The organism is Leucothrix arctica, assembly GCF_003172895.1.
Lineage (GTDB): Bacteria > Pseudomonadota > Gammaproteobacteria > Thiotrichales > Thiotrichaceae > Leucothrix > Leucothrix arctica.
Genome location: NZ_QGKL01000042.1, coordinates 402,798 through 518,140, shown reverse-complemented (window position 1 = coordinate 518,140; position 115,343 = coordinate 402,798). Strand labels below are relative to the sequence as shown.

Sequence of the window (115,343 nt, the reverse complement as noted above, 5' to 3'; positions counted from 1 at the left end):
GTTCGACTGCCTGCTTTGCAACATCAACTTCGGTACGTTGACTGCCCCGCGCTAGTTGCTCTACTGCGTTACGGTAACGGTCAATGGTGTCATCATCCATGCGGCTATAAACACCATCAGGATCATTGCGCAGTGTTGACTCAACAACACTTGTCTTATGCACAAACTTCATCCATGAGATTTCAGATAGCAGACGCAATACACTGATACAGCGTGCCACACACTCAGTGTCATCAAGCGACTCAATGGGGACGCCTGCTTGTCCCTGCTTAGATGAAAAAGGTGAATTAACGTCGACGGACAAACGTTCTAGCGCGCTAAACATTTCTTGCAAACATAACAACCGCAGCATACTGGGCAGCGCCCACAGCTCGGCCATGTCAAGTACGGTTACTTTCTGGTAGGCATTGATAAACTCAATAGCTACACCCTCGGTTAGCTTTAATTCGCTGCTGTGTAACAGTGAAACCGCCAGCACATAGACACGGGGTAAGCCGCTATAGTCTGTCTTTTGCAATGCGGGTAACTGAGCATAGAAAGCATCAGGCAAATCTTTTTCGACCTGTTGTGCTGCACGCTTCACAATGTATGCATTGTCGAGCAACCACTCTGCTGCTTTTAGTGCTTTTGGTGCTGGGTACTGTAATTCTTCACGGGTATCTTTCAACCAACTTGGCAGTTGGGATAATTGTTTACGAGCCGCTATCGGTTTAGGATCTTTGGTAATCAAACCATGATCTTTGGCGATATCCTGAGCCGCGCATTCTAGTGAGGTGATACAGCCAGTATCATTAACAACCGTCATGCTGAAGCACGTAAAGGGATACGTGTTTCATCTTGATGTGCTTCTTGGACGTCGCGGTTTTGTCTGGCGCACTCACGTACTATTAACAATGGGATAGCAAGGTGGGAAAACAGATGCGCAGTGACACTTCCACAGGGTTCATTGACTCGGCCACTAATACCATGCGCTGATAGAACAACTAGGTCTGTCTTTTCTTCCCGTGCAATTTGCAGTAATACATCGCGGGCATCCCCCGTCTTTATTAAACGCGCTCGAGCTGATACTTTATGGGTATCTATTTTAGCAAGACAGGCGTCTAGATACGCCTTTGCCGTTACCTCATTGCGCCTGAAAAGCCGTTGTACGAGTTCAGTGTCATTGCTGCAACGTGGACCAGTGTTGACCAACTGGGGAGTCGTAATTATGTGTGCGAGTACCAACTCTGCTTTATGAATTTCAGCTAAGCGTAAAGCAATAGGAAAGGCAGTTTCTGCTTGAACTGAGCCATCAAGTGGTAACAAAATACGAGAATAAGGGACTGTAGTGTTTGCATCTATTCGGTGAGCAGTCGCGGGAATCAATAGCAGAGACCCTGACACCTCTTGTAGGATCTTTACCGCTGTACTGCCAAGTGATGAGGTCGTCACTACTTTATCGCTATGACTGGAAAAAACAGTCAGATCAGTTGGGTGCTCTACACCCCATGAACAGATTTGTTCTATCACCTGTCCTTCTTGCAACTCATAGTCAATGTCTTTCAGCTCAGACCGAGATTCTTCTGCAACTTTACGCAGATAGTCCTGTGCCTCGTTATGACGTATTTTCCAGTCAAAGAGGTCGGCTGGCTTTTCCATGTTATGGTTTTTATTAGTCTCAAACACGTTGAGTAAGGTTATATGTGCATTCCAGCCTTTGGCTAGCGCAATTATATAAGGTAGTGTGTTCTTAGCGTGTTGTGAACGATCTAGGCAAACAAGCAAATTACGAAACTCCGCCCCTACTGAACTATTTAATACAGAATCACTGCATTCGGTGCTCGCAGATAGCAAGCTATTTACCTGCACCTCCGCGTCATCGCTGGGGAATAGTTGTTTTATAATGCGCTGAAACATTATTGCACCTCCAAAGTGGCCATCAATTTCTAGCTATGTCTCATAATTCCCTATATGAACTAGCGTTACTATTGGATGTTGTACCTAATAAAGTGCGTGAAATACTTAGTCCTCAATTATCGTAAGTGCCTTTCAGCAAGCCTGACTTTAGTTATCTTGTTTTCTTTGATTTAGATATCAACAATGACAACGATTACCTAAAGTAGCGTTGATTGTGAGCAGCTATATCGCGTAATAGAGAAACTAATACGATATCCTTGATGCCATGAAACACTCTTCTCAATATAATCAAGAAAGACCATGACACGGCGGTGCTGAAAACTGAGGTATTCAGGGCTAGTAAGAATATTGTGTTGAACACAAGAAGTGATGTTTAAACTGGATGTGATTAGCTTGGCGCTTTACTGAGGAGGTAGTGTGCAATTAAAGTGGTTTAGAAAGCGGGAACATAAAGACATTCCCACTTTCCTACCAGCAAACAACAAATCCGATTATTTTTATTATTTTTCGTTGTGATCCTTACCCCTAAGGATGAATTGCATTATCCACAGTGCCGATGAACGGTATCTGAACCCCGACGAATATGTTTGTTTTTATGCTCAGCTGTTACTTAAGCTGTTATTTGCTTTCAAAGGTCGAATGATCGTCGGTGTACTCCGAGTTTTCGATTTCGGCGTTACTAAAACTGATACCCTCAACAGCGCTATAACTTGCCTGTGTCGTCGCAATGTCATTCCCTTTGTTTTCTGCAACATTACTGATGAATTGAGACTTACTCACTTGGACAATTGATTGGTCGGTATTTGAGATAGCTCCGCCATTTACGCCAGCCGTATTATTAGCAAACAGCGTTGATTTTATATTTGCTTGACTATTCCCTTCTTGAGAGGCGCGAGTGAGTAAGTGAATAGCACCACCGGATGTCCCTGCACTATTATCAACAAACTGTAATTCATCACCGTTGATAACTGAGCCATAGTCTAGGAAAGCAGCCCCTCCTGTGTACTCGGCATGGTTGCCAGAAAACTCAACGTCATTCATTGTGGTAGTCACCGCGATCTTGCTCATCAGTGCCCCACCGTAAAGCGCACTATTGTTCTTAAATTGGGTATTTGTGACGGTGTTGTTTGCTTTACCGATGGCGTACCAAGCACCACCTAACTCTGCGTAATTATTGTGAAATGTGCTATTAGCGATAGTGATGTTGTAACCACCTTTAGAGTGTCCACCAAAACTATTATCCCAGGTTCTTAATGCGGTAGTTAAAGCGCCACCACGGTTATCAAGTAATGTGCCATCAGCATAACCACCCGTGATTGTGAGGCCGTCTATTACCGTATTGTCGAGTGCTGAAACAACGTGATAACTGTTATCTGTCGCAAGTGTTTTATTACCAATATTACCGTCTAAAATAGTTGGGTATAAACCCACACTGCGTTGCTCTAGTTTGCTTTCAATGCCTTTAAACCCGCCATAGATTTCAACATCATCACGCAAAATAAAGGTCGACTTTCTCCCTAGTGTTTCGTTAGGGAAATAACTTCCTTCAGCAATCCATACTTGAGCGCCTGTCTGGTAAGCCAGATCAATACCGTTTTGTAGTGTGTTGAACGCAGTCTTCCAGCCTTTACCATTAACACCAGACTTAGCATCCCCATCGACATAAACGACTGTCTGCCCCGAGGCTACTTTGTCTAGTTTTGAAACGACTAAGCCGTCATTAGTAACGGGTAGCCACCAGTTTGCTACTTTAAAGTTGTTACGAAGGTCTTTACCAGAGAGTGACTCATTCCAGCCCCAAGCACTGGCACTGAGTTGTTTATTCTTGACTTCATACTTGCCCGATAAATTGGGAGCAATTTGAATAACATTATCACCGACCCAACCCGTGCCTTTATCCAGCGTGCTGTTATTTAAAAATATCCAGTCGCCATGAAACGTTTCAAAGCTATCTTCGGCCAGATCAGATTTGTTATTCCAGATCACTGAATGACTAACATAAGGAACAGCGGCTGGACCTGACCCGAGGTAGATTGCAGGGCCTAAGTCTGTCGAGTGGTTATTAACAATCGTTGCATTTAAAACAACCGCTGTTTTACTACCATCGAGTGCTATTGCTGAGCCGGTGTAGGCTTTATTTTCAGCGAACAACACATTATAAAATTGTGGGTCAGCGTCGTAGTCACTATAAATTGCGCCACCTTTTGTGGCACTAATGTTACCGAAAAATTTGCCATCTATAAAAACGGGTGAGCTAACTAGGTCAACGTAAACACCACCGCCACGGCTGTCGGCAACGTTATTAATAAAGTCGACATTAGTGAAGGTCGGTGAGTCAAAAACGGTACCGGCTGCTGGCGGTATTTCAGTGTCAGGGTAAGTCATAATGTAAGCACCTGCCCCCTTGTCACCTTTGTTATCTTTGATGATGCAGTTGCTGACATCCATACTGGCTTTGTAGAAAGCGATGCCAATACCGGTATTGTTATTTAAACCACTCACGATAGCGGTTGGTGATGATTGCTTATGTAGTGCCTCACCTGCTGTAGAGCCTTGACCACCACTGATGGTAAACCCATCCAGATAAGCATGAGTAGCAGCGATAACGACGTGATAGCTGTTATCGCTATTAAGCGCTTTGTCACCAATATTGCCACTTAAGACTGTGAGGTTTTGATTCCAGTTGCGAGTATCACGTAGCGTTTCTTTTCCGGTAAAACCACCGTATACCGCTACATTTTCTTTCATTTGAAATGAAATGCTGCGATCTGTGCCATCAGTAGGATAGTAAGTCCCCTTAGCGACCCAAACTTCTCCACCGCTAATAGCGGCTTTATCAATCGCACTTTGTACGGTAGAAAATGCTGTTTCCCAGTTGTTACCGTCTTCAACATCGGTGATATTAGTTAAATCGACATAGAAGATTTTCTTAGTGGTGACATCACTGGTGCTAGTGTTGCTTTTGTGAGTGCCGGCTTTAGCTGAATTAATAGAACTTACGTCATCAGAGCACCCGCTCAGTGCGAGTATCATCGCTAATGACAGCATTAATTTGTTCACTTTATTTCTCCAATAAAAGACACTTTTTGTCTAATCAGCAAAGTCAGGACTAATTATTCTGCTGCCTCAAATGAGGCTTTGAGCTTTTGTAAAACAGCTGGAAGTGTATTTGGTAAGTCTTCTGCGATAAGGCCAAGGCCAAACTCGGTTGCAGCCTCGCCATGTAACCAGACTGCTGCGGCCGCAGCTTCAAAAGGCGGCATACCTTGGGCCAACAGCGCGGCTGTAAATCCTGTCAGTACATCACCGCTGCCACCCGTTGCAAGCTGTGGTGGGGCATTTGAGTTAATAATGGCACGGCCATCTGGCGCTGCAATCACGGTATCTGCACCCTTTAGTACAATCACTGCATTACTTTGTCTGGCGGCACTTCTAGCGCAATCCAGTTTGTCGCCATCAAAATCAAACAGACGGTTAAATTCACCGGTATGAGGTGTTAAAACACACTGTCCTCTAATGGCGTTAAATAGTTGTTTAGGGTCATCGGCAAAGACACTCAAGGCGTCAGCATCAAGCACCACTGCCCGCTTTGTAGCTAAGGCTGAGAGTACATATTGTTTCGTATTGTCATTAACACCGGCGCCAGGGCCAATAGCAATGACGTTGCGACGAACATCTAGCAGTAATTCGTTAAAGTCTTCAACGTTATCGATACTACGCACAATGGCACTAAGTAGTGAGGTAGCATAAATACTCCATACTTTGGCAGGCGCTGCCACGGTGATTATTCCAGCACCTGCTCTACCTGCCGCCATCGCAGTCATTCGACTAGCGCCAGTCATACTTTCACCGCCTAGCACTAACACTTCACCGCGTTGGTATTTGTAATTTTCTGCTCTTGGCCAGGGGTACTTAGCCATCCATAATTGCGGATTGTTTTCCCATGTTTTGTGATCATGTTTCGTCGGTAACTCATGAAGTAATGAGTCAGGTATTCCGATATCTGCCAAAACAACGTCACCACAAATGCGTCTTGCAGGGTAAAGCAGATGCGCTGGTTTTTTACGAAAAAAAGTAACGGTAAGGTCTGCGACTGCGGCACGCCCCAAAACTTTGCCAGTAGACCCATCAATACCACTAGGCACATCGATAGCACATACCGGTATGAGGCTTTTCTTGAGCGCTTTTATAATGTTCAGCGCATCGCTACTGATTGGGCGTGATAGACCAGCACCAAAGATTGCGTCAATCACAATCTCAGCGTTATAGAGGCATTTTTGGGAAAATGGCTCAATCGTGTCATTCCATATTTTTGCAGCTTTAGCGGCATCGCCTTTGAGGCCTTTTGATGAGCCAAGTAATGCAAGGGTCACCGGCCAGCCAGCAGTGCGTAAAACACTGGCTGCGATAAAGCCATCACCGCCATTATTACCGGGCCCACACAGCACGGTTATAGGGCGAATAGACCAACGGGCAATGATGGCTTCCGCGACTGCTGCACCCGCAGCTTGCATAAGCTCAAATCCATCAATGCCTTTGGTAATGGCTAACTGATCAACAGTCTGTGTTTCAGCGTTAGTCAGCAGTCTAAAGATTGAACAAGGTGTATCCAGTGATTTAGCTTTAACGGACATATTTACAGGGCTCCAACAACTGCAGTAAGGGTTTCTTTAGCATCACCAAATAACATGCGTGTATTGTCTTTGAAGAACAGTGGGTTCTGTACACCCGCGTAACCTGTTGCCATGGATCTTTTAAGCACGATAGATGTTTTGCCTTTCCAGCACTCTAAAACAGGCATGCCAGCAATGGGGCTGTCAGGGTTATCTAATGCCGATGGGTTAACGATATCATTTGCACCGATAACCAGAGAAACATCAACCTGTGGAAAGTCTTCATTCACTTCATCTAGCTCAAACACAATGTCATAGGGGATTTTTGCTTCAGCTAATAATATATTCATTTGTCCCGGCATACGACCTGCAACGGGATGAATACCGAAACGAACGTTAACGCCTTTCGCGGTTAACGCACTGGTGAGCTCAGCGACAACTAGCTGCGCTTTTGCAACGGCCATTCCGTAACCAGGAATGATCATGACTTCTTTGGCATCTAGCAGTAGTTCAGCGGTTTCGTTAGCGTTAATGGTAATGACTTCGCCCTGCTCGCTATCATCCACAGCAACAGCCTTACTTTTGCTGCCACCAAAACCACCTGCGATGACAGACAGGAACTTCCTATTCATCGCTTGGCACATGATGTAGCTTAAAATAGCACCGCTTGAGCCCACTAACGCACCCGTGACAATCAACAAATCATTGTTCAACATGAAGCCAGTGACTGCCGCAGCCCAGCCCGAGTAGCTGTTTAACATAGAGATTACTACTGGCATATCGGCACCGCCAATCGCCATCACCATGTGAACACCAAAGACCAATGCAATCAGCGCCATAATCGATAGCGGCAACATGCCACCACCCGCAGCAGACTGAGCAACAAATAGGTAGCCTAGAAAAATAACAGCAACCAATAAGCCGAGGTTAAACAGGTGACGACCCGGCAAAGTCAGCGGCTTGCTACCTATGCGTCCAGAGAGCTTGCCAAACGCAACTACTGAGCCTGAGAACGTCACAGCCCCTATCAGCACCCCAAGGTAGGTTTCGATGTCGTGAATGGTTAACGCAACACCGGTGTGAGTCGCTGCGCTATCGGCAAAATTGGCATAACCCACCATCACTGCTGCTAGACCAATGAGGCTGTGTAAGCTAGCAATAAGCTCAGGCATCGCCGTCATTTGTACTCGCTTAGCAACGACTAAGCCGATACTGCCGCCGACGACTAATGCCAACATTAATTCAACGTAGTTTTTACTGACAACGCCAAGCACAGTTGCGAGTAACGCGATAACCATGCCCGAGATTCCAAACCAGTTACCGCGTCGAGCTGTTTCCTGATTGGATAGACCACTTAGCGCTATTATAAAAAGAATCATGGCCGCGATGTAGGCCATGCTTATGAGACCAGTGCTAATCATGACAACCTCACTTACGGAACATGTTGAGCATGCGATGAGTGACCGCAAAGCCACCAACCATGTTAATGCCCGTGATTAATAGGGTGAAAACAGCTATCCATTTTATGGTGTTGTCTTCCGAGCTAATTTGTATCAGAGCACCAATTACAATGATGCTAGAAATAGCGTTGGTGACGCTCATTAGGGGTGTATGCAACGACGGAGATACATTCCAAATGACGGTGTAACCGATGAAACAAGCGAGCACGAACACCGTAAAGTGCGCCATGAAATCCGCTGGCGCGACAGAGCCGACGGCAAGTAAAGCGACGGCAGCAATGGCGGCTCCAATGATTGCTCCTGTAGGTGACTTCTTTTTCTCAGCAACAATTGGCGCTGGAGCGACTACAGGTTTTTTCGGTTTCACAGATAGCGTGGGTGCTGGTGGCGGCCATGTTATTTTTCCTTCTTTACAGATCACTGCCCCTCGTACTACTTGATCTTCCATATTGACCACGACTTCACCGTCTTTTTGCGGCGTCATGTCATGTAGTAAGTGGCGAAGGTTGGTGCCATAGAGTTGGCTGGACTGAGCAGCCATACGACTAGGCAAGTCGGTATAAGCAATAATCGATACGCCGTGTTTTACTGTCACTTCGCCGGGTACAGCCAGTTCACAATTACCACCCTGTTCAGCCGCAAGATCGACGATCACACTCCCTTGCTTCATTGATTTAACCATCTCGGCCGTAATCAACTTAGGTGCGGGTTTACCGGGAATTAGTGCAGTAGTAACAATAATGTCGACGTCTTTAGCTTGTTTAGCGAATAAGGCCATTTCAGCTTGAATGAACTCGTCACTCATTACCTTGGCATAACCACCTTCACCAGAGCCGCCTTCATTCTTAAAGTCGAGCATCAAAAACTCGGCATCGAGACTTTCAATTTGTTCTTTTACTTCTGGGCGGGTATCAAATGAGCGAACAATCGCCCCCATACTTTTTGCTGTCCCTATTGCCGATAAGCCTGCTACGCCAGCGCCAATAACCAATACTTTTGCTGGTGACACTTTGCCTGCTGCGGTGATCTGTCCAGCGAAGAACCGACCAAAATGTTCTGCGGCTTCAATAATTGCGCGGTAGCCTGAGATATTAGCCATGGAGCTTCGAGCATCCATTTTTTGGGCGCGTGAAATACGAGGAACACTATCCATTGCGATAGCAGTGACCTCAAGCTCAGAGAGTTTATTGAGTAGTTCTGGTGCTTGTGCTGGCCAGAGGAAGCAAATGAGTATCTGTCCAGAATGGAGTAATGAAACTTCATCAGCTTCAGGTGCTTGCACTTTAAGGATGATGTCTGACTTTGCCCAAAGGTCTTTTGCTGACTCGATGATTTCACAGCCTGCAGCGATATAAGCCGCATCGGTATAACTGGCTTCAGCCCCTGCTCCAGCTTCTACTGACACAGTGAAGCCTAGTTTTAATAGTTGGGTGGCTACATCGGGTGTCGTTGCGACACGTCGTTCGCCCTTATGAGTTTCCTTCGGTACACCGATTTTCATAGTGATGTCCTTTATCTATTACGTCACACGGGATCACCTCCCGCATGACGCATTATGGGTAGTTAACTATTTGCTAAAATCGATAACAACACGTGCCGCAACTTCACCTTTCTCTAAACGGTTAAAGATGTCATTGATAGCCGTCAATGGTTGTAGCTCGATGTCAGCTTTAACCTTGCCTTCCGCAGCAAAGGCTAGTGCTTCGGCCATGTCTTTACGGTTACCAACAAACGAGCCACGTACCGTGATGCAATTGGCGACCACGTCAAACAACGGAGTAGGAAACTCACCCGGTGGCAAACCAACAAGTACACAGGTACCGTGCTTACGCGTCATAGAAACGCCCTGTTCAAATGCCGGTAGTGATGGTGCTGTAATTAACACACCATGTGCGCCACCATCAGTCAGTTGCTTAACCACTTCTGCTGTTTTGTCACCTTCAGTTTTTGCATTAACGACGACATCAGCGCCATTTGTTTTAGCATGTTCAAGCTTGCTATCATCAATATCCACCGCGCAGACTTTTAAGCCCATCGCTTTAGCATATTGAATTGCTAAATGACCTAGACCACCACAACCAGAAATCGCAATCCATTGACCCGGTTTTGCCGCTGTTTCTTTAATACCTTTGTAAGTAGTGATACCTGCACAAATGATTGGAGCTGCATCAATGGCTGATAAACCATCTGGAATGTGAGCCACATAATCTGGGTCAGCAATGATGTACTCGGCAAAACCACCATTTTTGGTATAACCACCAAACTCAGCTTCACCACATACTGGCTCTTGTGCACTTAAGCAAAACTCACAGTGACCACACGCTGAGTAAAGCCATGGCACACCGACACGGTCGCCGACTTTCACCGATGTAACACCTGCGCCGATCTCAGTAACAAGACCAATACCTTCATGTCCTGGTGTAAATGGTGGTGTTGGTTTTAATGGCCAGTCTCCATGTGCTGCGTGAAGGTCTGTGTGGCATACACCACAGGCTTCTGTTTTAACCAAAATTTGGCCAGCGCCCGGAGAAGGAATATCTAATTCAACGATTGCTAATGGTTTACCGAATGCTTCAACCACTGCTGCTTGCATTTTGTTTGTCATAATAATGTCCTCTTAAATTAGAATGGTGCGTCAATATCAACAACATCGATTAGCTTGTGATTCACAAACTCTTTGATACCAAGACCGAGTAACTCACGGCCATAACCTGAGTGACGAATGCCACCAAACGGTAAGTCAGCTTTCACCATGGTTGGGTGATTAACGAATACCATTCCTGTAGAGATTTTCTTCGCTACTTCGGCACCATGACGAGGGTCAGAAGTAAATACTGAGCCGCCCAAACCAAACGGTGAGTCATTGGCGATACGGATGGCATCTTCTTCATCTTTTGCCCGGAATATCATCGAGACGGGCCCGAAAAACTCCCAGTTACGTGCAGGACTCTTTTCACTAATATTGGTTAGAATAGTAGGCTGTACAAAAGCCCCTTGGCTTGGCACTTGAGGGCCTACTTCTGTCGCCGTAGCGCCCATTTCAGCCGCTTCACGAATCTTTAACTTAAGATCATCGGCTGCACTTTGAGATGACAAAGGTGCTAGCGTGGTTTCTGAATCAAACGGGTCGCCTGCTTTCAGGTTGGCTACGCCCTCGGTATAGAGCTCAAGAAATTTATCGTATATCTCATCAGCAATGATCATTCGCTTAGAGGAAACGCACACCTGACCGCCGTTCCAGTGACGTCCGAAGACTGCCCAATTAACGGTTTTTTCTAAGTCGGCATCGGCGAGTACAACAAACGCATCTGCACCGCCGAGTTCTAGTGTTGATTTCTTAAGTGCCTTGCCTGCTGTCGATGCAATGACCGAACCCGCACCTTCTGAGCCTGTTAAAGCAACACCACGTACTAACGGATGATTGATAATTAACTCAGTTTGAGAATGTTTGGCGTATAGGTTTTGGAAGACACCTTTTGGCAACCCAGCATCAAGCATCAGTTTTTCGCAAGCCGCTGAGCTTTGCGGAACAATCCCCGCATGCTTTAGAAGCATCGCGTTCCCCGCTGATAATTGCGGTGCAATGATACGAGCGACTTGATAGTACGGAAAGTTCCAAGGCTCAACCGCTAGCAGAACACCGAGAGGGTCATGAACGATAACCGCTTCACCTTCAGCGGAGTCAGCAACCTCAAGTTTGTCTGGTGCTAGCAACTTCTCAGCATTGTTAGCGTAGTACTCAAAAATAGCAGCAGATAACTCGACTTCGGCTTCTGCCTCAGGTGTTAGCTTGCCCATTTCAAGTGTTAATAATTTGGCGTAACCAGCAACGTCTTTGCGTAGTAAATCAGCTGCGTTTTGCATGATTTTGGCGCGTTCAGCAAATGAGGTCTTTCTCCAAGAAAGGAATGCCGTATTAGCATCTTCAATTGCCTGAATTACTTCAGAGTCAGTGGCGTCAGTAAACGTCTGTAAAACTTCACCGGTGTACGGATTTGTTGTTGCGTAACTCATTTCAATATCCTGTTAAATAGATGTCTTTCAACATTATTAAGAACGACTTTGGTGGGTATTTATGCGATATGTTTAGCGTCACAAAATATCTCCAACACGGACTAGATAATCACTCATAGCGTCGCGGCTTACTATTCGGTGTTGTGCGTAATAGGATTGTGGAAAGTACTTAGTTTTGGCTGTTTAGCTGCGCTTATTAATAACTTTTAATGACGACCAGGCTGTCTGAAATGCAAAATGCCAGTGCTAAGACAAATGTCCTAGTTCACTGGCATTCGAACGATAAAAGCTTAAGAGAAAGCTAAGTTGTTATAGGGGCTAAAGCTTCATTAGTTGCTAATGGCTTTAAGTGCTTCAATTAAATGCTTCGGATGGTGTGTAGGTTCGTACATAGGGTGTACTTCCTTATCTGTATCAAACAGTCCATAAACGGCCATTTGAGCGGTTCTCACCGAGTATTCAACCGTAAACACGCAATCTTTAGGTGCTTCAGCAAACTGCCCTAAAAAGGCGAAGTTTGTAGAGCCAGCGGGAACGACATCAGGTCTGTCACCCGCTAGTCTCGGCATAAAGAGGCTATCAATAAACGGCATAGAAACAGGAATACAGTTGACCTTCCCTGCGGCTGTTACTGGCTTCATTAAGTCTTGAATATTCAAGTGGTAATACAGCTCTTCCAGCATTTCTGCACCAGTACATTCCGCCATCGTTTTGTAGACATGGTTACCTTTGCGATCGGGGTATAAGCCATATCCCCAAAAGACTTTGACGTCAGCATCTTGGTTAGGAAAATGTGGTTGTCGAGCGATTACAATCGACATCAACCAGTTAGAGTCAGTAAGTGTTACTAAGCCACCTGTACCGTCAACATTACCGGAGAAGTTTTCCATGTAATCGTGGAAGGTGCTGTCTTTCATGGTTGCAGTAAATGAGTACCATTTTTGTAAATCAACATTGTCACAGAACGGTGCTGGGTTACCAAAGGACGGGTCTTTTGCTGCGATCTTTTTCCAGAGCTTCCAAGAGCCTGATTCTTCAATCCCTTTTAATTTTGCGTGAGTATTGAAGGTGCCGTTATCCGTGCTTTCAGTGATTGAGCCATTAGTGAAAAATACATAGTCATTCTCCCCAAGTACGATCTCAGAGCCATCTTTCATAAGTAGAACAGTGGCGGTTACTTTGTCAGCGGATAAGTTGAAATCGATATCGATGACTTCCCTACCCATATCAAAATGAACACCTTTGCTTTCAAGGTATCGTTTCATCGGTCTAACCACCGAGTCGTATTGGTTATACTTGGTACGCATTACGCCGCCCAATTTGTATAGCCCTTGGACAAGGTGTATGAAGCGTTTCATGTAGCGTCTCATTTCAGCAAGACTGCTCCACTTCTGGAAAGCAAACATAGAGGTCCAGATATACCAAAAGTTGGTTTCAAAGAAATCTTGGTCAAACCAGTCTTCTATGCGCTTATCGCCTAAGGACTTTTCAGACATATAGGTGAGTTTGATGAAGTCCTTTTGTTGAGCTAAGGATAAGCCATAGGATGATACATCGAGCTTCTTGCCGTCTTTTAATAGTCTAGCTTGACCGTTAGAGACAAAACGCTCATTAAACTCATAGGACTCGTCACGAACCGACACGTTAGGGTCTTCTAACGAAGGAATGTGAGAAAGTAGTTCCCAATAGCACTCGTAATGCATCTCGTGCATTCTGCCACCCCGAACCACAAAGCCTTTCTCGTTATCACCAGCACCGTCGGTAGCGCCACCAGCGATCATATCTTTTTCTAAAATATGAATGTTCTCACCAGGAACGCCTGCATCTTTTTCTAAATAGAAAGCACTGGCCAGACCAGCTATTCCACTACCGATTAGGTATACATGTGCATCTTTTGGGTTTTTGGAGTGTGTATTTTTCATGTCAGATATTCCAATAACGATTGTTTATTTTAGGCTTTAGAAGCGCCTCATCATGGAATTTATTGTTACGCAAAAACGTTGGGGATTTAATTCGGGAATGTGCTTAGGTACCTGTGGAAAGTACTTAGTTATCGGGCAAAATTAATCCCCAAGAAAAGTAGCGCTTTCCTTGAGGATTAGTTGGTTTATTTCAACGTTCTGAGGGCTGCTTCAAGATTAACTTTTAAGCTTTTATCATGACGTGTAATAGGCGGTATTTCTTTATCAATACCCAGTAACTCATAAACCGCCATTTGTGCCGCACGAACAGAATACTCAACCGTAAAAACACAGTCGTTTTCTATCTCTACAAACTGACTGACAAAGGCCAAGTTTCTAGACGTTTTAGGCACAGGCAACGGGCGATCAGTGTTGCTACGTGGCATAAACATACTGGTGATATACGGCATTCTGCAAGGGATACAGTTCGCTGTTGTAAACACTTTATCCTTATCAAAACGAAGGTGGCCACAAACCTCCTGAAGAATCTCCTTACCATTACAGTCAGTCATGGACTTATTAACGAAGTCTCCAATGCGATCTGGTCGTAAAGAATATCCCCAAAATACTTGTATCCCCTCTGGTTGATCTGGGTAGCGTAGCTGGTGTTTTAATACAATTGACAATAACCAATTTGAATCCTTAAAAGTGACTAAAGCCCCTGTACCGTGTTTGTTTCCAGTCAGCTCTTCCATTTGTTTGAAAAACTCGGGGTCTTCTAAAGTGACTACAAACGACTCCCAGTTAGACTCTGGAATACTGGAATTAAACACAGCAGGATTACCAAATTCCGGACGTCCTTCTGCCAGTTTTTCCCATAGAACCCAGCCTTTGCTATCTTCTTTAGTCAAGTGCTGAGGTGGATTAGTCATTGAGCCAAGACTAGATGCATCGCCCATTGACGCATTTTGGAAGAAGACAAGGTCATTCTTACCTACTAGAACCGTGTCAGTCTTGCCTTCAGCCGTGTATTCAAGTTTGTTTACAGTCCACTTGCCGTCATCATCCTGTATAAGGTTTAGGTCTGTCACGGTGTGCTCGTTTAAAAACGTCACTCCCTTTTCAGATAACCACGCTTCAAGAGGTCGGACAATCGAATCGTATTCGTTATAAACCGTGCGTGAAATTCCACTCATCGTTGAAATTTCAGTAAACTGGAATAAGAAACGGTGCATATAACGCTTGAACTCTACCGCGCTGTGCCAAGGCTCAAAGGCAAATGAGGTGATCCACATATACCAGAAATTTGTTTCTAATAGCTCTGGTGACAGCCAATCAGTGATTCTGTCATTACCTAGCTTTTCTTCACTCGTTTCCAGTAGCCTAAGCAACTCAAGCCGGTTATGCATTGAGAGACCTAATGAAGATAGGTCTGGAACTGCACGGTTTTTGTTGATAATCCGTGCGTGAGCATCCGTTTTGACTATTTTATTAAACTCGACCGTTTCATCAAATACTGACTTGGTAGGGTCAGTCAGAGATGGAATTGTTTTTAATAGTGACCACATGCACTCATAAATGTCGGCGCACAACATACGCCCTCCACGCATAGAGTACCCGTCTTCGGGAGTGCCCGCTGCATCAAGAACGCCACCTACCACAGGTAGCGCTTCATAAATCGTTATGTTTTCGCCTGGAACACCACCATCGCGGATCATAAATGCTGCAGCCGCCATGGAGCCAATACCGCCACCCACTAAATAGGCTTGAATATCTTTGTTGTTTGTATTCATGGTTTATCCCTCACATACATTATCAATGATTTAAATTGAACATTAATCATGTCGCTGCCTATTTAAATGCTTTGATAACCGCATCTATATTCACTTTAAGTGATTTATCATGGCGTGAGATTTCAGGGATTTCTCGATCTATTCCTAACAATTGGTAAACAGCCATTTGCGCTGCACGCACTGAGTACTCAACGGTGAACACAACATCATCAGTCACTTCAACAAACTGACTCACTAGCGCTAGGTTTGTTGAGTTAGTTGGAACGGGTAAAGGACGGTCAGACAGTTTTCGTGGCATAAACATGCTGGTGATGTAAGGCAGGCGGCATGGAATGCAGTTAGCTGCTGAAAAAGTCTCATCCATATCAAAATTTAGATGCCCACAAAGCTCTTGAAGTATCTCTTCGCCTGAGCACTCTGATATTGGTTTCGCAACAAAGTCACCGATACGGTTTGGATGTAATGCGTAACCCCATAAGATTTGGACATCAGAAGGCTGATTGATGAAGTGTGGTTGGTGATATAAAACAACAGACATTAACCAATTCGAGTCTTTGAATGTCACTAAACCACCAGTACCGGCTTTGTTACCAGTGAAGGCTTCCATTTGGTCAAAGAACGATGTGTCTTTTAGCGTAGCTGTAAATGAGTGCCAGTAAGACTCAGGGATGCTTGAGTTAAATACTGCAGGGTTACCAAACTCTGGGCGACCTTTTGCTAATTTTTCCCAAAGCTTCCAGCCACCGCTTTCAACTTTCGTTAAATGTTTAGGAGGACTAGTCATTGTTCCAAGGCTTGTTGCATCGGTCATTGAACCATTTTGGAAGAAAACGAGGTCATCAGCATCAACCGCGACAGTTTCTTCTACACCCGCACGGTTTAATGTAATACCAGTAACCGTGTGCTGTGTGGTGTTTGGAGCGAGTATCAAGTCGGTGACGGTACACTCTTGCTGAAATTGCACACCTTGGCCTTCTAACCATTTAATAAGTGGGAGAGCCATTGCATCAAATTGATTATAAACAGTTCTTTTTACACCCGCGAGAGTTTCAATACGTGTGAACTCTTTCATAAATCGGTGTAGGTAGCGTTTAAACTCTACCGCGCTGTGCCAAGGTTGGAAGGCAAAAGTGGTTTGCCACATAAACCAAAAATTAGTAGTGAAAAACTCAGGTGATAACCAATCGGTGATAACGCTTGTCCCTAGCTTTTCTTCACTAGCTTCAGTCAGTTTGACGAGCTCCAAGCGATCTTGCATGGTGAAACCCATGGTTGATACATCAATAATATGGCGGCTCTTATCGACTAGTCGTGCTTTAGAGTCAGCTTTGACGCGCTTATTAAACTTGATAATTTCTTCATAAACAGTTGTATCAGGGTCAGACAGTGTTGGAATAGTCTTGAACAAATCCCAGGTACACTCGTAATTGTCTGTCGTAAGCATACGGCCACCACGCATTGTGTAGCCACTCTCTGCATTTCCTGCGGCATCTAAGCTTCCACCAAGGACAGGTAACGATTCATAAATGGTGATGTTTTTACCGGCCATGTCACCGTCACGAATCATAAATGCTGCAGCTGACAAAGAGCCAATACCTGCACCCACTAAATATGCTTTCTTATCAATAGTCATTGTTTCTACCTTCGTTTAAATTGTAACTTTATTTTTGATACAAGGTTTCAAAGAACCTGAACATGTGAACCATGATCTATTGAAAAGCGTGACAATTTAATTCGGAGATGTGCGTAGGCGCTCTGTGGAAACTACTTAGTTATTGTCGTTTTATGAGCCGAAAAGAGTATTTTCAATGGTTTAGTGGTGTTTTTTTCTAAAAAGTCTGTGACTATCGAGAAATGTAAGCATGTTTTTCGTATTAATAATGTGCTTCAAGGATAGCTTTGGGGCTGTCATTAGCACTGTTCATGCTCGTTTGGTTTTGTACTACTGATGCTAGCTACATGATTGTGTTAAGTACGTACTACCCTACGCATATCTACTAATTAAAAACCTTATAACCAAGCCATATAATCTTCCTAACGCCTTATTTACATCTGTAGTAGAAGTCGTATTTGAAAATTTATATACATAAGGATTTATTATGAAAAAGATTATAACGATCATGTGTCTTGTTGCTGTGTCAGGCCTAACAGCATGTACTCAATATCAAAGTTTGAAGCATGAGAAGCAAAAAGAACAAATGATAGAGAACTCAATCAATGCGACAGATCCAAGTGAGCGAGCTTTAATTATTACAACTAAGATGGTTGAAGTGCTGTCTTTGAATGAAGTACAAAAAGTGAAGGTCATGATGATCAATGAAGACTTTTCGACTCGATACAATATCTTGGCAGAGTCTACAAACCCTAAACTAAATAAACGTGAAGAGTTTATAAAACTAACGAATGAAAAAGATATTGAATTGAAAAAGGTCTTAAACAACGCCCAAATAACGAAGTGGCATGCTGTTAGTGCAGAGTTTTGGGAAGAGTACCGTATTGTTTAGTCAGGTATATTAGTCAATACACACCAGTTTTCTGGTGTGTATTTTTTTAGGTGCCTCAAAGAAGTTTGCTGTCGATCAATCCAGTTTAACTTTTCAAAAAGGCTGAATGGAGTCAGCCGCTACACCTTCAGTGCTTAAGTTTTCTCTATTTCTAAAAGAGAGGTATGAATAGCTTTGAATATAAGTCTGTCGGCTTCTACAGGGTCATTTTCAGGCACATCCCAAGCCATAATTTCTCTATATCTTTCAACTAATTCGCTTAAATCTTTAGTGATCTTGTCCTGGTATCGGGCAATTTCTATATTCTGTACTTTGCTCATTTTAATTACCTATTGCGATTACCCGCTGTACATAGCTTAAGGGTAATAATTTAAAGGCTAGAATCAGGGATAGGAACGATTAATAACTCGCAGCGACTATGATTCTGAACGTAATGTGGTGTTGATAATGATAGCTTATCGATGCCCTTCTTCTTTTTAGCGCCAAAGACTACTAAGTCAGCTTTTTTCGTTGCCAAGAATGAGGTAATACTAAGGTCTTTCTCACCACCAAGTACTTGAGTTTCAATGGGGTAATCTATTTTCAAGTTGGCAACGAAGGCCACCATTTGAGACTCCGCACTCTCCATAAACTGTTGGTTCTGTTCTTTAAGACTTTCTGGAATGGTGTCGTACATCCCCATGTCATCATAAGGTGGGTAAGCAAGCATTTCGCGTGTTACGTTTAACAAAGTCACGGATGCTTTATAAGATTTTGCTAATTCAATGGCGCGTTTACAGGCGTGTATTGACTGTAAGGAAAAGTCGACGGCAACGACTATATGCTTATAAGGGCGTAGTTGTTCAGCGGCTTTTTGCATTTCTTGCTTTTCACGAAGCCAGTCCCAAGCATCTTGCAAATTCTCACGGTTAAAGTACTGAGACTTACCAAAGGGTAGGAATGGCTTAATCATCAAAACCATCCAATGTTCCCATGCTTTATCTCCAACGACTGCAATACGATCAAGTTCACTAAGGTGCTTGAGTGCAAATTTGAAGTCGTCTTTGGCTGCTTCTATCTCCCACCCTGAGAAATTATCGAACTCAAGTAGTAATGAAGCCTTCTGGAGCTTATTAATCTCATCTTCTAGCTGTGGAAGAAAACGCTGGTAGTCTTCATGAGTTAACTTACCCGATGCTCGAACAGCAATGATATTTTCATCAATTATGGGGATAAACTGCAGCATGGCCTACTCCTTGCTATTAAATGACTTTTTTATAGAGTCTATTAATCAATGACATCATTTCAGCATGGTGTTTTTTCATAGACTGATGTAATTCAGCGTGTTGACTATGTTCGTGCTTTTCTTGTTTATGCACTTCAATACTATCTTCATCAGCGTCTGCATAAACTTGGCTAGTGGGATCTTTTTCTGCCTTAGACATTACCTTTTCGTGGTCATGCTCGCTTGCGTCATGAGCCTGAACAACTTGAGCATGCTCATCTAAAGCATCGGAATACTTTTTAATTGCAACTTCAATGGCTTCTAATTGACTCTGTGCTTGAATACTTTCTTTTTTCCAAAGTGCGATTTCAGAAAGCCATAGCTTATGTTCTGAGTCCCACTGGCTGTGTTCCTGGTGGCTAGCGATGTGCTCGGCCGTAGTTAGTTCTTGAACCTGCTCATCAAGGTTTTTCTCAAAAGCCAATAATTGAGCAGTATTTGAATCCATGATGTTTAATAACTTATCCCAGATGGAGTCCGTTATATAAGCTGCATCGAGCTTTAGTTCTTCTTTATAGGATTCTTTGACCAGATTTAAGCCGTGACCAAGGTTTTGAAAGTCCTTTTTTAGTCCATGACTAATTTCTTGTACTTCTTCTTGGGTTAACTCTTCCCATTTGTCTAGCTTATATTCTGCTAGCTGAAATGCTTCTTGTAAGCTTTTTCCTTCTTTTACAACGAGCTCTTCAACCGCATCAACCAACTCTTGATACGCATTTTTAAAGTCTTTGTTTGGTTTTTTTGTACTCACGAGAACTCTCCATCATAAAATTATTAATCAATAACTTGATAATCGATGATACAGAGCTAATAAACCATTCGGTGTTATACGTAATTTTGTGTGGGAAGTACTTAGGTATGTAGTGATCTGGCTTAAGAAGTGAATGATTTGTGTAAGTTTTGAGGATTGTTGGCAGTGCTATGAATGAAGGAGTTAGAGGTAGCCAAAACTAGAATGAGTAGAGTTAACCAAAAGGAATAACAAATAAAGTGTGTTTGAAGAAGGAACAGGCAGGCAGACTAATTATGTAAAACTGAGAAGATATTTAGCAGAGATTAAAAATTGAATTTAGCATGATATTGGATAATTAGCCTACGAAAGAGGCTAAAGAACTTGGAGCGGGAAAGGAGATTCGAACTCCCGACCCCAACCTTGGCAAGGTTGTGCTCTACCACTGAGCTATTCCCGCAACAAAAAAACATGGTATTTGAAACTGACTTAAGTCAAATCATATGCAATAAAAAATCTCTATAGTAAAGACTACAGAAGCAAGTTTTGTTGAAATATGATTATTTATTAAGAATGGAGCGGGAAAGGAGATTCGAACTCCCGACCCCAACCTTGGCAAGGTTATGCTCTACCACTGAGCTATTCCCGCAACAAAAAAACGTGGTATTTATTCTGTAGAACTCTTATTTTATTCCAAATAGGAATCAATTAGAATTCTACAAAATCGTATGTATATGAACTACATACTAAATATGGTGCCCTGGGCCGGAATCGAACCGGCACGCCCGTTAAGGCGAGGGATTTTAAGTCCCTTGCGTCTACCAATTTCGCCACCAGGGCAGGTGACATACAATTAATATCTCTATATGTGGAGGCTAGACCCGGAATCGAACCGGGGTTGACGGATTTGCAATCCGCTACATCACCACTCTGTCATCCAGCCAAAAAACTTCCTAACAAAGATATAAATTTGGAGCGGGAAACGAGATTCGAACTCGCGACCCCAACCTTGGCAAGGTTGTGCTCTACCACTGAGCTATTCCCGCAACTGTACTACGTGGTATATATATATTCTTGTAATACGTATCTACTATGTGTGGTAACTCAAAGTAAATCATAAAACCTATCATCTCTGGAGCGGGAAACGAGATTCGAACTCGCGACCCCAACCTTGGCAAGGTTGTGCTCTACCACTGAGCTATTCCCGCGTCGAGGTGGCGTATATTACGAATGCATCCCTACTCTGTCAACTGCTCATATTACTTTTTTTAAAAAAGATTCGGTTGAACATAAAAATCACATCTTGGAACTTTAATGAGCGTTAGTGACACTAAGGTGCTATCGGGTCAAAATGAGTCCCGTCATACTTATATGAGTAACTTTAAATATAATCCGCTCATATGACTTTCTTGGTGTGGTTTTAATTGCCATTGAGCAGTACAACTATGTCGTTTATCAAAATAACTCAGTTCGTTAACACAAATATTCGTTATGGTGTTTTATTAGACCATTGATAATATTTTGAACATATTGAGATTTTTATGGTTAGGTTAGTGATACAAAATTAATGGATTTTAATCGCAATAATTAATATCACAGTAATCAAAGCTTTACGTGGTAAGAAAATAAGCTATAATCCCCGCGCCTTTTATCGGCTTTTTAGATGAAGGTTACAAGGGACAATAAAGTTTATAAAGTACCCCTTCAATACTCTTAGATGGATTTAGCAATGACAGCACAAATTACTCGCAAATCTGCACTTCCCGTTGACGGCATCGAGCCATATGTTTCCACCGAAGGTGAGGAATACATGAATGATGACCAACTAGCACACTTTAGAGCTATTTTAGCCAAGTGGAGTGAGTCTTTAGTCCAGGAAGTGAATCGTACTGTAGGTCACATGCAAGAAGATGCTAGCAACTTCTCCGACCCTGCTGATAGAGCTACACAAGAAGAAGAGTTCACTCTTGAACTACGCGCACGTGATCGTGAACGTAAACTTATCAGAAAAATTGAAAAGACTATTGCTCGCGTAGATGCTGATGACTATGGCTTCTGTGACGCTTGCGGTATTGAGATTGGCTTACAACGTCTTGAAGTTCGCCCAACGGCTGAGCTTTGCATTGACTGTAAAGCAACTCAAGAAATTAAAGAAAGACAAATCGCTAACTAATAACTGGCTAAGTACGCCAGATTAACGAAGCCATCCTACCGGTTCGAGACTCGCGCCGGTAGGAATAAAACTCTGTATCCTCACTGTAGGTGCAGCGACCTCCCCCGTATACATTTTCTACTGGTATCTTAGAGTGCTTAAAGCGTATTAGCGCTAACTTATAGATATCCGCTAGCCACTTTCCGCTTGCTTGTGCTTTAAAGGCTTCTGTAGACTCTGAGTGTTGAGCGATAAAAACGTCTCTTACTTCACTACCCACTTCAAAAGCATCTGGCCCAATAGCTGCACCCATCCATATCAGGATGTCTTGAGGTTTACTGGTCATTTCTGCAATGGTTGCTTCTAATACACCAGACGCCAAACCACGCCAGCCAGCATGTGCTGCCGCAATTACGGTGCCTTGCTTGTCGCAAAATAGCACCGGCAGACAATCGGCGGTCATGATGCTACAGACATCGTTTTGGTGTTTGCCTACTATTGCATCGGCTACGTCAGTGCTTTTCGCACTGCTGCAGCTGGCAACGTTAATGCCATGGACTTGGCTTAGCCAAGCTGGCTGTTGCGGTAGAGATAGGTCGACTGCGAGTTGCTTGCGGTTTGTTTGGACGGCTTCGGGGTCATCATCAACATGATCCCCTAAATTTAGACCGTCGAATGGTGGCAAGCTAACGCCACCATGACGGGTTGTCATTACTGCTTTAATATTATCAGGTGCAGGCCAATCAGGATAAATGAAAGCACTTCTACTCATGCTTTAAGCTTCTTGTTCTTCTGGCTTAGACAGAATAGCTAAAAGTTCTTTCATGTCATCTGGCATTTCACATTCGACACTTAATTCTTCACCTGTAATTGGGTGGTTAAGTGTCAGCTTTGCAGCATGAAGTGCTTGTCGTGGGAACTTTCTAAGTGCATCACACTTTTCTTGACTCAAGCCGCTTGGGATACGTAACCGTCCACCATAAGTCTTATCACCCACTAAAGGACGGTGAATAGATGCCATGTGCACACGAATCTGATGAGTACGACCTGTTTCTAAGTGAACTCGTAATAAAGCGTGCTTAACCATGCGTTGTTCAATACGGTAGTGCGTGACTGCCCACTTGCCACCATCATTTAAAACAGCCATTTTTTTACGTTCACGAGGATGGCGACCCATAAAGCCTTCAATGGTCGAACCAGCAATCAACTCGCCACATACTAAAGCTTGGTATTCACGACTGATCTCACGCGCTTGAAGTGCTTCAACGAGTGCGTTGTGTGCGCGCAAGTCTTTTGCAACCATCATCAAGCCAGTGGTGTCTTTATCCAAGCGATGAACGATACCGGCACGCGGCAACTCATTTTGAGTGTCGTTATGCGCTAAAAGCCCATTCATTAATGTCCCACTCCAGTTACCTGCCGCTGGGTGAACAACTAAACCTGCTGGTTTGTTGAGAATTAATAAATATTCATCTTCGTAACGGATATCCAATGTTATATTTTCAGGCTCAAAGTCTGAACGTTGGATTGGGGTTGTTCGAACGATGATGTGCTCGCCACCTTTAAGCTTTTCTTTAGGCGCAAGTACTTTTCCATCGACTAAGATGTCGCCGGCTTTCAACCATTTTTGTAGCTGGCTACGAGAATACTCATTACAGAGTTCCCCTAAAATCTTGTCAACACGCTGGTTGAAACAAGCTTCGGGTACGGTATATTCAAAAATTTCCACGTCTGACATTGATGCTCTATAATCACTTTGCTATTTAATGATAGGGATTATACGGTATATCATCCGCTGCATGTCGTAATTCGGTTCACTTGCGGTGTATAATTATTAATTACAAGTTGACAGGGGCTATGCAATCACGATTTTTAAGCATGTTCCCACCAATAATCATAATTAAGAGTCACAGAACTATGAAACGATGGAAACTATTAGCAGTCGCATCTTTGGCCATAAGCCTAAGTGCATGTTCTATGTTGAGTCAGAAGGCTGAAAAAGATACAACTAAGACCGCTGCTGTGGAAACAAACGAAAGCGCTGAGTCTTTATTGAAAAAAGGACGTGCGAATTCGGCAAGTGGTCAGTACGAAGAAGCCATTAAAAACTTTGAAACACTTGAAGCTCGTTATCCTTTGGGTAAGTTTGCAGAGCAAGCAATGATTGAATCGGCTTATGCTTATTACAAGTTTGATGAGCCTGATACTGCGCTAGATACAATTGATCGTTTCTCACGTATGTACCCCCGTAGTGCCCGTACAGATTATGCGCTTTATCTTCGTGGCTTAGTCAACTTTAACCGTGGTGGAAGCATTTTAGACAAAGTTTTCCCTCGTAGCTTCTCTGACTTAGACGCTGTTCGTAAAAAGGAAGCGTTCCATGACTTCCAAAAACTACTAACACGCCATGCTGACAGTAAGTACGCACCAGATGCTGCTAAGCGTATGGGTTACTTACGAAATAGTTTGGGTGAAAGTGAAGCGAATGTTGCTAAGCACTATATGAAGCGTGGTGCTTACCTTGCTGCTTATAACCGTGCAGAGTACACAATCAAACATCATCAAGGCACACCAGCGATCTTGGATGCTTTGAAAGTTAAGGTTTGTGCGGCTCGTGCGTTAAAGCGTGAGAAGCTAGCAAGCGATACGATGCGTATTATTCAGCTTAACTTCCCTGAAAATACTAAGTTTGGTTGCAGCTACTAAGTGTAACTAAATAGAGTATAAAAAAAGGCCGCTAATCTTCCGATTAAGCGGCCTTTTTTGTATAGATATTACAAGCGCTTTACAAGTAGCCTCGTTCAGCGAATGACACTACTTCGTCGCCTACTATGATGTGATCAAGTACCCTGACATCAAGCATGCTCAGCGCTTCTTTCAATTTATCAGTAATGCGATGATCAGCTTGACTAGGCTCAGCAACACCACTCGGATGATTATGAGCGAATATCACTGCCGCAGCATTGTGGTGAATCGTCCGACGAATCACTTCTCTAGGGTGAACACTCGCGCTATCGATTGTTCCGCGAAATAACTCTTCGTATTCAATCACACGGTGTTTGTTATCTAAAAACAAGCAGGCAAAGACTTCATAGGGGTAGCTACGGAGTCGGTGTTGCAGGTACTGCCGTACAGAACTCACGTCAGTTAATGCATCTCCGCGCTTTATATCTTCTTCGAGATAGCGGCGACTCATTTCAACCACCGCCTTTAGTTGTACGTATTTAGCTTGTCCGAGTCCTTTGCTTTCGCAAAACTGACTTTCACTTGATGATAGTAACTCTCTTAAACCACCTGCATCATCTAAAATGTCTCTTGCTAAATCGACGGCTGTTTTACCCTTGATCCCAGTTCGCAAGAAGATTGCTAGCAACTCAGAGTCAGATAAAGACTCAGGGCCTCGGGCCAGTAGTTTTTCTCGGGGACGGTCTTCTACAGCCCAGTCGGTAATTGCCATGGAGTTATCCTACTTATTTTTGTTATCATGGCAGTATGAACATACTCACTAATAAAAACATACTTGTTGGGATAAGTGGTGGAATAGCTGCTTATAAAACTGCCGAATTAGTCCGCTTATTTAAAAAGGCCGAGGCCAATGTCAGAGTCTGTATGACTGCTGGTGCGTGTGAGTTTATTACACCATTAACCATGCAGGCCTTATCGGGGAACATTGTTCATACCGGACTATTAGACCCTGAAGCTGAGGCTGGCATGGGTCATATCGAGTTAGCTCGTTGGGCTGATGTCATCGTGATTGCACCTGCAACGGCCAATACGATGGCAAAACTTGTCGTAGGTATGGCTGATAACTTGTTAACGACGGTCGTCCTAGCAAGTAAAGCTGACTTACTGATTGCACCTGCAATGAATCAACAAATGTGGGCTCACCCTGCTACCCAAGAAAATGTTTCTAAACTAGCGTCACGTCATAGCTTATTAGGACCTGCTGCGGGTGAACAAGCCTGTGGTGATGTGGGTTATGGTCGTATGCTGGAGCCACAAGCAATATTTGAAGCGGTTACAACGCATTTTACTAGCAATAGTGAAAACAAACAGTTGGATCAAAAACTTGCTGGTCATCAAGTCCTTATTACCGCTGGCCCTACTCGCGAACCGCTTGACCCTGTACGTTACCTTACAAACCGCAGTTCAGGTAAGATGGGATACGCTATTGCAGAAGCCGCTCAGAAAATGGGTGCTGATGTTGTTTTAGTATCAGGCCCGACGAATTTGGATTGCCCCGACCAAATTTCATGTATTCGTGTTGAAACGGCTGAAGAGATGCTTAAAGCAGTCAGTGCAGAAGCGTCAAAAAGTACTATATTTATATCGGCAGCTGCCGTTGCAGACTATCGCTTAAAAGAAGTCGCGACTAAAAAGATGAAAAAGCAAGGTTCTTCATTACATTTAGAGCTTGAGCAAAACCCAGATATTTTAGCGACAACCAGTAAAGCGAACCCTGACCTATTTACCGTAGGCTTTGCCGCAGAAACCAATGACGTCATTGAGTACGCGATGGGCAAACTTAAGCGCAAACAGTTAAATATGATTGTTGCGAATCAAGTTGGCGGTGGTAAAGGCTTTGATAAAGATAGTAATCAGGTCGACATTTTAACCGACGGTGGTGATCACATATCATTGCCTGAAACCAGCAAGCAACAACTTGCCTTCGACATACTCGATGTAGTGTGTCAGTTTTATTCTAAGGATCAATCGAACAAATCATGACTGCACTAATAGATTATAAAATTCTAGACCCTCGCATTGGCGACTCTATTCCTTTACCACACTACGCAACCGATGGTTCTGCGGGTATGGACTTGCGTGCTTGCATAGACGGCAGTTTGACGATTGAACCTGGGCAAACTGAATTGATACCAACTGGTATCGCTATTCACATCGGTGATCCTAGTATTGCCGCAACGATATTACCTCGTTCTGGTTTGGGTCATAAGCACGGTTTGGTTTTAGGTAACTTAGTTGGTTTGATTGACTCTGATTATCAAGGGCAGCTGTTTATATCTTGCTGGAACCGTAGTGACACTGCATACACAATTGAGTCTGGCGATCGTATTGCTCAATTGGTTTTTGTACCTGTTTTGCAAGTACAGCTTAATGCAGTTGAAGACTTTAATAATACAGATCGAGGAACGGGTGGCTTTGGTCACTCAGGCAAGCAGTAAAAAACTGCCTGCAACATAATTATAACAACAAGCAGTATCCTTCCCCCTGAGGATTTAAATAATGACAAAGCCAATGCCTATGCAGCCCGAGATTTTTCGTGCCTATGATATCCGTGGAAAAGTAAACGAAGAGTTCTTTCCACCGAATGCCTATGATATTGGTTTAGTGATTGGCTCTAAGCTGCTTGCTCAAGGTCGCAACCAAATTTTATTGGGTCGCGACGGTCGATTAAGTAGCCCTGAAATTAAGCAGTTTTTACTGTCAGGGCTACTCGATTCAGGATGCGATGTTATCGACCTTGGGTTAACCCCCACACCTGTGGCTTACTTCGCACTTCAACAGCTTTCCGTACCTGACGCGGTTATCGTTACTGCAAGTCACAATCCCGGCCATTACAACGGCATCAAGATGGTTGTTAATAATTGTCCGCTATCTAAAGATGAAATTCGTGCGATATATGAGGCTATTGAAGAAGAGCGTTACGCTAAAAATGACGTACAGGGGAAGTGTACGGTTTATGACGATATTTTAACGGACTTTACGGCAGCTATAGTTAAAGACGTTAAGCTTGAAAAGCCACTGCGCATTGCGATTGATTGTGGAAATGGTGTGACTTCCCTACTCGCTGAGTCACTATTTAGTCAGCTGGGTTGCGAAGTATTCCCACTTTACTGTGAGTTGGATGGTAACTTCCCTAATCACTCGCCAGACCCGACTGATCCTGAAAACCTTAAAGCACTACAAAAGCTAGTGATTGATAACAAGCTAGACATTGGTATCGCGTTTGATGGCGATGGTGACCGTGTCATTGCCGTTGATTGTAATGGCAAAATACTCTGGCCAGATCGCATTATGATTTTGTTGGCAGAGCAAATATTGCAGCAAAATAAAAATGCGACGGTAGTCTGTGACATAAAGTGCAGCTACCTACTAAAAAATAGCGTTGAAGCGGCTGGAGGCACGATTGCATTGTGTCCTACCGGTCACTCTCACCTAAAACGTATGACTCGCGAAACGGGTGCAATACTTGGTGGCGAGTTTAGCGGTCATATCATTTTGCGTGATCGTTGGTCTTGTCATGACGATGGTTTATACGCAGCTGCTCGTTTGTTAGAGACACTATCTTCACGTAAAGAGTCATGTACTGAGATTTTCGCTAATATCCCTGATAGTTTCAGCACACCTGAATATCGAATCCCTCAAGCTTGTCACGCTACATCTGTCTCTCAACTTGAAGCACTTATGGATAATGCCGAGTTTCCTGGTGCTAGTTTATGCTTAATTGATGGCATGAGAGTGGACTACAGTGATGGTTGGGGTTTAATGCGGACTTCTAATACGAGCCCAGATTTAACCTTTCGCTTCGAAGCAGAGTCAGAGCCACGTTTAGAAACAATCAAAGCTCTTTTCCGTCGTTTGCTACGAGATACAGGAATAAAGGCTGATTTGCCTTTCTGATTACGACATAATATCCATTTTACGTTTTTCGAACACTTTCCCATGACTGACACAAACACGCAAAATGATATCGGCAGCCTTCTAACTGAAGCACTTCCTTACATTCAACGCTACTCAGGCAAAACTATCGTCATAAAGTATGGCGGTAATGCAATGACTGACCCTGAATTAGAGCGCAGCTTTGCTAAAGATGTCGTGCTGCTTAAGCAGGTGGGTTTGAACCCAGTTATTGTTCACGGTGGTGGGCCTCAAATAGGCAAAGTGCTTGAGCAAATTGGTAAAGAAAGTCACTTCATTGACGGTATGCGTGTGACTGATACTGAGACTATGGACGTTGTTCAGATGGTGTTAGGTGGCCTTGTGAATAAAGGCATCGTAAGTCTGATTAGTCAGGCGGGTGGTAAAGCGGTTGGTCTTACGGGTAAAGACGGTAACCTTATTCGTGCTAAGAAATTACAGTTAGAAAAGAAAGCCGAAGCTAACCAACCTTCCGAAATTATTGATTTAGGTCACGTGGGCGAGATTGAATCGATAAACACTTCAATCATCAAAGTACTAGAAAATGAATCATTCATTCCAGTGATTGCGCCTGTTGGCTTAGGTGCTGATGGTGAGTCTTACAATATCAACGCTGACATTGTTGCAGGGAAAATAGCATCTGCTTTGGGCGCTGAGCGCTTATTGCTACTGACCAACACGTCTGGTGTGTTAAACAAGCAAGACGAGTTACTCACTGGTTTAAACACCAAAGACATTCAAGCGCTAATCGACGATGGCACAATCCAAGGTGGCATGTTACCTAAAGTGGCTTGCGCGCTAGATGCAGCAACAGAGGGCACAGGTTCTGCTTGTATAATTGATGGCCGTGTTAAGCACGCTGTACTTTTAGAGTTACTGACTGATAAAGGCATTGGTACGCTTATACATAGGTAAGTACCTAGCCAAGTAAGTAAAGAATTATATAGCCAATGCCCGATAATTGATTTCGGGTGTTTGGCTTGCTTCTTGTGATTTGTCCATTTTTAATGGCTTCCCTTTGATAACCTTTACTGCGTTAAACCTTCCAGCATTTGGGCTCCAAATTAAATCATAAGACATAGGTTGCTTTAGCACGACACGCTCAACCGAGCTTGCATCTACAAATCTAAGCTCTTTAGTAAACGAACCGTGTGAGCCAGCATACACAGCGCTAGGTAACGCAATCAAAAGTACAAGATGGGGTAAACGAAGTTTCATAAGTACCTCCAGAGTTTTATTGGATTAAGTTTTATTTTGAAATAATTCTTACATGCAATTAGACGCTGAGCCAGTATTTTTACAAAAACTTACAGATGTGTAAGCCACTCCTTTATTGCTTCAGTTTCTTCTTTTAGTAACGATGAATTGGGTGGCATTGGACGCATTGGTGAGTGAAATACACGATTTTCGATCAATCGTTTACCATCATTTTTCACCAGCCATGTAGTGGGTACCTTCATGTCTTTAACGGTAGAGGATAAGTCATGGCAGGCTTGGCAGCGCTTTAATAATACTTTTGCAGCGTTCGTGTCAGATACTTTTGCAAAGAATTTATCGAGTGATGTATCTGGCGTTTTATCTTTAACCTCTTTGTATGCTTTACCTTTAGCGACACGTAACAATGCTTTGTTTACATCATCGAGCACCCAAATCGAACCATCCTCTGCCACTGTCATACCTGCAGGTCTTCCGCTTGGTCTAATGTTAGGTACTGAGTTTGATTGGCTAATAACTTCATGTGCTTGAGCAATGTTTTTTATGTCGCTAGGGTATGGTGTTTTTAGAAACGGTACATTTCTGCCGAGATTTTCGCTTTCACTCTTGTCTATGAAGTAGTGTGCTTTCTCAGCGCGTATCGGAAGACCTTTTGGGTCAACTTTATAACTCACTAAGCGATGCCCCGTTGCGCGGTAGCCATGCCAGCTCAACAACAAGCTTCCCTTTAGCGACTCAAACATACTACCGTCGTAATAGCGCATGTCTAAAGGTGCAGCATGCGCAGGTAGCACAATCCACGGTTGTTTGTGTTGTTTAGGGTCACTACAGATTTTGCCACCATGAGTAGGCCAAAGTGGGTTGATTTTTTGGTTGTCATAACAGTATGGCCAGCCGTAAAAGCGCCCTTCTTCTATCTCATTAATTTCTTCAAATGGATTATGCAACCCGGGTAAATCAATGCTGTTCTCCGCTTGTAGTAAAGTGCCGCTCTTATGACTTGCTAGTGCCATGGAGTTACGAAGCCCTGTGGCTAACACTTCATAATCCCTGCCCCATAAGTTTGCTTCACTTATATAGTAATAGCGTCTAAGTCCCGCGTGGGTCGTTAGACTGTCATTAACAGAGGAGCAATACACTTCCCGTGCATCCTCTTTACATTGATCGCTTGGTGCGCCGATATTAACGATTAAATTATTGTCATGATCAAAGATGAAGTGACTTAATGGGTGACTGTGGTTTACCGCGTCAGGTAGGTTTTCAATGACCGTTTCAACGCCCACTGCTTTTCGGTTTTTTAAGCTAAAACGAAAGATACGATCAGTTTCTCCGACATAAAATAGACCATTTGGACCGACTTGTAGTCCATGGGGTAGTTTTAAATCACTTAACAGTGCAACGAGCGTTGCAGGTTTATCTGCTGTATCAAGTAGCCAAACAGTGCCCTTTCCTCTTTTCCAGCCCCCCATATCCGTCACAATGAACTGCTTTGTGCCCGCTACTTGCACAATGCGTCGTGGCTTCACCCATTTAATAGTGTCACTTTCTTGCGCAACAACACCCACACAAACACCTTCCATTGTTCCTATATTGGCTTGCGGAAAGCCATCGCAAAACTCAGCACTAACTGGGTAGCTGTTGGCGGTTGAAATAGATGGAAACAGAAGGCAAATGAGGCTGAAAAAATATTTCATGGGCTTATCATGTACTGGCAATAGTGTTAACTGTAGTCTACAGTCTTAACCCTGTTCAACCCCACCTTTAAACAAACTGATACTCAAATAAATATGACTAATCAACACAGTATTCGTCCGATGTTTTTGATCGGCTTCTTGATTTGCCTAGCGATGACCGGCGTTGCTTTGTACGGGCAATATGTTATGTATTTAGACCCTTGCCCACTGTGTATTTTCCAGCGTGTTGCTGTGATGGTACTAGGTGTTATCTTCTTACTCGGTTTCCTTCACAACCCTTCGTCTAGTTTTGGTCGTCGTGGTTATGGTCAGTTAACGATTATCGCAGCATTATCTGGTGCCGCTATTGCTGCTCGCCATATTTGGTTGCAACATTTGCCGCCTGAAAAAGTCCCTGCATGTGGCCCTGGTTTGTCATATTGGCTAGATAACATGCCGTTCACCTCTGTACTGAGTAAAGTATTTGAAGGCTCTGGCGAGTGTGCTGAAGTACAGCTTAGAACCTTTGGTTTAAGCATTCCAGAATGGACATTAGTAGCATTTGTTATGTTTGCGCTTTACGGCCTTAAAGTTCTCATCAAAGGGCGTTAAGAAGTGCTACAATCCTGCCATTGTTGATTTACGTTAAGAGGAATATTCCATGGATGTTATGGATAGAATTAAGAGTGCTGTTGAAGAGAACCCAGTAATCATTTTCATGAAGGGCTCTCCAAAGCTTCCACAGTGTGGTTTTTCAAGCCGTGCTGCTCAAGCGCTAATGTCTTGCGGTGAAGAGTTTGCTTATGTAGACATCATTCAAGACGGTGAAATCTTCCAAAACCTACCACGTTTTGCTGATTGGCCAACATTCCCACAGATCTATGTTGATGGCGAGCTAATTGGTGGCTGTGATATCACGTTAGAGATGTTTGAGAGTGGCGAGCTAGCAACAGCGATTGTAGCTGCACGCACTAAAGCAGGTTTGCCAACGGGCGAGTCTGATAAAAGCTAAGTGCTTTTGCGTTAAGATTTAAAAAAAGCCTCGTTATTTACGGGGCTTTTTCATTTGAAATATTCAAAACTCCTTCCTATATTTTGTGCTACCTATATCTCCGTAGTATCTGCACAATTTCTGCAAACCTCCCCCATTACTAAACCATATGTGACTTTTAAACTGTCCCTAATAATTACTTAGGAGTGTTTTCACATGGAAATAATATTTGGTCTATTAGGCATCATTATATTAGCTGGAATTGTCGTCGGCAGTCTGATGTTACTGCTATTTTTTGCTAAAAAAATGGGGCTTATTCCGGAGACGCTCAACCTATCTTCGCGAGGGAGTAAAGTTGCTCCTTTGTTTCGTCAGTTAGGTGAGTCTTTAGTGACACGCTTTGCCCTAGTCGCGTTACTGAGTCTCTTGATGGCTATTCCATTGAATATGGTTGAAGACGTCGTGAATGATCGTTCAGCCTTGCACAACTCAGTATTAAACGACATCGCTAACACTTGGGGTAAGCAACAACAGCTGTCTGGCCCAGCTTTATTAATTCCTTATACCGAAAAATATATCACGGAGAGTATATTGACGGATAAGGATGGTAACGAACGTAAGGTCAATAAAACCCACTTTGAACAGCGTACTGCAATCGTATTGCCAGAGATCCTTGATATTAGTGCCAACTTGCAAGGTCACGAGCGTGCACGAAGTATCTATAAAGCCTTGGTGTACAGTGCAGATCTAAACATTAAAGGCCACTTTAAACGTCCAAAGATCAATAGCCTTTCAAATCATATTGATACCATTCACTGGGATAAAGCATGGTTCGTTTTGGGTATATCAGACACACGTGCGATTAATACCGTCTCCCCTCTACGTTGGGCTGAACAGTCAGTCGACTTTGAGCCTGGTACGAAAATTACCGACTTAATCACACAAGGCTTTCATGCGCCATTAACGTTAAATGATAGTCAGCAGATATTCTCCTACTCGCTCGATATTAATTTGAACGGAAGCAACGGCTTCTACTTCGAGCCTTTCGCTAAACAGACGGATGTCAAAATCACTTCTGACTGGCCGCATCCGAGCTTTCAAGGCAGTGTCTTACCGTCAGAAAGAACCATTACGGATGAAGGATTTGAAGCCAGTTGGTCGGTGCCTAATCTAGCCCGTAATTATCCGCAGCTTTGGACCGCAGAGACGCAAAATTTTAATATTCATGAGTTTCGTGCAGGTGTGAATTTATTTGAGCCGGTGTCTTTGTATTCACAAATTACACGTACTATTAAATACGGCATTTTGTTTATTGCACTGACCTACACCACCTTTGTGATATTTGAGCTAGGCATCAAGCGCCGCTTACACTTTGTTCAATATGGCATTATAGGGCTAGGTTTGAGTCTCTTTTACTTAAGCTTACTGGCACTCGCGGAGCATGTTAGTTTTGCTCTTGCCTACGTGTCTGCTGCGACTCTGATTAGTGCCATGATCAGTTTATACGCTTACTCTGCGGTCAAAAGCATATCTCGTGCTGTTTTAGTCTTTTTATTACTTGCTGGACTGTACAAGATTTTGTATTCACTGCTTAAGTTAGAAGATTATGCGTTGCTGGTAGGTACGTTGCTGTTGTTAGTGATATTAGGTGTACTGATGTTTTTCACCCGACACATTGGCGCTCAAAGTACTGACGTAGAAAAAGGTGTTGCGGAAAGTGATGGCTCTGAAGCGGTTTAATCAGAGAGGCTCAGTAAGCCTAACTAAATAGTACTTTTAATCTAACCCGCAGACGGCGAAAGGTATCGCTATCTAAACTGTCTGCGGGGAGGATAACGGTAAAATGCTTCCCTTCACCCTTGAAGTTAAGTACGACTAGCCATGTGCTAGAAAAGCTACTGCCAAGTAGTTCCGCTAATACCCACTCGCTTTGGCTGTTTTGTCGCGGTAAGTTTGGACACAGCAGGCTCCATTCACCCTCTTCGTCTTGATTAAACTCAGTCACTGACTTTGCACACTGCTGCCAATAGTGAAATTTAAGAAAATAAAAGGCAGTCATACCTAAAAGAGCGGTCACTAAAACAGAGAATAACCAGTGCCACTGACTAAAAAAGCCAACTGATATACCAATAAATAGCAGCGGTAATATAACGAGTAGCGCTGTTTGTTTAGTCGCCACAACGTTTAACCGAAGTGACCCACTAAAAGGTGACTCAAGAATCATTGCTTACGATTAATCAAGGAGATAAATTAGCTTCATCTGACAAGTGATTTAACACTTCCTCACGAGAGCCGGTAAAGCTAATGCGATCTTGTTTCTTAGACAGTTGATAGGCGTACATAGGGTCATAATAATCAATTAACAACTCACCAAAAATGCCAGCAAACCCTGAGTAATCATTAGACTCAGACAATAATGTAATACCATCATCCATCGTCTGCTTCATGCGTGTAAAGCGTTCGCCACCTAGGCGTTTTTGCAGCTTTGCAAGGCTTCCTTGTAAGTGCTCAGAAAGCTTTTTAAGACCTTCGTCCTTACCGAACTGCTCACAATAAGCGAGGTGAATATCTTTAGCATATTCTTGGACGGTTATATCAACCCGATCTTCGTCAGACACATCCAGCATCACCATGTATGAGTCAGTCATTTTTGCGTGTAATGACGGCGGTACATGTAATGACCCAACGTTACGACTTTCATCTTCGACGACAATCGTTTTATAGCCTGCTGCTTCTGCCTTAAGTAAGGTAATTGCGACGTCATTTTCAAAATTTATCTGTGTCGGCTGTGGTGTCGTCGTGTTACCAAATGCTGAGCCTCGGTGATTAGCCAAGCCTTCCAAATCAAGTGAATGCGGTATTTTTTTAAGAATACGTGTCTTACCTGTGCCACTTTGACCGCTCAAAACAACGATATTAAATTTCTCAATCAGACGCTCTGTCTCATCAATTAAGAAACGACGAAGAGCTTTATAGCCACCATCCACACGAGGATAGTCAATACCACACTCATCAATAATCCACTGTTGCGTTGTTCGAGAGCGTAAGCCACCACGAAAGCAATACAGAACACCTGATGGGTTTTGGTCAATAAACGCTTTCCAAGCCGCAACACGTTCAGCCTTTAAGTCACCGCTTACAAGTGAGTGACCGAGTTTGATAGCGGCATCTTGCCCTTCTTCTTTATAACAAGTACCGACCGCTTCTCGCTCATCGTCACTCATTAGAGGCAAGCTTGTTGATGTTGCAAAGGCACCTTGAACAAACTCAATGGGCGCTCGCAAATCAATCATAGGTACGTCTTCAAGAAATAAACGACGGTATTCTTGTGCTTCTAAAGTATTAGGCATGAGTTAATGTCTCAAGGTTGTATGCTGATGCATTGTCGCGGTTTTTAGTCATTTTAATAGTGCTCATGGCTAACCTTAAGACTTTTTAAAAAATGGCATTATACATGATGATGGCTGTTGAATTTCCAGCTATTTATATGGATTGATGTTTTTTAATAAATGTTACGGTAGACTTGCGGAATGACTGAAATATCTTCCCCCAATACAACTAAAAGCCCCAGCGACACCCGCGTTATCGTAGGTATGTCTGGCGGCGTTGACTCATCCGTAACTGCACTATTGCTTATTGAGCAAGGCTACCAAGTGGAAGGTCTGTTCATGAAGAACTGGGAAGAGGATGATGACGAAGAATACTGCTCGGCTGCCGTAGATCTTGCGGATGCTCAAGCCGTGTGCGATAAAATCGGTATTCCTTTACGCACCGTCAACTTTGCGACGGAATATTGGGATCACGTATTCGAGTACTTCTTGGAAGAATATCGTGCGGGCCGCACCCCTAATCCCGACATTATCTGTAATAAAGAAATCAAGTTTAAAGCCTTTTTAGAGTTTGCTATCGATCTAGGTGCTGACTTTATTGCAACAGGTCATTACGCGCGTGTTGGTCGTGACGGTGATGAAGTGCAATTACTCAAAGGCTTAGATGATAATAAAGATCAAAGCTATTTCCTTTATACGCTAGGGCAAGAGCAGATTTCACGCACCCTATTTCCAGTCGGTGAATTGGAAAAGAGCAAGGTACGTGAGTATGCAGAGAAAGCAGACTTAGTCACCGCAAAAAAGAAAGATAGCACCGGTATTTGTTTTATTGGTGAGCGGAAATTCCGTGATTTCTTGCAGCGTTTCTTACCTGCACAGCCGGGAAATATTGTTACGCCAGAAGGTAAGAAAATCGGTGAGCATCAAGGTTTGATGTATTACACATTAGGTCAGCGCCAAGGTTTAGGCATCGGTGGGCTTAAAACAGCGAATGATGACCCTTGGTTTGTAGTCGATAAAGATCTGGAAAAGAATGAACTAATTGCAGGGCAAGGTCACCATCACCCATTATTATTGAATAAGCAGCTTATTTGTTCGCAGTTACATTGGGTGTCTGATATTGCAAAAGCGGACAGTTTCACTGCGAAGGCAAAGATTCGTTATCGCCAAGCTGAGCAGGCTTGCACGGTGACAAAGCTTGCTGAAGATGAGTGGCAAGTGTGTTTTGATGAGCCACAGCGTGCAATTGCCCCAGGGCAATCGGTCGTTTTTTATCAAGGTGATGTATGCCTCGGTGGCGGTATTATTGACTCCATGCAAAACGAATGTAATTAAGCTATTATCTGCTCACATTAAGCATCCTTTAAAATCACTAATTAAACAGAAGTAATATATTGGAAAATTCAAATAGAAATCGCACCATTGCTATAGCTGCACTTTTTCAGTGTATTGATGGTGTCATTCAACTGGCGACAACTGGCCGTTGTGACGAAGCATTATTTGAGTCTTGCGTAAAAAGCATTCTGATTGATGATGCCATAAACGCTGAGGCACTCTATGGTGGCTTGGATCAGATAGAGCCCGGTTTAAACACGCTTGTAAACCAGCTTGGTAGCGGTCGTAATTTACCTGAAGGTAAAACAAAGCAGCTTGATGCAACACAGTACGCAATTAACGTTCTGGCGCTTCAAAAGAAACTGTCAAATAGACCTGAAGTGTTTAAAAAGGTAATTGATGGCATTAGCGATGCGCAGAAGCAGTTAGAGTTTTTTGGCCCTACGCATACTAATATGGTGGCTCGTTTAGCCGAGTTGTACTCGCAAACAGTCAGCACTATCGGCCCTCGTATTATGATCCGTGGTGATCAGGCACACCTTGGCAATACTGAAAATGCAGCGAAAATGCGAACCCTGTTATTAGCAGGTATTCGCGCAGCTTTATTGTGGAACCAAGCAGGCGGTACACGCTGGAAGCTGTTGTTTGAACGCGGAAAAATGCAGCGTGAAGCCCAAGAGTTATTAAAGCGAGTTTAAGCGCTAAACAGACTTGCAGTTAACGCCACTTAACAAGTGGCGTTTGCTTGTGCGTTTATCTATCAGGTAGCAACTACCATTCTGTTTTACCATAGAAAAATGATGCAACACCGGAGCGCCTAACAGTCGTCCGTTCAAGCCCTTCATTCCTCTCGGATCTTGCGTATTTCGCTGCAGCGTTAACTGACTGCTGTTCACAAATGCATTCTTTGCCACTGAAACCTTAGTCCCGTTTAACGCAACACTAATAGCTTTGTTAATAGCCAATCGCGCTTGAGTTGATGGCTGAGTTAATACGGCCGCCTGCTGAGTACTGCTAGGTTTATTTGCCTGAGGCGCTGAAGTATTTGTAGTGCCACAAGCAACTAACAGTAGCCCAACACTTGCACTCGCCACCATTTTTAAATAATGCTGCACGTCTATTCTCCTGTTATTTGCTTAAGCCAGTATCTAAACGCATTTCTTTAAAGAACTTCCGCTCGATCAAACGAGGGTCATTACGTAAGTCTAATGATGCGTTATAGGTGTCAGACTGCACTCGGCTCGCAACAACAGGTGGGCAAGACCCCGTTTCTCTGTAGTTTAGTGCTGCTTGAAGCATCGCTTCGTTTTCGTCACCTAACAGGTGGTTTAAGTCGTCCTCAACCTGACAACCTGTTACCAGTTCACTACCTGCACTTGTGGTGTTACTTGGTGAGAAGCCATCCGCGTAGTCACCAAACCCTTTGTCATTCTCACCTTTGAATTGGACTGTGTAATATGTAATGCCACAGTTATCAGTCGGAGTAAAACCATATGGCTTACCACAGGTCGTTCCTCCAATAAGTACGACTTCTACGTCGATACCTAAAAGACCATTAATAAGTGACTCACTCGCCGAGCAAGTAGATTCACTAGATAAGATAAAGACACGGTTTAGATCTAGCGCTGGTAACTGCGTGTTTTGTTCCACGGAAAAACCAATCGCAACATCTATGAATGGGTAAGGTGTAACCGTGTTACCCGTTGTTGGGCTTGTATTAGGGTACTTATCGTTAAATGTCAGTTTTTCAAATATTTTTTCATCACTTAGCTCAGAGCCAGCAACCATATAGGCAAGTTGTGCTGATGTAACTAAAAAGCCGCCACCGTTATAACGTAGGTCAATAACTAGGTCGCTGACTTCTTGGTCTTTAAAGGTTGTAAACGCATCAAACAACGCTTTCTCAGCAGTATATGAGCCGAATGTATTAAATGTTAAATAACCAACCTTGCCCGTATCTGTTTCAAGAACCTTTGTGTTATGTACCGGCTCGATAGTGATAGCATCAGCTTGGAGAACGACAGTGCGTGTTTCTGAGTCACCAGGTGCTTGGATTACAAAGGTGTGCTCTTCTTCAACCTCGTCAGGGAAAAGTCCATCGATGATTGCATCGACTTCTGCGCTTGTTCTTACATTCACACCGTCAACAAATAGAATCTCTGCACCACGGGTGATGTTAGCGTGAGCCGCTGGCGAGTTTAGCTCAACAAGAGATACGTAAACGTTCCTTGGGTATGAGCCATCAGAAGTGATATCCATGCCATAACCGACATCACCACTACCTGAGGTTGTTTGGTCTGCACTTTCTGTCGCTTGCGAGTAGTGAAAACGATCTCTTAGCTGTCCAGAATCCGTTGTTTGTAATGTCTTAAGTACTTCAAAGTAAGTTTGGGGTGTATCGAAGTCAGCGGGATTTTGGTCAGTTATCTCGTTATACCAAAGGTAAGTGTCATTACTCCACGATCTTAACCAATGTTGCTCTTCTAAGGTTGAACCAGTTGTATCAGCATAGTTAACTCCACTACTGTCTTGACCAGTCCGTGGGTTTTCACATTTGTTCTTAAAGCTAGTATCATCTACAAAGACATTTTCTGTCCAAGTAGTATCTATTACTGAAGAATTATCACTTTCATTATCTGCAGCTACGCTAGGACTGTCGCTGCCACCACCGCCACCGCAAGAAATTAACGTTGCTGTGCTTAGCGTGAGAATGACACAAGATAATTTACTGATCATAGATAGCCCTAATTTAACGTCTTTATTTTGATTATATGCATACTAACAATGATGGTAATAATAAGCCAATATGGTTTTCATCGACCAAAATTACTAAGCAGACATTAAAAAGGCACTATAAATAGTGCCTTTTATGATAACTAAGGAGCTAACTAGTTATTCAGTCATACCACCAATAACAGCGATCGCCTTCTCGATACGTGCCAACGTACGCTCTCTACCAACAAGATTTAACGTCACATCTAAGCTAGGTGACATAGGTGTTCCAGCAACGGCCAAACGTAATGGCGGCCCTACTTTACCCATACCAAGCTCTAGTTCTTCACAAGAAGCTTTAATGACTGCGTCAATTGCCTCAGGGTTCCACTCAGGCAGCGCGCTTAGCTTGTCGTGAATGAATTGCAAAGTAGCGTCAACGCCTGCTTTAAATTGTTTCTTCTGTGCTTTCTCATCGTAACTGTCGAAGTCTTCAAAGAAATAACGACTGCTCTCGACAAAATCGACTAAGTTCTTCGCACGGTCACGTTGGCCTTCAATAACATCGGTTAATGATGGGCCCTTACTGATATCTAAGCCTTGCTTTTCAATGTGCCACTGTAAGTGACCCGCAATCGTTTCAGCAGGTAGAGACTTAAAGTACTGCTGGTTCATCCAGTTCAGTTTTTCAGTATTAAACGTCGACGCTGCACCATTGATATCACTCAACTTAAAGTACTTAAGCATCTCTTCCATGGTGAAAACTTCTTGATCACCGTGAGACCAGCCTAAACGAATTAGGTAGTTAATGACTGCTTCTGGCAAATAACCCGCATCACGATAATGCATGACACCAACAGCGCCATGACGCTTAGATAGACGCTTACCATCATCACCCAAGATCATTGGAACATGAGCAAATGCAGGGATTGTTGCCCCTAGCGCTTCCATGATATTGATCTGGCGAGGTGTATTGTTTATGTGATCATCACCACGGATAACGTGTGTCATTCCCATATCAATGTCATCAACCACAACCGTTAGATTGTAAGTTGGTGTACCGTCAGAGCGAGCAATAACTAAGTCATCTAGTTCTCTGTTATTGATGACAATGTCACCCTTAACCAAGTCCTTAATAACCACATCTCCTTCGTCAGGATTGCGGAAACGAATAACCGGCTCAACCCCTGCTACTGGCTCTGTACGGTGACGACAGCGACCGTCATAGCGAGGTTTTTCTTTGTTAGCCCACTGCTTCTCACGCATCGCATCTAGCTCTTCTCGAGAGCAGTAGCAATAGTAAGCATGACCGCTATCCATTAGCTGCTGAATCACTTCAGCATAACGATCAAAGCGATCTGTTTGAAAAATCGGACCTTCATCATAATCCAGACCTAACCACGCCATACCCTCTAAGATCGCATCAAGCGACGCTTGCGTTGAACGCTCACGGTCCGTGTCTTCGATACGCAGCAAAAAAGTACCGCCTTCTTTGCGAGCATGAAGCCAGCTATATAAAGCAGTACGCGCGCCACCGATGTGAAGGTCGCCGGTAGGACTAGGAGCAAAACGAGTTTTAACAGTCATAATGATCAATCTGGATAGAAAAAGTAGAGAGGAGCAAGAGTAGCATCTTGCACACTTGAGAAAAAGTAGGCAGGATAGGAAATGTAGGTTTAGACGACACTGAACCCAACTTCCTGAAGTTATAGATACTTTTTAAACGTAATGAAACTAACTCCTTCACACTATTACTTAGTGTTATTAGTCACGACTGTGCTTATTGTAATTGGGGTTGCTTTGACCAGCTTTGTTATAAGCGAGCAAGATCGACCAATATCAAGGCCTCGAGATATTCCAGCAGAGCGACTGGTTAGACAAGACGACACATTATTAACTGTGAATGTGGCTGAAAGTAGTAATTGCAAAAACAAAGGGGTTCTACTGACTGAAGCACAATTATTAGCTTTACCTCAGTATGAGTTTACGACGCTACATGAATGGTCGGCCGTTGCAGAAACTTTTCGTGGTCCATTATTGGAAGATATTTTAGACCTAGCGTGTAAAGGCGCAACGACATTCATTTTGAAAGCGTTAAATGATTACAGCGTAATGATTGATTTTACTGAGCTCAAACAATACAAGCCGATTGTTGCGCACAGCATTAATGGCGAGCGACTATCTGTTCGAGATAAAGGCCCTTTATGGGTAATGGTAGATCATGACAAATACAACATTCACCAAAAGAATCTTTCAGCCTTGATGATATGGCAACTTTTTGACATTACGATTTTAAGTACTGATGAAGCACTCTGACTACTTCACATTCCAGAATATAATACTAGCCCTGCTTGGGCCGGTACTGTTGGTGTCTATCTACTTTGCCGCAAATAATGCGCTTCAGACCTACGTTGACGGTGAAAAGAGCCGTCAAACATCTGCGTGGAGTGTACTTCAACTCTACAAAGAAATGCGTAAAGTTAACTTTCAAGCAGAGCTGTATATCCATGATAGAACGTCTGCAAGTGACCTAAGGCTCGCTTACGAAATACTGTGGAGTCGTATTTCCGTGACTCATTCAAGCCTATTGAATGATGAGATTTTTATCCGCGCTAACCATAACGATTTAAATACATTGCTAGAAGCCACCTTTACACACATAAAAGCGATAGAGCTAATTATATCGGGCGAAGCACCTCTGGATAAGCGCCACTTAATTGAGTGGATTGTTGAGACTGAGAAGTTTGGTAATACCATCAGCATGAGCTTGCTACATGACTTGATATCTACCAACAGTGACTACGCCAAAATATTTAGAAATAAGGTATTCAAAGCCGCTGGGTTACTGTTGCTTTCAACGTTAGCAATTATTTTGTACCTCGGTTACCTACTATTCGCGTTATGGATGCAGCGAAAACATCATAAGTACTTGCTAGATCATGACTCGCTAACGGGGCTTTACAGTCGCGATTACACGATGAAACTGATCAAATCCCATTGTGATAAACAAGTACCTTTTACGCTATTATCGTTTGATATTAATAAGTTCAAGTCGACCAACGATACGATGGGACACCTAGCAGGTGATGATTTGCTCAAACACTTAGCAGTCGTCACCAACAAATCCTTAGGCCAATACGGCACTGTCGGTCGAATCGGTGGCGATGAGTTTTTATGCATTATTGAAAGTGAAGAGCTTTCTGAAGTGAATGAGTACTACTCTCACTTTTTACGACTTATTGAGAACCCTTTTTCAATTCAAGGCTACCCTGTGTACCTTCAAGTCAGCACTGGGGCTTGCTTAGTCAGAGACTGTAACTTCAACAGTAACCTGTTACTTGAGCGTGTCGATGAAGCCATGTATCGCTCTAAAAAGATCTCCCAAAAAGTTATCTTTTGGAGTGGTAACCCAATCAAGGCAAAGGAACCTTTCGCTAAATTAGTGAAAAGCTCACGGTAAATGCAGCACCAGGGTGTGTGTTCTCAACGCTCACCTTCCCGCCCATATTAGTCACCATCTGTTGTACCAACGATAAACCAATGCCTGTTCCCGTCGTTTCTCTGGTTAGCTCGTTTTCACTACGATAAAACAGCTCAAATATATGCTTCATTTGCTTGCTGTCTATGCCCTGTCCAAAGTCTCTCACGGTAATGGCTAATCGTTTATCTTTGGTCTCTGTGCAACTTAAGACGACTTCTTTGTGCTCTGAGTTAGCAGAGAACTTAATGGCATTATCAACAAGATTAATAACAACTTGAGTGAGCCAGTCCATGTCTATCATGAGCGCTTGCTGTTGTGCTGACTCGTCACATAACACGGTGAGTTGAAACCCTGAGCGCTCCACCTGTGTGCTTACCTTTGATGTCAGTTCACGGCTGATATATGCAACATCATGTTCCACAAGGTCTGCTTGCTGAGCGTTGCGTGTCATACGGGCTAGTTGTAAGACATTATTAATCAGTCTTGAAAGGCGCTCACTTTCATCAAAAATAAAGTCGTAATACTGAGGCTTCTTTTCCTCAGGCGCCCAGCCTTCACGGAGCATTTCACCGTACATACGTATAGACGTCAGTGGCGTTTTTAACTCATGACTGACTGCTGACACAAAGTCTTGCTGTTGATTGGCGAGTTTTATTTGTCCCAAACCCAAGCGGTACATCAAATAGAACCCTCCCAGTAACACGGACGCTAGTATGAAGCCCAGCCAAAGTACAACGCGCCCACCTGCCCCAACGGGTAACTGAGTCACTCTGTAAATAAGCTGTAGCTCACCAAACGGCGCTGAGAGTCTAGCGCGGTAAAGCTGCTCTCCCGCTGTCGAGCGGTTATCCGCAGCATAGGTTAGGATATTGCCCTGATAAGCGACCAGCAAGTCACTCATGTCCGTTAAGGCAGAGGTACTGAAAGGCGCATTGATCAGTGAATCAACAAATGCACTTTCTTCAATCAATAAACCTTGAACATAGCGTTGGCCGTTCAACCACACTTTACGAAACAGCACAAAGTGGCCACTATCTAGCTGACTAAATTCAAAAGGGTCTATTTCACTTTCAAAGGTACGGATGCGAAGCTTTTGTGGCGCGACTGACGCGACGTCGGTTTCAACAGTACGAGAGGATGATAATGAGTCAGAGCTTATAGCGTAGCCAGCGGAAAGCTCAGGCAGCGCGATTTTCTCACTTCGTGCTTTTGACACTTGTTTTTGTACAGGTGCTTGCTTAGCACTAATAGCGACTTTTTCTTTGCTTAATTTTTTATCAAATGCTTCAGTCTCATCCTTAAAAGCCTGCTCTAGCTGTAAGTCTTCCACTCGCCCTAGCTTGCTAAAACTTTTTGAGCTAACTCGTTCCTTGCTGAGTTGTTCAAAAGCTATTTGTGGTTGATATTTTTGCTCTGCCTCTGCACCTCGTGAAGAGATGCTTGAGGATATTTCAGCAATATCATCTCCTATTTCATTAGCAAGTGGCGTTTGCGGTTGATTGACTAATTTATTGGCCGCCAAGATTGAGGTAATTTTATCCTGCAAGGCGACACGCTCAGTTAACTCTTGATCACTGATCCCGTAACGATCAGCGGAGTCATCCGGTATTAGAGGAGTGTTTAATACTCCTAAATCATTCACCTGAAAATAGCCCAACAAGCCAGGGACTTCAGTATTGACAGGGTAGCTAGATAAAGGCGAACGTTGCAAAAAATTAGCTTTTATATCACCGGTAACATTCAAAAAAGCATAGTCAGCAAACGAGCGTTCATCTTCTTTATTGATTAACTCAATAAGTCGGTTATCTATGCGGCTAGTTAATGCTTGTGCCATTTGCTGATGTTGGTGAAACGTTTCCCACTTAAGTCGGCTATAGGACTGCTGTACCAATAAACTAGTTGGTATCAGTAAGGTAAAAAAGAACAGTAACAACCAGCGTCTTAGTTTCTTTTGTGTGAGCGTTTTTAAGCGGTTCTTAAACATGTTAGCTAGCACTCAATAAGCGATAGCCAGCGCCACGCACAGTAACAAGGTATTTAGGGGTACTTGAGTTAGTCTCTATTTTACGTCTTAGCTTGGCAATATGAATATCTACCGTGCGGGTTTCTAGGCTTAAATCGTCGGCATAGCCCCATACCTTATGCAGTAACTCATCGCGTGACACAGGACGCTCCGCATTCGCTTGAAGGTAGCGTAACAAGTCTATTTCTCGGCGAGTGAATGACACTTCAACACCGTTAAAAATGCCGGATAAGTTCTGGCAATCAATCTCTGCCGTGTCTGATAACGTAATAGTTTCACTAAGCTTTGCCTCTACCGAGGTACGACGCAACACCGCTTGTACTCGTAACACCAACTGAGCCACAGAAAATGGCTTAGACACATAATCATCTGCGCCTAAGGACAGCCCATGAATAATGTCTTCATCGTTACTTTTAGCCGTTAGCATTATGATCGCTTGATCCTTGCTCTGCTCACGGATGCGGTTACAAATTTCAAAGCCATCGATACCCGGCAACATCACATCTAACAAAATAAGATCAAACGCGCCAGTCAGTGCTTTCTCTAAGCCGTCATGACCATTGTCAGCGAAATCTACTTCATAACCATGATAAACAAACACGTCGATCAAACCCATACGTATAGCAGGTTCGTCTTCTACGATGAGTATTTTTGCAGATTCGGTCGTGGCTTGGGTCATGTGTACTGCCTATTTATTATGTGACTTATCAAGTGATTCTAGTCTAACAAGGGTTCCCTATCGCTATGTAACTTTTTTGTAAAAAGACCGTGGTGAGCTTTTACATAAGTGTGTCTATTTAGAGTTGGTGAGACTGCCTAAACTGGCTCCATCTTAACAACACACACCGAACAGGAAATCATTATGAAAACTCGTCTCATTGCTCAAAGCATCGCAACTGCACTAACTATCATGGGTCTTAGCGCTGGTATCAATAGCGCTTCTGCAAAATCAATTGAAGTAGAGCGAATTGTAGCGCCTCAAGTGATGCCGCAAGTAGCGCCTATTAAAATTCCAAGCGTAATTACACAGCCTAAAATAGAAGTGGTGTTTGTACTCGATACAACGGGCAGCATGAGTGGCCTGATTAATGCGGCTAAAGAAAAGATTTGGTCTATCGCCAGTACGATGGCTCAAGCACAAACTGCCCCTGAGATTAAAATGGGCTTGGTGGCTTACCGTGACCGTGGTGATAAGTATGTTACTCAAAACGTCGACTTATCAGAAGATCTAGACTCGATGTACTCCAAGCTCATGGACTTTAAAGCGCAAGGCGGTGGAGATAGCCCAGAAAGTGTCAATGCCGCGTTGTATGACGCAGTACATAAAATGTCATGGAACCAAGATAGTAATACTTACAAAGTGGTGTTTTTAGTGGGTGATGCGCCAGCGCATATGGACTATCAGGATGATGTGAAGTACCCAGAAACGCTATGTATTGCCAGTGATAAAGGCATCATTATTAATGCCATTCAAAGTGGTAATAACTATGGCACGACTAAGCACTGGAAGCATATCGCTGGGCTTGGTCAGGGCAACTTCTTTAAGGTGTCTAACTCCGGTAATGCGGTGGCGATTGCAACACCGTTTGATAAGGACTTAGCTAAGTTATCAAATGAGCTCGACAAAACGCGTGTTTATTATGGTTCGTCTGATGACCGTGTGAAACAAGAAGCTAAGAAAGCAGCAGGTAGTAAGCTTTACAAAGAGTCTAGTGTGGCCTCTCAAGCTAGACGCGCCACTTTTAATACTTCAAGTAGCGGTAAGACAAACTTCTTAGGAGAAAAAGAGTTAGTTGATTCGATCGCTAGTGGTGATATTGCGTTAGAAAGTATTGCTAGTGACGAGCTACCAGCTGCAATGAAAACGATGAAGCCTATCGAGCAACAGCGTTATATCAAAGAGAAGTCGGTAGCGCGTAAAGAGCTACAGTCTAAGATTCGTCAGCTTGCTGAAAAGCGTGATGCATTTTTGAAGGAAAAGGTTGAGGCAACGGGTGGTAGAAAGAACTCATTAGACTCACAAATCTTTGACGCTATTCAAGAGCAGTCGGCGGATAAGGGATTGGTTTATGACAAGAAGGATATGAAGTATTGATTGGTGGCTGTATATCGGTAAAGATTGTCACCATTTAAAATAAGCTGGAGCGGCGAAATGGGCAGTAAACAACAAAACATCGTGATACTTACCGGTGCAGGGATATCTGCCGAGTCTGGAATTCAGACATTTCGCGCCAGTGATGGCTTATGGCATAACCATAGTATCGAAGAGGTAGCAACGCCAGAAGGTTTTGCTGCCAACCCTTCACTGGTACATCGTTTTTACAATGAGCGACGTAAACAGCTCCATGATACAGATGTTCATCCGAACGCTGCACATCATGCTTTAGCAAAGCTAGAGCGTGAATATGATGGCAAGGTAGTGGTTGTAACTCAAAACGTCGATAACCTACACGAGCGTGCGGGAAGTAGAAACTTGATCCACATGCACGGTCAGTTGGATAAGGCACGCTGTAACAATACGCTTCGTTCCTATCAATGGTTAAACGACCTTGATGAAAGTAGCGTGTGTGAATGTTGTAGTAAGGCCGGTAACCTTCGTCCTCACATCGTTTGGTTTGGCGAAATGCCGTTTCTGATGGATCAAATTCAGCAAATGTTAGAAGACTGTGATCTGTTTATATCTATTGGGACATCTGGCCAAGTGTATCCCGCTGCTGGATTTTCTAAGCATGCCCAAATATGTGGTGCAAGAACGGTAGAGTTAAACCTAGATGACAGTGAAACCAGTGCTACTTTTGATCAGTCAATAAAAGGCCTCGCCAGTAGTATTGTGCCTGAGTTTGTTGAACAGTTATTGGCTGTTAAATAGCAAATAAATAACGAGGCCTAAAGCGTCACTTTCATCCATGATTGACCATCACTAAAAACGATTAAACCAAGCAGTATTTATTGTTGGATAGCCGAGATAATCAGGGGTATAAAATACTCATCCTCTGCATGAGTCAGAGCTATTTGATAGTTATTGTGAATTGGTGATAGAGATGAGTAAAAGCATCGGTGGTAATGAGTTTTTTAATGATTATGACTGGGATGAAGAAGAGATTTTTGACGAGACTGAAGACGAATCAAACAAGACAAAGAAAAAACAGATTAGTCGACGTCTAAAAGTCAAACGTCGTATGGATGATTATATCGAGTTCAAAAAGGCAAAACTAAGAGCTAGATATTTGGATTATTTTGATTACGACTAAAAAATTGTAGACTGACAGGCGCTCACTCAATGTCTGCCAGTTTACCGTTATGCGCCCTCTTCGCTAAGCTGAATGATCTGATCGATCAGTGTCTCTATGAGTGTCAACGAATCACTCCCCGAACGATACACTGCGTATAAGTGCCTCTCAAACGTTGGCGCGCCATCCACTAGATACAGCGCTTGATGATCAACATTATTGCCCACTACCTGATCGGGCAAGTAAGCAGAGCGTTTACCCTCTCTCATTAAGTCCAATGCCATCACCCCATAGTTTGTTCGTAACGACGCGCCAGGAAAGTATGGAAATGCTTTTGAGTGTTCGTATTCAAAACGTGCCCCCCAATCAACCATGATGTAACCATCAGACACCGCGTCAGCCAATAATGTATCTGGCTGATTTGAGAACAACTGCAATAACAGTGACGTGATTTTGACACTCGTTAGGCGTGGTGAATTTATGGGTTCAAATACAAAGCCTATGTCCAAGGCGCTGCCGAGTATCAACTCCTGAACATTTTGTCCCGCATGAATAGTCATATTGAGCGCAGTGTCTGGGGTACTTCGTTGAATATCATCCATCCAGTTTTTAAGGAACAAATGCCAAGCATCTGGCAGGTAACCTATGGACAATGAATTATTGTATCGCTCAGGTAGCGCGATCATGAGGCGTGCTTGTTCCCAGCCGCTGACTGTCATCTCAGCGTATTTGTGAAAACGATGTCCAGCGGGCGTCGGTTCGATCGCATGCCGATCTCTGGTAAATAGCTTAACGCCGAGTCGTTCCTCAAGCAGTTTTATTCTGGCACTGGCTGCCGACTGCGTTATACATAATATTTCAGCTGACTTACCAAAATGTCTAATCCGATAAATCTCTAAAAATGTCTTTAAGTGAGCGATATCCATACCGTTTCCAAATAAGGTTTTACAAGATGTTTGAAGCTAGAAATATGTATTTAGTTTCAACAGATATTAATCGTTTTTTCTGATCGTAACGACGATTTTTTATTGTTGGAGGGATGTTAATTTAGGGCGTATAAATTCACTCACTAGAACAAAAACCTACCTACAAATCAGGAATGCATAAAAATGAAAAACAGACTTTTTATCTCTGTACTAGCAGTCGCACTAACCTGCTCTTTCGCATCAGTTGCATCTGCAGTGGATACAGAAGGTTATGAAGCGCCAGTCAATTATGAAATGAGTCAAGACGAACTCAATCTGATTACAGAAGACTGCAATGATATCGGTATTGAAAGTGAGATGACGGGTGAAGAGCTAGCTGCTTACGTTGATGAGTGTGTGTCAGTAAACACCATGGTGATGGAAGAAGACAACGCTGAGCCAGCATTTGATGAGGCTCCAATGGATTTGGATATGCCTTCTGAGATGGATTCAGATGATGTGATGATGGATGAAACAGAAATCACCATTGAGAACAGCGAAGGCTAAAAATTATCGTTGTGAATGGAGGACGTTAAATGACGCAATACCAGTAGCTTGGTATTGCGTTTTTGCTTGTACTAACAGTCTTTGTATCTTTAAACGGTATGCAACACTTCCCAAGACACTTCAACTTCACCGTTATCACCCGCAATATAAGCAGAATCACCAGTAATCGTCACAGACAAGTCCATCGTACGCTTAACTAAACCCGCTAATGCTTCAATACTGTCCCAAGGAAAACGGTAATACGACGCTTTAAGCCCCGTAAACTTGCTCTCACCTTGCGACCACCAAACATCTGACTTCGTGTTAAAGCTATAAACCTTAACTGCTTGAGCGCGATGTGATGCCTTCTTAACGCGGTCAGGCGCAGGCTCACCAACATCAATCCAAAGTTTGGTTTGCTCATCCATCGTACGCACCCATAGATCAGGTTCTTCGACCTCATCTAACCCCTTGGTTAGCTCTAAGCCTTCTTGGGCGTTTATGCAGTAAGCGAGTACACGAACCATCATGCGCTCTAGAGTCTCAGATGGGTGCTGTGCAATAGTCAAACTGATGGAATCATAATAGTCACGCTCCAAGTCTGAGAGTGAAATACGTGCTTTATAAATCGTTGGTTTAATCGCCACAGTCTGCCCCTTTTAGTCGTGGAGGCAGACTAACAGAAGCCACTGTAAAACTATATTGTCTATTTTAAATAAGTCGCTGATATTAGTGTTGATCTAACTTAATGCGACAACAAAAAAGGCAGTGAGTAAATTAAAACCCACTGCCCATAGCTCAACTAACTAAGTTATTGTTATTTCTTAAGCGCCACATGGGCTGACGTCAACTTAGCAATCACCGCACTAATTTCAGGACTAGTATACCCAACTAATAAGTTAGTTCGCTCTTGTGGATCATTATCTAGATCAAACAACATTTGTGGCTCACCTTTAGCCGCAACCAGCTTGTAACGGTCATCACGTATCGCCCAGCCATGAACATCAGCACGTCTTGCTTCAGCGTCAGAGAAGTGCTCAACATAAACAAAATCGCGCTTACCTGATTGACCTGCAAATACAGGAATAAGGTTATGCGTATCAGGGCTGTTAACCGTCACACCCGCTAAACCTGCAATTGTTGCGTGAAGGTCCGTTGTATTAACCAAAGTATTGGAGCGACCTTTAGTGACACCTGGGCCAGTCACCACCATCGGTACATGAGTACCGCCGTCAAAGATGCTGCCTTTGACGCGACCGCGCCCATAGAAACTTCTAGCAACCTGTCCCGGTGTCCCATTATCCCCAATAAAGATGATCACAGTATTATCTCGAACCTTAGGCTTCATCGTTGAGAGTAAACGCCCTATTTCTGTATCCAGCGCTTCAAGTGCAGCATTGTAATAAGGTAATGGGTTACTTCTGATTTCAGCAGCGTCATCCACTAAGTTAGCCGTTGTTAGCGAGTTTGGCGGCACATGAAATGGCGTGTGTGGCGCGTTATATGCAAGCCAAAGGAACCACGGGTTCTCTTGTTGCTTTGCAATCCAGTCAACCGCATGGTCAGTGAATACCGTTGTCGCGTAACCGTTCTCCTGATTAGCAACGCCATTTCTGACTGACGTCCATTGGTAATAGTCTGGCACTCCGCCTGAAATCAAACCGTAATAGTCGTCTACACCCAGTTCAGAGGGGTGATTAATGTCAGTTCGTGAGCTAGCAAGGTGCCATTTGCCAATGATCGCCTTTGCGTAGTCAGTCTTATCTAGTCGATCAAATAAGCTAACCGTGTCACCACTAAGGCCATTTCCATTCGTTCGAGAAATGGCTGAACCAACGCCCGTTCTAAAACCATACATACCCGACATGATTGTCGAGCGAGTCGGTGTGCAAACAGGTGCCGCATAGGTCTTTTCAAACACCATACCAGTTGCACACATCTTTTCGATGTTAGGCATGTTCGCTTGGTTTTTACCGACGTTGTAACAGTGAGACGCATCCAGCCCCATATCATCGGCAATGATTAGCAGGATGTTGGGCTTTACAGTCGCCGCATGGGATACCACTGAACAAGTGGTTAGAACCGTGGCAGCAATAAAATGATGTAAACGCATAGAAATCCCCTTAAATATTGTTAGAAGCGAGCGCCGCCAGCGACAGCTACACGGCGTGTAAAGTCACTTGACGGAGTACCCTTCAAGCAACGAGGGATAACAGGGAAAGTATCGGTAATGAAGTACGCGTAAGTTCCATTCGGTGACTCTGGTGTGGCCGTCATTTTACCATTACATTCATCTAGCGTTCCTGCACCAGCAACATAGGCATAGTCCTGTGCAAACGTACCATCAGGCTTACCTGTTGGTAGGTTACCACCGGGGCGTTGAGTGCCTTTTAAACGATAGCTTGATGACTCACGTTGAATGCCACCGCCAATATTTTTAGCGTTCTTATAACCAAACAGTGCGTAAATAGGGAAACCGTCAGCTGCCCAACCAATTAATGGCGAGTGCTTGCTTTGGTGAACCCCTAAACTTCTCATTAGGTCTGTTGGCAAACCGTGATAGTGGTAATTACCACCGGGTTGAACGTGTGCGTAGTTAGAGTCAATACCCAATGGCACCGCACCTGACAGTGCTTCGTAGCGCCAATCACGTGCTTCTTTATACACTTCTGCCGTCGCAGGTTCGATTAATACACCGTTGACTGCAATGCCCACTTTACCAATGCGAATATCAGTCTTGTTAGCGGCTAGTTGTGGATTGAGTGGCACGCTATAAACATGTTTCTGCTCAGCAATGCCGTGTGGGTTATGTCCGTTAGGAAATGCACCTGTTTTATGCTTCGCAATACCATTGGCAGTAATCGTTCGCTGAGCGCCTGATACAGTGACTGACACTTTATTAGCAGCGATAGGTGCTGCGGTAGAAGGTATTAACTTGAGTGGCGCACTCGTTAGTATTGAATGAGAGCGACCCGGACGACGTTGACCTTGCTGATTCCCATTTCCAGCATTTTGACGACGCGCTTGCTGGTTACCATCACGGCCACCTTGACGTCGAGCATTGTTGTCACCATTAGCACCCCGTCGATTCCCTTGTTGTCTGCCTTCTGGTCGACAGGTCGTTTGACCTCTAGGTGTTTGTGCGCACTGTCCTTGTACATCGCCACGCCTAGCGGTGAAACTACACTGAGTACCTACAGCTTTGTTGTTACATGCTTCAATAGCTTGTGGTGGTGGGCCTTGGCGTTGTGGTCGTTGAGGGGCTGTTTCTGCAGAAGCGATGCCTGCTATGCCGAGTGTGATACTACCTAATATAATTTTTTTTATAGTATTCATGGTTTCTGATTTACTCCTGTCATCAAATGATAACCAGTATTAGACCAAAAATCAGAGCGTAAGTTTGTAAGGAGGTGTTAGGTTTTTGTAAAGATTGTGTAAGAAGAGTGAATAATTGAATGAAACTGACTAAGGAAGCATGGAGACCCCATACTTCCTCAATCATCGACTACTTAAACAAATAAGTCTTCGATTGATAAGTAACGCTCACCCGTGTCATAACTAAACACCAATACTTTGCTACCTGCAGGAATGTCAGCTTCCATCGACTTAACCGCTGCCAAGCTCGCGCCTGAAGAAATACCGACCAAGATACCTTCTTCTTTTGCACAACGACGCGTCATTTCAAATGATGCTTCGTCTTCTACTTGAACAGTGCCATCCAAAAGCTCAGTGTTTAAAACACCCGGGATGAAACCAGCACCGATACCTTGTAGGCGGTGTAAACCTTTCTCGCCACCACTGATAACAGGTGACTTACTTGGCTCAACCGCTAGCACTTTTAAGTTAGGCATCGCAGGCTTAAGTACTTCCGCACAACCTGTAATGTGACCACCTGTACCAACACCCGTTACCATGTAATCCAAACCTTCTGGGAAGTCAGCTAAGATCTCTTGAGCCGTCGTCTCACGGTGAATCTTTGAGTTCTCAGGGTTGTTGAACTGCTGAGGAATCCAGCTGTTCTCAATCTCGCCAGCAAGCTCAGTTGCCTTAGCAATTGCGCCACCCATACCGTTCTCTTTTGGCGTAAGCTCAAGCTCAGCACCAAGTGCTAACAACAAGCGACGACGCTCAATAGACATAGACTCAGGCATAGTCAAAATTAAACGGTAACCCTTTACCGCAGCTGCCTGTGCCAAACCAACACCGGTATTACCAGAGGTAGGCTCGATAATGACTGTACCTTCTTTTAGCTCGCCAGACTTTTCAGCGGCTTCAATCATCGCTAAACCAATACGATCTTTGATGCTTCCACCCGGATTGAAACGCTCAACTTTCATCCAAACTTCAAGGTCATCACGAAATAATTTGTTGATACGAACATGTGGCGTGTTACCGATGGTATCTAATATGTTGTTATATTTCATGGTAATAGCTGGTAGCGATGACTACCTATCTCCTATGTATTTTATGATCCGGTAATAGTGCCATATAGACAGGGTAATCAACAATGTAAAAGTCATCAGTTGCTAAATAACCAACAGCTAGTGATAATCAACTCATTGCAATTTGATATACACGACTAACTCTCAATCGTGTTGGTGAGTAAGGGTTAAAAATGATAATAAAAGAATCGCCGTCAATCATGCAGCTGTTTTTTTCGAGCAAAGGGTCGGTTGTACCAAAAATAATAAGCAAAATTATTACCCTTACATCACTGTCTGTGATGGTCATACTGTTAGACACTTATGTTATCAAACTGCCCCATATTTCAATTCAAGTCATGGGTGTTTTTGGCGTTGCGCTATCCTTATTTCTTGGGTTTCGTAATAACGCTGCATACGATAGATGGTGGGAAGCTCGTAAGCTTTGGGGCGTGTTAATCGCAGATGTTCGAAATTTAGGCCGCCACTTAAACATCTTCGTTGGCAAAGGTGAGGCGCGTGAAAGCCTACTGTCCTATACCATTGCATATGCTCACTTACACCGTGGCGCACTTCGCAATATTAATGTCCGTAAAGAGATACTGCCATGGGTCGGTGAGCAAGCAGCAGATACCTTGCTTTCTAAGAAAAACCCAGCAGATGCTTCATTAAACGTTATTGCAGAGAAAATTAAAGACCTTGAGCAAAAAGGTAAAATTAGTGGTTATGGGCTCTTAACTATTTCACAGACGCTAGCCTCATTCGCAGAAGCACAAGCGGGCTGTGAGCGCATTAAGTCTACCCCACTACCTTTTGTTTATTCGCTATTGGTAGGTCGAACCACATACCTTTATTTATTTTTATTACCATTTGCATTAATCGAGGCGGCATCTTGGTTCGCACCTGTATTTACAGCCGTAGTAGCCTATGTATTCTTTGGTTTACAAGCCGTCACTGACGAACTTGAAAGGCCTTTTATGAATGTTCAAAATGGCTTGCCGTTGGATGCAATGTGTAGAAACATTGAAATATCAGTCTGTGAAGCGCTAGATAGGCAGCCACCAGATGAACTCAAACCAAAAGATCATCTGTTGACATAAAGTAGCTATTTTTTACATAAGCCTTTGACTTTAAGCCCGAAAGCGGCGAAAAACCAATAGCGATGAGAGCATTAAGAACAACCATGAAACACTGCCGCCGCCACTGCTAGAGTGGCTACTGTTTGTAGTGCTAGTTGTTGTATCAAACGGATTATTGGCATCAGAAGACGTCGCTGTTCCCTGCTCTACAACCACCTCAGTCACCACACCCACAAAGCTGTCACCAAAGGAATAAGCAAAGCCACTCTCTTCAGGGTAAAAATCAACGCTGGTACCGCCATAGGCTTTGTTATTACCTACAAACGCGACTTTCACATTACTGTGGCTGCCTAACAAACTACGGTCAAAGCTTAGCTCGACGATGTTAGTGTCAAACTGAGGGTTAGTGTCGCCTACCCAAGTCCAAGACCACGTCTTACCGTTACCCGTATATCTATACAAAGCCTTACCTTCTGCTAAGTAGTCTGCACCGACTTCATCATTGAGTTTAAAGCCTGAGCTTGGGTTGTTGTCTGTGTCTAAATAAGCCTGCCAACCCCATACCAAAATACCGTCACTGGTATTGTCAGGATCTACCGTGTTGCGGTTTTCATAAACGATATAAGTCGTGTCGTCAGTATGAGAGATCCCTGCACGTCTTAAGTCGATACGGTCAGTTGCACCAAACGGCACATCGATAGCATCGTAATCAAACAAGTTTAAATTTGACCAGTCTGAAATGTCACCGTTAACACTCACAGCATTGCTGGCAGTATAGTTAGAGATAGCATTGACGGGGCTTGCCGCAACCACATCCACTGTCACTGTTGCCGTGTTACTCGTTTCTATCTCGTTACTGACACGATAACTATAAGAGTCACTACCCACGAAGCCACTGTCTGGCGTGTACTGAACGCTTGAGTCTGACCCAGAGAGTGTTAACACACCATTTGACGGTTGACTGACGATCTCTAGAAATGAAGTGTCTGTGTCTTGTGCAGTTGATAGCGAGATAGTGTTCTCAACCGTATCTGCGATGACTGATGTATTTAGGCTTTTTGCAAGCAGTTGTGGAGCGTCAAAAGTACTGTCAGCATGACTGTTTGCGGCCAACAACATACAAGATGTAAGCATGAATGTATAAAGCGGCTTGCGGTTAAAATGTGCCATGTTGTCTCCAGGACTTAAGTAAATATTATGTCTGGAAGCTTACGAAGGGTTTGTGTGCATAGCTAATGGTTGATTACTTAGCGGAGCGAGTTGCGCGATATGTGTTCAGACGAGTGGGATGAAAGGGCTTCAGACCGCTTCAACAGCCGAAGAATGGACTTTGTCATATAGCCATTGACACTTTTCGTAGCGCTGCTCTAGCATCAATTGAATGAACCATTCTGTTAAAAGTTGAATTAAATATGGATTCTTTTCTTGTCAGTAACCTTAAATCATTGATTATATTCGGGCACCTTTCTGGCTTAGCATTTGGTGTAGGTGGTGCGTGGATACTGGATCTGTATATTCTTAGGAAAATGTACAAATACCCGATCACTAAAGAAAATATTCAGATAATAAAGTTTGTTTCTAAAGTAGTCAGTGTAGGGCTCGTGATTCTTTGGCTGTCTGGGCTGTCGTTTTTAGTTTTCTATATTTTTTTTCAACCCGAACTGTTATTAAACCACAAAATATGGGCAAAGCTAACAATTGTGATTATTCTGTCTATTAATGGCTATTACCTCCATCAGTACGTTATTCCGGTGATTGTGAACAACAAAAACAAGGTTTTGATTAATACGATAAGTTTAAAACAAGCTAATATTATTACCTTAGTGGGATGTGTTTCGTGTATTACATGGCCGACCGCCATGTTTCTTGGCGTGTTTAAAAGTCTCAACTTTTCGTTTTCGGTTACTGAAATACTCAGCTTTTACTTGGCCGCATTGATATGTGCATTGGGTGCAGCTTTCGCATTAAAGTCGTATTTAGTCGAGAAGGAAATGGATCTAAGAATCAAGAAATTGAATAAGCACTTGTTGGAATCGAAGCAACGACAAGCTTTACTTCAGCAAGATATTAAGTCGTTAATAAAACTCCTGAAGCCGCTGTAGGGTCTAACGTGTAATTAAGCCTTATAAAGTTTTACTGCTTTGAATCAAAGCAGCTACCCACAAATTTACCTTTCATCTGTTTTTATCAGAGAGACTGAACATCTTTCATTGCGACTCCTACTCCTACTTGTAAGCAACTTTATTTTTATTTGCCCCATCACTATATCTAATCAATAAATATAAGGCCCTACGGCTCTCGATATATTGAAAATAAAAATAACTGACAACACCAGCCTGGAGTAATGACATGCGAGAAAGCAATAGACCTCAATCATCAAGCAATCAAAATAATAACGACATAACTAATAGCATCTACATAAAAAACAAACACTTAGGCGTAGATGAACTTTCTGAACTTTATAAGCAATGCTACAAAAGCGCGAGTGGCATACCCATACAGAAATACAAGAAAGGAAGTAATGTCTGGTCAGGACGAGGACGAATGCCTGTATGGGTGCGTGAGCATTTAGACTTAGGTGGAACACTTGACGATATGCTAACGCCTGTTGCTTTATATCATAAAATGATGAAACTCAAAGCTTCTGAATAACTGTTATTGGCAAAGCGACTTGTGCTGAAAATGTGCCATGTTGTTCCTCCCAGATTGAGCAAAGACTTATCACTTAAACGCAACAAATGCATCCATGTACTGAGGCTCATCTACTGGAGATTGTAAAACCTTGCTAAAGCCAGCTTCGTCCAAAAGCTTGTATAGCTCTTCCTTGCTGATTGGATATTGGTAGGTTTTATAATAAACCTTTTCTCCAGTAATTAAGTTGTGAGAATCAATTACTAGCTCTCTAATTTTTGTGAGTGGGTCATAGCTACCTGATATTTTGTCTTCAAATGTCTTATTGTCTGTATCTACTCTAGAGTAAGGTTTTTCAGGCTTGGCAACCTCTTTGACAGGTATATCTATGTAAAGAACACCGCCAGGGGAAAGCGAGTTATGAAAGGCCTTTACCGCTTTTTTCATATTGTCATAACTTTCTTCAAAGGACGGAGGGTCGAGTACCTCATCTATATAAGAATTAATTGAGATGAAAGAATTTCCTCTACACAGGACTGCATCATAAGTCTCAGGTCTATTACCATCTAAGTCTTCCCACTTAGAGTAAAAACAAGGGATATCAACTTCGGCACCTATCATCTTTTTCTTGAAGAAATCAACAGTCCCCTCAACACCATCTGAGTAAGAGATATCCCAATTCATTTTTTTAAATTCAATCGCTGGATACCCTGAACCACCCGCACAATCTAAAATGGTCTTAACATCTAGTGATCGTAAGTAATCTGATAATTTTTCTGCATAACCCTCATCCCATATTCTTCTCAATTGCACATCCCAAAATTCAATGAGACTTTTTTGATTTGTCATAATTAGCTCGCTTATTTAAACAAAAAGACTATTTACCAGTTGCGCCCAAGAGAAATTCTAGCCTTCCATGACTTCACTAAACTAAGGTGCGCATAAAGGTCAATGTAAGCCAATACAGAGAAAATATCACCTTTAAATCATTAGTAACCTAGAAGCTATTGCAGTTTCGTTCTCTACTATGAATAGTCTCGCTTAGAAAACTCCTGATGAAATCCATACTCATATTGGGATACGCGAAGTACGTCGACGAAGCTTATTTATCACAGGTGCAATTCATTCAAGAGAGGCTGATACAGCTTAAGGATGAGCGAAGCTTTACCCTACTTCCACACTGTACCGAGAAAACCAATGTGTCTTCATCTGTAGGGGAATGGCAGCAAGTGTTTAAGCAGCTTGGCGTCACGCTCAAAACAAAGGCGTTAGGCTGTTGTGGTATGGCGGGAACGTATGGTCACGAGGCACGTAACGTAGAAACATCGAAAACTATCTACGAACAAAGCTGGAAAACTGCGATTAGTGAGGCTGAGGATACTTCTCAGCTATTGGCAACGGGTTACTCTTGCCGTTGTCAGGTGAAGCGTTTTAGTGATGTGAAGATACAGCATCCTATACCGGTGTTGTTGCAGGTTTTAGGCGGTAGATAACAGTGCCAAAGCCTTAGAAAATATCCTAAAAATGCTAATGATTAGATAAAGACTGTGTTTGCTCCCAACACTTTTCCTTTGCTTATCTCTGAATAGCCAGTAAGGTAGTTATGTTTAATCTTCATGCATAACTATGTTAGAATAATCAATATATATATAGATTGCAAGAATATGCAAAAAAACTCTGCTAATTGGAAAACTTATGCCTAGAAACAAATTAAAAAAGAAAAGAGTTAAATCCGGTAAAAAGTTCACTCCAGTCTCGTCAAAAGAGTTAGATGACCTTAGAAAGATCACCTATATAAAAAATGAAACAGAAAGAAATAAAAAATCTATTTTATTTTTAAATAAATTAAGAATTGAAAAAAGCAGGAACAAGTCACAAAGAAGAAAATATATTTTTAATCATAAAGACTTAAGAGAAATAGCTTTATGTAGCATAAGCAGAAGAAAAAGCCATGTGATATTAGATTATAGCGCTAAAGAAATAGACTTAATGTCAAGTCTAGAATGGGCTATTGATCTAATCAATGCTTATTCAAATGAAATTAATGAGTATATATACCTAAGACAGGAGTTCGAAAAAAAATATCTACTAGGGTACACTGAAGAAGCTAAAAAAATAATTTCTAATTTTAAAAATAAGTATGGTTTAAGTGTATGGGGTACTGAAGCAGAACTATTAACTCACAGGAATGATACAAACAATCACATATTTAATGATTATTTGGATATAAACCCAGTTGGTAATGAGCATTCTGAAAACTACTTATCAAATATAATTACCAAAATAAACCCAAGTATAACAGCTTCCAGATACACCTTCTTAATTGAAAGCAATATGGAAGAAATGAAAAAAATAGGTCTCAATGAATATAAAGAGGTAGAGTTTTTAAATCTTTATAGCCCAAGCATGGATATAAAAAATCCACAGGTTATTTTAGCTAGGCTTCAAACTCTACCTATATTTGATTACTATACTAATTGCATAAGGCTAATTAGACATATATCAAAAAAACACAAGAAAGAAGCAGCCTTTTTTTTAGAGGGAATATCAAAAAAAATTAATGACGAAAATATTGATTTCATTTGTTATAAGAGTGGCTTTAAAAAACCATCAAGAATAACAAAAAATAACATTAGCTTTTTAGATGCTTGCAAACTCTATTACCAAGGTAAATATGAAGAGTGTTCTGATATTCTAAAAAAACTAGTACATGAAGACCCATCTAACCTAATTATATTAGAACTACTATCTAAGTGCGTATCTAGAGTTGATATAGATTATAGCTTAGAGGGACTTGTTGGAGAAGTATTAGAGTATTTCAAAAAATTCAATTCAGGGAAATATGATAAACTAGACTTAGATGTATTCAGAAAGATTGCCTTATCTCATTCATATAACGACTGGTCATTTATCCTAACAGGATCTTTGAAAAAATATGGAGAGGGAAAAGATGACTCTGATATTAACTACCTCTACGATTATTCTGAAAATTTATCAACTTTCATTAATCCATTTTCATCAGACTTTGGTAGTTGTTGTTATATTGATTCCAAACCAGTTTATGATGAGATATGGTTAGATTTTTGGAAAGAAACTGGAAGAGAGTCAACAGGAAAAAGACTAATCACATCTGAATTTAAGAGTATAAGTGTTGATGATGATAGACTTTCTAAAGCAATAGCAGATACGCATTATTATAATAACTCTTATCCTAAGTCCTTAGATTGTTATAATTCTATTTCTAATGCGGATAAACAAATTCACGACCATGCTCTCTTAAGATCTATACGATGCTTATGTAATATGGGAGATTATGAGAAATTACTCGGATTTTCAGCCGAAAAACTTTTATCTAACGATGGAAGATACAGGCTACCCCTTGAGTACATAATAGATAAATGTGCTAAATCAATAAAGGTATTAGATGAAAACTCATTAATTAATCTCGCCATCGTTTATCATTTCCACAACCAAAGAAACGGAGAGTTTTTACAAAAGATATCATTATGCTGTAATCAGTATTTTAGAAAAATGAAAATTACAAGCAATTACAATTTCAATGACTTTCCATATAATGAAAAGCTAAGTTTTTTTGTAGAAGAAATACTTACAGAAGATGTACTAGATGGCTTAATTAGGTTCTTTAATGGTCAAGATGATGTAATATTATTTCGCATTAAATTACTCAGAAGTCTTATTAACTATAATATTTCTTATTCTATAAAAAACAAATCCATAATTAAAAAACTCTCCGAAATATCAAAGTCATATTTGGGTGAAATGGTACGTGGGGAAATTGGTAATGGTAAAGTTATAATTGACAAGGATAAACTTAAACCAATAATAATAAGTGGCATTAGCAGTGATTACAAGTCATTAAAAGAGGGGTTAAAAGGTGTGCATCGACTGGAAGAAAGCCACATTAGAGATAGCCACATTAGAGATAGAGATAGTGATGAAGATGATAACTACTTCTATATCGTTGATGAAAAACTAAAAAGACTTGGCTTAATGTTTCTTCACATACGCGATGAATATGCAGTCAATAAATCTTATGGTCTTGATAATTATTTAAATTTAAATATAAGACATGGTGGCATGGTTAACCACCTTTGGAGCCCAATAAAAGCTAATAATCTTTCATGTGAAAAAAATAGCGATGGGGAATATGAAGATAATGATTTTTGGAAAAATCACTACTCGTTACGCACAAAGGAGTCGCTAAAAGAAATAAATACAGCATTAGTAGTTTTTACAAAAAGCATGGACTCTTTAATCACAGAAGCGAAAAGCTGGATTCATGTAAACACTGGTGAATTTTTAGATGAAAATAAAATTTTCAACTTTGGATTTGATTATGAGCAACTTGATTTGTTTTTAGACTGTCTAAATACAAGCACATCGGTTGAAGAGTTTATAGAATTTAGTTTTAAACAGCTTGATGAAATGCTAGACAAATGCCTTGATGAGGCTAAAGAAAGAATATCTGAAGACTTTAAAGAAAATACTTCTAAATGTTTTGATAAACTTATGTCAAACATCAGAGGGAATGACACTCACCTACATCGTCATATTTCAAAAACAAAAATTGAGTTTAGCGCAAGTATAGATGAATTAACAACTTGGTTTGATTATAAAAAGACTAGTAAACACCCCTTGTCACTAGATACAATAGTAAAGATTGTTTTTGATAATATATCAAACTACTTTCCAGAGACTACAGCAAAATTAAATAATAAGGTTCATCATAATTGTTTAATACGCGGTGATTTAATCCCGAATTTTTTTGATATTTTCAGCTTATTAATAACTAATTCATTCGAACATGCTAGCTTGAGAAATAACTTAGAAATAAATGTTATAGTTAATATTGAAAACAACATCATAAACTTCAATATATCTAACACCTGCAATAAAAGCAAAATCAGCCATTTAAAAATAAGAGCCCAAGAAATTCAATCAATAAGGCTAACAGAATTCGAGAAGTATGCAAATCAGGACAAAGGAAGCGGCGTATGTAAGGTTAAAAAAATACTCAACAAGGATATTGGTCAATCGTCCGAAGTGATAGTAGAAACTGTAAACGATATGTTTTTCGTTAGATTTAACTGCAATACTGATATAATACTAGGTACCAATGCATAAAATACTGATAGCTGATGACACACCTCAGAAAATCACTGATGTTCTTGACGTTCTTTCTATTTATGATAACTTTCAATTCACTGAAAGCTATTCATTCGACGAAACTGTAGACCTGCTTATTAATTCAAATTTTGATCTAATTGTTCTTGATATGTCTCTACCTACATTTAATGGTGAGAAGTCTGGGTCTGGAAGAATGAGAGCGCTAGGTGGAAAAGATATCTTAGACGTGATGGATTACGAAGAGATTATTACTCCTGTAATAGTGTTTACACAGTTCGATGTTTTCGGGAGAAATAGCCAGCTAGTTACTTTAGAAGATATTAACACAACACTTGATAATGACTATTCTAATATATATTTAGGTTCTGTCATGTATGATTCAAGATACAGTAATTGGAAACAAGAATTTATAAAACTAATACCTAAGGAATTAACTAGTGGCATTTAATATTTTATTTGTTGAAGATAACATTAACAAGCGTGATGATATAATCAATTACATTAATAGTTTGAGTGGCTTGCTTTCTAACATTAAAAGTGTTGAATCTATAGAAAGCGCACTAGATTATTTAGAGAGATTCGAAGTAAACTTGTTAATTCTAGATCTTAATATACCCAATAGAGATAACGGTAATCCTATAACTGACGGCGGTATAACTCTGCTCAATACTTTAGATCATGATACTGAGGGTGAATTCAATAGACCAGACACGGTTTATGCTATTACTCAACATCAAAAATTATTACATGAATACTCTGGTATTTTTAAATCATTCAACTTCTCAATTAACTTTTATAGCCCTCTTCACTCTGAATGGAAAGAGAGTCTAGGTAAGCATATTCAATGGATGGCTGGAAGTAAAAAGAAATATAATAATAGTTCATCGTCAAGTAAGTCAGTTTTGATCAGTGTTCATGGAATTAGGACTGATGGCAACTGGCAAGAAAAACTAAGAACGGATGTTATTGAACACCATAAAGAAAAGATTTTCTATTTTTCCTATAATTTTGGTTTTTTTGACTTGGTAAGATTTTTCTTACCATTTACTAGAAACAAAGAAGTAAATAAGTTTTCCGAACAAATTATAGACCTACTGAAAGACTATCCTAATAATAGTGTTAACTTCATTGGTCATAGTTTTGGTACATATATTATTGGTTACTTCCTAAAGTCATTATCATCAAATTGTTCAATCAAAGTTGATAAAGTCATATTAATGAGTAGTGTTTTACCTTCAGATTTCCCTTGGCATAAAATAAGAAAAAAGATCTCCATTAATAATATTATAAACGAATGCGGTACAAAAGATAAAATATTAATTTTAAGTCATATGTTTATTCCTGGAGCAGGAATGGCTGGTCGAGTTGGTTTTAAAGGTCTTGCTGGAACAGATTTTATAAATAGGTTTTATGACTCTGGGCATAATTTATATGAAAATGTTGATGATTATTTTTCTAGAATCTTCTCACCAGTATTGATTAAATCAGAAATAAAACCATTTAATTCCAGAGAAGGGAGTTGGTGTCCAAACTTTATTAATAGTGTAATATCATGGTTGAGCACTAAAAATATCTCAATTATAATATTGCTTATCGTAATTTTCATAATTAATAAACCATAGTTGAAATTTATCAAGTACACAATATTCTTTTTTATATCACAACCCAACAAAAAACAAGAGTCGAGCCATTGGCCAACAGGGTAAATCACTAATGGGTTTCCGCTACTACAAGCCCAAAGAACGGGTTAACAAACTCAGCGAATACTTCGAGCTAGCAGACGTATTGTTCCACTACGAGCAAGGCTTCACCGAGCCTGAACTACTGGAACGCATCGACGCGACCAAAAACAGCGCTGGCCCAGACAGCGGTTACATATTCCAACAACTGCTCAACTACCGCATCATTGTTGAAACCAACGACTACAACCCGCGTTTCATCTTAGCCCTGCCGTACCGTGAGTTTTTGGAGTATCTCTACCAAGAATCGCAACCTGTTAACTCAGCGATCATCCAAGGCTACATCAGTGCATTACAGCAACGTATTGACGACCTCAAACGCGCTTATGAAGATGACTCGACTGCACTCACGCTTCGCAATTTAAACAAGCTAGGCCGTGAGTTAGATAACATTGCTCAGAAGTCTTCGCAAAACCGTTTAGGCGTGATCAACGATGTTCGTAAGCTCAAGTCAAACGACGAAAACCTCAGCTACCGCGAGCGACTATCCGAAGCCAATCGCCTGTGGGATGAGTACCTTGAGCCGTTACGTGAAATGATTTCACCGTCGGGATCGTTCGGTACGATTATGGATAGTTTGAAACAAATGTTAGAGATCGGCGAAGCGCGCTTTAGCGGACAAACTGAGCTACGCCAACTGTTTCTACAAAGCCGTGCCAGACGTGCCCAGCTAAACGAGCAAACACGACACGACTTAAACGAAGCGCAGCAGGAGCTGACCCCCCTGCGTGAAAAGCTCACTCAAGAATCAAAACTGGTTGATGCGGCGAATGTCATTTTCAATCAACTAGAACAAGGCAAGTTCAGCGAGCTGCCCTCTTTCCCATTTGGCCGTTTGTTACGACGTGAACGACACATCACCATGGGTGGCGCGCGAGGGTTTCTGGCGGATATCTGGTCGCTACAGACAGAGCCTGACAGCATTATGCTAGATGACGCGATGAGTTCAGCGCAGTCGCCATTAGAAACAGAAGCGGTGCTCAAGTTGCTGGACGAGATGCCTGCAAAAACCAATGTCGTTGAGTACTTTTTACAAGCCCATGACTCGCTGACGGCCAATGAAGTGCTACGCGCAGTCACGGTGGTTTGCCTGCATCAAAAGCGACACAATATTACGATTACAAACGACCTACAAAACTACCAACTCGGCGATGAGACTTGGCAAGGTATAAGCATTTACAAAGGTGACACGGATGACTGATCTATTTAGCACTGTCGCAGAGACGACACCGTCTGTATTCGACATTCCGGGTAAGAAGGACGTGTTTCAAGCCTTAGTCGGCGGTATGCATTTGTCACTGCACACGGGTGAGTTGTATCACTTTTTGCATAACAACCTTGAAGCCTATCAAACGGAATTGGCGACACTGGGCTACACCTTGGTTCATGAGCTGGATTACTACTACCTTAAAGATGATAACGACGAGCGCGCCAATGACTATTCCCGTCGTTGCTTGGTGTTCGTGACGATTATGGTGGAGTCTATTTCATCAGGTGGTAAAGATATCATCGAGAGCTTATTTGACGAGCAAGGGTTTGAATGTGATCAGTTGCCGCATTTTAAGTCGGAGCGTTACCGCAACTACATGCAGAACATGGAAGTTGGCGAGACACGACAGCTGCATAGCTTACTGAATAATATGCATCGTTCGGGTTTTGTTGAGTACCGTGAGGCGGATAACTTCCTACGCTTATTGACCCCGACACACCGCTTTTTACAATTGAGTTTAGACATATTGGAACAGCAGACTAAGACCGCAAGCAAAGGTGATGCATGAAACTTCAACCGACTAAAATCATCTTAATTAACTCTGCGAACTGCCAGTATGCGGAGTTCGATTTATCTGACTCGTTGCATTTGGTGGCGCTGAATAATCGCGGAAAGACGTCGATTATCAATACGCTACAGTTCTTATATATCGACAGCTTTAAAGAGATAAACTTTGGTTACACGCTGGATGAGACGTGGAAGCATTACTTCCCTGCGGTGGGTTCGTACATTCTGTTTGAGCTAAACACGCTGACGGGCAAGAAGGTGTTTGGCCTGAGTGCGACGGGCTTTGGTAGCCAGCCTGAGAAGTTTTTGCTGGATGGTGAATATGACAGTAATGACTTCATTGATAATACCGACGGCAAGCTGACGCCGAAGAAACCTGACTTCCTGTTTCCGCTGTTTAGTACCAAGTTATTAGGTCGCCAGTTAGAGTCAAAACATCACCGCGCCCTGCTTCGCCCATTTAGCCAAAAGCAAAACCCAAGTGGTTTAGGCTTGATTGGTGATACGCGCGATTATCGTTTGTTTAAGCGTTTATTCCGTCAGTTGTTACAACTTAAAGGCATTAGCATAAAAGACCTGAAAGCTCAGATTGAACAGGTCAATCACTCGGTGATGGAAAAAGAACAACGGATCAATGTGCAGCGTGAGTTTAGCGAGCCTTATGAGAAAGTGCGTAAGGAGCAAGATGCGTTAAGACGTTTGCAAGATAACCAGCTGACCATTGAAAACCTAATCGAACGTACTGAGCAGCTTAAAAAGCGCCAAGGTAAGTTGGTTAGTTATCACCTAAAAGCTAATAAGCTGTTTGCAGAGGAAGATCAGCTACTCAATGAGAAGCTAGAGACTTGCCAAGACCAGCAGACACGCGCTAAAGATCGCTTGCCTGAGATCACGCTGGCGAAGCAAGATAAGCAAAGCACTATTAGTCGTGAAGATCAGCGCTTAGGTGTGATCAATAACGATATTACGCGCTATGAGGCTTTGACTCGTGAGTGCAATACGATAGTGGTTGAGTTAGAAAAGCAGAAAGCGGCAAACCTAGAACAAGAGCTAGATGGCCTGCAAGAAAAGCTATTTAACGTGCGTAATAACGACCTAAGTGCCTTGGAAAACAGCCTAGCATTTAAACAAGAAAAGCTCAGCAAGACTCAGTTACAACTGAATAACTTGTCTAGCACACTGTATGTGCAGCTTAAGAGCGTATTGAGTGATAGTGAGCTAAGCACCCTTTATAAGCTGAGCAATGTTGAGTTGTGGAGCTTGCTGAGTGACAAGTTTGAAGTAGAAGATGCGACGGCGCTTAAAGCTTTCCTGAGTCAGCAGTTGGTTGTTTCTGACGGTGACAAATTTAAGTTACCGGGTTTGAGTGTTGATTTATCGTCGGTATCGGCACTTGGTTTGCAGCAATTGGGTAACCCTGAATTCTTGCAAAAACAGGTAGATAAGCTGACCACTGAAAGTAATGAGTTGCGCGAAAAGATCAATTCTATTCGTGAGCAAGCATCGTTACAGAAGCGTGTTGATGAGATTAAAGTCTCGCTGGCGGCGATTAACGCACAGTTGAAAAAACATGCAGACTGGCAAGCGGCTAAGGTTGATTACCAGAAGTGGATTGAGCAAAGCGAACAGATCATGGCGGCTATTGTTCAGCATAAACATGAGATGGGTGAGTTTGACGAGAAGGCGTATGAGATTCGTCAGAAGGTGAAGCAGTTTGCTGAAAACATCAAAACGACGCGTCAACAGATTGAAGTGTTAACAGGTCAGAAGCGTTGGATTGAAAGTCATTCGCCTGATAGTGATTGGATCGAAACGGAAGTGATCTACGATACGCTGAGTTTTGAAGCGCTGTACGATGAATACCGTAAGCAGTTTGAAGCGTTGGGTGAAGACCGTAGTGCAATTGCGCAAAACCTTGAGCAGCTGCGTAGTCGTTTTATACACCTTGCGGGACTGACCAATACTGATGCCATTGGCTTCTTAAGCAACCAGCTGGAAGCGATTCCTGAGCAAGAGAAAAGCATCAATGACGAATGGAAGCGTATTTTCACCAGCTTTGCGTCACATTGTCGCGGCATTATTGATAGCGTGGATGCGATTGATAGCTACCTAAACAACTTGAACCAACTGCTCTCTAGTCAGACGATTTCTAACTTGCAGTCGATCAAGATAGTGATTGGCAAAAATGAGTGGTATCAGCGCGTTCAGAAAATCAAAGAGTGGAAGGAAAACGACCTGCCTCTGTTTGGTGGTCTTGATGAGTCGTCTATTGATGACTTGATGGGGTCGATTAAACCGTTGTTGGATAAGGTGAATATCACCATTGCTGACCTGTATGACTTGGTGCTTATCGTGGTTGATACGCATGGAAAAGAGAAGCGATATCAGAGTCTTGACCTTGAAAGTAACGGTACTTCTATAACGGTTAAGACCATTATATTCATCTCGATGCTTAACCAAGCGATCTCAGGTAAGAAGAAGATTGGTGAGACTATTCGTCTGCCGTTTTATGTGGATGAGATTGATAGTTTGGATGATGCGAATGCGCAGAATATTCATGATATTGCGGTGAAGCTTGGGTTGATTCCGATCTTTGCTAGCCCTAAGGGTAGTGGTATTTGTAAGCGGCTTTATCAGCTTGAGAATAACTCGGTGGGTAAGCTGATGATTCATAAGAAAACGCGTGAGTCGGATAAGTTGGTGTTGGTTAGGCCTACTTTTGAGCGGGTTGAATCAGAGTGATGCAACCTGATATAGCATGCGGCTACCTGTTATAAGCAGCGCCACCGCAAACACCCGCTTCAACTGCGCCTGATCTAACGTTGCTCCAATACGAGCACCAACAGGCGCAAACATTACCGTCAAAGGCACCATCGCTAGAAACGCGGGTACGTTGACCAAACCGAAGTTACCGAAAGGTGCGTCAGTAGGTGCTTGACCTACTAGTAATAGCGTTATCACAGCAGGTAAGGCTATCACCAGCCCAAATGCGGCGGCTGTCCCTACTGCTCGATGTGTTTTGACGTTGAAGCTTGTCAGTAAAGGCACGCCCAATGTCCCACCGCCAATCCCTATCATCACTGAGAGCAAGCCTGTCAGTGACGCCATAACTCCCTGCCATAGCTTACTAGGAAGTTCTGAAAATAGTGATGGCGCACTTGCTCGAAATAACAGGTTTAAACTCACACAAACCGCAATCACCCCAAACATTAGCGTCAGGCTTTCACCGTTAACGTACGTTATGAGCAAGCTGCCAATAACCGCGAACACCAAAATAAAACCAGACCACCATTTCAGAATCGGTAAATCGACATTACCTTTAAAGTAGTGCGCTCTAATCGAAGAAATGGCCGTGGGAACGATTATCGCAAGAGACGTTGCAACGGCTATTTCTATGGCACTGGTAGGCGATACATCAAAAAACTGTAGCAAGAAATACAACACAGGTACGATGACAATACCGCCACCTACGCCCAGTAGCCCTGCCAAAATACCTGCGAAAACACCCGTTACCATAAGCGCTATAAGGATGGGCCAAGCTGAAAGCAGTTCGTTTAACATGTGTTGTCCGTCGCTGATGGAGAAACTAGTAATAGTGCTAATATGCCCCACGTATAAACACAGTTCCAGCACTAAACCTTAATAGTTAAGATGTGTTTATCGCAAACAATAGTCATAACGTATTACTTCAGCTTTCTCTCGACAAATAACATGCCTAATAGCATCGCTGCTACGAATAAAAATGCCGTTGGTTTCAAGTAACCTAGTGCCGCAACTGCTGGCCCAGGACAGTAGCCATATAAGCCCCAACCGATACCAAATAAGCTAGCACCCGTAAGAAGGCGCTTATCCAAACCTGCTGCTGTTGGAAGCGAGAAGATTGGCGCGAAAAATGGCTTGTCTTTTTTCAATACAAAGCGAAACGAGATAACCGTTGTAAGTACCGCACTACCCATCACAAACAACAAATCAGGGTCCCAGTTACCAAATAGGTCAAGGAAGCCAATGACTTTCTCAGGGTTGGTCATGCCAGATGCCGCAAGTCCAAGACCAAAGAGTAAACCGCAAATTAATGCACTAATATTAAACATAAACACTCCTTAACCCGTAACCGTATTAACAACAGCAACCGTCACGATTCCCGCTACCATAAAGGTGATTGTTGCCGTGAGTGAGCGCATTGATAAACGCCCTATTCCACAGACACCATGACCACTCGTGCAACCACTTCCTAGCTTCACACCGACACCAACAATCAGGCCAGCGATAATCGCTAGCAGCCAGTTGTCGTTACCTTCTGGAATAGGCACGCCCGATACCCAGTGAAACAGTGAACCACCAAAGATTACGCCGCCTAAAAAGATCAGACGCCATGTGCGTTGTCCTGTTTCAGTAATGGCTGCCCAGACAATGCCGCTAATACCCGCAATGCGGCCTAGCAAAAGCAGTAGTAGTGTTGCGGACAAGCCGATCAGCACCCCACCTAAAATTGGGTAGAAAAAGTTACTCATAATGTTTTACCAAAGATTGATACGCGTCGTACTGGCTTAAATGCATCTCGCCAGTCAGTTCTTCTAACAAACCTGAGCGCTTTAAAAGGCGCTGTACAGGTACTTTGACTTCCGACAGGTGTAAGGCTATGTTCTGGTGGGATAGTCGATGATTCAGTGCTTCCAGCATTTCTACCGCGCTTAAATCGATTGTGTTGATCGCGGCACAGTCTAAAATGACTGCTTTAGCATCTGGACGTTTGGTGATTAAGTCTGAAATGTATTCTTCCAAATAACTCACGTTTGAAAACAATAGGCTTTCGTCGACCCGTAAAGACAGTACTGAAGGGTGACACTCCACATCAAAATGCAAAATATTTCTAAAATGCTCAGAGTTAGGTAGTAGTCCTACTTCTGCAATGTGCGGCTTAGACGTGTGATGAAGCAATAACAGTATTGAAGCAATAATACCGCTGGCAACACCAATCTCTACACCCATTAATAAGGTCAAAAATACCGTAATTGAGACCGCTGCAAAGTCACTCTTTGAAAAGTCCCAAGCTCGCTTAAAGATTGAGAAATCAACCAATGACAACACGGCAACAATAATGGTCGCGGCTAGCATTGCGATGGGTAGGTAGTGCAATAGTGGTGTTAAGAACAACGCTGCTAATGAAATACCAACGGCAGTAAAGATAGCCGCAAACTGCGTTTCTGCACCCGCATCATAGTTAACCACTGAGCGAGCAAAACCTCCTGTCACTGGGAATGCACCTGACATACCGGATGCGATGTTTGCAGCACCTAAGGCGATAAGCTCTTGGTTGCCGTCTATGCGCTCACGTTTCTTGGCAGATAGTGTTCTGCCAACAGAGACTGACTCAACATACCCAATGATCGAAATCAGAACGGCCGGTACAAATAGTGCTTCCACTGCTGCCCACGAGAAACTAGGTAGGACGAGTGACGGCATGCCGGTAGGGATTGTTCCTACAATAGCGACGCCTTGTTTGTCTAAACCGAACTGTGAAACGACTAACGTCGTGACTGCTACACCGACAACGGGTGCAGCTTTGGAGAGTGAAAATGCTAAGCTTTTACTTATTCCAAATCGTTCTAGTAACTTAGCGGAGCCTTGCCTAGCCCAAAACAAAAATAGGACTGAGCAAACACCGATAATGAGAGTGTATGTATTAAATTGTGTGAGGTTACTTATCGTTGAGTAAACAATTTCAACAAAGTTATGACCTTCTGCTTTGATACCTAAGATGTGTTTAAACTGACTCAGAGCTATCACTAAGCCTGAAGCCGTGATGAAGCCAACAACGACAGGGTGCGATAAAAAGTTGGAGATAAAACCAAGCCTAAAGACACCCAGCAGTAGCAGGAAGATACCTGACAGTAGCGCCAACAGCATTGCACCTTCTACATAACCGATGATGCCGAGCGCGGTGACTTTTCCTAAGGCTGAAGCCGTCATTAATGAGGCAATCGCCACTGGGCCTACGGCTAATGTTTTGCATGAGCCAAACAAAGCGTAAGCCAACAGCGGAAATATACTCGCGTATAGACCTAATTCTGCAGGGAGACCGGCTAACATAGCGTAAGCCAGTGACTGCGGTATCAGCATGATCGTTACAACAGTTGCTGCAATGAGGTCGCTGCTAAATTTGGCACGATCATAGGTGCTGATTTGCCCCAGCAATGGGACAAATCGACTTAGTTTTTCCATACGCGAATTTTCTTAGTTATTTAGGGCCGGCGAACCATTCGTGGCCTTTCAACATTGCGTTCCAATAAATGGTCGGCAATACGTTTGCTTTCAAGGTCCATGCGAGTTTTGTTGGCTTAGTGCCATCATTAACCCAGTCAGGGAATGTAGGATTAACCTTTCCACCGTAAGTAAATTCAGCAAGGACAACCTTACCTTTTTCAACCGTTAGTGGGCATGAGCCATAACCGTCATAAGCAGCAGTGCCGCTTTTTCCAGCCATCGCTTCAGTAATGTTTTGAGCAACAACAGGTGCTTGTTTACGTGCTGCAGCCATCGTCTTAGCGTTAGTCGTATTCATTACGTCACCCGCGCCCCAAACATTTGGGAATTTCTTATGCTGTAGCGATGCAGGGTCAACGTCTAACCAACCTGCTGCGTCTGCTAACTCACTACTGCTGATAAAGTCTGGCGCACACTGTGGTGGGCAAACGTGAATCATGTCGAACTTGCTCTCAACAATTGTCTCTTCGCCAGCGTCGTTCTTCGTTTTAAACCAAGCTGTCTTTGACTCACCGTCAATTTTGAACAGTGTGTTGTTAAACTGAAGATCAACTTTGTACTTATCCATGTATTCCATCAGTGCTGGAACATAGTCAGCCACACCGAATAAAACACCACCGGCATTGTAGAAGCTAATATCAATATCTTTTAGGCGCCCAGAGCTAAACCATTCTGATGCAGAAAGGTATAGTGCTTTCTGCGGTGCACCTGCGCATTTGATTGGCATAGGTGGTTGTGTAAATAACGCCTTACCACCTTTAAGTTCTTGGACTAATTTCCAAGTGTAAGACGCTAAACCAAACTGGTAGTTTGATGTGACGCCGTTCTTACCCAGTGTCTCTTCAAGACCTTCAATACCTGCCCAGTTTAGTTTTAGACCCGGTGCAACCACTAGGTGCTTATAGCTAACTACTTTGCCACTGGTTAGTGTCACTGTGTTTTCAGCAGGGTTAAATAAAGCGACAGAATCTTTGATCCACTTAGTAAAACTTGGAATCACATCCTGCATTTTCTTGTGAGTTGTTTCAGCGCCAAATACACCGCCACCGACCATTGTCCAACCTGGCTGGTAGTAGTGATCTTCTGAAGGGTCGATTAGCGCAATGCTAGCGGATGCATTACGTTTGTGTAGACTTGCTGCGGTTGAAATACCCGCTGAACCAGCACCAATGATGACCACATCATAAGACTCTGAACCACTGTCACTTTTAGTGTCTGTCGCAGACTTTGCATCTTCAATAGCTTTAACGATTCCACCCACACGGCCACCCGTACGACAATAAGCATGTGTTCTCTTTCCACCGTCCAATACAGCCGCAAAATTCTTACGATCAGCATCTGTAAATGCACCCGGTGCATAAGGAATGTGGTGTGCTTCAATACCTATCTCAGCAGCAGCGGCTTTGATCTCTTCAAAACTAGGCTGATCGGCTTCTTCACCATCGGGACGATTACAGATAAGGACTTCTACACCCTGTTCTTTTAGGCCTGCCAATGCGTCTACATTGATTTGACCTGAAATGCTTAACTGATCGTTTTCTACTTTCATATTCATATAATCGTCCCGTGGATGGTTGTGCTATTTATTTTTTCAAACCTGACACCGGTACTTTTAAGTAAACAGCATCTTCGGTAGCAGGTTCAGGAAAGTGACCTGCGCGCATATTAACCTGCAATGAGGGAAAGATTAAGCGGGGCATACCAGATTCTTTATCACGTGCTTCACGCATCACAACAAAGTCATCTTCAGAGATGCCATCTTTCACGTGAATGTTAGACATCTTCTGGTCATGAACCGATGACTCAAAAGTGAATCCACGCCCTTCTGGTGGGTAGTCGTGACATAGGAAAAGACGTGTGTCTTCAGGCAAGCTCAGTACGCGCTGAATCGAGTGGTAAAGTGTGCGTGCGTCACCGCCTGGGAAGTCAGTACGTGCAGTACCGATGTCTGGCATAAACATTGTGTCGCCAACAAAGGCTGCATCGCCAATGACATGTGCAACACAAGCAGGCGTATGGCCCGGTGTGTAAAGGGCTTGACCTTGTAATGCGCCTACAGTGTAAGTTTCGTCGTCGTCTAACAGTTTGTCGAATTGCTCGCCTGTACGTTGGAACTCTGTTCCTTCGTTAAACAACTTACCGAACACTTCTTGTACTGTTGTTATGTGCTTGCTGATGGCAATCTTTCCACCCACAGCATCTTGTATGTACGGTGCTGCTGACAAGTGATCAGCATGGACATGAGTCTCAAGCAACCAAACGACATCGAGTTCTTTTTCACGAATCGCGGCGATTATTTTATTGGCGCTTTGGTAAGAAACCGTGCCTGACGGATAGTCAAAGTCCAAAACAGAATCAACAACTGCGCACTTGTTAGAGGTTGGATCTTTGACGATGTAAGAAAAAGTGCATGATGATGGTTCTAAGAACTCAAACACTTCTGGTTTTAGTACTGTTTGACGTGTCATTTTGCTTCTTCCTTAACGAATATTTCATTTACTGATATAGATATCTCCATATTAGATAATAAAGTATTTGATCGTCAAGTTGTTTAATGCGATTAAGACTAAAGTCTATGACTCATCCTTTGTTTAGCGCATATTTAAGCGATCCAGTCGCTTGGGTCTACTTGGTAGTAACTTTTAAGCTGTTCAAATAAGGCGGGATGATTTGCCCTCATTTCACGGGGTTTTTCAAAAAACGTTTCCGTCACTACCGCAAAGAACTCTGCTGGCTCAGTCGCACCATAGTAATTAATCACGGTTTCATCGCGACGCTGTGCGGCTTGTTGAAGCTTACGAAATTCATTACTAAAGACAGCCGCCCAGTTTTCAGAGCGTTTGCTATCACCTATAAATGGCGCGCCATTAGTGGCACCTGACTCATGGTCTAACTGGTGGGCAAACTCATGGATGGCAACATTTGAACCATCGGTAAAGTTACGATTACCACGCACTACGTCTTCCCAAGATAGGATGACCTTGCCGTTACTCCATGACTCGCCGAGTAACCCTTTTGGCTTTTCAATCACTAAACCTGCTGAGTTTACGATTTCCCGTTTAGCAACAAAAGCGGTCGGGTAGACAAAAATATAGTTAAGACCTGCATAGGTATCGCTATGACGGTTTAGCAGTAAGATGCAGGCAGAAGCCGCAATAGTCACTTTAACTTCGTCAGTGATCTCTTGTCCCGCACAACCGGTAAAGCTCTTCTCGTAGATAAACTGCTTGATGAGCTTTTTAAGCTGTAGCTGTAAGTCAGTGGGCAATAAGCGATACACCGGAAAGTTACGTTTAAGAATGACTCTCCACTCTGCTGGGAATGGCTCTTCGACTACTTTGCGGAGCTTATAGGCAGGTATCGCGAAGGCTGCAATTGCCGCGATAATAATGGCAGCTAATAGTAAAAACGAAACATCAGGCATGGAACTATCCAATTACGCACAAGTATTGTGCTAGTTCTCTTAACATCTTGTCAGTAAAGGTGTTTTTCAAGGTTAAGCACCAAAAGCCTACCGTGCTAGCGACTAATGGTGCACTTCAGCCCTATTCTATTTGGCGTGCTTGATTAGGTTATCGATGACGTAGTGACGCTTCTTAGCGTAAAACCACAACACTGAAGCTATCACACCCACCACGAACTGGATAATGGCTAAGTCTTTGATCAGCTCTTCAGGCCTTAGTGACACCAGGAACATACCGATTGCCCCACACATCATTCCTGAAAATTGGATGATTGCAACGGCTGAGCCGGTATCCTCTTTCTGCTGATCTAGCATCAAGTTAGTGCCAGGCACACGAGTGGCTATTACCGCTAATGTTGCTGGCCCTACGACTAGCGCAAATATCCATGGTGATAAGTGACCAATCGTGTAAGTCAGCACGCCGCACACGATTAATACGGCATAGAAGAAGGTGATAATACTTTGCACGTGTATACGCTTAGAGACTTGCATATAGATAGTAGGCCCAAAGAAAGCAAATAAGGCATTGAATGAAAAGGCGTAACTAAACTGCTGCTCGGTAAAACCAAAGCCATTAACATAGATGTATGAGCCTGACGCTAGGAATGCCATCAACGCCATGGGTGTAATGGAGAAGATAATCAATAAAGAGAGGAAGTGCGGGTTCTTAGCGACAGTGCCTAAGCGTCCCCAAGCACGTATTACTGAGCCGGTATAACGAGTTTCTAAGGTCTCTTCGTAGCATAGCGCTAATATAATCGAGATCGTTCCAAACACCGCAAGTGCCACAAATATCATGGGCCAAGTAGCAATTTTAAGTAAAAAAGCACCCAGTATGGGAGCGACCATAGGCGCGATAATCACAAGTGACATGATGGTTGCCATGACTTTCTCGCGTTCACGGCCATTATAAAGGTCTTTGACGATTGCTGTGGCGACGACGGTAACAGCACTCCCACCAAGTGCTTGAATGATTCGTGCACCGATCAAAAACTCGACGCTACTTACCATGGCACATAACAGGCTGGCTGCGGTGTAGATGACTGTGCCTGTCAGCAAGATTGGCTTACGTCCAAATTTGTCGCTCAACGGTCCCCAAAATAATAAACCAAAGGCGTAAATGACGAAGTAAACAATGAGCGTCAAGTTGACCATTGTTTGGTTGGTATTAAATATTACTACCATCTTTGGTAGTGCAGGAAGGTATAGGTCGGTTGTCAGTGGTGGGAACGCGCTGATGACGACTAAGAAAATTAGTGTTCCAGTCTTCCCGAGCACGTGTTGTACTTTTTTCAAGATTGTTGCTCCAATCGGGCATATTTAGTGTAGGTTTTTACTATAAAAAACTTTAAATGTAGTTAGTTGATATTATCAATTAACTTAGGCTTGTTGGTAGGTAGAGTCAACTATTTAGTGAGCCGTATTTGTGTGTTTTTGTAAGAGAAAATAGCGGATTAATTAAGAGAAATTAATGTACTTAAATACGGTTCCACTAAGCAATTTTATTGATTTAAGCACTAAAAAGTCAGATAGTCAGCCTATATAGATTAAGAGTGATATCAGAATGGAAGACTATGGCGTTATAAATTACATGACTTATGTCATAGGCACGATTTTGATCGTGTTACTGCCCGGCCCTAATTCGTTGTACGTATTGGCTATTTCGGCACAGAAAGGGGTGAGGTTGGGTTGGTATGCGGCTTGTGGGGTGTTTGTTGGGGATTCGATCCTAATGTTGGCAACGGCAGCGGGTGCGGTGACCTTGCTTAATACCTATCCATTGCTTTTCCAAGTCGTTCAATATGCGGGGGCGGCTTACCTTAGTTATATTGGTTATCGTTTGTTTTCATCAGCGATCAAGTCATGGAAGCTACGCCATGCGCTTCCAGAAACTCTTGAAAATGAAGTGCAGAAAGAGATTTCTAAGCGGGCTCCTTTTAGCAAGGCGCTGATTGTGAGTTTGCTAAACCCTAAGGCGATCCTGTTTTTCATTTCGTTCTTTGTGCAGTTTGTAGATCCAAGTTATGCGCAGCCTACAGTGCCTTTTTTGGTGTTAGCTGTGACGTTGCAGTTCTTTAGTGCGATTTATTTGGCGACCGTTATCTATAGTGGAAACTACCTTGCCGCGTCGTTTAGAAAACGTCGTCGTTTGAGTGCAGCGACATCAGCTGCGACGGGTGCGGCATTTATGGGTTTTGCGGTGAAGTTGGCGACAGCAACGATGGCTAGCTAGCGTTTTTGCTGACGACTGTTATTTGTGCTGGTTACTTACGCTCTTTACTGGCAACGAAAAAGGCTAAGTAACCTGACGCGATGATCACTAATAAACCGATTAAACTGATCATGTCTGGCAAGGTGCCAAACACAAAATAACCAAAGGCGGTTGCGGCTAATAGCTGGGTGTAAATAAACGGAGCGACGATGCTCGCAGGTAATCTTCTACTAGCTTCAATGATCATTAGATTACCAGAGGCTGACGCAGCGGCGCTAAGTACAATAAGGCCAAGCATCGAAGGCGTTAACTCAGGAATGCTAGTTATGCCAAACGGTGCCATCACCACGCTACCAATAAGTAATGTTGAAATCAGAATAAGTCTAGGTCGGTAGTAACTGGCAACCCAGCGGTTTGCGACCATGTACAGTCCGTAAAATATTCCTGCCGCAACAGCAAACATAAGGCCTGTCGTCATTCCAAAGCCTGGTTTTACGACCAGTAATACGCCACCAAAACCGATCAGTAATAGTGCTGACCTAAGTAACGTTATTTTTTCTTTAAGTACTACTGCTGCTACAAAGTAAGCCACGATAGGGCCAAGGAAAAAAGCGCCAAAGACGTTAGCAATATCTTCAGTCTTTAAAGCAATTAAAATACACGATAGCGGCAGCAAAAATATCCCTGCGCGTAATAACAAACGCCAGTGAAGTATTTGCGGTAACTCTCTAGTGTTTATGCGACTGATGGGGAGTAAAAGCAAAGCACCAATCAGCAAGCGGCTCCAAACCACAAAGTGTGGTTCAGCGCCAGCTTGCATCATTAGTTTTCCAGCGGTATCGCCCAAAGGGATACAAATCATAGCGAGCATGATCATCGCTATTAATAGAAACTTATTTGGGCTTTGCTGCATAGTGCTTAGTTGTCCGACTCTTCTCTAAAGAAGCTACTCGCCTTATCAAAGACACTGTCGTTAAACGTGTGACGTTCAATATCTAGCACGTCTTCTAGCTTTTCAGTTTGCAGCATGATCTGTGCAACTTTGTCTGGCTCATCCAGAAGTAACCACATGCGGCTTAACTTACCGTCAGTGTCTACAATCGGGCGAACCATCACACCCTCAAGGTTATAAGAGCGACGAGAAAACAAACCACACACTTGAGACATCACACCTGGATGGTTGTTGACAGTCAGTCGTAGTACCGAACACTCACGAATATTTTGAATAGCCATTATGCTTCTCCTCCAATCATATCTGCATTTGCGCCACCTGGAGCAACCATCGGGTATACCATTTCACTTGCTGCAATCGGGATGTTGATCAAGCACGGGCCTGTTTCTAGTAGCGCTGCTCTTAAGTCTTCAAGTGGGTTCTCTGACGTTGCTAAATCAACCCCTTTAACACCCATTGACTCAGCTGCCATGGTGAAGTTTGTGCGTTGTTGGTACTTAACGGCACTCAAGTTATCATCGTAAAACAACGTCTGCTGCTGGCGAACCAAGCCTAGGTGTCCGTTGTTAAGTAAGATAACTTTAACGTCCAAGCCCTCTTCTGCTGCTGTCGCAAATTCTTGAATATTCATCATCAAGCTACCATCGCCTGAGAAACAAATACTTTTGCGCTCTGGTTGCGCCAACGCCATACCAATCGCTGCGGGTAGACCAAAGCCCATTGTTCCTAAACCACCTGAACTCACCCACTGGCGAGGACGGTTGAATGGATAAGCCTGTGCAACCCACATTTGGTGCTGACCAACGTCAGTCGTGATGTTCGCTGTATCATCCAGAATATCTGCAACGGCTTTGATAGCACCGTACGGACGGAATAGATCATCCTGACCATCTAATACTAATGGGTGTGCTGCTTTTAATTCATCAACACGTTGACGCCAAGCAGGACGTTCCATTGTTTCAAGGTTGCGGTTAGCTATTTCAAGCACTTCGTTTACATCAGCAAGAATAGACAGTGTTGGGTTCTTTAGCTTACCAATTTCACTCTTGTCGATATCAACATGGATGATTTCAGCGTTCGGGCAGAAAGCTGAGATTTTACCCGTAGCACGGTCATCAAAACGTACACCCAAACCAATCAGCATGTCGCACTCTTCTAACATGTAGTTAGTACAACGTGCGCCGTGCATTCCTAACATGCCAAGTGACAAGTAATGGTCGTCGGGCAACACACCCAAGCCCATAAACGTTTGAACCGCTGGAATATCCATTTTTTCTGCAAACTCACGCAGTTTTTCAGATGCGCCAGAGTAAACAATACCACCACCAATCATGAGTACTGGCTTCTTCGCCGCACGAATTTGAGTCAGCATTGCTTCAACTTCTTTTTCGTCAAACTTAGGTGCTGCACTCGGTACACCAATGGCTGGCCATTCTTTGATTTCGATGATCTCGTTCTGAACATCTTTAGGTACATCAATCGATACTGGACCTGGGCGACCAGAAAGCGCAATGCGGAACGCTTCTGGAATCACTGTTAGCAACTCTTCTGCTGACTTAACTAACCAGTTGTGTTTTGTAATCGGAAGCATAAGACCAAAAGTATCAATCTCTTGGAATGCGTCAGTGCCAATAAGGTGTTGCGGTACTTGACCCGTGATCGCGATTAGCGGAATAGAGTCTAACTGAGCATCAGCAACCGCTGTGATCAAGTTAGTTGCACCCGGCCCTGAGCTAGCGAAACATACCTGAGCATCACCTGTGACACGCGCCATCCCCTGCATCATAAAGCCTGCACCTTGCTCGTGACGGGCTAGGATATGCTTGATTGAACTACCTGCTATGGCATCATACATCGGAAGACTTGCGCCACCTGGGACACCCGCGATCTGAGTGATTCCTTGGCGTTCAAGTAACTTGATGATGATTTGAGCACCAGAAAACGTTTGTGGTGCCTCAGGTTGGGGGCTATTCGCTGTATCGGACATTGTTTACTCTCTAGTCTTTTAAATAGGCAAAAAAAAACCCTTTAGCTTTCGCCGAAGGGTTTTTAGAATTTGTTTCTCTAATAAACCGCTACGACATTTTCTCGTAATCTACGACGACAGGCACCACGACGATCAGCACAGCGACAAGCAGTGTTGAGTTCGTTACTAGGTTTGTGTGGCGAAGATTAGTCATTAGTTGTCAGTGCGATTTATTATTCAGTTTGGCTACAATAATTCAAAGCGATGTTTTTGGTCAACCCCCAAAACTTAATAATTACCATCTAAATAAACCCAACGGTTATTTTCTTTAATAAAACGGCTAACTTCATGAAGCGTTTCAGTTTTTTCATCCACTAAATAACTCGCTTTAAATTCAACAACACCTTCAGTATCTAGGGCTCCACCTGCTTCAGTATTTATTATTTCTAATGATTGCCACTGCATCGGTTCGCCCTGCTTTAGTGACTTTTTACTGGGACGGGTGCTTTGGCTCCAGCTTTTATAAAGGTAATTTCCTTTGTCTAGCACATAAGCACTGTAGCGAGAGCGCATGAGGGCTTCGGCAGTCGGTGCTGCTTCTCCACGGAGGTAAGGCTCGCAGCAGTCAAAAAAAGACTTATTGGATTGGCAGTAGCAGGTCATAAATATGTGTCTTAGTGAATAGGAGTTCTGAGGTTGATTTTATTAGCCTGAATAATATTTTGCATCAAAGTTCTCATCAGAAGCCTACAGATAAATAATACATCCTATCAAATACTCAAGTATGACGCTGGGTATTCATAATTATAAGTTGACTTACAAATAGTTAGCATTACACTCTCAGTAGGTGTTTAAAATTCACCCATAAAGGCTTTTAAACGTGGAATGTTAATTAGCATATTCCACGTTTAAAAAGGTTATGTGAAGGATAGTTACTGAAATTAGTATTACAACATCGAAGAAATCTATTTAGCGGATTAGCGACTTATGTGTTGATTTTAAATTTGATTTTTCTCAATGTTTAGTTGACATAGCTGCTAAAACAAGACATCTTTATAGGGCAATTGTATTTGTATCGGCTTTCTTTTACGTTAATTGATATACCGATATACTTATCAAGTAAGTAATCTTGTATTACAAGTTAGTGGTTTTTATAGTACTTGTTTGATTTGAGTAATTGCCCAAAAAAAACATATGAACTGGCTGGTTTAAAATAACCAATGGTTCAGCCGTTAAAAACGGTAGTTTTTACAAGGAGGAAAGAGGAAGCACATATCGACCCTGATATGAATACCCCCCAAGGCTGGGAGTACTAATGCACCTCTTTATTAATCATTAAGGAGAAGTTGTGCTGCTCTACATCTTACGACGCTGTCTGATATCTATACCGACGCTCATAATAATATCCATTATCTCATTCATTCTTATCCAGCTTCCGCCTGGTGACTTTGTTGATGCCTATATCTCTGAACGACTAATCATTGATGGTTCAATTACTGACGTTGACGCGCTAAGAGCAAGTATTCAGGCAGAGCTTGATATCAGTGACAATATGGCCGTTAACTATTTCAAATGGATAAGTGGCTTCCCAAGTGGTGACTTCGGTTATTCATTCCAGCATCAGAAGCCGGTTAGTGACTTAATTTGGGGTAAGTTAGGTTTAACCTTCTTAATCACATTTGTTACATTGATCTTCACACTAACAACAGCATTCTTCACTGGTATCCTTTCGGCGATGAAGCCATACACACTATTTGATTATGTAGTGAGTTTTTTAGGCTTTCTTGGTTTAGCTATTCCTAACTTCCTGTTAGCGCTACTCCTAATGTACCTCTCGCTAAACTGGTTCGGCTCGCCCTTCTCCGGTTTGTTTTCACCAGAGTATATAAATGCGCCATGGAGTATGGATAAGCTGTACGACGCACTTAAGCATATTTGGATACCAGTGATTGTTGTTGGTACTGCAGGTACTGCGAGTCAGATTCGTATTATGCGTGCCACTATGATGGATGAGTTACACAAGCCATACGTTGACACTGCACGCTCTAAAGGTCTACCGACTTACAAAGTCATCCTTAAGTACCCTGTTCGCCACGCAATTACACCGCTTGCATCAACGATTGGATGGCAGCTTCCTGAGTTAGTTTCTGGTAGTGCGATTGTAGCGATTGTTTTGAGTCTACCGACAACAGGACCTTACTTATTAGAAGCACTACGAGGCCAAGACATGTACTTGGCGGGTACTTTCCTAATGATGCTCGCTATTTTGACCATCATAGGAACGCTTTTATCAGACATCATTCTTGCGTTGCTTGATCCGCGCATTCGTCTTTCTTAAGGAACTACTATGACCACGACATATACCCCTGGGCAAAGTAGCTCGGAAGAAGAATTAGAAAAGAGCTTAGAAGCGCAAGATCAAGGAAATGATATTTTCTACGCCTCTAAGAAACGTTTAATGTGGCTTAGATTTAAGCAGCACAAGGTTGCACTGTTTAGTGGAATCATGATCATCTTTTTCTACTTAGTTGCGCTTTTCGCTAACTTTGTCAGCGTACAAGATATCAATTCGTTTAATGCTAAGTACAAATATGTGGCACCGACAGACATTCACTGGACAGATCCGGATGGAAGCTTCACTCGTCCTTATATTAAGAATATTACGCGTAAGTTAAACATGGAAACGCTGGAGTATGAATACACTGCTGGCGATGAGATGTACCCGATTAAGTTTTTACACCGCGGCTACTCTTATAAGTTACTAGGGCTTGTAGAAACTGACCTTCACCTTATGGGTGTTGACGATGGTGCAGCTTTATTCTTGATGGGGTCAGATAAACTTGGCCGAGATATTTTTAGTAAAGTTGTCCACGGTGCTCGTATATCACTTTCAATCGGTTTGATTGGTGTATTTTTGAGTCTGGTCTTTGGTGCAATTTTAGGGGGAATATCAGGCTTCTATGGTGGACGAACAGATACTTTAATCCAACGATTGATTGAAGTACTGATGTCATTCCCATCTATTCCGTTATGGATGGCACTGGCCGCTTCATTGCCACCACATTGGTCTCCATTAATTGTTTACTTCATGATTACCTTGATCTTATCGCTGATTGGTTGGACAGGTATAGCGCGAGTGGTGCGCGGTATCGTTATGCGCTTGAAGGAAGAGAAGTATACCGAAGCTGCACTATTATCAGGCGCTGGTAACTTCTACATTATCCGTAAGCATTTGCTGCCTGGCTCAACCAGCTTCGTTATCGCACATGCAACGCTAAGTATCCCTGCCATGATTATTGCAGAGACATCGTTAAGCTTTTTAGGCATAGGACTACGCCCACCAGTTGTGAGCTGGGGTGTACTACTTCAGGAAGCACAGAGCATCACCGTTATTGCTAATTACCCTTGGGTTCTTTATCCAGCATTTTTCGTGATTGCCACTGTACTGTTTTTCAACTTCCTTGGTGACGGTCTACGTGACGCTGCTGACCCATACATGAATAGAGCTTAAATCATGCGTAAAAAATTACTCGAATATAGAAATATTGCCGCTCAATTTAATACGATTGAGGGACAAACAAACACATTGAACGACATAGATCTAACCATCTATGAAGGGATGAGTTTAGGGATTGTTGGAGAGTCAGGTTGTGGTAAGAGCGTTACCGCTCGCCTACCTATTCGTCTGTTGCCTGAGCCAATGTTTAAAGTGACAAATGGTGATGTTATTTATCATCACAACGGTGAACCGTTCGAAGTGCTTAAAGCGAAGCAAAACGGTAAGGAAATTAACAAGATTCGTGGTAAAGAAATTTCCATGATCTTCCAAGAGCCGATGAGTAGCTTAAGCCCTATCCATACTGTTGGTAGCCAAATGATTGAATTAATCATGCAGCATACTGATATGGATAAGACCGAAGCTAAAGAACACGCCATTCACATGTTGGAACGCGCACGTGTTCCTCGTGCTCGTGATGTTTATGATGACTATACTTTCCAGCTTTCTGGTGGAATGCGTCAGCGTGTAATGATTGCGATGGGTGTGAGTTGTAGCCCTCGCCTACTGTTTGCTGATGAGCCGACCACCGCACTAGATGTAACGATTCAGGCGCAGATTCTTGGTTTGATCAAAGACATTCAGCGTGAGCAAAACATGGCGTTGGTTTTGATCACACATGACCTTGCGGTTGTGGCAAATATGGTTGAGGAGATTGCGGTCTTTTATCTGGGTTACATTGTTGAGCAAGGTACGACCGATCAGATACTAAAGAGCCCGAAACACCCTTATACAAAAGCACTGATTGCTTCGATCCCGACGCTTCACACTAACGAGTCATTGAAGCCCATTAAAGGTAGTATTCCGGACCCTTACAGTAAGATTACTGGATGCCCGTTCTGGATGCGATGTGACAAAGTAACGGCTAAATGCCGTGAAGAAGTCCCTCCTTTTGTTACACATGAAAATGAACACAAAGTCAGATGTTTCGAGGCATAAGTCATGATGGATAACAGTACTAACACTGCGCCACTAGTAGAAGTTGAAGCGCTACAAATGCACTTCAGTATGAAAGGCGGTGCTTTTAGTCGTCGTAAAGGCGTGATTAAAGCCGTTGATGGTGTGAACTTTAAGATATACCCCAATGAAACATTTGGTTTGGTGGGTGAGTCAGGCTGCGGTAAAACAACCGTTGGCCGCGCTATTTTGAAAGCCATTCAACCGACTGCGGGTAAAGTGATTTATCACAGTAAGAAAGGCGAAAAAATTGATTTTGTAACAATGTCGAATAAGGAATTACGCCCTTACCGACAAGAAGTACAAATGATATTCCAAGACCCTTACTCGTCACTATCTCCAAGAATGACGGTTCAGGAAATTTTGGAAGAACCACTACGACTTGCAGGCCACACAGACAAAAAATATCTGTATGACCAAGCAGTCGACATGATTCAACAAGTAGGACTGAGAAGCTCTCACTTGATGCGTTACCCACATGCATTTTCTGGTGGGCAACGTCAACGAATCGGTATTGCCCGAGCGCTAATAACCCGACCACGCTTTATTGTGGCTGATGAAGCGGTAAGTGCCTTGGACGTTTCTGTCCAAGCGCAAATACTGGAGATTTTGGCTGAACTTAAAGATAAGTTAGACCTTTCTTTTCTGTTCATTTCACACGACTTAAGTGTCGTGAAGTATCTCTGTGACAGAGTGGGTGTTATGTACCTTGGACGGATTGTAGAAGTTGCACCGACAGAATCTTTGTTTAGCAACCCTCTACACCCGTACACCGAAGCATTAATGCATGCAATCCCTGACATTAACGAACGAGAAATTCGCGGCGATATATTGGCAGGAGAGATTCCTGATGCGGCCAATCCTCCCTCTGGCTGCGCATTCCATAACCGCTGCAAATACGCCAAAGATAAGTGTAAAACGGATGTTCCTGCTTTACGGGAATTTACTGACACTATCGAAGGTCAACCGATCTTGAGGCAGAGTGCATGTCACTTTGTTGAAGAGATATATAACAAGTAATGATGAGGAAATCATATGAAACGTAAACTGATTACAATGGCCCTATTGTTGGGCTCATTTAATGCCTGGGCTTATCAAGAAGCGCCGTCATTAACTGCGATGGTTGAAAAAGGAACGCTTCCTGCTCTAGATAAGCGTCTTCCTGAAAAGCCAATGGTCGTTACCCCTATTAATGAAGTAGGTAAGTACGGTGGAACATGGCGTCGTATTGAGCCTAACTATCACTTTCATGAGTGGAGTAATGAACCGCTTGTTGCACTGGATGATAAGCAAGAATATGTACCTAACTTAGCAGAATCTTTTGAGTTATCTGAAGATAAGCGTACCTATACTTTTACTCTACGTAAGGGCATGAAATGGTCTGATGGTGTTCCCTTTACTACTGATGACGTAGACTTTTGGTACAACAACCTAGAGCTTAACTCTGACCTTGAGCCTAGTGTTAAGTCACTATTCTTAACGGATGGCGAGCCCGCTAAACTTAAGATTATTGATAAGCAGAAGTTTGAGTTAACGTACTCGAAGCCGAACCCTAATCTTATCGAAATGCACCAGCGTTCTACGATGGAGTTCCGTCTTCCGCAAAGTCCAAAGCATTACTTGAAAGACTACCTTCCAGGTATGGTTTCTGAAGAAGTACTTGCGAAGAAAGTTAAAGATGCAGGTATGACAGATTGGCGTCAGCTATTCCATAACCGTTGGAATACACGTGCAAACACTAACCCTGATCTTCCTGTGCTATACACATGGGTTTACAACACTGACCCTCAGGCACTTCAGCAGCAAGCAGTACGTAACCCGTACTACTGGAAAGTTGATACTGCGGGTAACCAGTTACCTTACATTGATGGAATGAGCTGGCCACAAACGGCTGAACCACAGGTTAGAATCCTGAAAGCGTTAGCCGGTGAAGTAGATATGGATCGTATCTCAAAGCTGACGAGTGATTTCACAGCGTTGAAGAAAGGTGAAGCTAAAGGTAACTACACGACTCGCATGATGGAGTTGGATGATCACGCTAACATGTTGGTACTTATTCCTAACCAAGATTACGATGGTGAAGAGAAAGAAGTACAGCGCCTAATGCGTGAAAAGTCGTTCAGACAAGCTGTTTCTATTGGTATGGATCGCCAGACACAAAACGAGATTTTGGGTGTAGGTTTATCAACACCTTCTCAATCGGTTCTTTTGCCAACATCACCAGGTGGTAGTGACAAAACTACTTCTGCTTACACTAAGACTGATTTAGTGAAAGCAAACAAGATGCTAGATGAGTTAGGCCTTACTGAGCGTGATGGTGAGAAGTATCGTTTAGGTAAAGATGGTAGCAAGCTAAGCTTCTTGGTACATTTCCAAGCAGGTCGTAAGATCTCTGAAGAAGGCGCAATCCTTCTGAAAGCTGATATGGATAAGATAGGTTTACGCTTTGTTATGCGTTCAGATGAGAAGAGTTACTATAACCAGCTTCGTCGTGGTGGTGACTACCAGATGGTATTGCACAACAATACTTCAGGTTTAAACCCTTTGTTTGGTGCTAACAACTACTTCCCTGTTATGTCTGCAAATAACTTTGCACCTAAGCAGTCAGCTTACTACCTTTCTAAAGGTGCTAGCGGTCGTGAGCTAACAGATGAAATGAAAGAGTTAGCGAAGTACTACGAAGAGCTACTTAACGAAGCAGATAAAGAAGTATTTGCTAAGAAAGTAAATGAAGTGATGGAGCTTCATGCTGAGAACCTTTGGGCAATCGGTATCTTACGTTATACGGCTTCTCCTGCTGTTGTTCATAACCGTATGAAGAACATTCCTAAGAAGCTTTACTCAGTATACAAGAGCCCTTTCTATCACAAGAAAGAGCAGTACTATATCTCTGAGTGATATGTTGGCTTTTGCCTAGCTTAGCTATTTATTAGTTGGGCTTGGCAATCAGTCACTCACTTCACTGCGCCGCCAAGCGGTGCTTGGAAGGACTTCGTGAAGTGAGTAACTGATTACCTTGATTGGTTACTAGGTGTTTACTCTAAGCTAAAAACAAATGAGCTGATTTTGCGATTGGTTTGTTTGTTATGACACTGGGTTTGCTCGTTTGAGTAAGCCCATTTTTTATCTTTGATTTTTAAACGTTTAACAGTGGTAATGGAGACAACTTATGTCAGTACAAAAGAAGCATGGCGGTGAGTTAAGTGATGATGAATTTCGTAAGTTCACACTCTATTGCAACCAGAGCAACAACTATGAAGACGACACAAAACGTGCCGAGATTCTCGGTCAAACCAATGAAGATGTAAGAATAGCACCCGGTGCTATCGTTCGAATTAAAGGAAACCAAATAGGCAAAAAAACCTATGTTGGTCTATACAGTTATGTAAACGGCAATATAGAGATTGGGGAGAATGTCTTAATCGGTCCGCACGCCAATATTGTTGGTTCAAATCATGTTTACAACCCTATTAAAGATGACTTCAGTGGCCGTAGCGACGAAGCTGCTGGCAAGGTTGTGATAGAAGATGGTGTTTGGTTAACGGGTGGCGTAACGATTACCCCCGGCTGCACTATCGGTAAATGCGCACTTATTTGTGCCAACTCAGTCGTGACTAAAGATGTTCCTGCTTACGGAATAGCGGCAGGTACACCGGCTAAAATCATTGGCAGTATTGACCCTGAAACGGGTAAGTACAATTGGTTTAATAGAGAGGAAAAAGATGCTTAATCTGTCGAGAACACATGACTTCCAAGTTCATCTATCTCCTAGTCCTGAGTATCCAGCAGCCGTCAATCCGCCGAGCTTTAACTGGCCTGAAAATATTGAGTCCCAGCAATACAACCTTGAACTAAAGAATATTTCAAATGGTTACAGCTGTGATTGGCAAAAAGTTAACTCACCCATGCAATTGTCGTTTGAGCTTCCTCTGGGACAATACCAATGGCGATTAGTGACAGCTTCGGGGGATGAGCCTGAGCAAGTCTCTGAGTGGGTTGAGTTTGAGATTACTGAAGCGCTGTCGAGTTACATTGCCCCCACTACTAAAGAGTTGTTTGAACAATGTGATGGGCGTGAACAATGGTTGATGTACTTCGATGAAGATATTGACGCTGTTAAAAAACAGTCTGCCGACATTTATCCCAAACTTAAACACACTGCGACGCTGTCTGTTCCGATGTCACAGATTACCTACCCTAAGCACTATCAGCGTGGTCAGGAAGAAGGTAAGCGTGAAGCGATTGCTAACGCTAGGTTATGGATAGATCGTGACTTAATGACACATGCCCTGCTCTACAGAGTTTGGGGTGAGGAAGTACATGGGCTTGAAGCCGTCGAAAGGTTATTGCAATTTGCAGAATGGAGTATGGAAGGCCCTGCGTCACTGCTGCGCCCTTGTACATGGGGAGACGAAGTGGGTTGCTCTTTAGCGCGCAACCTATTTTTAGCTTATCACTGGTTAAGTCCGTTACTTAACGAAAACGAAAAAGGTCTGTTTATTCGACCGATGTTAATCCGTATTGCTCGACAAATTTCAGAGCGTCTTGAGCAGGATGAATTTATTCAATATCCGGGTCACTCGCACACTTCTCGACTACCTGCTTACCTTGGTCTTGCCGGGCTAGCATTATATCGTGAGCATGACCGTGAAGAGTGTGAAAAGTGGCTATCGGAAGCGTTGACGATCTACAGAGGTATCTTGCCGTTTTACGGGGGTATTGATGGCAGTTGGGTTGAAGGCCCGTTTTATGCATCTACTTACAGTAAGTGGTATCACCCGTTCTTTTTGAGTGTCGAACGTCTTTCTGACTTCTCGTTTTATGAGCACCCGTTTTACCAAAACTTCTTAACCTTTGCGCGTGACTTTATTGCGCCAGAGCAAGATATTCATCCGTTTGGCGATGGTTTTTGGTGTCGAAGAGATGGCAAGGAATGGCCAGGGTTTTTCTCTCAAAATCCATTGCGTATTTATGCGGTAAGGTTTGGTGATCAAGTTGATTATCAGCAGTCACAGGCGCTTGAAAGTTCAATAACGGACTACCGCTTACACTTGCTGGATGTCATACCAACGATTAAACAAATTGAGTTTAATCAAGCAGTACAGTCTAAAAAAGCAGATGAAAAGAAGCTGACTGAGCTACAGGCGCTAAATCATTATTATTATCATGCTGGGCTTGGGAAGTTAACACAGCAGCAAATGGCGCTTTACTATCGTGCTAGTCCATTTGGAAATAGCTCGCATCGTCATGGTGATCAGGGAAATATTGGATTCTTTGATAATGATGTCGATATTTTGGTGCCAACGGGTAGCTACGGTTATCGTTTTGGTAGTAAGCACCATAGTGAGTGGACGCGTCATACGATTGCTCATAACTTGCCGTTAGTGGGCGGACAAGGTCAGACACTTGATGATCAGAGTGCTATTGCTCGTATAGTGGATAGACGGACTGAGACTGATTATCACGTTATCACATTGGACTTGAGTGACACTTATGCTGAGCCAGTGGAGCGTTTTCATCGAACGTTTGTGTTGCTAGAAAATTATGGTCTGATTATTGTGGACTTTATTTTACTGACTGAAGCGAAAGCGTTGAACTGGCGACTGCATAGCCCACTTGACACTACCTTAAGTGATGACTCTGTTGTACTGAGCGACTCAGCTCAACGTATTAAGCCGTACAAGTGTAGCTTGGTGAGTCATTCGGGTGTGCCGGCAACATTGGAGCATGGCTACGAAGGTGAGCTAAGTATTCCTGATCGTGCGATTGAGTCGGACGCTAGCAAAGATGTTGTTCACTTAGATTGGGCGTTACCGGAGGGACGTGAGCATCTTGTGGTGGGTTGCTGTATTCGTGAGGGTCTAGAATTGCCGCAAATCCGATACTTGAAAGATGCTACCGAAGCTAAGACTGTTATTGAATTAAAGATTCAAGGATATCTCATCACTGTGTGAATGGTTTACAAGTACGGCTAGTGGCAGATGATTATCCATCGCTACTAGCCGTATTTTGAAATCGATTTTACTAAACTATTTTATTAGAGCAGTTTACTTATAATAAGCTTCAACAGTTCCTTTCATAGTCATCAAAAGTGGTTGTCCTCTGCGGTCTAGTGCGTTTGCTGATGCAACTTTTACCCAGCCTTCACTGATGCAATATTCTTCAACATCGCTACGCTCTTTACCGTTAAGGCGAATACCAATTTCATGCTCAAAAATCTCTGCAACGTGAAATGGGCTGCGAGCATTGCCTGCAAGGCGATCTGGTAATTCTGGTTTTGATGTAGCGTCGTTCATTTGAGTGACCTAGATTAAAGAAATTTTACCATTGTAGGCAATATGGGCTTAGCGCTCAAGAGTTGCCGTAATACTTAGGAAAACTCGTTAGATGGCTGTCAATAAAAGCGTTAATTCCTGCAATTAACTCTGCCAATTAGCCTTAAGAAAAATCAGTTTAGTGCATTTAATAAGCGCTGTACCTGCCCTTTCTTGGCTCTTTTGGTGCAACGAAAAGAGTCTTTATATTGGCAGAAAATATAACTCACTGTATTTCTTCGAGTTCTGTTTTTGGCATATCCCTTGCTATATATCCTTTAGCTACTATAGATAACTATCGCATGTGTCATGCATACAGAACCCCTATTCTTCCTACTGAAAGGAATATGTAAAAATGATTACAAAATCCGTCACTGATTTCTTAAGTGAAGTTGAGCTATTTCAAGGAATCAAAGAGCAAGATCTCGAACTGTTTGCACAGCATGCTCAATGTCAAAACCTTCAAGCCGGAGATCTTCTATTTCGTACTGAAGACCTTACCGATGCGCTATATGTCATTGCATCTGGTAGTATTCAACTGTTTGATGACCAGGATGAAACAGAAAGAAGCCTTACCGTGTTTTCGCAGTATGAATTTATTGGGGAAACGATGCTGATTGCGGATGCACATAGGCAAGGTGTTTGTGCGCGACTATTATCGGACGGTGTATTGTATCGATTTGAGCGTGAAGACTTTCATGAGCTACTCAGTCAACGGGGTGATCTAGCACTGAAAATTTCCTCTACAGTGTCACAAATCATTATTCGCAGAATGGAGCATGCGAACAGCCGTTATAAAAATATATCTGCGCTGTACCGAGCGCGAGGTAGACGACTTGAGCATGACTTACTAGGCGATAAAGAGGTTCCTGCGACTGCTTACTATGGCATTCAAACGCTTCGAGCCTTAGAAAACTTTAACATTAGCGGCATCACCCTTAACTTCTATCCCGACTTCATTAAGGGTTTAGCTAAAGTTAAAAAAGCGGCAGCTATGGCTAATCATGATTTGGGACATATACCCGATAATATTATTGGTGCGATTTGTCAGTCATGCGATGAAATCGGAATGGGCATGTTACATAACCATTTTATCGTCGACATGCTACAAGGTGGAGCCGGTACATCCACCAACATGAATGCCAACGAAGTAATCGCTAATCGCAGCCTTGAAATACTAGGCCATAAGCGCGGTGAGTATAAATATTGCCACCCAAACAACCACATCAACTTCTCTCAGTCCACCAACGACGCCTATCCTACTGCGATGAAAGTTGCACTGATGGATGCCAACGACAAGCTGTTAGCAGAAGTTCACAAACTGATCGACATCATTGATTTTAAGACCTTTGAGTTTTCTGATGTGTTAAAAATGGGCCGTACCCAGTTGCAAGATGCAGTCCCGATGACGCTGGGTCAAAGCTTCAATGCTTACGCCACCAGCCTGCGCAATGAGATTAAACGCCTCAAAACTAGCAGCCAGTCATTTCTGACCGTGAATATGGGTGGGACTGCGATTGGCACAGGGTTAAATGCCGACCCTCGCTACCGTGATCGCGTAGTACAACACCTAAGTAAAATCACAGGCCGCGATATTGTTTTGGCAGACGACCTGGTTGAAGCCACTCACGATACAGGTCCACTGGTAATGTACTCATCAGCCCTCAAGCAGTTAGCAGTCAAACTTTCCAAAATCTGTAATGACTTACGCTTACTATCTTCTGGTCCTCGCGCAGGGTTCAATGAAATTAACTTACCACCGATGCAACCTGGCTCTTCTATCATGCCCGGTAAAGTAAATCCTGTTATCCCTGAAGTGGTTAATCAAATTGCCTTTAAGGTAATCGGTAATGACTTGACCATCACGCTAGGTGCCGAAGCAGGACAGCTCGAACTTAATGTTATGGAGCCGGTCATGGTTGAGAGCTTGTTTGAGTCTATCGAAATTCTTAAACGCGGAATGGATACGCTCGGTAGTCGCTGTATTGCTGGAATTACTGCTAATGAAGCCGTATGTGCTGCAAACGTTAAAAACTCCATCGGGATTGTGACGGCACTCAATCCACTACTAGGTTATGAAATATGCACTGCGCTTGCTAAGGAAGCCTTGGAGTATGGTCGAAGTGTTTATGACTTGGTGCTTGAGCAAGAGCTTCTCACTAAAGCACAGCTTGAGGAAGTATTAGCACCAGAAAAAATGGTACGTTAATGGCGTCACTACATGAGTGAAACTAAGAAAATAGTTTTTAATCACTGATGTAACAATAAAAAAGGCAGAGTTTATCCTCTGCCTTTTTTATTGTTGCCTAGATCGTGGCACTAAGGTGCTTGAACCGTTGTTGCTACAAGTTAGATACTCTGTCCTGTGTGCCAGAAGGGCAGCTTTGCCCTAACCCTATTCCTGGGCGATCAACTTCGATAGTTGCTACCTTGATTTCACCGTCACGTTTTTCCCAGCAAATGCTTGAGTATTGGTAAGCAAACACCGTTCCGTTAGATAGGCTGGATGATGTTCTTCCAGATGCACCTGCTTTGACCGTTAACTCAGAAGTATCACTTCCTGTGCTATCAATTTGCAAGCTAGCATTGCCCGCTATGCTGGCGTTTCTAGTGGTTCCGCGGCTAAATACGATGGCCACACTCGTGATAATCCTGGGACTGTCATAACGAGAAAGCAGTCTAATATTATTTTTGTTCTTATCTGAGTTTAGTTCTGATACAAATTTGTGGACATTAAATAGCGTGAAAACAGAGTATTTCCCTGCAACTTTTGACTCGCTCGTCGTGTTACCTCCAAAAATACGGCCTATCCCCGCTTTTGTGGCTGCTTCTAGCGCTGCTTTTCCCGTTTGCTCATTGAAGGCTTCAGTGACTTGTCTTGCGCTGATGTCTTGCTCCAGTACAGGCAAAAACTTAGGGTCAAATGTATCCTCATTAAATCCTTTGCTTCGCTTTACGCCAGCGAACAGAATATCGGTATTAATAGCACCCGTTTTACGATACTTATCACCTGCAATTTCAAGGAAGCTGCTGCTTTCTGTGAGATCTGACTTTACTGCACAGCCGCTAAGTACAATACCAAGTAGTGATAAAGCTAAAATTACAGTGTTTTTCATTACAATTCTCTTATTATTACAAAGGTATAAGCTCTTGCGACGGGTGACGTTCATATGATTAAAAGAAGGCCATCTACTCACTATAAAGACTCTTCAAATTCTGTGCAAATAAACCAATGTAACTTATATATATATAAGGCGTCAGGGGTACTGGATTAGGATCGATAATTTTCCAGTGTAATAAATAGACAATAATGAGCGCTGTGTTTAATTAGTAAACATTATTAAGTTCCAGCTCATAGTTACTGGCTTCTTTTATTCATTTAAACACCATGTTAAGCCTATATTCAAATCTCTAATGAGAGACTTGAAGTTAAATAATATAAGAAGTAGTGAATTTTTGATCGATACAGATCCGTTTGGCTAAGGCTACAAAGTCACTATAGTTCAATGATTTACACTGCTCATTATTCAGTAATTTACTCAATACTCCCTAATCAGGGTTTGTGTATCAATTATTCCTCATAAGAATGCTACGACTGAAATGTATATGGCCAGCCTAACGTCTTCAAAATACCCAGTGATGGACTAGAAGCATAAAGATTAATTGTAAAATTTGACCACAGGTAATCACAATGACTAACTCATTAGCACATACTTTAAAGGCCCTTATTGCGGGTTTATTATTGATTCCAACATGTGTCGTTGTTTCATCTGTACCTTCAGAGGTTCTATCAGCTCCCGAGCTGATCAAAGCGCTACAGTCAGGCGGACACATAATTTATATGCGTCACGGTGAAACTGATATTTCTCAAAAGGATAAGAGCCGAGATTCTTTTGATGATTGTAGTAACCAAAGAAACCTTTCTGATAAAGGTCGTGCCGAAGTTAAAAAAATTGGGGACAGTATTCAAGAGCTAAAAATTCCAATTGGTCATGTCACTTCAAGCCCTTATTGTCGCACCAAAGATACGGCGAAAATCGCTTTTGGTGAATTTGAGATAGAGCCCAACTTACAATTTTCTATCAGCAAAAATAAAGCTGAAGCAAAGAAGCTCGGAGAGGATCTGGTCTCTATGATGTTGGATACAAAAAATATGGTTAAGAATGTGGTGTTTGTAGGGCATACCGCTAACTTAAAGGATGGGTTAGGTATTTGGCCAAAGCCTGAAGGGGTTATGGCAGTGTTTAAAAAACAGGACGGGAAGATCGTATTTAAGGGTATGGTCAAGCCAGACGAGTGGTGTGATGAATAATGGAAAACAATTAGGGAGGGTCATGAGTCATGAAGTTCTTTGACTCACTTTCTTTACGCAGCCGTTTTCTGATAGCACCATTTATTGGTGTGGTCCTCACCATGATCATTTTTTACAGTAGTAACTCAATCATCCAAGGACACACAGATATTCTTAAGGGGTTGAATCAATCAAACTTACCTCAAGTGGGTGAAATTAGCCGCAGTGTTATTATGCTGTCTAATAATCATGGAAAATTAGAGACTCTCTTAGCTTCGGCCAAAATTGCACCAGACGAAGAGAAAATTTACCTTGAAGGGAGAGTTATTCTAGATGAATTACATGTTTTAGAAGAGCAGCTAAATCTAACGCTGGGTGAGTCTTATAAAATAATTAACAATACTGACGTTTTTGAACAGATAAAACTAATATTTAATAACTACCGAGAACAAAGTATTAACGCTATTGAACTCTCTACAGTGAGGCCTGATCTTGCAGATAGAGAAATGCACAGTGCCAACTCTGTGTTGCTTCAACTAAATGATTTATTCATGGTGTTGTCAGAGTTCTATATTAAAAATCTGACGGTGCAGTCGGAAGCTGTGGAAAACTCTCTTTATGACAAGTCCTCACTCACTATTATTTCATCCATATTGTTAGCGATAATGATTGTGTCTGCCCTATTCTTTTCCCAGAGAATGTCTGCAGAAATTAACCTCGTTAATAAGTCATTGATTGGATTATCTGAAGGTGAGCAAGACATCGAACTACCTGAGCCAGTAGTAGCAGGTAATAACAATATGAGTCAGCTATACAATGTTGTTACTACTTTTAAACGATCACTGGATAAAAATGAAGAGCAGCAAGATACTCTTAATAAAACAATTACGGAGCTGACTGAGAGTAAAGAGCGCTACTATACGCTGCTAAACTTAATTCCTACCGCTATCATTGCTATAAATGATAGCGGTAAAATTGTGCTCTTTAATAAATCAGCAGAAGAAATTTATGGTTATAACAATAGTGAAACTATTGGCAAGCCAATGGACATGCTCGCAGCAGAACCTAAAGCGAAAAAACTAAAACAAAGCTTTGGTGAGCTTGTAGATAATACTGAGGATTTATCAGAGATTGATAGAGGGCCATTACTTGCACAGAAAAAAAATGGTGAGCAATTTTATATAGAATCCAATGTAGCTAGGCTAAATTTATCCAACGAATCTGTAAAGATTTTTGCAATTACGGATATAACCGAGCGTATGCAGGCTGAGAGCGAAATTCTGCATAAGGCACATTACGATGCATTAACTGATTTACCAAACCGTTTCTTGGCGCTAGACTCTCTTAGAAAAGGAATTAAGAAGGCGCAAAAAGACGATGAAATGCTCTCAGTACTATTCCTTGATTTAGATGGTTTCAAAAAGATTAATGACACACTCGGCCATGAAGCGGGTGATAAGCTTCTCATTGAAGCGGGAAAACGTTTAAAAGGCGTTGTTGGCAGTAGTGGAACGGTGGGTCGTTTGGGTGGCGATGAATTTATTGTGATACTTTATGATCTTAAAACAAGCGAGAGCGTCGTTCCTACTGTAGAGAAGATTGTTCAGCAGTTTAGAAAACCATTTGAAATTGATGGTCGTGAGTTGATACTGACCACAAGTGTGGGTCTTTCAACCTATCCAGAAGACGGTTCTAGTGCTTCAGAATTGTTACGTAACGCCGACTCCGCAATGTATAGCTCCAAGGAAGGTGGACGTAATACTTATACCTTCTTTACAGAGTCGATGAACCTTGAGGTATCTCGTGAGCTCGCTCTTGAAGAGCAAATGCATAATGCGCTGGAGCGTAATGAGTTCAGACTTGTTTATCAGCCTCAAGTTGAAATTCGCACAGGAAAAGTCATTGGGGTTGAAGCATTAATTAGGTGGGAGTGTGATGTTCTTGGTAATGTTTGCCCCGAAGAGTTTATTCCTATTGCTGAACATACCGGCTTAATAATACCCCTGAGTCAGTTTGTTTTAGCGGAGTCATTACGTCAATTAGCGTTATGGCAAAAGGACTACAACAGTTCGTTCCGAATAGCCATTAACTTATCACCACGCCAATTTCGTGATCCTAATCTCATAAGCTTCATCGAAGAAAAGCTAAACGTCAGCGGTGTTGCAGCAAATACAATAGAGCTTGAAATCACTGAAGGTGTATTAATGAGTGGTCACAGCTTTATTGATGATGCGCTCAAGTCGTTGAGTAAGCTCGGGATAAGGCTAGCGATGGATGACTTTGGTACTGGTTACTCATCACTAAGTTATTTGCGTAGGTATTCCTTTGATGTTTTGAAGATTGACCGCAGTTTTGTAAAAGATATTACCGTCAGCTCAGCTAACCGTGAGTTAGTGAATGCCATTATTGCTATGGCTCAAGCATTGGGACTTGAAATAGTTGCTGAAGGTGTTGAAAGTAGTGCTCAGTTAGATTACTTAGCTAAGCGTAATTGTGAATACGCCCAAGGTTATCTTTTCAATAAGCCGATCACGCCAGCTGAAATTTCAGAGATGCTGCAAAAGCAAAAAAATAAGTCGCCGCAGATGATTATAGGATCCATAGGATTAAACAAATGTCGATCTAATGCATTGGTTAGTTGAGACTTGGTTGATGTAAAACTGTAAGGAATGAATTAAATGAAAACAATGAATTTGATTTATACATGTACTCTACTTATCATGCCTGAATAATTTTCAAACTAATGGAAAACAGTCATGAGCCACAATATTCTTATCTTGCCCGGCGACGGTATCGGTCCAGAAATTATCGGTGAAGCAGTCAAAGTGCTAAATGCCTTGAAAGCTGAAGGCAGTCTAGATATGGAGCTGCAATTTGCTAAGCTTGGTGGAAGTGCTTATGACGCAGAAGGCTCGCCTTACCCAGAATCAACACAAAAACTAGCAAAAGCGTCTGACGCTATTTTGTTAGGTGCTGTTGGTGGTCCACAGTATGACAACCTTGATCGCCCTCTTCGCCCAGAACGTGGCTTGCTTGGTATACGTAGCCATCTTGAGCTATTTGGTAACTTGCGTCCTGCTGTGCTTTATAAAGAGCTGGCTAATGCATCAAGTCTTAAGCCTGAAATAGTGTCGGGACTAGATATTATGATCGTTCGTGAGCTAACAGGTGGTATCTACTTCGGTCAGCCACGAGGTATCGAGACTAATGAAGATGGCGAGCGCTTTGGTTATAACACGCTAGTTTATAAAGAAAGTGAGATCGAGCGTATCGGTCGTGTTGCTTTTGATATTGCTATGAAGCGTGACAAGCGTCTTTGCTCTGTAGACAAGGCTAACGTTCTAGAAGCGTCAGAGCTTTGGCGCGAAGTGATGGAGCGTATTGCTAAAGAATACCCTGAAGTTGAGCTAAGTCACATGTACGTTGATAATGCAGCAATGCAGTTAGTCATGAAGCCTAAGCAGTTTGACGTGATGGTTACGACAAACATGTTTGGTGATATCTTGTCAGATCAGGCATCGATGCTAACAGGCTCTATCGGTATGTTGCCGTCAGCCTCTTTAAATGCGTCTAAGCAAGGTTTGTATGAGCCAAGCCATGGTTCAGCACCTGATATTGCGGGTCAAAATATTGCTAATCCATTAGCGACTATTTTGTCTGCGGCGATGATGTTGCGTTACAGCTTAGACCAAGGTGAGCTTGCTGATCGTATTGAAGCTGCTGTTCAGACAGTGTTGGCTAACGGTTTACGTACGGCTGATATCTATGAAGAAGGAACAACGAAAGTTGGAACTGCTGAAATGGGTGATGCGGTAATTGCAGCATTGGCTAAGTAAGATGTAAAAATGCCCTAACTACTTTTCAAGATAGTTAGGGCATTATCGCTAAACTAGAATGTTTAATTCAACTATCTAGATCACCATTTTGACGCGTTAGCTAACACAAAGTCATTTGCCCAATCTGCCGGGATTGTGCTGTCATCCAGCAAGCAACCCTTCTCAAGTACCGGATAAAGATCCGCTAGACTAGTCACTTTTTCAGTACTGATACGCTTCATAACACGATCTGGTGTAATGTCATCAACATGGTGCAAACCAGCTGTTTCCATTAATTCAGCGACGTTATGAATCATTGAGCCTTGATAGCGTGCAACACGCACAGATTTATCTGTCACATCTAGTGCTAGATAACGATCTGGATTCTGTGTTGCAATACCCGTTGGGCAATGGTCGTTGTTACAGCTACGAGATTGTATGCAACCCAGTGAAAGCATCATGCCTCTTGCTGCATTAACCGTGTCAGCACCCAGTGCCATTGCTCTAACCATGTGGAAAGCTGAGAAGATTTTACCTGCAGCAATCAAGCGTATCTTGTCTCGCAGACCAAAACCGATCAAAGCAGAATGAACAAGGTTTAGACCTTCACGCATTGGCGTACCTACTGAGTTTGTCAACTCAACGGGTGATGCTCCGGTACCGCCTTCACCACCATCAACAGTGATAAAGTCAGGAGTGATGCCTGTTTCTACCATTGCTTTACAGATTGCCAAGAATTCGCTCTTACGGCCAATACAAAGCTTAAATCCAACTGGTTTTCCACCTGATAACTCACGCAGTTGCTTAACAAATCCCAGAAGACCTTTTGGATCAGAAAATGCAGAGTGACCAGAGGGTGATAGTACATCTTGACCCATTGACACTTTACGAATGGCCGCAATTTCTTCTGTCAGCTTAGCTGCTGGTAAGATACCGCCATGACCTGGTTTCGCACCTTGAGAAAGCTTGATCTCAATCATTTTAATTGGGTCAGTTATAGCTGTTTCTCTAAATATCTCTGGATCAAAGTTGCCTTCGGCATTACGACAACCAAAGTAACCTGTACCAACTTGCCAAACAAGATCACCACCACCAGCTAAATGATACGGACTAACACCACCCTCGCCTGTATTGTGAAAAAATCCACCTTTGTTAGCACCACTACTAAGCGATTGTATTGCAGTCTGACTAAGTGCACCGAAACTCATTGCAGAGATATTTAATAATGAAGCATTATAAGGTTGCTTACAGTCTGGCCCACCAAACTTTACTCGAAGGTTTTTGTCTTCGATATGAGAAGGTGAAATTGAATGGGTCATCCATTCGTATCCGTCACCGTAAGTATCAAACAGTGTTCCAAATGGGCGTGTATCTAGCTCACCTTTTGAACGCTGATAGATTAGTGAGCGAAATTCTCGACTAATCGGACGACCACCAATATCTGACTCAATAAAATACTGCTGAATCTCAGGACGTATAGACTCCAGCAAATAACGGATATGCCCAACAACAGGATAAAGGCGTAAAACTGCTTTCCTTGTTTGCTTAATATCGTACAAACCCAGTAACACTAGTGGCCCGATAATTATAAACAACCAAAGAAAAGAGACTGATATAAGGCTTAGTAAAAGCGTTAAAACAGTGCTGGCTATGGCAATTAGAACAAAAGCCTTACGTGCGTTCATAGAATATTTCCTTTCTATTTCTGAGTTAGTGAAATATGGGATGAGCCAATAAATTTATAGGCCATTATATTCACTTCTCAGTAAACGCACAGCACTAACTAGTGTTTATATTTACGACTAAACCATTTGTAAGAACCAAGTAGACATAACAAGAAAATAAATGATCCACTTAAGCTACCACCACCGCTACCACTACTTACGCTAGACGTTGTTACCTCAGGCTCTGTAACCGTGACATAAATCTTGGTGCCAAACGGTGTACCTGTTGAGTCTTTAATCGAGTACCAAAAACTATCTATACCAACAAAGCCAGTATCGGGTGTGTATTCAACTTGGTTACCTACTATACGTGCTGTACCGTTAGCTGGATCATCAAGTGTGTTAAAAGTGATGTTGCTCCCTGTATCATTTGCAAGAACATTGATTAATATAGAGCTTTTATTATCTGTCGTAGCGCGATCTTCAGATGCACTAAGGCGTAGTTGTGTCGTAGGAGCTTCATCTAACATTGGATTTGACGTATGCCAGCCTCGTGGAATGATTTCAAAGGTTGACTCGTGTGAGTCCATGTATGGAGCATCTTCTGAGCGTGGCATGTGGTAGAAAGAGACTCCAACCCAGGCAACAATATCTTGCCCTTGAATAGACTCTCCATCGACAAACTCATTTAGATTGTTAGTACTACAGTCAGCAAAGACGCGTTGATTATGAGATGCAATACGCTCACAGCTTTTAGCTTTACTTACAAAGAAGTCGTTATTGGTGAAAGGCTCGAATGTTGGACCAATTTCACGCTGGCCTGCTTGATTTAGTCGTACTTCATAAGCAATGTTGTGGCCTTTACTGTTGGTGGTATTACTGTCTTTAACTAACCAAGAACGCATGCTAGTAGGGTTTACTGAGCGAGCTTGTTCTTGTGTAAACGTAGTTAACTCGCGATATCGCTTACCGGCGTAGTCACTGTAATTAATTTCTTGAACAGTGTCGTTGGTATCAATAGAGCTAGAATTACCAGTACCATCTAGATCAAAGTCTAAACGCCAGAAAAAGTTGTGCATATGCGCTAAGCCAACTGATCCTTCAGAATTATTAGACATTAACCAACCGTGCTGTTCTTTATCTAAACCACCAAAACGCTGCAATGACCCAGTGGCTTCGATTGAAGGAATAATTCGTCCATCACCATAGAATTTCCAAGAGGATGAATATAAATACTCCCCAACATCTGAAATGCTAAATAGCTTCAAATAAGACTGTTGTTTTGTACTTGTGCCGCTACGGTAAGCAGCCCCGCCGTTTATAACCTGCTGACAGATAGCCGCTTTAGAATTGTAATAGCCAAGTTGGCCATTACTACATTCGGCTTGTTGTAGTGCAACTAGATTGTCAGCACCTAATCCAAAATCAGAGACGTCATGGTAACGGGCACCATTATCATCGTAAGGCACATGGATTTGAGCGATTGATGCATCGTAAAGCACCATGCGGCGCGTCTCATCTTTAGGTTGATAAAACACATGGTGATAGCGGATACCTTGCTTATCATCTTGTGTCCAACACATATCCCAAGTAGCGCCATTAGGTAAGCTTTGACTGACGTAGTACTGGTCATCACAAAATTCTGCAGTTGAGGCGTTGCCGTAGCAAAAAAGTAAGCCTAAAAGTGAGCTCAGTACTAATAATTTGTTTCTCATTGTCTCTCCGCGTTTATACACAGATTTATAATGAGATCCATTATTTGTTAGGCTGACGAAGAAGTAACCTAGGGCATTGATTAAGGGAGTGACTGTGCGGATGACTGGCGTTTGGAAGGGATGGCGCAAAAAGTAAAAAACGCGCCGGAATAACAACAATCTAGTTATTACATGGGCGCGAATGAATCACTCAAACTAACTAGTTTTAAGGAGGAGTGAGTTGGTCTTCATCTAATCTACTTAACTAGTATAGTTTATTTTATCTGTACTAAAGGTTAAATATCGGTAAACAAAAGAGTCAGTGCACGACTTATTTGATTGATATTCAATCTTAATCTAGAATTTTCGGTTTTTAAGTAAATACTTACTTATCTACGATCAACTCAAGGTGCTCTGGATTTATACATAAAGAGTTACCACAGCCTTGGCGTACTTTTTTGCCTTTAGGTACATCACCATAAAAAGCCATATAACTTGCTCGGTGAGCACTATCTAGAGATGTATTACCATTAGCGTCTTTGACCATAGTCCTTCCGTGACCATCAATCGATACTTGGCGAGTCCAAATTAGGCACCCTGTAATCTCGTTAATTTTTGTGCAGTTAATTAATCTTTTTTGTTCGCGGTCAGTTTGCATTCTATTATCTCATCTATCCAAAGTTATCAGCTTTTCCTCGTCATGGTTATTAGTGATATATTGAAAGTAATCGAATGAACCTAGTTGGATACATGACTACTAAATCATCAAATATTAAAACTCTTTACTTACTTAGGCATGCCAAATCAGATTGGAATGACCGTAAGTTAAGTGATTTTGAGCGACCATTAAATGTACGAGGAGCAATACAAGCGCCACAAATTGCTAATGTACTCGCTGCTAAGAATAACTACCCTCAAGCTATTATTAGCAGTCCTGCGAACAGGGCCTTAAGTACTGCAAAAATTGTGGCAGTACAAATAGGTATCACTGAAAGTGAAATAGGTTCAGAAAAAAGGATATATGAGGCAAATATTTTTACATTAATGTATTTGCTGCAAGAAACCAGTGACGATATCGATTGTTTATTGCTGGTTGGGCACAATCCTGGAATGTCAGGTTTGGTCAATACACTCAGTAAACAAAAGGCTGCACCGATACCTACCTGTGCATTAATTCAGCTTGAGCTGGAAATTGACGCGTGGAAAGATATTGCACCAGAATGCGCGAATTTAATGAGTATTGATGTACCAAAAAAAGAAAGTTAGCAGTTATGCGCTAAACTTTTTACCTGCAAGAAGGTGTAAATGCATGTGGAAGATGATTTGACCACCACCTTCTCCGCAATTCATTTGGACACGATAACCATCATCAGCAAAGCCCTGCTCTTGGGCAATAATTTTAGCTGTTGTGAATAAGCGACCGGCTAATTCATTATCGTTAACATCTAAATCATTTAATGTTGAGATGTGTTTCTTAGGGATAATAAGCACATGGAATGGTGCTTGTGGGTAGATGTCTTTAAATGCGAGAACATGCTCATCTTCATAAACCACATCAGATGGCACTTCACCTGCAAGAATTTTACAAAATAAACAATCAGACATAGTTATACCTAAGAAGATTTACAAAAATTTAAAGTTTAGTAAGCGCGACGACCGTCAAACGCATGCGAAAGTGTACCACTGTCAACATAATCTAACTCACCGCCAATAGGTACGCCATGTGCTATGCGCGTTGCAGAGATATCATGCTTCCCTGCCAACTGGTGGATATAGTGAGCAGTCACCTCACCTTCGATGGTTGGATTTGTAGCTAAAATTAACTCTTTAATTTCACCTGTCTCAAAGCGATTTTCTAGTAGGTCTAAACCTAGTTGCTCTGGGCCAACACCATCTAACGGCGACAATTTACCCATCAATACAAAGTAATGACCACGGTAATCTGTTGCTTGCTCAAGGGCAATTACGTCGGATGGGCTTTCAACGATACATAACTTACTTGAGTCACGGCCTGTGTTGCTGCAGATTTTACAGAACTCATGCTCTGTCAAGGTGCGGCAAAGTTGGCAGTGACCAATTTTATCGATCGCTTGCTGCATCGCAGAAGCTAGACGAAGCCCAGCTTCACGATCCCGCTCTAATAAATGGAAACTCATGCGCTGTGCTGTTCGAGCGCCAACACCTGGAAGGCATTTAAAGGCCTCCACCATTTCATTAAGCAGTGAGGATTCCATCGATTAAAACGGCAGCTTCATGCCAGCAGGCAAGTTCATACCCGCGGTAACGCCAGACATGCGAGACTTAGTTTCTTCAGCAAGTTTGTGTACTGCGTCATTCAGAGAAGCTGCGATCAAGTCTTCTAGCATTTCTTGGTCATCATCTTCCATTAAACTAGGGTCGATTTTAACTTTTTTGCATTCATGTTGACCGTTGATTGTTACTGCAACCAAACCACCACCAGACTGACCAGTTACTTCTAGCAAAGCAATCTCATCTTGAGCACGCTTAACGTCCTCTTGCATTTTCTGAGCCTGCTTCATCATTCCGCCCAAACCACCTTTCAACATAACATCTCTCCTAAATTCAAATTTGTAATGATTAGTCGCTCTTCGGTTTTACCGAGCCCGGTACAACCTTTGCGTCAAACTCTTTGGCTAGCTTTAATACAAAGCTATCTTCGTTAATATGTCGTTCAACGGCCTTCTGTCGTTCAACAATATAACGATCATTATATTGGGCCGGTGTTTCAGTATTCAACTCTCTTACTGCAACAACTAAGGTTCTTTTAGTCCCAAAGTGAGCGTTTAGTGCTGCTTCAATTTCATCTGTGACGCCGCTACTCATCAACATTTCACTAGCGCTTTCTAAATGAATCTCAATACGGTCTTCAGTTTGTTCCGCTAATACGCAATTTTGCGCAAGGGCTGCAGCACGGCCTGTTAATGGTAATGCCTTAACAATACCATACCACTCATCAGCAGAATGAGCAGACATTTCCTTAATGTCTACAGCCTTGCTTTCTAAATTCACTTCAGGTGCTAGCTCTACAGCTTGTTTTATAGGTTGCGTGTTATCAACTGGAGTTATTGGCTCTGCACTTTTTGCAATCACCTGCTCAACGGGATCAGTTGCTTTAGCAGTAGGCTCTTTTATTGTTTCATTAGTCGCTGGTGCGTCACCCCATGGTGGAGGCGTCGGTGACTGTGGTGATACTGGCGGCTGTTGTACTTCAGATGTGCTTATTGTGCTGTCAGCAGAGTGTGTATCAGGTGCTTTAGATACAGGCTCTGAATTAACCATTTGATCATATTCATCCCACTCAGAACCGCCGCTACTTTCCTGAACAGTTTGTGTCGGCACAACTTTAGGTTCAGGTGGTGGAGTCTGTACTGGTGTTGGTGTTGGTGCTGGTGCTGGTGCTGGTGCTGGCAATAATGTCTCGGCTGAGACTTTACTACCTAACGTTTTTTTTTTGATTTCGTCGCTTTTTGTAGCATCTGTAATTGTTTGAGAAGCAACAGGCGCAACATTCGTTGGTCTAAATGCCAGCATGCGCAATAACAACATTTCAAACCCACTACGTGGATCCAGTGCTAGTGATAAGTCACGTCGACCCGTTATCGCTATTTGATAATAAAGCTGTACGTCTTCTTTACTAAGTTGTTGAGCTAACTCACGAAGGTTATCGTTGTCTTCATCGGCACCATCTACTACTTGTAGAACAGCCATCTGGTGAAGCATTGAAATCATCGCATCAGTGGCGGCTGCAAAGTCAGGAGTAACTCCTGCCATATCTTCAACTTTATTGATGATGCCTGCACCATCGCCTGAAGCAACCATCTTAATCATTTCGATTAACGGGTCATGAGCAATACTGCCCAGCATTTCTTGGACATCAGCGAACTCGACATTACCGTTACCAAACGCTATCGCTTGGTCCATTAAACTCAACGCGTCACGCATGCTGCCGTCGGCTGCACGTGCTAATAAACGAAGTGCAGGATCGTCTGCTTTAATGCTTTCTTCAGTAACAAGGTGTTGCAAGTGGTTAGCGATCATATCCATCGTCATACGCTTCAAATTAAATTGAAGGCAGCGAGATAAAATCGTAACGGGCAATTTTTGTGGGTCTGTCGTCGCAAATAGGAATTTTACGTGCTCAGGTGGTTCTTCCAACGTCTTAAGCAAGGCGTTAAAGCTATGGCCTGATAGCATATGGACTTCATCTATCAGGTAAACTTTGAAGCGACCATGCGTCGGTGCATATTGAACATTGTCCAATAATTCTCGAGTGTCTTCGACTTTAGTACGAGATGCAGCATCGACCTCGATTAGGTCAACAAAACGGCCTGATGCGATTTCTTTACATGCGCCGCACTCACCACAAGGTTCTGAAGTGATGCCAGTTTCGCAGTTAAGACATTTTGCAAGAATTCGGGCAATTGTTGTTTTACCAACACCACGAGTGCCGGTGAAAAGATAAGCATGGTGAAGGCGGTCGTTATCGAGCGCATTAATCAGTCCACGTAAAACGTGCTGCTGACCAACCATTTCTTTAAAATTTTGAGGTCGCCATTTTCGAGCGAGAACCTGATAACTCATTAGACAAAGTACAGATGGCTTAAAAAGAGCGCAATTAGGGTGGCAATCCACATCAGCCGATTCTCAGCGCACAAATCCACTACTACAGTTGCTACCTTCCGGTCCTGGCTGGGTTCGTAGTTTATCGTCGCGAGGAGACCAATGCAGATCACCATATTGCAGAGCGAAGGATTATGCGCGAAAATGTCCTCACTAACAAGAAGAATTATACTATGCCTTTTACTTTATCTCATCCAGTTGTCTCAATCCCGCTCCGCCGCTACTTGGGCAACTTCGGAATTCTTTCTGCACTGTTTATTGGTGCTATGTGTCCCGACTTTGTTTACATGCTACCACCGGAATTTGTCTACTATTATCGGCTGGAAAGCCATAGCCTCATGGGGCTATTTACCGTCTGTCTGCCATTGGGTGTCGGATTTTTCTACTTATATCATTTATTAATGGCACCTGTTGTCACCTCGATTTTTCCAAAGCCGTTAAAGCATCGCTTACCTCAACACCTACTATTAGGCCGGTGCCCGCCTAGTAATAACGCCCATGCAGTCATCGTATCGATACTGATCGGAGCTGCTACACATATTATTTGGGATGCGTTTACTCATGAAAATGCATTAACGGATTCCCTGACGTGGTTTAGCACGCCCTTATTGAAGCTCGATGGATATCAAATCATGCCGTTTAGAGTGTTTCAGCATGTAAGCACTGTTGGTGGGTTAGTATTATTAGGGTGGTGGATTTATCGTTGGTATAAAATGACGACACCCATGCAGCAACTAGCTTGGCAGCCTAGCTTAATAACACAGCGCTGTGCCCTGCTTCTTATTCTGTTAATTCCAGGGTTAGCAGGGCTATTTTATACTTATATTAATATGCCAAGTAGTAACGTTTTGTGGGGTTTACATAGCTTACAGCACGGTATTAAGTTTGGTATTGTCGGTGGTGGTGCTGTGTTTATTATCACCAGTGCAATTGTCGGGGTCTTTTATCAGTGGCTTTTATACCGCGAAAATAAGTTCGCTAGCTAATAACGCCCCATTAATAACGAAATTAAGAGAGTTTTATGAGTCAGTTTTACGCTAATGAGCATATCTATATTAAGATTCATGACAGTGAGATCCCTTGGGTAAAAGTTTACTCTCAAGCAAGTCTGAAAGAATTTTCTGAGTGTGATTCAACAACCAAACAGCAAATTTGGCAATTGCTGGATATCATCGAAGTAGAAATGTTGGCTTATTTCAACCCAGAGAAAATAAACATAGCCTCATTTGGTAATTACAAGCCTCAAGTTCACTGGCACATCATGGCTCGCTTTAAAGAAGATAGTTATTACCCAGAACCAATGTGGGGTGAAAAGCAGCGTGAGAGCAACTTAACCCTGCTATCTATGGAAGGGTTTATTGTCCAGTTACTTAAGGTTATCGACAAAAAGCTGTAATGGACCTCTGTCTCTCCTAAAGCCTCTTTGCACTAGACCTAGTGCAAAGTATTGTTATCTTGCTTTATAGCGTTTAGTGATCATAATCACGAGGCTACCCTGCCCGCATTAAGGAATCGCCGTGAGCACTACCGCTTTTAACCGCACTGCTGAACTCATCCAAATAGCTAAAATAGCGCTTCCTATAATAGGTGCTCAGTTACTGCAAGTCAGCATGGGTGTGATCGATACTATTATGGCGGGCCGTATAGATGCTTTGTCCATTGCTTCCATTGCGTTGGGTTCGTCTATTTGGTTTTTTGTAATGTTGATCGGTTTTGGTATTTTACTGGCATTAACCCCTATTCTTTCTCAGCACATTGGTAGCCAAAATCAACGCTTAATGCGTGAAGAATTCCGCCAAGGACTTTGGCTTGCGCTTGCATTGGGTTTTATCACGATCTTGATGGTAGTCGGTGTCGGTAGTGCCCTGCCATATATGGGAATTAAGCCAGAGATCATCCCTCCTGCGCACGACTACTTATTATGGATAGCATGGAGTCTACCACTGACCATGCTGTACCTAGTACCGCGTTCGGTCAGTGAAGCAATGGCAAATACCATGCCATTGTTATGGATTCAGATCATTGCACTGCCGTTAAATATCATTGGTAACTACCTGTTTATGTATGGGAGTTATGGTTTCCCTGAAATGGGTGCTTCAGGTGCTGCGTTATCGACGGGGATCGCACAGGGTATTAGTTGCGTTGCTATCTTTATTTACACCTATCATGAACCCAAATATAAAGACTTTGATCTGTTCAAGCGTATGACACCACCTGACTGGTCACATATTTATCAAACTATTAAAGTGGGTTGGCCTATTGCGGTATCAATGGGCATGGAAGTGGGGTTATTTAGTGCTACGGCCTTAGTCATGGGGCGCTTTGGTGTGGATGCGACAGCCGCTCACCAGATCGCACTTAACTTAGCATCACTCACCTTTATGATTCCATTAGGTTGCGGGATGGCGCTGACAGTACGTATAGGTCAATCAGTTGGTGCGAAACAAGTATTAAACGCTAAGAAGCAAGGTCAGCTAGGTATACAGTTATGTACGGCTATCACTATGATATCGGCGATTTTCTTGTGGCAACTTGGAGAACAGCTCGCTGAGCTTTACACTGAAGACACTGCCGTTATTAAAATTGCTGCACAGCTATTGGCGTTAGCTGCTTTATTCCAGATAGTCGATGGTCTTCAGATTGGTGCTATGGGATCACTAAGAGGTTTCAAGGACACCAAAATACCGATGTTATTAGCGATATTTAGTTACTGGGTTGTCGGAATGGGTACAGCTGTGTGGTTAGGTATTTATCAAAATATGGGGCCGGCTGGCTTATGGTGGGGGCTTGTCATGGGTCTTGCTTGTGCCGCTGTTACACTAAATTATCGTTTCTACTTACTGACTCGCTCAGCTAAGAATGTAAGCAAAACACCTTCAATAACCTGATACTGACTTGCTATGTATAAGATAACACCTGCGGTACGCATTTTACTGATCATCAACGTTGCCCTGTTCCTTTTGGATAACGTACTGCTGTACGACTTAAACTCATTATTTGGGCTTTATTTGCCTGAAAATGAGAACTTTGCCGTCTGGCAGTACGTTACCAGTATGTTCATGCACGGTGGGGTCATGCATATTTTGTTTAATATGCTGGGTTTGTGGATGTTTGGAAGTGCCTTAGAGCGCATTTGGGGCAGTCAGAAATTTCTTATTCTGTATTTCGTCGCAGGTATTGGTGCGGGTGTAATTTCCAGTCTAGTAGATAGTTATGAATACACTGCGAGTGTTGCAGCGGTCAGTGCCGCAGGGATGACAAGTCTCGATATTAAAGATTTGCTAGAGACTCGGATGTATATGCCGACTAGTAATCTAACGGCCGAAATGGTCGGTGAGGTTTATCAAACTTATCATATGAAGACGGTAGGAGCATCAGGTGCTCTATATGGGGTAATCGTGGCATTTGCTATGCGCTACCCAAACATGAAAATGTTCTTGATGTTTGTGCCGTTTCCAATAGCAGCCAAGTATTTCGTTCCTGCCTTGCTGTGCCTTGATCTGTTTTCTGGTGTTACCGGTTATTCATTATTGGGTGGTGGCATAGCGCACTTCGCTCATTTGGGCGGTGCGCTTGTTGGTTTCTTACTAATGCTTTATTGGCGTCACATTAAGTAATTAACGGAAGTTGTCGTAAATGTGTTCAACCCAACCTAGGCGATCATGAAAACTAGTCATTTGTGAGGCTAGTGGTTCAGGCATTGAGTCTGGCCACTCGACCCCATAAGTACGATGCATAATCAGCGGTGATAATAATGAAGCAACTGATAGGTCAGCGCGGGTAAATGTATCACCCACCAAAAACTCACGATCACCTAACGTAGCATTTAAATTATCAAGTGCCGTTGAGACTTTATTCTCAGCTTCAATGGCTGACTGCGGGGTTATTTTAAACATGTCACGCATAGACTCAGCAATCTTAGGGAATGCTGGTTTTAGTGCCCAACGCCCATACCAAGGACCGTTTTTGGTAAACAATGGAATCATTATGCCAGGGTGGTCGAGCAGCGTGCTGTAGCACAGCAAGCGTACTGCTGGTCCAATTTCTCGGTCAGCAAATGACTCCCAAGCCGCAGCAAGTTCTTGCTCCTTAGGTTGCTCTGGAGTGAGAGAGCGGCGTGAAAAATTATTATCTAAGTACGTAATGATATCTGACGATTCTTGTATAAAAACACCATCATGTTCCAAAATCGGCAACGAGCTACGCTTGGCTATTTTCTTCGCTTTTTTTATGTGTGGACCGGGTAGTAAGTTTACTTTTCGGTACTGTAATTCTTTTATTTCAAGCGCCCAGCGAGCTTTTTCACAATAATGCGAGATGGGGAATTGGTGCAGCTTTAACATGAAATTGCTCCAGAAAACGGGGGTATAGTCTGTTTTTAACGCGCCGATATAAGTTATCTAAAACCTATTAACGGAAGCCTGTATTTAGATCAAACGTAATTGTTTTGATTGCCAGTTTGCCCGCTATAACATTGATTTGTTGGTTTGTCACAAACCCACCATGACGTACTCTCACGACAAAGTTTCTTGGATTCAAGTCAAAGTTAGCTGTTGAAGCATTGATTGCACGTTTAACCGGTGTGCCATTTCGGCGTAACACCATAATGTCAGCTTTTAAAGGAACGCCCTCTTTTGACACTACGTTTACTTGTAAGCCACCACGATTTGGTCTTGGTGCTTGTCGTAATGCTTGAGCCGGTGGTACAGCAGTAACAGGCGCTGTTACACGGTTCACTGGAGGTGCTACCGGTGCAGGCGGCATTACAGGTGCCACTAGTTCCATCTTAAACGTTTCACGACGCGTCTGATCTTTTCGTACATTTAATGTAATGATTTTGTTCTTATAGCCAGTCGCACGAACGGTGACTTTATACTGTGCTGTTGGTAATTTATAACCAATAGACTCAACGTAAGTCTTACTTGTGATCAACTTGCCCGCTGGCGTATGGATATAGAAGTTTGAACGAATAGGTTTGTTGGTTGACTCATCACGCGCAAATAACTCTAAACGTCCTGTCGCATCTGCTGACGGTGTTGGCGCTACAGGTGTCGGTGCGACCACTGCTGGAGCTGCTTTAGGTGCGGTAGCGACTGATGCTGTGCTAGTCGGTGCAGTAGTTGTTGAATTGCCTAGAGAAGGCATATTAAAGATTTCATGAATCCCGCGAGCGGCAACCACTTTAATCTGCTTAACCATACGCACAGTGCCCGAACGAGCGGTGATGCGGTAACTGCCTGCAGGTAAATTAAACTGATGTGTGTTTACATTTTTAATGTTTGCAACATTCTCACCATTTAATCGCTGAATGTAAAAACTCGCAGGCATTGGACGATTACCTACTTTAGTCAGTGCCGAAACACGTAAACCACCAATACCTTGATCAGCCGCTTCGCTCGCAGTTGTAGGTGTTGTGGTTTCCGTCGTTGATGCAGTTTGCTCAGTCTCTGCAGATGGTGCGGTTGCAGTAGAGTTTGCGGTTGTACTAGTTGCAGCAGGCGTTTCTGTAGCCGCTGTCGGTGTTTGAGTTGTTGTTGCGCTAGCGTTATTCGTCGCTTTTGCAGGTACTTTAGTGACCGTCGCTGATGTTTGAGATTTAACTACGGGAGCGGCTGGCTCATCAACAATGACTGCCGTGTTTGTATTTGCTGATACGTTAGGTCGTTCACTGACAATTGGAGCGACCGCAACAGCGTTGTCACCTGCAATAACGGGCGCATCGATTTCAAATGTCTCAGAGCCATTTTGGCCGTTCTTAACGCCTAGGTAGCGAACAATCTTATTCTTGCCTTGGTTAACTGTGATTTTGTAGCTGCCAACAGGAAAGCTCAATGTAGTTTGCTCAGTGCTTTTTACCTGAGCGATGGCCGCGCCGGCATCATTTTGAATGAGGAAGTCAGCCTTAAGTGGCTGCTTGTTGGTTGAGTTAATCGCGTTAAGCGTCAACGTACCAAATGCCAAAGTCGGTGTTGCGTCAGCAGCTTCACCCTCTGCTGTAGTAGCGGAGTCGTCTGCAGCACCTAATGGTTTGATTTTGATAGGTGAGCTACTTGTACCTTCAGATACATTGATTGAAGGTGGAATCACTTCAACGGTAGCCGTATCAGTCGTAGTGTCAGCAGTTGTATCGGGGATAATTGTTGGCTGTGGAACTGCAACAATTTCAGCGGAATCTTTCGTAAGAAGATTAACAACACCGAAGCCGGCAAAAAACAATATCGCTCCAACAACAACCCCAGTGATTAAATACTTTAAAACCCTTCCAATATTCATGCAGCGCCTCTATCAAGCTTATTAATTTTTTATGATGATTTGTTCAGTCAATAATACTA

101 protein-coding genes, 6 tRNA genes and 1 other RNA gene (1 of these 108 only partly in view) are annotated in these 115,343 nt (G+C 42.7%); 45 read left to right on the top strand and 63 right to left on the bottom strand.

The features are described 5' to 3' along the window. From DKT75_RS19495 to DKT75_RS19445, 11 genes are all read right to left on the bottom strand, one after another. Window positions 1–805, bottom strand: partial view of a GH36-type glycosyl hydrolase domain-containing protein gene (locus DKT75_RS19495; protein ID WP_109825956.1) — the 5' end (the start) only. 7,652 nt of this gene lie to the left of the window's left edge; the window shows 805 of its 8,457 coding nt (coding positions 1–805); it begins with the start codon at window positions 803–805; its stop codon lies off the left edge, out of view. Next, entirely contained in the window at window positions 802–1,896 is a 1,095-nt protein-coding gene (locus tag DKT75_RS19490) for a universal stress protein (RefSeq protein WP_109825954.1), read from the bottom strand. Before DKT75_RS19490 ends, DKT75_RS19495 begins: the two co-directional genes overlap by 4 nt. Window positions 1,897–2,514: 618 nt before the next feature. Further along, entirely contained in the window at window positions 2,515–4,956 is a 2,442-nt protein-coding gene (locus tag DKT75_RS19485) for a hypothetical protein (RefSeq protein WP_146201411.1), read from the bottom strand. A gap of 53 nt (window positions 4,957–5,009) precedes the next feature. Beyond that, entirely contained in the window at window positions 5,010–6,530 is a 1,521-nt protein-coding gene (locus DKT75_RS19480) for an NAD(P)H-hydrate dehydratase (RefSeq protein WP_109825950.1), read from the bottom strand. 2 nt (window positions 6,531–6,532) lie between these two features. Continuing rightward, a complete protein-coding gene (locus DKT75_RS19475) occupies window positions 6,533–7,930 on the bottom strand; it encodes an NAD(P)(+) transhydrogenase (Re/Si-specific) subunit beta (RefSeq protein ID WP_211665498.1) in 1,398 nt (465 codons plus the stop codon). A 7-nt stretch (window positions 7,931–7,937) separates the two neighbouring features. Continuing rightward, a complete protein-coding gene (locus DKT75_RS19470; protein ID WP_109825948.1) occupies window positions 7,938–9,470 on the bottom strand; it encodes a Re/Si-specific NAD(P)(+) transhydrogenase subunit alpha in 1,533 nt (510 codons plus the stop codon). Between the two features lie 66 nt (window positions 9,471–9,536). After that, window positions 9,537–10,574, bottom strand: coding sequence for an alcohol dehydrogenase AdhP (adhP, locus tag DKT75_RS19465; protein WP_109825946.1), 1,038 nt, complete (start codon window positions 10,572–10,574; stop codon window positions 9,537–9,539). A 17-nt stretch (window positions 10,575–10,591) separates the two neighbouring features. Beyond that, complete coding sequence (locus DKT75_RS19460) at window positions 10,592–11,983, bottom strand: NAD-dependent succinate-semialdehyde dehydrogenase (RefSeq protein WP_109825944.1); 1,392 nt, start codon at window positions 11,981–11,983, stop codon at window positions 10,592–10,594. Between the two features lie 329 nt (window positions 11,984–12,312). Further along, entirely contained in the window at window positions 12,313–13,905 is a 1,593-nt protein-coding gene (locus tag DKT75_RS19455) for an oleate hydratase (protein ID WP_109825942.1), read from the bottom strand. Between the two features lie 185 nt (window positions 13,906–14,090). After that, window positions 14,091–15,677 (bottom strand): oleate hydratase, encoded by a 1,587-nt coding sequence (locus tag DKT75_RS19450; RefSeq protein WP_109825940.1) that lies wholly within the window; start codon window positions 15,675–15,677, stop codon window positions 14,091–14,093. Window positions 15,678–15,735: 58 nt separating this feature from the next. Next, complete coding sequence (locus tag DKT75_RS19445; protein WP_109825938.1) at window positions 15,736–17,310, bottom strand: oleate hydratase; 1,575 nt, start codon at window positions 17,308–17,310, stop codon at window positions 15,736–15,738. Window positions 17,311–17,776: 466 nt separating this feature from the next. Between DKT75_RS19445 and DKT75_RS19440 the strand changes: the two genes are divergently transcribed. After that, entirely contained in the window at window positions 17,777–18,181 is a 405-nt protein-coding gene (locus DKT75_RS19440) for a hypothetical protein (protein ID WP_109825936.1), read from the top strand. A 134-nt stretch (window positions 18,182–18,315) separates the two neighbouring features. Here DKT75_RS19440 and DKT75_RS19435 read toward each other — a convergent pair whose 3' ends face one another. From DKT75_RS19435 to DKT75_RS19395, 9 genes are all read right to left on the bottom strand, one after another. Next, a complete protein-coding gene (locus DKT75_RS19435) occupies window positions 18,316–18,501 on the bottom strand; it encodes a hypothetical protein (protein ID WP_109825934.1) in 186 nt (61 codons plus the stop codon). A gap of 50 nt (window positions 18,502–18,551) precedes the next feature. Then, window positions 18,552–19,406, bottom strand: a complete 855-nt coding sequence (locus DKT75_RS19430) for an STAS/SEC14 domain-containing protein (protein ID WP_109825932.1) — start codon at window positions 19,404–19,406, stop codon at window positions 18,552–18,554. Window positions 19,407–19,422: 16 nt separating this feature from the next. Continuing rightward, window positions 19,423–20,196 carry a zinc ribbon-containing protein gene (locus DKT75_RS19425; protein WP_109825930.1) on the bottom strand — a complete coding sequence of 258 codons (774 nt, stop codon included), beginning with the start codon at window positions 20,194–20,196 and terminating at the stop codon, window positions 19,423–19,425. Window positions 20,197–20,560: 364 nt separating this feature from the next. Continuing rightward, a tRNA-Gly gene (locus DKT75_RS19420) sits at window positions 20,561–20,635 on the bottom strand. A 114-nt stretch (window positions 20,636–20,749) separates the two neighbouring features. Further along, window positions 20,750–20,824: transfer RNA gene (locus DKT75_RS19415), tRNA-Gly, on the bottom strand. A gap of 104 nt (window positions 20,825–20,928) precedes the next feature. Continuing rightward, window positions 20,929–21,015: transfer RNA gene (locus DKT75_RS19410), tRNA-Leu, on the bottom strand. Window positions 21,016–21,044: 29 nt separating this feature from the next. Beyond that, window positions 21,045–21,118: transfer RNA gene (locus DKT75_RS19405), tRNA-Cys, on the bottom strand. Window positions 21,119–21,146: 28 nt separating this feature from the next. Then, window positions 21,147–21,221: transfer RNA gene (locus tag DKT75_RS19400), tRNA-Gly, on the bottom strand. Between the two features lie 87 nt (window positions 21,222–21,308). After that, window positions 21,309–21,383, bottom strand: a tRNA-Gly gene (locus tag DKT75_RS19395). Between the two features lie 521 nt (window positions 21,384–21,904). On the opposite strand from DKT75_RS19395, the gene dksA reads away from it, so the two are divergent. Then, window positions 21,905–22,348: an RNA polymerase-binding protein DksA gene (gene dksA, locus DKT75_RS19390; RefSeq protein ID WP_170310687.1), complete on the top strand. Its 444-nt coding sequence runs from the start codon at window positions 21,905–21,907 to the stop codon at window positions 22,346–22,348. Window positions 22,349–22,355: 7 nt separating this feature from the next. Here dksA and pgeF read toward each other — a convergent pair whose 3' ends face one another. After that, on the bottom strand, window positions 22,356–23,099 hold the full coding sequence (gene pgeF, locus DKT75_RS19385) for a peptidoglycan editing factor PgeF (RefSeq protein WP_109825926.1): 744 nt from the start codon (window positions 23,097–23,099) through the stop codon (window positions 22,356–22,358). Window positions 23,100–23,102: 3 nt separating this feature from the next. Beyond that, window positions 23,103–24,065, bottom strand: a complete 963-nt coding sequence (gene rluD, locus DKT75_RS19380; RefSeq protein WP_109825924.1) for a 23S rRNA pseudouridine(1911/1915/1917) synthase RluD — start codon at window positions 24,063–24,065, stop codon at window positions 23,103–23,105. A gap of 179 nt (window positions 24,066–24,244) precedes the next feature. Between rluD and DKT75_RS19375 the strand changes: the two genes are divergently transcribed. Then, window positions 24,245–25,033: an outer membrane protein assembly factor BamD gene (locus DKT75_RS19375; protein ID WP_109825922.1), complete on the top strand. Its 789-nt coding sequence runs from the start codon at window positions 24,245–24,247 to the stop codon at window positions 25,031–25,033. 79 nt (window positions 25,034–25,112) lie between these two features. On the opposite strand, the gene radC is transcribed toward DKT75_RS19375, so the two are convergent. Then, window positions 25,113–25,784, bottom strand: coding sequence for a RadC family protein (gene radC, locus DKT75_RS19370; protein ID WP_109825920.1), 672 nt, complete (start codon window positions 25,782–25,784; stop codon window positions 25,113–25,115). A gap of 35 nt (window positions 25,785–25,819) precedes the next feature. Between radC and coaBC the strand changes: the two genes are divergently transcribed. The 4 genes from coaBC to argB all read left to right on the top strand — a co-directional run bounded on the left by coaBC (window position 25,820) and on the right by argB (window position 29,902). Next, complete coding sequence (gene coaBC, locus DKT75_RS19365; protein ID WP_109825918.1) at window positions 25,820–27,055, top strand: bifunctional phosphopantothenoylcysteine decarboxylase/phosphopantothenate--cysteine ligase CoaBC; 1,236 nt, start codon at window positions 25,820–25,822, stop codon at window positions 27,053–27,055. Further along, window positions 27,052–27,510 (top strand): dUTP diphosphatase, encoded by a 459-nt coding sequence (dut, locus tag DKT75_RS19360; protein ID WP_109825916.1) that lies wholly within the window; start codon window positions 27,052–27,054, stop codon window positions 27,508–27,510. The genes coaBC and dut overlap by 4 nt, the downstream gene beginning before the upstream one ends. Window positions 27,511–27,571: 61 nt before the next feature. Then, on the top strand, window positions 27,572–28,969 hold the full coding sequence (locus tag DKT75_RS19355; RefSeq protein ID WP_109825914.1) for a phosphomannomutase/phosphoglucomutase: 1,398 nt from the start codon (window positions 27,572–27,574) through the stop codon (window positions 28,967–28,969). A 42-nt stretch (window positions 28,970–29,011) separates the two neighbouring features. Then, window positions 29,012–29,902, top strand: coding sequence for an acetylglutamate kinase (gene argB, locus DKT75_RS19350; protein ID WP_109825912.1), 891 nt, complete (start codon window positions 29,012–29,014; stop codon window positions 29,900–29,902). Between the two features lie 24 nt (window positions 29,903–29,926). Here the strand turns inward: argB and DKT75_RS19345 are convergent, their stop codons facing one another. Next, complete coding sequence (locus tag DKT75_RS19345) at window positions 29,927–30,205, bottom strand: hypothetical protein (RefSeq protein ID WP_109825910.1); 279 nt, start codon at window positions 30,203–30,205, stop codon at window positions 29,927–29,929. 89 nt (window positions 30,206–30,294) lie between these two features. After that, window positions 30,295–31,896, bottom strand: coding sequence for a PQQ-dependent sugar dehydrogenase (locus tag DKT75_RS19340; RefSeq protein ID WP_109825908.1), 1,602 nt, complete (start codon window positions 31,894–31,896; stop codon window positions 30,295–30,297). A 93-nt stretch (window positions 31,897–31,989) separates the two neighbouring features. On the opposite strand from DKT75_RS19340, the gene DKT75_RS19335 reads away from it, so the two are divergent. The 3 genes from DKT75_RS19335 to creD all read left to right on the top strand — a co-directional run bounded on the left by DKT75_RS19335 (window position 31,990) and on the right by creD (window position 34,606). Then, complete coding sequence (locus DKT75_RS19335) at window positions 31,990–32,487, top strand: disulfide bond formation protein B (protein ID WP_109825906.1); 498 nt, start codon at window positions 31,990–31,992, stop codon at window positions 32,485–32,487. Window positions 32,488–32,536: 49 nt separating this feature from the next. Next, the gene (gene grxD / locus DKT75_RS19330) at window positions 32,537–32,887 is read left to right on the top strand and encodes a Grx4 family monothiol glutaredoxin (protein WP_109825904.1); all 351 of its coding nucleotides are present in this window, start codon (window positions 32,537–32,539) and stop codon (window positions 32,885–32,887) included. Window positions 32,888–33,082: 195 nt separating this feature from the next. Continuing rightward, complete coding sequence (gene creD, locus DKT75_RS19325) at window positions 33,083–34,606, top strand: cell envelope integrity protein CreD (RefSeq protein ID WP_109825902.1); 1,524 nt, start codon at window positions 33,083–33,085, stop codon at window positions 34,604–34,606. 19 nt (window positions 34,607–34,625) lie between these two features. Here creD and DKT75_RS19320 read toward each other — a convergent pair whose 3' ends face one another. Further along, the gene (locus tag DKT75_RS19320; protein WP_146201410.1) at window positions 34,626–35,045 is read right to left on the bottom strand and encodes a protein YgfX; all 420 of its coding nucleotides are present in this window, start codon (window positions 35,043–35,045) and stop codon (window positions 34,626–34,628) included. Between the two features lie 58 nt (window positions 35,046–35,103). Further along, window positions 35,104–36,216 (bottom strand): tRNA 2-selenouridine(34) synthase MnmH, encoded by a 1,113-nt coding sequence (gene mnmH, locus DKT75_RS19315; protein ID WP_109825898.1) that lies wholly within the window; start codon window positions 36,214–36,216, stop codon window positions 35,104–35,106. 180 nt (window positions 36,217–36,396) lie between these two features. On the opposite strand from mnmH, the gene mnmA reads away from it, so the two are divergent. Both mnmA and hflD read left to right on the top strand, forming a co-directional pair. Beyond that, window positions 36,397–37,530 (top strand): tRNA 2-thiouridine(34) synthase MnmA, encoded by a 1,134-nt coding sequence (mnmA, locus tag DKT75_RS19310; protein WP_109825896.1) that lies wholly within the window; start codon window positions 36,397–36,399, stop codon window positions 37,528–37,530. A 59-nt stretch (window positions 37,531–37,589) separates the two neighbouring features. Next, entirely contained in the window at window positions 37,590–38,228 is a 639-nt protein-coding gene (hflD, locus tag DKT75_RS19305) for a high frequency lysogenization protein HflD (RefSeq protein WP_109825894.1), read from the top strand. A 3-nt stretch (window positions 38,229–38,231) separates the two neighbouring features. Here the strand turns inward: hflD and DKT75_RS19300 are convergent, their stop codons facing one another. From DKT75_RS19300 to gltX, 3 genes are all read right to left on the bottom strand, one after another. Next, on the bottom strand, window positions 38,232–38,645 hold the full coding sequence (locus tag DKT75_RS19300) for a hypothetical protein (RefSeq protein ID WP_146201409.1): 414 nt from the start codon (window positions 38,643–38,645) through the stop codon (window positions 38,232–38,234). A gap of 13 nt (window positions 38,646–38,658) precedes the next feature. After that, a complete protein-coding gene (locus DKT75_RS19295; RefSeq protein WP_109825890.1) occupies window positions 38,659–40,266 on the bottom strand; it encodes a S41 family peptidase in 1,608 nt (535 codons plus the stop codon). Between the two features lie 156 nt (window positions 40,267–40,422). After that, window positions 40,423–41,829, bottom strand: coding sequence for a glutamate--tRNA ligase (gene gltX / locus DKT75_RS19290; RefSeq protein ID WP_109825887.1), 1,407 nt, complete (start codon window positions 41,827–41,829; stop codon window positions 40,423–40,425). Window positions 41,830–42,042: 213 nt separating this feature from the next. Between gltX and DKT75_RS19285 the strand changes: the two genes are divergently transcribed. Both DKT75_RS19285 and DKT75_RS19280 read left to right on the top strand, forming a co-directional pair. Further along, window positions 42,043–42,558, top strand: a complete 516-nt coding sequence (locus DKT75_RS19285) for a putative pterin-binding protein (RefSeq protein WP_146201408.1) — start codon at window positions 42,043–42,045, stop codon at window positions 42,556–42,558. Continuing rightward, the gene (locus DKT75_RS19280) at window positions 42,545–43,702 is read left to right on the top strand and encodes a GGDEF domain-containing protein (RefSeq protein WP_109825883.1); all 1,158 of its coding nucleotides are present in this window, start codon (window positions 42,545–42,547) and stop codon (window positions 43,700–43,702) included. The genes DKT75_RS19285 and DKT75_RS19280 overlap by 14 nt, the downstream gene beginning before the upstream one ends. Here DKT75_RS19280 and DKT75_RS19275 read toward each other — a convergent pair. After that, window positions 43,677–45,707 (bottom strand): sensor histidine kinase, encoded by a 2,031-nt coding sequence (locus DKT75_RS19275; protein WP_109825881.1) that lies wholly within the window; start codon window positions 45,705–45,707, stop codon window positions 43,677–43,679. The genes DKT75_RS19280 and DKT75_RS19275 overlap by 26 nt on opposite strands. A gap of 1 nt (window position 45,708) precedes the next feature. After that, entirely contained in the window at window positions 45,709–46,425 is a 717-nt protein-coding gene (locus tag DKT75_RS19270; protein WP_109825879.1) for a response regulator transcription factor, read from the bottom strand. Between the two features lie 183 nt (window positions 46,426–46,608). Here DKT75_RS19270 and DKT75_RS19265 point away from each other — a divergent pair, with 183 nt between their 5' ends. The 3 genes from DKT75_RS19265 (at window position 46,609) to DKT75_RS19255 (ending at window position 48,997) form a co-directional block, all read left to right on the top strand. Next, window positions 46,609–47,841, top strand: coding sequence for a vWA domain-containing protein (locus DKT75_RS19265; RefSeq protein ID WP_109825877.1), 1,233 nt, complete (start codon window positions 46,609–46,611; stop codon window positions 47,839–47,841). 57 nt (window positions 47,842–47,898) lie between these two features. After that, window positions 47,899–48,615 carry a Sir2 family NAD+-dependent deacetylase gene (gene cobB, locus DKT75_RS19260; RefSeq protein WP_109825875.1) on the top strand — a complete coding sequence of 239 codons (717 nt, stop codon included), beginning with the start codon at window positions 47,899–47,901 and terminating at the stop codon, window positions 48,613–48,615. A gap of 172 nt (window positions 48,616–48,787) precedes the next feature. After that, window positions 48,788–48,997 carry a hypothetical protein gene (locus tag DKT75_RS19255; protein WP_109825873.1) on the top strand — a complete coding sequence of 70 codons (210 nt, stop codon included), beginning with the start codon at window positions 48,788–48,790 and terminating at the stop codon, window positions 48,995–48,997. A 47-nt stretch (window positions 48,998–49,044) separates the two neighbouring features. Here DKT75_RS19255 and DKT75_RS19250 read toward each other — a convergent pair whose 3' ends face one another. After that, complete coding sequence (locus DKT75_RS19250; RefSeq protein WP_109825871.1) at window positions 49,045–49,902, bottom strand: LysR family transcriptional regulator; 858 nt, start codon at window positions 49,900–49,902, stop codon at window positions 49,045–49,047. 183 nt (window positions 49,903–50,085) lie between these two features. On the opposite strand from DKT75_RS19250, the gene DKT75_RS19245 reads away from it, so the two are divergent. Then, window positions 50,086–50,448 carry a hypothetical protein gene (locus tag DKT75_RS19245; RefSeq protein WP_109825869.1) on the top strand — a complete coding sequence of 121 codons (363 nt, stop codon included), beginning with the start codon at window positions 50,086–50,088 and terminating at the stop codon, window positions 50,446–50,448. Between the two features lie 89 nt (window positions 50,449–50,537). On the opposite strand, the gene DKT75_RS19240 is transcribed toward DKT75_RS19245, so the two are convergent. The 4 genes from DKT75_RS19240 to cysK form a co-directional block, all read right to left on the bottom strand. Beyond that, entirely contained in the window at window positions 50,538–51,074 is a 537-nt protein-coding gene (locus tag DKT75_RS19240) for a YaeQ family protein (protein WP_109825867.1), read from the bottom strand. A gap of 170 nt (window positions 51,075–51,244) precedes the next feature. After that, window positions 51,245–52,540, bottom strand: a complete 1,296-nt coding sequence (locus DKT75_RS19235) for a sulfatase-like hydrolase/transferase (protein WP_109825865.1) — start codon at window positions 52,538–52,540, stop codon at window positions 51,245–51,247. A gap of 20 nt (window positions 52,541–52,560) precedes the next feature. Next, entirely contained in the window at window positions 52,561–53,763 is a 1,203-nt protein-coding gene (locus tag DKT75_RS19230; protein WP_109825863.1) for a YHYH protein, read from the bottom strand. Window positions 53,764–53,936: 173 nt separating this feature from the next. Further along, on the bottom strand, window positions 53,937–54,851 hold the full coding sequence (cysK, locus tag DKT75_RS19225) for a cysteine synthase A (RefSeq protein WP_109825861.1): 915 nt from the start codon (window positions 54,849–54,851) through the stop codon (window positions 53,937–53,939). A gap of 191 nt (window positions 54,852–55,042) precedes the next feature. Between cysK and DKT75_RS19220 the strand changes: the two genes are divergently transcribed. Next, the gene (locus tag DKT75_RS19220) at window positions 55,043–55,948 is read left to right on the top strand and encodes a bestrophin family protein (protein WP_109825859.1); all 906 of its coding nucleotides are present in this window, start codon (window positions 55,043–55,045) and stop codon (window positions 55,946–55,948) included. A 30-nt stretch (window positions 55,949–55,978) separates the two neighbouring features. Here the strand turns inward: DKT75_RS19220 and DKT75_RS19215 are convergent, their stop codons facing one another. Further along, window positions 55,979–57,097, bottom strand: coding sequence for an Ig-like domain-containing protein (locus DKT75_RS19215; protein WP_109825857.1), 1,119 nt, complete (start codon window positions 57,095–57,097; stop codon window positions 55,979–55,981). A 242-nt stretch (window positions 57,098–57,339) separates the two neighbouring features. On the opposite strand from DKT75_RS19215, the gene DKT75_RS19210 reads away from it, so the two are divergent. Further along, window positions 57,340–58,029: a hypothetical protein gene (locus tag DKT75_RS19210; protein WP_109825855.1), complete on the top strand. Its 690-nt coding sequence runs from the start codon at window positions 57,340–57,342 to the stop codon at window positions 58,027–58,029. Window positions 58,030–58,276: 247 nt separating this feature from the next. Then, window positions 58,277–58,579 carry an H-NS family nucleoid-associated regulatory protein gene (locus DKT75_RS19205; protein WP_109825853.1) on the top strand — a complete coding sequence of 101 codons (303 nt, stop codon included), beginning with the start codon at window positions 58,277–58,279 and terminating at the stop codon, window positions 58,577–58,579. A gap of 69 nt (window positions 58,580–58,648) precedes the next feature. Here DKT75_RS19205 and DKT75_RS19200 read toward each other — a convergent pair whose 3' ends face one another. Continuing rightward, window positions 58,649–59,407 (bottom strand): class I SAM-dependent methyltransferase, encoded by a 759-nt coding sequence (locus DKT75_RS19200; RefSeq protein ID WP_109825851.1) that lies wholly within the window; start codon window positions 59,405–59,407, stop codon window positions 58,649–58,651. A gap of 206 nt (window positions 59,408–59,613) precedes the next feature. Between DKT75_RS19200 and DKT75_RS19195 the strand changes: the two genes are divergently transcribed. The 7 genes from DKT75_RS19195 (at window position 59,614) to DKT75_RS19165 (ending at window position 69,964) form a co-directional block, all read left to right on the top strand. After that, entirely contained in the window at window positions 59,614–60,051 is a 438-nt protein-coding gene (locus DKT75_RS19195) for a (Fe-S)-binding protein (RefSeq protein WP_109825849.1), read from the top strand. Between the two features lie 202 nt (window positions 60,052–60,253). After that, window positions 60,254–63,703: a hypothetical protein gene (locus DKT75_RS19190; RefSeq protein ID WP_109825847.1), complete on the top strand. Its 3,450-nt coding sequence runs from the start codon at window positions 60,254–60,256 to the stop codon at window positions 63,701–63,703. Then, complete coding sequence (locus DKT75_RS19185) at window positions 63,696–64,154, top strand: response regulator (protein ID WP_109825845.1); 459 nt, start codon at window positions 63,696–63,698, stop codon at window positions 64,152–64,154. Before DKT75_RS19190 ends, DKT75_RS19185 begins: the two co-directional genes overlap by 8 nt. Next, window positions 64,144–65,328: a response regulator gene (locus tag DKT75_RS19180; protein WP_109825843.1), complete on the top strand. Its 1,185-nt coding sequence runs from the start codon at window positions 64,144–64,146 to the stop codon at window positions 65,326–65,328. Before DKT75_RS19185 ends, DKT75_RS19180 begins: the two co-directional genes overlap by 11 nt. A gap of 91 nt (window positions 65,329–65,419) precedes the next feature. Continuing rightward, complete coding sequence (locus tag DKT75_RS19175; RefSeq protein WP_109825841.1) at window positions 65,420–66,646, top strand: hypothetical protein; 1,227 nt, start codon at window positions 65,420–65,422, stop codon at window positions 66,644–66,646. Beyond that, the gene (locus tag DKT75_RS19170; RefSeq protein WP_109825839.1) at window positions 66,639–67,223 is read left to right on the top strand and encodes a condensin complex protein MksE; all 585 of its coding nucleotides are present in this window, start codon (window positions 66,639–66,641) and stop codon (window positions 67,221–67,223) included. Before DKT75_RS19175 ends, DKT75_RS19170 begins: the two co-directional genes overlap by 8 nt. Beyond that, a complete protein-coding gene (locus DKT75_RS19165; protein ID WP_109825837.1) occupies window positions 67,220–69,964 on the top strand; it encodes an AAA family ATPase in 2,745 nt (914 codons plus the stop codon). The genes DKT75_RS19170 and DKT75_RS19165 overlap by 4 nt, the downstream gene beginning before the upstream one ends. Here the strand turns inward: DKT75_RS19165 and DKT75_RS19160 are convergent. From DKT75_RS19160 to DKT75_RS19125, 8 genes are all read right to left on the bottom strand, one after another. Beyond that, window positions 69,956–70,783 carry a sulfite exporter TauE/SafE family protein gene (locus DKT75_RS19160; RefSeq protein WP_109825835.1) on the bottom strand — a complete coding sequence of 276 codons (828 nt, stop codon included), beginning with the start codon at window positions 70,781–70,783 and terminating at the stop codon, window positions 69,956–69,958. The two genes, DKT75_RS19165 and DKT75_RS19160, sit on opposite strands and share 9 nt — an antisense overlap. A 122-nt stretch (window positions 70,784–70,905) precedes the next feature. After that, window positions 70,906–71,313, bottom strand: a complete 408-nt coding sequence (locus tag DKT75_RS19155) for a DUF6691 family protein (protein ID WP_109825832.1) — start codon at window positions 71,311–71,313, stop codon at window positions 70,906–70,908. A gap of 9 nt (window positions 71,314–71,322) precedes the next feature. Beyond that, window positions 71,323–71,733 carry a YeeE/YedE family protein gene (locus DKT75_RS19150; protein WP_109825830.1) on the bottom strand — a complete coding sequence of 137 codons (411 nt, stop codon included), beginning with the start codon at window positions 71,731–71,733 and terminating at the stop codon, window positions 71,323–71,325. Beyond that, entirely contained in the window at window positions 71,726–73,444 is a 1,719-nt protein-coding gene (locus DKT75_RS19145; protein WP_109825828.1) for a SulP family inorganic anion transporter, read from the bottom strand. Before DKT75_RS19145 ends, DKT75_RS19150 begins: the two co-directional genes overlap by 8 nt. 16 nt (window positions 73,445–73,460) lie before the next feature. Continuing rightward, window positions 73,461–75,041, bottom strand: a complete 1,581-nt coding sequence (locus tag DKT75_RS19140) for a bifunctional protein tyrosine phosphatase family protein/NAD(P)/FAD-dependent oxidoreductase (RefSeq protein WP_109825826.1) — start codon at window positions 75,039–75,041, stop codon at window positions 73,461–73,463. Between the two features lie 28 nt (window positions 75,042–75,069). Continuing rightward, window positions 75,070–75,954 (bottom strand): MBL fold metallo-hydrolase, encoded by an 885-nt coding sequence (locus tag DKT75_RS19135; protein ID WP_109825824.1) that lies wholly within the window; start codon window positions 75,952–75,954, stop codon window positions 75,070–75,072. Window positions 75,955–76,088: 134 nt separating this feature from the next. Next, window positions 76,089–76,910 carry a M90 family metallopeptidase gene (locus tag DKT75_RS19130; protein ID WP_109825822.1) on the bottom strand — a complete coding sequence of 274 codons (822 nt, stop codon included), beginning with the start codon at window positions 76,908–76,910 and terminating at the stop codon, window positions 76,089–76,091. Between the two features lie 126 nt (window positions 76,911–77,036). After that, window positions 77,037–78,245, bottom strand: coding sequence for a multidrug effflux MFS transporter (locus tag DKT75_RS19125; protein ID WP_109825820.1), 1,209 nt, complete (start codon window positions 78,243–78,245; stop codon window positions 77,037–77,039). Window positions 78,246–78,513: 268 nt separating this feature from the next. Between DKT75_RS19125 and leuE the strand changes: the two genes are divergently transcribed. After that, entirely contained in the window at window positions 78,514–79,182 is a 669-nt protein-coding gene (leuE, locus tag DKT75_RS19120) for a leucine efflux protein LeuE (RefSeq protein ID WP_109825818.1), read from the top strand. Between the two features lie 31 nt (window positions 79,183–79,213). Here leuE and DKT75_RS19115 read toward each other — a convergent pair whose 3' ends face one another. From DKT75_RS19115 to DKT75_RS19100, 4 genes are all read right to left on the bottom strand, one after another. Continuing rightward, window positions 79,214–80,074, bottom strand: a complete 861-nt coding sequence (locus DKT75_RS19115; RefSeq protein WP_109825816.1) for a DMT family transporter — start codon at window positions 80,072–80,074, stop codon at window positions 79,214–79,216. Between the two features lie 5 nt (window positions 80,075–80,079). Then, entirely contained in the window at window positions 80,080–80,394 is a 315-nt protein-coding gene (locus DKT75_RS19110; RefSeq protein ID WP_109825814.1) for an ACT domain-containing protein, read from the bottom strand. After that, a complete protein-coding gene (gene ilvB, locus DKT75_RS19105) occupies window positions 80,394–82,100 on the bottom strand; it encodes an acetolactate synthase large subunit (protein WP_109825812.1) in 1,707 nt (568 codons plus the stop codon). Before ilvB ends, DKT75_RS19110 begins: the two co-directional genes overlap by 1 nt. Window positions 82,101–82,367: 267 nt before the next feature. Next, window positions 82,368–82,742, bottom strand: coding sequence for a YchJ family protein (locus tag DKT75_RS19100; RefSeq protein ID WP_109825810.1), 375 nt, complete (start codon window positions 82,740–82,742; stop codon window positions 82,368–82,370). A gap of 685 nt (window positions 82,743–83,427) precedes the next feature. Between DKT75_RS19100 and DKT75_RS19095 the strand changes: the two genes are divergently transcribed. The 7 genes from DKT75_RS19095 to DKT75_RS19065 all read left to right on the top strand — a co-directional run bounded on the left by DKT75_RS19095 (window position 83,428) and on the right by DKT75_RS19065 (window position 92,546). After that, complete coding sequence (locus DKT75_RS19095; protein ID WP_109825808.1) at window positions 83,428–84,417, top strand: ABC transporter permease; 990 nt, start codon at window positions 83,428–83,430, stop codon at window positions 84,415–84,417. Between the two features lie 9 nt (window positions 84,418–84,426). Continuing rightward, window positions 84,427–85,590, top strand: a complete 1,164-nt coding sequence (locus DKT75_RS19090) for an ABC transporter permease (protein ID WP_109825806.1) — start codon at window positions 84,427–84,429, stop codon at window positions 85,588–85,590. A gap of 3 nt (window positions 85,591–85,593) precedes the next feature. Then, window positions 85,594–86,574 (top strand): ABC transporter ATP-binding protein, encoded by a 981-nt coding sequence (locus tag DKT75_RS19085; RefSeq protein WP_109825804.1) that lies wholly within the window; start codon window positions 85,594–85,596, stop codon window positions 86,572–86,574. A 3-nt stretch (window positions 86,575–86,577) separates the two neighbouring features. After that, the gene (locus tag DKT75_RS19080) at window positions 86,578–87,612 is read left to right on the top strand and encodes an ABC transporter ATP-binding protein (protein WP_245923265.1); all 1,035 of its coding nucleotides are present in this window, start codon (window positions 86,578–86,580) and stop codon (window positions 87,610–87,612) included. A gap of 15 nt (window positions 87,613–87,627) precedes the next feature. After that, entirely contained in the window at window positions 87,628–89,490 is a 1,863-nt protein-coding gene (locus DKT75_RS19075; RefSeq protein ID WP_109825802.1) for an ABC transporter substrate-binding protein, read from the top strand. A 271-nt stretch (window positions 89,491–89,761) separates the two neighbouring features. Continuing rightward, a complete protein-coding gene (locus DKT75_RS19070) occupies window positions 89,762–90,322 on the top strand; it encodes an acyltransferase (protein ID WP_109825800.1) in 561 nt (186 codons plus the stop codon). Next, window positions 90,315–92,546: a heparinase II/III domain-containing protein gene (locus DKT75_RS19065; protein ID WP_109825798.1), complete on the top strand. Its 2,232-nt coding sequence runs from the start codon at window positions 90,315–90,317 to the stop codon at window positions 92,544–92,546. The genes DKT75_RS19070 and DKT75_RS19065 overlap by 8 nt, the downstream gene beginning before the upstream one ends. Before the next feature lie 93 nt (window positions 92,547–92,639). Here the strand turns inward: DKT75_RS19065 and DKT75_RS19060 are convergent, their stop codons facing one another. Further along, entirely contained in the window at window positions 92,640–92,888 is a 249-nt protein-coding gene (locus DKT75_RS19060; RefSeq protein WP_109825796.1) for a DUF3297 family protein, read from the bottom strand. A 373-nt stretch (window positions 92,889–93,261) separates the two neighbouring features. Between DKT75_RS19060 and aspA the strand changes: the two genes are divergently transcribed. Continuing rightward, window positions 93,262–95,115 carry an aspartate ammonia-lyase gene (aspA, locus tag DKT75_RS19055; protein ID WP_109825794.1) on the top strand — a complete coding sequence of 618 codons (1,854 nt, stop codon included), beginning with the start codon at window positions 93,262–93,264 and terminating at the stop codon, window positions 95,113–95,115. A gap of 133 nt (window positions 95,116–95,248) precedes the next feature. Here the strand turns inward: aspA and DKT75_RS19050 are convergent, their stop codons facing one another. Beyond that, on the bottom strand, window positions 95,249–96,022 hold the full coding sequence (locus DKT75_RS19050; RefSeq protein WP_109825792.1) for a hypothetical protein: 774 nt from the start codon (window positions 96,020–96,022) through the stop codon (window positions 95,249–95,251). Window positions 96,023–96,597: 575 nt separating this feature from the next. Between DKT75_RS19050 and DKT75_RS19045 the strand changes: the two genes are divergently transcribed. From DKT75_RS19045 to leuB, 3 genes are all read left to right on the top strand, one after another. Next, a complete protein-coding gene (locus tag DKT75_RS19045) occupies window positions 96,598–97,218 on the top strand; it encodes a histidine phosphatase family protein (protein WP_109825790.1) in 621 nt (206 codons plus the stop codon). A gap of 29 nt (window positions 97,219–97,247) precedes the next feature. After that, window positions 97,248–99,839 (top strand): sensor domain-containing protein, encoded by a 2,592-nt coding sequence (locus DKT75_RS19040; RefSeq protein ID WP_109825788.1) that lies wholly within the window; start codon window positions 97,248–97,250, stop codon window positions 99,837–99,839. A gap of 114 nt (window positions 99,840–99,953) precedes the next feature. Beyond that, window positions 99,954–101,033, top strand: coding sequence for a 3-isopropylmalate dehydrogenase (leuB, locus tag DKT75_RS19035; RefSeq protein WP_109825786.1), 1,080 nt, complete (start codon window positions 99,954–99,956; stop codon window positions 101,031–101,033). A gap of 80 nt (window positions 101,034–101,113) precedes the next feature. Here leuB and DKT75_RS19030 read toward each other — a convergent pair whose 3' ends face one another. The 3 genes from DKT75_RS19030 to DKT75_RS19020 all read right to left on the bottom strand — a co-directional run bounded on the left by DKT75_RS19030 (window position 101,114) and on the right by DKT75_RS19020 (window position 105,028). Further along, window positions 101,114–102,697, bottom strand: coding sequence for an FMN-binding glutamate synthase family protein (locus tag DKT75_RS19030; RefSeq protein ID WP_109825784.1), 1,584 nt, complete (start codon window positions 102,695–102,697; stop codon window positions 101,114–101,116). A gap of 98 nt (window positions 102,698–102,795) precedes the next feature. Further along, window positions 102,796–104,391, bottom strand: a complete 1,596-nt coding sequence (locus DKT75_RS19025; protein WP_109825782.1) for a copper amine oxidase — start codon at window positions 104,389–104,391, stop codon at window positions 102,796–102,798. A 364-nt stretch (window positions 104,392–104,755) separates the two neighbouring features. Continuing rightward, window positions 104,756–105,028 (bottom strand): HNH endonuclease, encoded by a 273-nt coding sequence (locus tag DKT75_RS19020; protein ID WP_109825780.1) that lies wholly within the window; start codon window positions 105,026–105,028, stop codon window positions 104,756–104,758. 92 nt (window positions 105,029–105,120) lie between these two features. Here DKT75_RS19020 and DKT75_RS19015 point away from each other — a divergent pair, with 92 nt between their 5' ends. Beyond that, window positions 105,121–105,636: a SixA phosphatase family protein gene (locus DKT75_RS19015; RefSeq protein WP_158278922.1), complete on the top strand. Its 516-nt coding sequence runs from the start codon at window positions 105,121–105,123 to the stop codon at window positions 105,634–105,636. Window positions 105,637–105,639: 3 nt separating this feature from the next. Here the strand turns inward: DKT75_RS19015 and DKT75_RS19010 are convergent, their stop codons facing one another. From DKT75_RS19010 to ffs, 5 genes are all read right to left on the bottom strand, one after another. Further along, window positions 105,640–105,975: a histidine triad nucleotide-binding protein gene (locus tag DKT75_RS19010; protein WP_109825776.1), complete on the bottom strand. Its 336-nt coding sequence runs from the start codon at window positions 105,973–105,975 to the stop codon at window positions 105,640–105,642. A 35-nt stretch (window positions 105,976–106,010) separates the two neighbouring features. Then, complete coding sequence (gene recR, locus DKT75_RS19005) at window positions 106,011–106,604, bottom strand: recombination mediator RecR (RefSeq protein ID WP_109825774.1); 594 nt, start codon at window positions 106,602–106,604, stop codon at window positions 106,011–106,013. 3 nt (window positions 106,605–106,607) lie between these two features. Further along, window positions 106,608–106,937 (bottom strand): YbaB/EbfC family nucleoid-associated protein, encoded by a 330-nt coding sequence (locus DKT75_RS19000; RefSeq protein WP_109825772.1) that lies wholly within the window; start codon window positions 106,935–106,937, stop codon window positions 106,608–106,610. A gap of 31 nt (window positions 106,938–106,968) precedes the next feature. Beyond that, on the bottom strand, window positions 106,969–108,972 hold the full coding sequence (dnaX, locus tag DKT75_RS18995; RefSeq protein WP_109825770.1) for a DNA polymerase III subunit gamma/tau: 2,004 nt from the start codon (window positions 108,970–108,972) through the stop codon (window positions 106,969–106,971). A 47-nt stretch (window positions 108,973–109,019) separates the two neighbouring features. Beyond that, an RNA gene (ffs, locus tag DKT75_RS18990) (signal recognition particle sRNA small type) lies at window positions 109,020–109,116 on the bottom strand. Between the two features lie 68 nt (window positions 109,117–109,184). Between ffs and DKT75_RS18985 the strand changes: the two genes are divergently transcribed. The 4 genes from DKT75_RS18985 to DKT75_RS18970 all read left to right on the top strand — a co-directional run bounded on the left by DKT75_RS18985 (window position 109,185) and on the right by DKT75_RS18970 (window position 112,628). Continuing rightward, window positions 109,185–109,997 (top strand): DUF4184 family protein, encoded by an 813-nt coding sequence (locus DKT75_RS18985; RefSeq protein WP_158278921.1) that lies wholly within the window; start codon window positions 109,185–109,187, stop codon window positions 109,995–109,997. 35 nt (window positions 109,998–110,032) lie between these two features. Beyond that, window positions 110,033–110,407 (top strand): HIT family protein, encoded by a 375-nt coding sequence (locus tag DKT75_RS18980; RefSeq protein WP_109825768.1) that lies wholly within the window; start codon window positions 110,033–110,035, stop codon window positions 110,405–110,407. Window positions 110,408–110,528: 121 nt separating this feature from the next. Next, window positions 110,529–111,899, top strand: a complete 1,371-nt coding sequence (locus DKT75_RS18975; protein ID WP_109825766.1) for an MATE family efflux transporter — start codon at window positions 110,529–110,531, stop codon at window positions 111,897–111,899. 12 nt (window positions 111,900–111,911) lie between these two features. Beyond that, window positions 111,912–112,628 carry a rhomboid family intramembrane serine protease gene (locus DKT75_RS18970; protein ID WP_109825764.1) on the top strand — a complete coding sequence of 239 codons (717 nt, stop codon included), beginning with the start codon at window positions 111,912–111,914 and terminating at the stop codon, window positions 112,626–112,628. Here the strand turns inward: DKT75_RS18970 and DKT75_RS18965 are convergent, their stop codons facing one another. Together DKT75_RS18965 and DKT75_RS18960 are read right to left on the bottom strand one after the other, a co-directional pair. After that, complete coding sequence (locus tag DKT75_RS18965) at window positions 112,629–113,354, bottom strand: glutathione S-transferase family protein (RefSeq protein WP_109825762.1); 726 nt, start codon at window positions 113,352–113,354, stop codon at window positions 112,629–112,631. It abuts the gene before it with no gap. Window positions 113,355–113,421: 67 nt separating this feature from the next. Next, window positions 113,422–115,284, bottom strand: coding sequence for a hypothetical protein (locus tag DKT75_RS18960; protein WP_109825760.1), 1,863 nt, complete (start codon window positions 115,282–115,284; stop codon window positions 113,422–113,424). Window positions 115,285–115,343 lie beyond the last annotated feature (59 nt).

Coding starts and splice junctions, on each gene's coding strand:
- DKT75_RS19490 (WP_109825954.1), bottom strand. CDS start 1,896: ATGTTTCAGCGCATTATAAAACAACTATTCCCCAGCGATGACGCGGAG.
- DKT75_RS19480 (WP_109825950.1), bottom strand. CDS start 6,530: ATGTCCGTTAAAGCTAAATCACTGGATACACCTTGTTCAATCTTTAGA.
- DKT75_RS19475 (WP_211665498.1), bottom strand. CDS start 7,930: ATGATTAGCACTGGTCTCATAAGCATGGCCTACATCGCGGCCATGATT.
- DKT75_RS19470 (WP_109825948.1), bottom strand. CDS start 9,470: ATGAAAATCGGTGTACCGAAGGAAACTCATAAGGGCGAACGACGTGTC.
- adhP (WP_109825946.1), bottom strand. CDS start 10,574: ATGACAAACAAAATGCAAGCAGCAGTGGTTGAAGCATTCGGTAAACCA.
- DKT75_RS19460 (WP_109825944.1), bottom strand. CDS start 11,983: ATGAGTTACGCAACAACAAATCCGTACACCGGTGAAGTTTTACAGACG.
- DKT75_RS19455 (WP_109825942.1), bottom strand. CDS start 13,905: ATGAAAAATACACACTCCAAAAACCCAAAAGATGCACATGTATACCTA.
- DKT75_RS19450 (WP_109825940.1), bottom strand. CDS start 15,677: ATGAATACAAACAACAAAGATATTCAAGCCTATTTAGTGGGTGGCGGT.
- DKT75_RS19445 (WP_109825938.1), bottom strand. CDS start 17,310: ATGACTATTGATAAGAAAGCATATTTAGTGGGTGCAGGTATTGGCTCT.
- DKT75_RS19440 (WP_109825936.1), top strand. CDS start 17,777: ATGAAAAAGATTATAACGATCATGTGTCTTGTTGCTGTGTCAGGCCTA.
- DKT75_RS19435 (WP_109825934.1), bottom strand. CDS start 18,501: ATGAGCAAAGTACAGAATATAGAAATTGCCCGATACCAGGACAAGATC.
- DKT75_RS19430 (WP_109825932.1), bottom strand. CDS start 19,406: ATGCTGCAGTTTATCCCCATAATTGATGAAAATATCATTGCTGTTCGA.
- dksA (WP_170310687.1), top strand. CDS start 21,905: ATGACAGCACAAATTACTCGCAAATCTGCACTTCCCGTTGACGGCATC.
- pgeF (WP_109825926.1), bottom strand. CDS start 23,099: ATGAGTAGAAGTGCTTTCATTTATCCTGATTGGCCTGCACCTGATAAT.
- rluD (WP_109825924.1), bottom strand. CDS start 24,065: ATGTCAGACGTGGAAATTTTTGAATATACCGTACCCGAAGCTTGTTTC.
- DKT75_RS19375 (WP_109825922.1), top strand. CDS start 24,245: ATGAAACGATGGAAACTATTAGCAGTCGCATCTTTGGCCATAAGCCTA.
- radC (WP_109825920.1), bottom strand. CDS start 25,784: ATGGCAATTACCGACTGGGCTGTAGAAGACCGTCCCCGAGAAAAACTA.
- coaBC (WP_109825918.1), top strand. CDS start 25,820: ATGAACATACTCACTAATAAAAACATACTTGTTGGGATAAGTGGTGGA.
- dut (WP_109825916.1), top strand. CDS start 27,052: ATGACTGCACTAATAGATTATAAAATTCTAGACCCTCGCATTGGCGAC.
- DKT75_RS19355 (WP_109825914.1), top strand. CDS start 27,572: ATGACAAAGCCAATGCCTATGCAGCCCGAGATTTTTCGTGCCTATGAT.
- argB (WP_109825912.1), top strand. CDS start 29,012: ATGACTGACACAAACACGCAAAATGATATCGGCAGCCTTCTAACTGAA.
- DKT75_RS19345 (WP_109825910.1), bottom strand. CDS start 30,205: ATGAAACTTCGTTTACCCCATCTTGTACTTTTGATTGCGTTACCTAGC.
- DKT75_RS19340 (WP_109825908.1), bottom strand. CDS start 31,896: ATGAAATATTTTTTCAGCCTCATTTGCCTTCTGTTTCCATCTATTTCA.
- DKT75_RS19335 (WP_109825906.1), top strand. CDS start 31,990: ATGACTAATCAACACAGTATTCGTCCGATGTTTTTGATCGGCTTCTTG.
- grxD (WP_109825904.1), top strand. CDS start 32,537: ATGGATGTTATGGATAGAATTAAGAGTGCTGTTGAAGAGAACCCAGTA.
- creD (WP_109825902.1), top strand. CDS start 33,083: ATGGAAATAATATTTGGTCTATTAGGCATCATTATATTAGCTGGAATT.
- mnmH (WP_109825898.1), bottom strand. CDS start 36,216: ATGCCTAATACTTTAGAAGCACAAGAATACCGTCGTTTATTTCTTGAA.
- mnmA (WP_109825896.1), top strand. CDS start 36,397: ATGACTGAAATATCTTCCCCCAATACAACTAAAAGCCCCAGCGACACC.
- DKT75_RS19295 (WP_109825890.1), bottom strand. CDS start 40,266: ATGATCAGTAAATTATCTTGTGTCATTCTCACGCTAAGCACAGCAACG.
- gltX (WP_109825887.1), bottom strand. CDS start 41,829: ATGACTGTTAAAACTCGTTTTGCTCCTAGTCCTACCGGCGACCTTCAC.
- DKT75_RS19280 (WP_109825883.1), top strand. CDS start 42,545: ATGAAGCACTCTGACTACTTCACATTCCAGAATATAATACTAGCCCTG.
- DKT75_RS19275 (WP_109825881.1), bottom strand. CDS start 45,707: ATGTTTAAGAACCGCTTAAAAACGCTCACACAAAAGAAACTAAGACGC.
- DKT75_RS19270 (WP_109825879.1), bottom strand. CDS start 46,425: ATGACCCAAGCCACGACCGAATCTGCAAAAATACTCATCGTAGAAGAC.
- DKT75_RS19265 (WP_109825877.1), top strand. CDS start 46,609: ATGAAAACTCGTCTCATTGCTCAAAGCATCGCAACTGCACTAACTATC.
- cobB (WP_109825875.1), top strand. CDS start 47,899: ATGGGCAGTAAACAACAAAACATCGTGATACTTACCGGTGCAGGGATA.
- DKT75_RS19255 (WP_109825873.1), top strand. CDS start 48,788: ATGAGTAAAAGCATCGGTGGTAATGAGTTTTTTAATGATTATGACTGG.
- DKT75_RS19250 (WP_109825871.1), bottom strand. CDS start 49,902: ATGGATATCGCTCACTTAAAGACATTTTTAGAGATTTATCGGATTAGA.
- DKT75_RS19245 (WP_109825869.1), top strand. CDS start 50,086: ATGAAAAACAGACTTTTTATCTCTGTACTAGCAGTCGCACTAACCTGC.
- DKT75_RS19235 (WP_109825865.1), bottom strand. CDS start 52,540: ATGCGTTTACATCATTTTATTGCTGCCACGGTTCTAACCACTTGTTCA.
- DKT75_RS19230 (WP_109825863.1), bottom strand. CDS start 53,763: ATGAATACTATAAAAAAAATTATATTAGGTAGTATCACACTCGGCATA.
- cysK (WP_109825861.1), bottom strand. CDS start 54,851: ATGAAATATAACAACATATTAGATACCATCGGTAACACGCCACATGTT.
- DKT75_RS19220 (WP_109825859.1), top strand. CDS start 55,043: ATGATAATAAAAGAATCGCCGTCAATCATGCAGCTGTTTTTTTCGAGC.
- DKT75_RS19215 (WP_109825857.1), bottom strand. CDS start 57,097: ATGGCACATTTTAACCGCAAGCCGCTTTATACATTCATGCTTACATCT.
- DKT75_RS19210 (WP_109825855.1), top strand. CDS start 57,340: ATGGATTCTTTTCTTGTCAGTAACCTTAAATCATTGATTATATTCGGG.
- DKT75_RS19205 (WP_109825853.1), top strand. CDS start 58,277: ATGCGAGAAAGCAATAGACCTCAATCATCAAGCAATCAAAATAATAAC.
- DKT75_RS19200 (WP_109825851.1), bottom strand. CDS start 59,407: ATGACAAATCAAAAAAGTCTCATTGAATTTTGGGATGTGCAATTGAGA.
- DKT75_RS19195 (WP_109825849.1), top strand. CDS start 59,614: ATGAAATCCATACTCATATTGGGATACGCGAAGTACGTCGACGAAGCT.
- DKT75_RS19190 (WP_109825847.1), top strand. CDS start 60,254: ATGCCTAGAAACAAATTAAAAAAGAAAAGAGTTAAATCCGGTAAAAAG.
- DKT75_RS19185 (WP_109825845.1), top strand. CDS start 63,696: ATGCATAAAATACTGATAGCTGATGACACACCTCAGAAAATCACTGAT.
- DKT75_RS19175 (WP_109825841.1), top strand. CDS start 65,420: ATGGGTTTCCGCTACTACAAGCCCAAAGAACGGGTTAACAAACTCAGC.
- DKT75_RS19170 (WP_109825839.1), top strand. CDS start 66,639: ATGACTGATCTATTTAGCACTGTCGCAGAGACGACACCGTCTGTATTC.
- DKT75_RS19165 (WP_109825837.1), top strand. CDS start 67,220: ATGAAACTTCAACCGACTAAAATCATCTTAATTAACTCTGCGAACTGC.
- DKT75_RS19160 (WP_109825835.1), bottom strand. CDS start 70,783: ATGTTAAACGAACTGCTTTCAGCTTGGCCCATCCTTATAGCGCTTATG.
- DKT75_RS19155 (WP_109825832.1), bottom strand. CDS start 71,313: ATGTTTAATATTAGTGCATTAATTTGCGGTTTACTCTTTGGTCTTGGA.
- DKT75_RS19150 (WP_109825830.1), bottom strand. CDS start 71,733: ATGAGTAACTTTTTCTACCCAATTTTAGGTGGGGTGCTGATCGGCTTG.
- DKT75_RS19145 (WP_109825828.1), bottom strand. CDS start 73,444: ATGGAAAAACTAAGTCGATTTGTCCCATTGCTGGGGCAAATCAGCACC.
- DKT75_RS19140 (WP_109825826.1), bottom strand. CDS start 75,041: ATGAATATGAAAGTAGAAAACGATCAGTTAAGCATTTCAGGTCAAATC.
- DKT75_RS19135 (WP_109825824.1), bottom strand. CDS start 75,954: ATGACACGTCAAACAGTACTAAAACCAGAAGTGTTTGAGTTCTTAGAA.
- DKT75_RS19130 (WP_109825822.1), bottom strand. CDS start 76,910: ATGCCTGATGTTTCGTTTTTACTATTAGCTGCCATTATTATCGCGGCA.
- leuE (WP_109825818.1), top strand. CDS start 78,514: ATGGAAGACTATGGCGTTATAAATTACATGACTTATGTCATAGGCACG.
- DKT75_RS19115 (WP_109825816.1), bottom strand. CDS start 80,074: ATGCAGCAAAGCCCAAATAAGTTTCTATTAATAGCGATGATCATGCTC.
- DKT75_RS19110 (WP_109825814.1), bottom strand. CDS start 80,394: ATGGCTATTCAAAATATTCGTGAGTGTTCGGTACTACGACTGACTGTC.
- ilvB (WP_109825812.1), bottom strand. CDS start 82,100: ATGTCCGATACAGCGAATAGCCCCCAACCTGAGGCACCACAAACGTTT.
- DKT75_RS19100 (WP_109825810.1), bottom strand. CDS start 82,742: ATGACCTGCTACTGCCAATCCAATAAGTCTTTTTTTGACTGCTGCGAG.
- DKT75_RS19090 (WP_109825806.1), top strand. CDS start 84,427: ATGACCACGACATATACCCCTGGGCAAAGTAGCTCGGAAGAAGAATTA.
- DKT75_RS19085 (WP_109825804.1), top strand. CDS start 85,594: ATGCGTAAAAAATTACTCGAATATAGAAATATTGCCGCTCAATTTAAT.
- DKT75_RS19080 (WP_245923265.1), top strand. CDS start 86,578: ATGATGGATAACAGTACTAACACTGCGCCACTAGTAGAAGTTGAAGCG.
- DKT75_RS19075 (WP_109825802.1), top strand. CDS start 87,628: ATGAAACGTAAACTGATTACAATGGCCCTATTGTTGGGCTCATTTAAT.
- DKT75_RS19070 (WP_109825800.1), top strand. CDS start 89,762: ATGTCAGTACAAAAGAAGCATGGCGGTGAGTTAAGTGATGATGAATTT.
- DKT75_RS19065 (WP_109825798.1), top strand. CDS start 90,315: ATGCTTAATCTGTCGAGAACACATGACTTCCAAGTTCATCTATCTCCT.
- DKT75_RS19060 (WP_109825796.1), bottom strand. CDS start 92,888: ATGAACGACGCTACATCAAAACCAGAATTACCAGATCGCCTTGCAGGC.
- aspA (WP_109825794.1), top strand. CDS start 93,262: ATGATTACAAAATCCGTCACTGATTTCTTAAGTGAAGTTGAGCTATTT.
- DKT75_RS19050 (WP_109825792.1), bottom strand. CDS start 96,022: ATGAAAAACACTGTAATTTTAGCTTTATCACTACTTGGTATTGTACTT.
- DKT75_RS19045 (WP_109825790.1), top strand. CDS start 96,598: ATGACTAACTCATTAGCACATACTTTAAAGGCCCTTATTGCGGGTTTA.
- DKT75_RS19040 (WP_109825788.1), top strand. CDS start 97,248: ATGAAGTTCTTTGACTCACTTTCTTTACGCAGCCGTTTTCTGATAGCA.
- leuB (WP_109825786.1), top strand. CDS start 99,954: ATGAGCCACAATATTCTTATCTTGCCCGGCGACGGTATCGGTCCAGAA.
- DKT75_RS19030 (WP_109825784.1), bottom strand. CDS start 102,697: ATGAACGCACGTAAGGCTTTTGTTCTAATTGCCATAGCCAGCACTGTT.
- DKT75_RS19025 (WP_109825782.1), bottom strand. CDS start 104,391: ATGAGAAACAAATTATTAGTACTGAGCTCACTTTTAGGCTTACTTTTT.
- DKT75_RS19020 (WP_109825780.1), bottom strand. CDS start 105,028: ATGCAAACTGACCGCGAACAAAAAAGATTAATTAACTGCACAAAAATT.
- DKT75_RS19015 (WP_158278922.1), top strand. CDS start 105,121: ATGACTACTAAATCATCAAATATTAAAACTCTTTACTTACTTAGGCAT.
- DKT75_RS19010 (WP_109825776.1), bottom strand. CDS start 105,975: ATGTCTGATTGTTTATTTTGTAAAATTCTTGCAGGTGAAGTGCCATCT.
- recR (WP_109825774.1), bottom strand. CDS start 106,604: ATGGAATCCTCACTGCTTAATGAAATGGTGGAGGCCTTTAAATGCCTT.
- DKT75_RS19000 (WP_109825772.1), bottom strand. CDS start 106,937: ATGTTGAAAGGTGGTTTGGGCGGAATGATGAAGCAGGCTCAGAAAATG.
- dnaX (WP_109825770.1), bottom strand. CDS start 108,972: ATGAGTTATCAGGTTCTCGCTCGAAAATGGCGACCTCAAAATTTTAAA.
- DKT75_RS18985 (WP_158278921.1), top strand. CDS start 109,185: ATGCCTTTTACTTTATCTCATCCAGTTGTCTCAATCCCGCTCCGCCGC.
- DKT75_RS18980 (WP_109825768.1), top strand. CDS start 110,033: ATGAGTCAGTTTTACGCTAATGAGCATATCTATATTAAGATTCATGAC.
- DKT75_RS18970 (WP_109825764.1), top strand. CDS start 111,912: ATGTATAAGATAACACCTGCGGTACGCATTTTACTGATCATCAACGTT.
- DKT75_RS18965 (WP_109825762.1), bottom strand. CDS start 113,354: ATGTTAAAGCTGCACCAATTCCCCATCTCGCATTATTGTGAAAAAGCT.
- DKT75_RS18960 (WP_109825760.1), bottom strand. CDS start 115,284: ATGAATATTGGAAGGGTTTTAAAGTATTTAATCACTGGGGTTGTTGTT.